At 44.8% G+C, this 115,343-nt stretch carries 88 protein-coding genes and 4 pseudogenes (1 of these 92 running past the window's edge); 45 read left to right on the plus strand and 47 right to left on the minus strand.

The genetic code is table 11. The features are described from left to right. Positions 1 to 75: 75 nt before the first annotated feature. Positions 76 to 879, minus strand: a pseudogene (locus QUA23_RS07045) (transposase domain-containing protein); the annotation flags it as partial. 1,449 nt (positions 880 to 2,328) lie between these two features. On the opposite strand from QUA23_RS07045, the gene QUA23_RS07050 reads away from it, so the two are divergent. The 3 genes from QUA23_RS07050 to QUA23_RS07060 all read left to right on the plus strand — a co-directional run bounded on the left by QUA23_RS07050 (position 2,329) and on the right by QUA23_RS07060 (position 4,762). Continuing rightward, the gene (locus QUA23_RS07050) at positions 2,329 to 3,492 is read left to right on the plus strand and encodes a baeRF3 domain-containing protein (protein ID WP_333073528.1); all 1,164 of its coding nucleotides are present in this window, start codon (positions 2,329 to 2,331) and stop codon (positions 3,490 to 3,492) included. A gap of 18 nt (positions 3,493 to 3,510) precedes the next feature. Then, positions 3,511 to 4,203 (plus strand): SRPBCC family protein, encoded by a 693-nt coding sequence (locus QUA23_RS07055; protein WP_333093799.1) that lies wholly within the window; start codon positions 3,511 to 3,513, stop codon positions 4,201 to 4,203. Positions 4,204 to 4,387: 184 nt separating this feature from the next. After that, positions 4,388 to 4,762 (plus strand): signal peptidase I, encoded by a 375-nt coding sequence (locus tag QUA23_RS07060; protein WP_333073531.1) that lies wholly within the window; start codon positions 4,388 to 4,390, stop codon positions 4,760 to 4,762. Here QUA23_RS07060 and galK read toward each other — a convergent pair. Next, complete coding sequence (gene galK, locus QUA23_RS07065; protein WP_333073533.1) at positions 4,752 to 5,831, minus strand: galactokinase; 1,080 nt, start codon at positions 5,829 to 5,831, stop codon at positions 4,752 to 4,754. The two genes, QUA23_RS07060 and galK, sit on opposite strands and share 11 nt — an antisense overlap. A 277-nt stretch (positions 5,832 to 6,108) precedes the next feature. Here galK and rsmA point away from each other — a divergent pair, with 277 nt between their 5' ends. Then, positions 6,109 to 6,930: a 16S rRNA (adenine(1518)-N(6)/adenine(1519)-N(6))-dimethyltransferase RsmA gene (gene rsmA, locus QUA23_RS07070; protein ID WP_333073536.1), complete on the plus strand. Its 822-nt coding sequence runs from the start codon at positions 6,109 to 6,111 to the stop codon at positions 6,928 to 6,930. 122 nt (positions 6,931 to 7,052) lie between these two features. Here rsmA and QUA23_RS07075 read toward each other — a convergent pair whose 3' ends face one another. After that, positions 7,053 to 8,579: an ATP-binding protein gene (locus QUA23_RS07075; RefSeq protein ID WP_333073539.1), complete on the minus strand. Its 1,527-nt coding sequence runs from the start codon at positions 8,577 to 8,579 to the stop codon at positions 7,053 to 7,055. 90 nt (positions 8,580 to 8,669) lie between these two features. On the opposite strand from QUA23_RS07075, the gene ispE reads away from it, so the two are divergent. The 8 genes and pseudogenes from ispE (at position 8,670) to QUA23_RS07120 (ending at position 16,543) form a co-directional block, all read left to right on the plus strand. Beyond that, positions 8,670 to 9,647 carry a 4-(cytidine 5'-diphospho)-2-C-methyl-D-erythritol kinase gene (gene ispE / locus QUA23_RS07080; RefSeq protein ID WP_333073541.1) on the plus strand — a complete coding sequence of 326 codons (978 nt, stop codon included), beginning with the start codon at positions 8,670 to 8,672 and terminating at the stop codon, positions 9,645 to 9,647. A gap of 183 nt (positions 9,648 to 9,830) precedes the next feature. Further along, entirely contained in the window at positions 9,831 to 10,184 is a 354-nt protein-coding gene (locus QUA23_RS07085) for a DUF3082 domain-containing protein (RefSeq protein WP_333073543.1), read from the plus strand. A gap of 75 nt (positions 10,185 to 10,259) precedes the next feature. Continuing rightward, positions 10,260 to 10,880, plus strand: coding sequence for a DUF488 domain-containing protein (locus tag QUA23_RS07090; protein ID WP_333073546.1), 621 nt, complete (start codon positions 10,260 to 10,262; stop codon positions 10,878 to 10,880). A 293-nt stretch (positions 10,881 to 11,173) separates the two neighbouring features. Next, positions 11,174 to 11,917, plus strand: a complete 744-nt coding sequence (locus tag QUA23_RS07095) for a hypothetical protein (protein ID WP_333073548.1) — start codon at positions 11,174 to 11,176, stop codon at positions 11,915 to 11,917. Between the two features lie 1,261 nt (positions 11,918 to 13,178). Further along, positions 13,179 to 13,911: pseudogene (locus tag QUA23_RS30995) on the plus strand (IS1 family transposase). Between the two features lie 83 nt (positions 13,912 to 13,994). Next, entirely contained in the window at positions 13,995 to 14,594 is a 600-nt protein-coding gene (locus QUA23_RS07110; protein ID WP_333073556.1) for a class I SAM-dependent methyltransferase, read from the plus strand. Between the two features lie 411 nt (positions 14,595 to 15,005). Next, on the plus strand, positions 15,006 to 15,647 hold the full coding sequence (gene ycaC, locus QUA23_RS07115; protein WP_333073558.1) for an isochorismate family cysteine hydrolase YcaC: 642 nt from the start codon (positions 15,006 to 15,008) through the stop codon (positions 15,645 to 15,647). 227 nt (positions 15,648 to 15,874) lie between these two features. Continuing rightward, positions 15,875 to 16,543: an antibiotic biosynthesis monooxygenase gene (locus tag QUA23_RS07120; protein ID WP_333073561.1), complete on the plus strand. Its 669-nt coding sequence runs from the start codon at positions 15,875 to 15,877 to the stop codon at positions 16,541 to 16,543. Between the two features lie 165 nt (positions 16,544 to 16,708). Here QUA23_RS07120 and QUA23_RS07125 read toward each other — a convergent pair whose 3' ends face one another. Together QUA23_RS07125 and QUA23_RS07130 are read right to left on the minus strand one after the other, a co-directional pair. Next, positions 16,709 to 17,686, minus strand: a complete 978-nt coding sequence (locus QUA23_RS07125; protein WP_333073733.1) for a heme o synthase — start codon at positions 17,684 to 17,686, stop codon at positions 16,709 to 16,711. Positions 17,687 to 17,806: 120 nt separating this feature from the next. Beyond that, positions 17,807 to 18,721 carry a heme A synthase gene (locus tag QUA23_RS07130; protein WP_333073563.1) on the minus strand — a complete coding sequence of 305 codons (915 nt, stop codon included), beginning with the start codon at positions 18,719 to 18,721 and terminating at the stop codon, positions 17,807 to 17,809. 529 nt (positions 18,722 to 19,250) lie between these two features. Here QUA23_RS07130 and QUA23_RS07135 point away from each other — a divergent pair. Beyond that, positions 19,251 to 19,475, plus strand: coding sequence for a hypothetical protein (locus tag QUA23_RS07135; RefSeq protein ID WP_333073566.1), 225 nt, complete (start codon positions 19,251 to 19,253; stop codon positions 19,473 to 19,475). Between the two features lie 235 nt (positions 19,476 to 19,710). Next, a complete protein-coding gene (locus tag QUA23_RS07140) occupies positions 19,711 to 21,144 on the plus strand; it encodes an ABC transporter substrate-binding protein (RefSeq protein ID WP_333073568.1) in 1,434 nt (477 codons plus the stop codon). A 214-nt stretch (positions 21,145 to 21,358) separates the two neighbouring features. Here QUA23_RS07140 and QUA23_RS07145 read toward each other — a convergent pair whose 3' ends face one another. From QUA23_RS07145 to QUA23_RS07170, 6 genes and pseudogenes are all read right to left on the minus strand, one after another. Continuing rightward, positions 21,359 to 26,704, minus strand: a complete 5,346-nt coding sequence (locus QUA23_RS07145) for an AAA family ATPase (RefSeq protein WP_333073571.1) — start codon at positions 26,702 to 26,704, stop codon at positions 21,359 to 21,361. Between the two features lie 112 nt (positions 26,705 to 26,816). Then, positions 26,817 to 27,095, minus strand: a complete 279-nt coding sequence (locus QUA23_RS07150) for a hypothetical protein (protein WP_333073573.1) — start codon at positions 27,093 to 27,095, stop codon at positions 26,817 to 26,819. 47 nt (positions 27,096 to 27,142) lie between these two features. Then, entirely contained in the window at positions 27,143 to 28,597 is a 1,455-nt protein-coding gene (locus QUA23_RS07155; protein WP_333093798.1) for a tetratricopeptide repeat protein, read from the minus strand. Positions 28,598 to 28,656: 59 nt separating this feature from the next. Then, the gene (locus QUA23_RS07160; protein WP_333073576.1) at positions 28,657 to 29,514 is read right to left on the minus strand and encodes a tetratricopeptide repeat protein; all 858 of its coding nucleotides are present in this window, start codon (positions 29,512 to 29,514) and stop codon (positions 28,657 to 28,659) included. A gap of 85 nt (positions 29,515 to 29,599) precedes the next feature. Beyond that, positions 29,600 to 30,388 (minus strand): SAM-dependent methyltransferase, encoded by a 789-nt coding sequence (locus QUA23_RS07165; protein WP_333073578.1) that lies wholly within the window; start codon positions 30,386 to 30,388, stop codon positions 29,600 to 29,602. A 236-nt stretch (positions 30,389 to 30,624) separates the two neighbouring features. Beyond that, positions 30,625 to 31,107, minus strand: a pseudogene (locus QUA23_RS07170) (AAA-like domain-containing protein); the annotation flags it as partial. A gap of 16 nt (positions 31,108 to 31,123) precedes the next feature. Between QUA23_RS07170 and QUA23_RS07175 the strand changes: the two are divergent. Continuing rightward, positions 31,124 to 31,264, plus strand: a complete 141-nt coding sequence (locus tag QUA23_RS07175) for a hypothetical protein (RefSeq protein WP_333073580.1) — start codon at positions 31,124 to 31,126, stop codon at positions 31,262 to 31,264. Between the two features lie 251 nt (positions 31,265 to 31,515). Here QUA23_RS07175 and QUA23_RS07180 read toward each other — a convergent pair whose 3' ends face one another. The 8 genes from QUA23_RS07180 to hflX form a co-directional block, all read right to left on the minus strand. Continuing rightward, on the minus strand, positions 31,516 to 34,017 hold the full coding sequence (locus tag QUA23_RS07180; protein ID WP_333073583.1) for a glycosyltransferase: 2,502 nt from the start codon (positions 34,015 to 34,017) through the stop codon (positions 31,516 to 31,518). A 725-nt stretch (positions 34,018 to 34,742) separates the two neighbouring features. Further along, positions 34,743 to 35,324 (minus strand): hypothetical protein, encoded by a 582-nt coding sequence (locus QUA23_RS07185; protein ID WP_333073585.1) that lies wholly within the window; start codon positions 35,322 to 35,324, stop codon positions 34,743 to 34,745. Between the two features lie 166 nt (positions 35,325 to 35,490). Continuing rightward, entirely contained in the window at positions 35,491 to 37,329 is a 1,839-nt protein-coding gene (locus QUA23_RS07190; protein ID WP_333073586.1) for a CHAT domain-containing protein, read from the minus strand. 108 nt (positions 37,330 to 37,437) lie between these two features. Beyond that, complete coding sequence (locus QUA23_RS07195) at positions 37,438 to 38,577, minus strand: Gfo/Idh/MocA family oxidoreductase (protein ID WP_333073587.1); 1,140 nt, start codon at positions 38,575 to 38,577, stop codon at positions 37,438 to 37,440. A gap of 176 nt (positions 38,578 to 38,753) precedes the next feature. Then, positions 38,754 to 39,740 carry a glutathione synthase gene (gshB, locus tag QUA23_RS07200; protein WP_333073588.1) on the minus strand — a complete coding sequence of 329 codons (987 nt, stop codon included), beginning with the start codon at positions 39,738 to 39,740 and terminating at the stop codon, positions 38,754 to 38,756. Positions 39,741 to 39,807: 67 nt separating this feature from the next. Beyond that, positions 39,808 to 40,071 carry a glutaredoxin 3 gene (gene grxC / locus QUA23_RS07205; RefSeq protein ID WP_333041860.1) on the minus strand — a complete coding sequence of 88 codons (264 nt, stop codon included), beginning with the start codon at positions 40,069 to 40,071 and terminating at the stop codon, positions 39,808 to 39,810. Between the two features lie 492 nt (positions 40,072 to 40,563). After that, complete coding sequence (locus QUA23_RS07210; protein WP_333073590.1) at positions 40,564 to 40,896, minus strand: PEP-CTERM sorting domain-containing protein; 333 nt, start codon at positions 40,894 to 40,896, stop codon at positions 40,564 to 40,566. A 532-nt stretch (positions 40,897 to 41,428) separates the two neighbouring features. Further along, entirely contained in the window at positions 41,429 to 43,024 is a 1,596-nt protein-coding gene (gene hflX, locus QUA23_RS07215; RefSeq protein WP_333073591.1) for a GTPase HflX, read from the minus strand. 49 nt (positions 43,025 to 43,073) lie between these two features. Here hflX and QUA23_RS07220 point away from each other — a divergent pair, with 49 nt between their 5' ends. The 3 genes from QUA23_RS07220 to QUA23_RS07230 all read left to right on the plus strand — a co-directional run bounded on the left by QUA23_RS07220 (position 43,074) and on the right by QUA23_RS07230 (position 44,391). Next, the gene (locus QUA23_RS07220) at positions 43,074 to 43,199 is read left to right on the plus strand and encodes a hypothetical protein (protein ID WP_263053573.1); all 126 of its coding nucleotides are present in this window, start codon (positions 43,074 to 43,076) and stop codon (positions 43,197 to 43,199) included. Between the two features lie 402 nt (positions 43,200 to 43,601). Then, complete coding sequence (locus tag QUA23_RS07225) at positions 43,602 to 43,814, plus strand: chlorophyll a/b-binding protein (protein ID WP_333041855.1); 213 nt, start codon at positions 43,602 to 43,604, stop codon at positions 43,812 to 43,814. Between the two features lie 298 nt (positions 43,815 to 44,112). Beyond that, positions 44,113 to 44,391, plus strand: a complete 279-nt coding sequence (locus QUA23_RS07230; protein WP_333063761.1) for a Photosystem I reaction center subunit PsaK — start codon at positions 44,113 to 44,115, stop codon at positions 44,389 to 44,391. Positions 44,392 to 44,553: 162 nt separating this feature from the next. Here the strand turns inward: QUA23_RS07230 and QUA23_RS07235 are convergent, their stop codons facing one another. Continuing rightward, complete coding sequence (locus tag QUA23_RS07235; RefSeq protein WP_333073592.1) at positions 44,554 to 45,102, minus strand: DUF1349 domain-containing protein; 549 nt, start codon at positions 45,100 to 45,102, stop codon at positions 44,554 to 44,556. Between the two features lie 6 nt (positions 45,103 to 45,108). Next, complete coding sequence (locus QUA23_RS07240; RefSeq protein WP_333073593.1) at positions 45,109 to 45,879, minus strand: CPBP family intramembrane glutamic endopeptidase; 771 nt, start codon at positions 45,877 to 45,879, stop codon at positions 45,109 to 45,111. A gap of 46 nt (positions 45,880 to 45,925) precedes the next feature. On the opposite strand from QUA23_RS07240, the gene QUA23_RS31000 reads away from it, so the two are divergent. Beyond that, positions 45,926 to 46,108, plus strand: coding sequence for a GNAT family N-acetyltransferase (locus QUA23_RS31000; protein ID WP_445243475.1), 183 nt, complete (start codon positions 45,926 to 45,928; stop codon positions 46,106 to 46,108). Between the two features lie 131 nt (positions 46,109 to 46,239). Here QUA23_RS31000 and QUA23_RS07245 read toward each other — a convergent pair whose 3' ends face one another. Then, the gene (locus QUA23_RS07245; protein WP_333073594.1) at positions 46,240 to 46,557 is read right to left on the minus strand and encodes a DUF433 domain-containing protein; all 318 of its coding nucleotides are present in this window, start codon (positions 46,555 to 46,557) and stop codon (positions 46,240 to 46,242) included. Between the two features lie 126 nt (positions 46,558 to 46,683). Between QUA23_RS07245 and QUA23_RS07250 the strand changes: the two genes are divergently transcribed. Next, positions 46,684 to 46,920: a DUF433 domain-containing protein gene (locus QUA23_RS07250; protein WP_333073596.1), complete on the plus strand. Its 237-nt coding sequence runs from the start codon at positions 46,684 to 46,686 to the stop codon at positions 46,918 to 46,920. A 125-nt stretch (positions 46,921 to 47,045) separates the two neighbouring features. Further along, positions 47,046 to 49,097, plus strand: coding sequence for an ATP-binding protein (locus tag QUA23_RS07255; protein WP_333073599.1), 2,052 nt, complete (start codon positions 47,046 to 47,048; stop codon positions 49,095 to 49,097). Here the strand turns inward: QUA23_RS07255 and QUA23_RS07260 are convergent. Beyond that, a complete protein-coding gene (locus QUA23_RS07260) occupies positions 49,086 to 49,346 on the minus strand; it encodes a hypothetical protein (protein WP_333073601.1) in 261 nt (86 codons plus the stop codon). The genes QUA23_RS07255 and QUA23_RS07260 overlap by 12 nt on opposite strands. Between QUA23_RS07260 and QUA23_RS07265 the strand changes: the two genes are divergently transcribed. The 5 genes from QUA23_RS07265 (at position 49,345) to QUA23_RS31005 (ending at position 51,316) form a co-directional block, all read left to right on the plus strand. After that, a complete protein-coding gene (locus QUA23_RS07265; protein WP_333073602.1) occupies positions 49,345 to 49,761 on the plus strand; it encodes a hypothetical protein in 417 nt (138 codons plus the stop codon). The two genes, QUA23_RS07260 and QUA23_RS07265, sit on opposite strands and share 2 nt — an antisense overlap. A gap of 15 nt (positions 49,762 to 49,776) precedes the next feature. After that, complete coding sequence (locus QUA23_RS07270; RefSeq protein WP_333073603.1) at positions 49,777 to 50,106, plus strand: DUF433 domain-containing protein; 330 nt, start codon at positions 49,777 to 49,779, stop codon at positions 50,104 to 50,106. Further along, complete coding sequence (locus tag QUA23_RS07275; protein WP_333073606.1) at positions 50,103 to 50,453, plus strand: DUF5615 family PIN-like protein; 351 nt, start codon at positions 50,103 to 50,105, stop codon at positions 50,451 to 50,453. Before QUA23_RS07270 ends, QUA23_RS07275 begins: the two co-directional genes overlap by 4 nt. Positions 50,454 to 50,532: 79 nt before the next feature. Then, on the plus strand, positions 50,533 to 51,156 hold the full coding sequence (locus QUA23_RS07280; protein ID WP_333073609.1) for a Uma2 family endonuclease: 624 nt from the start codon (positions 50,533 to 50,535) through the stop codon (positions 51,154 to 51,156). A gap of 52 nt (positions 51,157 to 51,208) precedes the next feature. Further along, positions 51,209 to 51,316, plus strand: a complete 108-nt coding sequence (locus QUA23_RS31005) for a hypothetical protein (protein ID WP_445243472.1) — start codon at positions 51,209 to 51,211, stop codon at positions 51,314 to 51,316. Positions 51,317 to 51,409: 93 nt separating this feature from the next. Here the strand turns inward: QUA23_RS31005 and QUA23_RS07285 are convergent, their stop codons facing one another. Next, positions 51,410 to 54,283, minus strand: a complete 2,874-nt coding sequence (locus QUA23_RS07285; protein WP_445243476.1) for a zinc-dependent metalloprotease — start codon at positions 54,281 to 54,283, stop codon at positions 51,410 to 51,412. A 106-nt stretch (positions 54,284 to 54,389) separates the two neighbouring features. Beyond that, positions 54,390 to 57,908: a hypothetical protein gene (locus tag QUA23_RS07290; protein ID WP_333073613.1), complete on the minus strand. Its 3,519-nt coding sequence runs from the start codon at positions 57,906 to 57,908 to the stop codon at positions 54,390 to 54,392. A 630-nt stretch (positions 57,909 to 58,538) separates the two neighbouring features. On the opposite strand from QUA23_RS07290, the gene QUA23_RS07295 reads away from it, so the two are divergent. The 3 genes from QUA23_RS07295 (at position 58,539) to QUA23_RS07305 (ending at position 63,575) form a co-directional block, all read left to right on the plus strand. Continuing rightward, positions 58,539 to 58,763 carry a hypothetical protein gene (locus QUA23_RS07295; RefSeq protein ID WP_333073614.1) on the plus strand — a complete coding sequence of 75 codons (225 nt, stop codon included), beginning with the start codon at positions 58,539 to 58,541 and terminating at the stop codon, positions 58,761 to 58,763. 409 nt (positions 58,764 to 59,172) lie between these two features. Next, complete coding sequence (gene ppc / locus QUA23_RS07300) at positions 59,173 to 62,301, plus strand: phosphoenolpyruvate carboxylase (protein ID WP_333073615.1); 3,129 nt, start codon at positions 59,173 to 59,175, stop codon at positions 62,299 to 62,301. A 137-nt stretch (positions 62,302 to 62,438) separates the two neighbouring features. After that, positions 62,439 to 63,575, plus strand: coding sequence for a phosphodiester glycosidase family protein (locus QUA23_RS07305; RefSeq protein ID WP_333073616.1), 1,137 nt, complete (start codon positions 62,439 to 62,441; stop codon positions 63,573 to 63,575). A 144-nt stretch (positions 63,576 to 63,719) separates the two neighbouring features. On the opposite strand, the gene QUA23_RS07310 is transcribed toward QUA23_RS07305, so the two are convergent. From QUA23_RS07310 to recN, 9 genes are all read right to left on the minus strand, one after another. Further along, positions 63,720 to 64,277 carry an HPP family protein gene (locus QUA23_RS07310; RefSeq protein WP_445243473.1) on the minus strand — a complete coding sequence of 186 codons (558 nt, stop codon included), beginning with the start codon at positions 64,275 to 64,277 and terminating at the stop codon, positions 63,720 to 63,722. 399 nt (positions 64,278 to 64,676) lie between these two features. Continuing rightward, on the minus strand, positions 64,677 to 65,243 hold the full coding sequence (locus QUA23_RS07315) for a diheme cytochrome C (RefSeq protein ID WP_333073619.1): 567 nt from the start codon (positions 65,241 to 65,243) through the stop codon (positions 64,677 to 64,679). Positions 65,244 to 65,263: 20 nt separating this feature from the next. Then, positions 65,264 to 66,172: an MBL fold metallo-hydrolase gene (locus QUA23_RS07320; protein ID WP_333073621.1), complete on the minus strand. Its 909-nt coding sequence runs from the start codon at positions 66,170 to 66,172 to the stop codon at positions 65,264 to 65,266. Positions 66,173 to 66,695: 523 nt separating this feature from the next. Beyond that, positions 66,696 to 67,208 (minus strand): inorganic diphosphatase, encoded by a 513-nt coding sequence (locus tag QUA23_RS07325; RefSeq protein WP_006634582.1) that lies wholly within the window; start codon positions 67,206 to 67,208, stop codon positions 66,696 to 66,698. A gap of 311 nt (positions 67,209 to 67,519) precedes the next feature. Further along, positions 67,520 to 68,878: a serine/threonine-protein kinase gene (locus QUA23_RS07330; RefSeq protein ID WP_333073623.1), complete on the minus strand. Its 1,359-nt coding sequence runs from the start codon at positions 68,876 to 68,878 to the stop codon at positions 67,520 to 67,522. 19 nt (positions 68,879 to 68,897) lie between these two features. Then, positions 68,898 to 70,241, minus strand: a complete 1,344-nt coding sequence (locus QUA23_RS07335) for a serine/threonine-protein kinase (protein WP_333073625.1) — start codon at positions 70,239 to 70,241, stop codon at positions 68,898 to 68,900. A gap of 158 nt (positions 70,242 to 70,399) precedes the next feature. Next, positions 70,400 to 70,948, minus strand: a complete 549-nt coding sequence (locus tag QUA23_RS07340; RefSeq protein ID WP_333040883.1) for an inorganic pyrophosphatase — start codon at positions 70,946 to 70,948, stop codon at positions 70,400 to 70,402. A gap of 453 nt (positions 70,949 to 71,401) precedes the next feature. After that, positions 71,402 to 74,581, minus strand: coding sequence for a GAF domain-containing protein (locus QUA23_RS07345; RefSeq protein WP_333073627.1), 3,180 nt, complete (start codon positions 74,579 to 74,581; stop codon positions 71,402 to 71,404). Positions 74,582 to 75,185: 604 nt separating this feature from the next. After that, entirely contained in the window at positions 75,186 to 76,940 is a 1,755-nt protein-coding gene (recN, locus tag QUA23_RS07350; protein WP_333073630.1) for a DNA repair protein RecN, read from the minus strand. 224 nt (positions 76,941 to 77,164) lie between these two features. Between recN and QUA23_RS07355 the strand changes: the two genes are divergently transcribed. Next, positions 77,165 to 78,496, plus strand: coding sequence for a TAXI family TRAP transporter solute-binding subunit (locus tag QUA23_RS07355; protein WP_333073632.1), 1,332 nt, complete (start codon positions 77,165 to 77,167; stop codon positions 78,494 to 78,496). Positions 78,497 to 78,631: 135 nt separating this feature from the next. Here QUA23_RS07355 and ruvB read toward each other — a convergent pair whose 3' ends face one another. After that, complete coding sequence (ruvB, locus tag QUA23_RS07360; protein WP_333073634.1) at positions 78,632 to 79,729, minus strand: Holliday junction branch migration DNA helicase RuvB; 1,098 nt, start codon at positions 79,727 to 79,729, stop codon at positions 78,632 to 78,634. 71 nt (positions 79,730 to 79,800) lie between these two features. On the opposite strand from ruvB, the gene QUA23_RS07365 reads away from it, so the two are divergent. The 7 genes from QUA23_RS07365 to QUA23_RS07395 all read left to right on the plus strand — a co-directional run bounded on the left by QUA23_RS07365 (position 79,801) and on the right by QUA23_RS07395 (position 92,091). Further along, positions 79,801 to 80,340 carry a hypothetical protein gene (locus QUA23_RS07365; RefSeq protein WP_333073636.1) on the plus strand — a complete coding sequence of 180 codons (540 nt, stop codon included), beginning with the start codon at positions 79,801 to 79,803 and terminating at the stop codon, positions 80,338 to 80,340. Positions 80,341 to 80,521: 181 nt separating this feature from the next. Continuing rightward, a complete protein-coding gene (locus tag QUA23_RS07370; protein WP_445243477.1) occupies positions 80,522 to 81,373 on the plus strand; it encodes an ABC transporter permease in 852 nt (283 codons plus the stop codon). A gap of 134 nt (positions 81,374 to 81,507) precedes the next feature. Next, a complete protein-coding gene (locus QUA23_RS07375; RefSeq protein WP_333073638.1) occupies positions 81,508 to 82,920 on the plus strand; it encodes an ABC transporter ATP-binding protein in 1,413 nt (470 codons plus the stop codon). 15 nt (positions 82,921 to 82,935) lie between these two features. Further along, complete coding sequence (locus QUA23_RS07380) at positions 82,936 to 84,456, plus strand: methyltransferase (RefSeq protein WP_333073640.1); 1,521 nt, start codon at positions 82,936 to 82,938, stop codon at positions 84,454 to 84,456. Between the two features lie 46 nt (positions 84,457 to 84,502). Further along, the gene (locus tag QUA23_RS07385) at positions 84,503 to 89,848 is read left to right on the plus strand and encodes a glycosyltransferase (RefSeq protein ID WP_333073642.1); all 5,346 of its coding nucleotides are present in this window, start codon (positions 84,503 to 84,505) and stop codon (positions 89,846 to 89,848) included. Between the two features lie 138 nt (positions 89,849 to 89,986). Then, on the plus strand, positions 89,987 to 90,715 hold the full coding sequence (locus tag QUA23_RS07390; protein ID WP_333073644.1) for a class I SAM-dependent methyltransferase: 729 nt from the start codon (positions 89,987 to 89,989) through the stop codon (positions 90,713 to 90,715). A gap of 95 nt (positions 90,716 to 90,810) precedes the next feature. Continuing rightward, complete coding sequence (locus QUA23_RS07395; RefSeq protein ID WP_333073645.1) at positions 90,811 to 92,091, plus strand: glycosyltransferase family 4 protein; 1,281 nt, start codon at positions 90,811 to 90,813, stop codon at positions 92,089 to 92,091. Positions 92,092 to 92,523: 432 nt separating this feature from the next. Here the strand turns inward: QUA23_RS07395 and QUA23_RS07400 are convergent, their stop codons facing one another. Beyond that, a complete protein-coding gene (locus QUA23_RS07400; RefSeq protein ID WP_333073647.1) occupies positions 92,524 to 94,068 on the minus strand; it encodes a response regulator in 1,545 nt (514 codons plus the stop codon). Then, positions 94,068 to 99,995 carry an AAA family ATPase gene (locus QUA23_RS07405; RefSeq protein ID WP_333073648.1) on the minus strand — a complete coding sequence of 1,976 codons (5,928 nt, stop codon included), beginning with the start codon at positions 99,993 to 99,995 and terminating at the stop codon, positions 94,068 to 94,070. Before QUA23_RS07405 ends, QUA23_RS07400 begins: the two co-directional genes overlap by 1 nt. A 489-nt stretch (positions 99,996 to 100,484) precedes the next feature. Between QUA23_RS07405 and QUA23_RS07410 the strand changes: the two genes are divergently transcribed. Further along, complete coding sequence (locus QUA23_RS07410) at positions 100,485 to 101,120, plus strand: DUF1802 family protein (protein WP_333073651.1); 636 nt, start codon at positions 100,485 to 100,487, stop codon at positions 101,118 to 101,120. Here QUA23_RS07410 and QUA23_RS07415 read toward each other — a convergent pair. The 4 genes from QUA23_RS07415 to QUA23_RS07430 all read right to left on the minus strand — a co-directional run bounded on the left by QUA23_RS07415 (position 101,107) and on the right by QUA23_RS07430 (position 103,699). Continuing rightward, positions 101,107 to 101,757, minus strand: a complete 651-nt coding sequence (locus tag QUA23_RS07415; protein WP_333073653.1) for an ABC transporter permease — start codon at positions 101,755 to 101,757, stop codon at positions 101,107 to 101,109. The genes QUA23_RS07410 and QUA23_RS07415 overlap by 14 nt on opposite strands. 33 nt (positions 101,758 to 101,790) lie before the next feature. Beyond that, positions 101,791 to 102,252, minus strand: a complete 462-nt coding sequence (locus QUA23_RS07420) for a DUF29 domain-containing protein (protein WP_333073654.1) — start codon at positions 102,250 to 102,252, stop codon at positions 101,791 to 101,793. A gap of 52 nt (positions 102,253 to 102,304) precedes the next feature. Further along, entirely contained in the window at positions 102,305 to 103,060 is a 756-nt protein-coding gene (locus tag QUA23_RS07425; protein WP_333073656.1) for an ATP-binding cassette domain-containing protein, read from the minus strand. Between the two features lie 81 nt (positions 103,061 to 103,141). Then, positions 103,142 to 103,699, minus strand: coding sequence for an NUDIX hydrolase (locus tag QUA23_RS07430; RefSeq protein WP_333073659.1), 558 nt, complete (start codon positions 103,697 to 103,699; stop codon positions 103,142 to 103,144). Positions 103,700 to 103,951: 252 nt separating this feature from the next. Here QUA23_RS07430 and QUA23_RS07435 point away from each other — a divergent pair, with 252 nt between their 5' ends. Then, positions 103,952 to 104,224, plus strand: coding sequence for a hypothetical protein (locus tag QUA23_RS07435; protein WP_333073661.1), 273 nt, complete (start codon positions 103,952 to 103,954; stop codon positions 104,222 to 104,224). A 441-nt stretch (positions 104,225 to 104,665) separates the two neighbouring features. On the opposite strand, the gene QUA23_RS07440 is transcribed toward QUA23_RS07435, so the two are convergent. Further along, entirely contained in the window at positions 104,666 to 105,097 is a 432-nt protein-coding gene (locus tag QUA23_RS07440) for a hypothetical protein (RefSeq protein ID WP_333073663.1), read from the minus strand. 509 nt (positions 105,098 to 105,606) lie between these two features. On the opposite strand from QUA23_RS07440, the gene era reads away from it, so the two are divergent. After that, complete coding sequence (gene era, locus QUA23_RS07445) at positions 105,607 to 106,518, plus strand: GTPase Era (protein WP_333040924.1); 912 nt, start codon at positions 105,607 to 105,609, stop codon at positions 106,516 to 106,518. Positions 106,519 to 106,660: 142 nt separating this feature from the next. Here the strand turns inward: era and QUA23_RS07450 are convergent, their stop codons facing one another. Next, positions 106,661 to 106,933 carry a hypothetical protein gene (locus tag QUA23_RS07450; protein ID WP_333073665.1) on the minus strand — a complete coding sequence of 91 codons (273 nt, stop codon included), beginning with the start codon at positions 106,931 to 106,933 and terminating at the stop codon, positions 106,661 to 106,663. A 130-nt stretch (positions 106,934 to 107,063) separates the two neighbouring features. After that, complete coding sequence (locus tag QUA23_RS07455) at positions 107,064 to 107,597, minus strand: peptidoglycan-binding protein (RefSeq protein ID WP_333073667.1); 534 nt, start codon at positions 107,595 to 107,597, stop codon at positions 107,064 to 107,066. A 148-nt stretch (positions 107,598 to 107,745) separates the two neighbouring features. Between QUA23_RS07455 and QUA23_RS07460 the strand changes: the two are divergent. The 4 genes and pseudogenes from QUA23_RS07460 to QUA23_RS07475 all read left to right on the plus strand — a co-directional run. Then, positions 107,746 to 107,892: pseudogene (locus QUA23_RS07460) on the plus strand (GTPase Era); the annotation flags it as partial. Positions 107,893 to 108,074: 182 nt separating this feature from the next. Beyond that, on the plus strand, positions 108,075 to 109,625 hold the full coding sequence (locus QUA23_RS07465) for an AAA family ATPase (RefSeq protein ID WP_333073670.1): 1,551 nt from the start codon (positions 108,075 to 108,077) through the stop codon (positions 109,623 to 109,625). A gap of 356 nt (positions 109,626 to 109,981) precedes the next feature. After that, positions 109,982 to 110,995 (plus strand): AbiTii domain-containing protein, encoded by a 1,014-nt coding sequence (locus QUA23_RS07470; protein WP_333110332.1) that lies wholly within the window; start codon positions 109,982 to 109,984, stop codon positions 110,993 to 110,995. A gap of 312 nt (positions 110,996 to 111,307) precedes the next feature. Further along, complete coding sequence (locus tag QUA23_RS07475) at positions 111,308 to 112,384, plus strand: ATP-binding protein (protein WP_333073674.1); 1,077 nt, start codon at positions 111,308 to 111,310, stop codon at positions 112,382 to 112,384. 377 nt (positions 112,385 to 112,761) lie between these two features. On the opposite strand, the gene QUA23_RS07480 is transcribed toward QUA23_RS07475, so the two are convergent. From QUA23_RS07480 to petM, 3 genes are all read right to left on the minus strand, one after another. Next, positions 112,762 to 113,679, minus strand: a complete 918-nt coding sequence (locus QUA23_RS07480) for an NAD(+) kinase (RefSeq protein ID WP_333073675.1) — start codon at positions 113,677 to 113,679, stop codon at positions 112,762 to 112,764. Position 113,680: 1 nt separating this feature from the next. Then, entirely contained in the window at positions 113,681 to 114,658 is a 978-nt protein-coding gene (locus QUA23_RS07485) for an NmrA family NAD(P)-binding protein (RefSeq protein WP_190657002.1), read from the minus strand. A gap of 197 nt (positions 114,659 to 114,855) precedes the next feature. Further along, positions 114,856 to 114,990 carry a cytochrome b6-f complex subunit PetM gene (gene petM / locus QUA23_RS07490; protein ID WP_445243474.1) on the minus strand — a complete coding sequence of 45 codons (135 nt, stop codon included), beginning with the start codon at positions 114,988 to 114,990 and terminating at the stop codon, positions 114,856 to 114,858. 40 nt (positions 114,991 to 115,030) lie between these two features. On the opposite strand from petM, the gene pdxA reads away from it, so the two are divergent. Then, positions 115,031 to 115,343, plus strand: the start of a protein-coding gene (gene pdxA, locus QUA23_RS07495) for a 4-hydroxythreonine-4-phosphate dehydrogenase PdxA (protein WP_333073678.1). It continues 785 nt past the right edge of the window; only the first 313 of its 1,098 coding nucleotides appear in the window; its start codon is at positions 115,031 to 115,033; the stop codon falls past the right edge of the window.

Here is a 115,343-nt window from a genome sequence, read left to right on the forward strand (position 1 = left end):
TATCAAAATCAAAGAAATCATTTTCGCTTGTCTGCGATCACACTATAAGTTTATCATACCTTGATTCAGCAACGCCGTATTTTCGACTTCCCACCCTTGATGATCTTCGGCATCTAGTAAGTTTACCCAAAATTTTTGACTATCCAATAAACTTGTAATCAAACGATATCTAATTTCTGCTGTTCGGTCGTTTAAGTTTTTAATTGTGTACTCGATTACTCGGATTGGTCTGGACTCAAATCCTTTTTTTTGAATTGGGGTGGAGGATTAACCAAACATAAGTAAGAACCATCTTCTAGTTTTGTTTCGTTGAGTAATTTAACATTCAACGGAATTCTTCTTCAATAGTCACAACCTCTACTGAGCGTGGCTAAAACCATCGCGTATGAATGCAAACCACGCGCTCCCATTAACAACATTTCTTTAGTAACTGAGCGCACTAATCTTAAAACTATTATTTTTTCTACCTCTTATATGGACCTATTAATGAATCAAATATTACATATGTTCCTATTTCTAATAAAATAATTAATCTAGCTTGAGGGAACGCAGTTAGTGTACCTGGGCGGCTACCTGGACAACCAAAAACTCTGGCGCTTTCATCACTACTTGGGATGTCGAAACAGGTTCCATCTATTGTTACAACTCTCAATCCATTGAGCAATGCTCCTACTGTTTCAGTCGTAGCATTGGTCGTACCAATGGATGAAACAACTATCTCATTACAAGAGGCCCTAATCTTTGTCGGGCTTTGGTAATAGCTGCTTTACAGGGAGTTTTCCAATATTTACGAGTTTTCAACCAGACTTAATTAAGGCCATCTATGAGATTTTTTAGTACATCGCGCATTGAGTTTTTTGACCACAGGCTCATTGCTATGAAATTTTTTGCGGAGCATTATCTTTTCTACTCCAACAATAATCTTCAGAAAAACCACATTTAATACCTAATGTAAATGATTTTCAATACCTCAATGGTTGCGACCTATTCACTAATAATTTGAGCGTTATTTGGTAAAATACTAATGTAATAACGAGTTTCAATATTTTTTTTATTCACTATTAGCACGGATTATATCATAGCTATAATAGGAAGTTTATCCTTTTATCAGCGAGATAAATCAGCTTTTGTATTTCACTGGATATTAAGGAATTTTTTATTTATGAGCGAGCGTGAGTGTTCTCTTTTTGGGTGGAATAAGCTGTATATGTAAAGTAAATCCGAAAATCCTTGTGTAATTGCTTTTTTAAAGAACTCTTGTACTCTGGTATACAGGGATGGCTGGTTCTTTTTTAAGGTGATTACATAATCTCTTTTTTTTTTGACAATTGACTTCACAATTGACCTATGGCAGCCGATACCATCAATCGGGACAATGCTTCCCTTTAATTAAAATACTTTGATTAAAACATAAATTGCTATGATTTAATTAGACTTTTTATAAAATTTAACTTAGCCTAAAACCAATCTTTGACTTGTCGCCCAAGCACCGATCAGATGAATTGCTTTTTTATCTCCTCCCCATAGTAAGAATGGCGAAGAGTTTGGCCATCAATGGCGATTACCTCTCCTGGATTGAAGTAAGTAATAGACTGAATCCAACTCAAAAAAAGATTTCTGAAATTACTCGGGTTTGAGACGAGAAAATACTCGCACACTTGTGTCATCATGATGTGGAGGTATGCCATTCGGTACTTCTAAAAATTTATTTAACCCTTCGTATTTATAGCGACCGTAACTTTCGATATTCACTCATGTATCAGCAGCGCAAATCACCGCACAAATTGAGATGGTGATAATATCAATTAATTGATGGCATCTCGTCCGTTCAAGTTTTGGATCTTCTCAGTAAAGAAAAATAGTCGGCAATGGTAATTTTAGGCCTGAGCTTGAGAAAAACGAACTCTAATTAAATGTTTTGTAGGTACTCAATAATTATTTGCTAATATACCGTATTCTGTTAACATAAAATTTAGAGGCGTTCGCCCGGAGCTGATCGAGAGGAGCTAGCAGTAAGGTATAGGCAATAAATGTTGCCCAGATCAACCTCAGAAACAGTTGTGTTTTCATTATTATATATAACGATTAGTTAAACCAGACTCAACTAAATTATGGTAAAGTAGCGGCCGAGTTAGCGCCGTCTATCTTAGGTGATAAGCAGTTCGATTGGAACAGCGGCTGCAAACCCCGTTTTAGTTCGGGGATGAAAGGCTCTACAGCAGGCGATCATTACTTTAGGCAGACGCAGGAGCCGCGCTAGGGGAGATACATTTTAAAAAAGCGGTTGTTTTCATTACACCACCCTTTATTAGAAAAGGAGTTTCAGCGGTGAACTTAATATCTGTAGAGGAACTCAAAGCGCTGGTACAACAATCTCTTGGATTGTGCGTCTCTATTTATATGCCAGTCGCTCAAGGAACAGAAATTCAACAAAACCCGATTCGGTTCAAAAATTTAATCAGAGAGGCGGAAGACAAAATAGTACAGTACGGATTTGACAAAAAAGAAGCTGGGGAATTGCTAGAGCCAGTCCGAGCAGAAATTGACCAGGAAAACTTTTGGGAAAATCAAAGCAACCTGCTGGCGATTTTTGTCGGTTCAGGATTTTTCCGCTACTATACCTGTCCGGTGGAGTTTGAGGAATTAGTGGTTGTGAGCGACAATTTTCACGTCAAACCGCTGATGCCTATGCTGACAGGAAATAATTTATTTTATGTTTTAGCTCTCAGTCAGAAGGAAGTGAGGCTGATTGAGTGTACGGCTTACAGTGCTCGGGAAGTTGAAGTTGAAAACTTGCCGAGAAGCCTTGATGACGCTCTGCAATATGACCCGACAGCTAAAGAGGGTCAGTTTCGGATTGCTACGGCAAAAGGAGGCACTAATAATTCTTTTCAGCAACCGGGAAGTTTTCACGGCCAAGGAAGTCCGGATCGAGATGAACCCCAGCAGGAAATATTGCAGTATTTCCACATAATCGATGCGGCGCTGCACGAATATTTGCGGAATAAAAAAGCTCCTTTAGTGTTAGCTGGAGTTGAGTATTTGCTCCCGCTTTACCGAGAAGCCAATACCTACCCGCATTTAGTTGAAGAAGGAATTACAGGCAATCAGAAACTTCTCAAGCCGGAAGAGTTGCGGGCCGAAGCTTTGCCGCTGGTGGAACCTTTGTTTTTGCAGGCTCAGTCAGAGGCGATCGCACAATACCACGATCTGACAGGAAGCGATAAAATTTCTGCTGATTTGAAAGAAGCTGTTTCGGCTGCTTATTTTGGGCGGGTCGATCGACTATTTGTTGCTCTTGGCGTTCAGCAGTGGGGTACTTTTAATCCCGAAACGAACGCGGTGCAAGTCCACCCCGAGGCAGAACTGGGCGACGAAGATTTGTTGAATTCCGCAGCAATTCAAACTATTCTCAACGGCGGAACTGTTTACGCGGTGCCGCCGGAAAAAGTTCCGGACGAGGCGCCTTTAGCTGCTATTTTCCGCTATTAATTTACGAGGTTTAAACCAATGGAATCTACTTCAATGACAAATTCCGACAAACAAAACCAAAGTAGCAGCGGCGATACCGAACGCTGGGCATCTTTAATTGGTGGCGGCGCGCTGGTGCTTTTTGGTTTGTCGCAGCGTTCTTTGAGAGGTGCTTTGCTGGCGGTTGCGGGCGGCGGCTTAGCTGCTCGCGGGCTGGGGGTTGTGGAGGGTTTGCAGTCTGCTGCAGATCCGAATCAAAGCATTAAAGTTGAAAAGACGGTGACGATCGACAAACCGGTTGATGAATTGTACCGTTTATGGCGCAATTTTGAAAATTTACCTCGGTTTATGAAGCATCTCAAACACGTTACGGTCATCGATGAAAAACGTTCTCACTGGATTGCCAGCGCGCCGATCGGCAATAGTGTGGAATGGGATGCAGAGATTGTCCGCGAAGAAGAAAATCGCTTAATTGCTTGGGCGTCTGTGGAAGGCTCTGATATTGACAATTCGGGTTTTGTGCGCTTTCAACCGGCACCTGCGGGACGCGGTACTGAGGTAAAAGTTGTCATCGAATACAACCCTCCGGGCGGTGCAATTGGTGCTGGTGCTGCTAAACTATTTGGCGAAGCTCCCGAACAGCAAATTGCAAATGATTTACGTCGCTTTAAGCAGTTGATGGAAGCTGGGGAAATAGCGACTACGGAAGGTCAACCTTCGGGCCGCAAGTAATAAGTTAGATTACTCCCCGCGATTTAACTCACCGAAGAGCACTATTCTCAAGAACAGGCAAGATGCCTATTCCACAAAGAGTGAATTTCTTGTGGACTGGGCATTCTGCCAGCCCATAAAAAGCTTATTGAAAATGGTGCAAGATGTCAGATCTAACCATCTTTGTTGTTTACCTGATTAGCTGATGTCATCTCAAGTGATTTTCGGAAATGCGGGCGCTGAAGGTGCAAGTCGGGGCGGCTGGTTTGCGGGTCACTTTATGACGCCTGAAGATGATCCGCGATCGACTTCTGTTTTAGAGGTAAAATGGGGCGCTCACCCCGCCGGAGATTGTAGGACTCAGTGGGCGGTAAATGCGGAAGCCACGACGCTTTCTATCCTGGTAAAAGGGCGGTTTCGCCTGCAATTTCCACAGCAAGAAATCTTGCTGTCTCGCGAAGGAGATTATGCTCTCTGGCTACCGGGAGTGCCTCATTATTGGTCGGCCGAGGAAGATTCGGTGATCGTGACTGTGCGCTGGCCTTCCCTGTCGGGAGATAGTTGTGGAGTTAAGAAGTAACTTTAACTTCGGGAACCAAAACGCGGCCGCTATAACCCCCGCGCTGGTAGCGATCGATCGCCTCTGATGCGATCGCACCCGCTTTCCCACTTTCCACCAGCGCTACGCAAGCACCTCCAAAACCTCCGCCCGTCAGCCTTGCGCCGTAGACTCCGGGAATTGACTGCAAGATGGCCGCTAGCGTGTCTACTGCCGGCACCGAAACTTCGTAGTCGTCGCGCTGACTGGCATGGGAAGCATTCATTAACTCGCCAAAACGTTTTGCTGGCAAAGATTTTACCGCTTCTAGTACGCGGTTGTTTTCAGTAACCACGTGCCGCGCTCGTCTTCTGAGGGGTTCCGGCAATACTTCGACAGCTTGGGGATCGGTGATATCCCTAAGAGCTTTAACTCCCAATATCCGCGCGGATTCCTCACACTCGGCGCGCCGCTGGTTGTAGCCGCTTCCTGCTGCGAGTTGGTGGCTTTCGCCACTGTCAATTATTAAAATTTCTGTGTTTGTGGGAAAAGGTATCGGGCGGCATTCGAGGCTGCGGGTGTCGATCAATAGCATGGTGTTGGTGTCTGCTAAACTCGACGCCATTTGATCCATGATGCCACAGTTCAAGCCGGCATACCGGATTTCGACTTGCTGTCCGATTTGAGCTAGCCGCACGTCGTCTATGGGGAGGTTCAGCAGCGCGCGCAGTCCTCTGAGGGTTGCTATTTCTAAAGCGGCGCTGCTGGACAAACCGGCTCCGATCGGCACAGTCGAGGTAATGTAGAGATTTATTGGCGGTATTTTGTATCCTTCTTTTTCTAAAAGTCTCAGGCAGCCACAGATATAACTGACGAATTTTTGCGGTATGGTATCGTCGTCTGAATAATTTATGAGTTCATCATATTCTGCTGAATAAAAATGGTGTCGCTCGTCACTGCTGAAGCCGATTTGTACTGTGGTGCGCTGGGGAATCGCAGTTGGAAGTACAAATCCATCGTTGTAGTCTGTGTGTTCGCCCAGCAGGTTTACTCTGCCGGGGGCGCTGGCTGTGGTTTTGGGTAATGTACCAAATACTCGTTGGAATTTCATTTTTTGGGAAGTGGTAATTGGTTGTTGGTTATTTGTTATTGGTTATTTGTTATTGGTTATTTGGAAAAACAGCTATCCCTGTCTCCGTGACTTACGTGTTGTGCTGTTGGTAATTGGGAAGAAATAAATTTATTTTTTATCGTTTGTCCTTATTATAGTGCCCAAGTTTTTTGGTTAATTCAACCCCTGTTAACAAAAATAAACATCACCGTAGGTTGGGAAAAGTTAGTGAGCTGTGATAGAATGACAGGCTAAGATTTCTCCAAAAATTTACAAAATGCGATCGACCCGACCCCGAAAACAGTTTGCTCAACATTGGCTCAAAAGCGAGAAAGCCTTAGATAAGATTGTAAAAGCGGCTTCTTTGGATCGCGATCGCGTCCTGGAAATTGGGCCGGGTACGGGGATTTTGACTCGGCGTTTGCTGCCTGCGGCTGAGTCTGTTGTTGCTGTGGAGATCGATCGAGATTTGTGTCTCAAACTAGCCAAACAACTCGGCAAAACCAACAATTTTTTACTGCTGCAAGGCGACTTTTTGGAAATGGACTTAGAAGCTGAACTAACGGCATTTCCAAAATTCCAAAATCCGAATAAAGTTGTTGCCAATATTCCTTATAATATCACCGGCCCGATTCTGCAAAAACTGCTGGGAACGATATCTGTTCCTGCTGCTAAACCCTTCGATGCGATCGTGCTCTTAGTGCAGAAAGAAGTGGCCCAAAGGCTTTACGCTAAACCGGGTTCGACAGCTTTTGGTGCTTTGTCTGTGCGGGTGCAGTATTTAGCAGAATGCGAGTTAATTTGCGATGTGCCGTCTAAAGACTTTTTTCCGCCGCCCAAAGTCGATTCTGCCGTGGTGCGGCTGCTTCCCAGACAGATAGAAACTGGGGCGGTTAATCCGCGCTATTTGGAGAATTTAGTTAAGTTGGGTTTTGGTAGCAAGCGCAAAATGCTGCGAAATAATTTAAAAGGGATTGTGGACTTAGATAAACTTGTTCAAGTGCTAGAAGAGTTACAGATAAATCCTCAATCTCGCGCTGAAGATTTAAGCGTGGAGCAATGGGTAAAGTTGAGCAATAATATTATGTTCGATGTTTGAAGTTCAGGATTGTGTTAGATACCAGAATTTTTCAACAATTCGGATATCTGTTTTGAAAAAAAACGATTTTTAGGTGTAAATACTAACAGTTGAAGTTAGATTTTATGGGGATTATCGAAGGTTTATTGCAGGCAAATCGGAATTTTTATAATAAATTCTGCACCTTTCCCCGGTGCAGAAATACAGTGCAATTCGCCTTTATGTCTTACTGTGATAATTTGATAGCTAATCGATAAACCTAATCCCGTGCCTTTACCTACTGGTTTAGTGGTAAAAAATGGATTAAATAACTGGTTTCTCACGGATTCTGTTATTTCGGGCCCGTTGTTGCTAATTCTGATTTCTACCACTTCACTGTCTAAAAGTTTGGTAGAGATTTGGATGAGGTAGGGATTAGCTTCATTGGCTGCAATCGAGTCACTGTGGATGTCATCTTCTAAAGCATCAATAGCATTAGCCAGGATATTCATAAACACTTGATTTAGCTGTCCCGGATAGCACTCTATTCGGGGTAAATTGCCATATTCTTTGATAACTTGAATATTCGCCCAACCTGGCTTAGCATTCAATCTGCTTTGCAAAATCATCAGTGTGCTGTCAATTCCTTCATGAATGTCGGCTAATTTCATTTCTGCTTCGTCATGGCGAGAAAAAATTCGCAGCGACTTGACAATACCAAAAATTCGCTCGGCGCCGTTTTTCATCGAAGTTAATATTTTTGGCAGGTCAGAGATGATAAAGTCTAAATCTATAGACTCAATTTTTTCTTGAACTATGGGTATGGAATTCGGATACTGCTCTTGATAGAGATTCACCAGTTCTAGCAAACTATTGGCATACTGGCGGGTGTGAGTAATATTGCCGTAAATAAAGTTAATCGGATTGTTGATTTCATGAGCAACCCCAGCGACTAATTGTCCTAAAGATGACATTTTTTCGCTGTGAATTAGGGTGGATTGAGCCTGCTTCAATTCAGACAATGCTTGTTCGAGCTGTTGAGTTTGAGACTTTAACTCTGCGGTGCGTTCTTCAACACGGATTTCTAATTCTTCTTTAGCTTTTTTTAGTGCAGCTTCGGCTAATTGGCGCTCGACAATTTCCGATGCTAGGAGTCGGTTTGCCAATTCTAAATGTTGAGTTTGAGACTTTAATGCTGCGGTGCGTTCCTCAACTCGAATTTCTAATTCTTCTTTGGCTTCTTTTAGTGCAGCTTCGGCTAATTGGCGCTCGACAATTTCAGCTTCTAGGAGTCGGTTGGCGGATTCTAACTGTGCGGGGCTGGGAAGTGCTAGGGCTTGAGGCATTAAGTCTACCAAAAGTATGGCTGTAGCAAATGAAATAACGGCAGTAATTGCTTTCATTGTTCCTGAAAGCCAATAGGTAGGATGCCAAAGTGTCCAGAGTTCAAATATGTGAGTCATTCCACAGGCGACGATAAAGGCTCCAAACAGGGCAAAGATCCAATCAAAGGGCAAATCTTCCCGTTTGGAAATAAAATAAACCAATGTAATCGGGATGGAAAAATACGCGAGTGCAATGATAGAATCTGAGGCAAGGTGAAGCCAGACTAACGGGGTATGCCAGAGATAGCAGTGGCCGTGAGGAATAAATGGCCCGGAAGTAAAAAAAGTTTTCCACATTTCCTGCATAATATTTCCTTTGAGTTGTGAGAAAATGGACTCGGACTGGTGTCAATTAATTTCAACCAGGGGTTTCTTTCACCTGCGGCTTAATCACCTATGCGTTCATATTCTCTGTTAGCTTCAGCAAAAATCAATCTGTATTTGGAAATCATAGGCGATCGCCCCGACGGATATCACGAACTGGCGATGGTACTTCAAAGCATAGATTTAGCCGATCGAATTGACTTGCGTGCGATTGGTACGGATACGATTCGCGTGCGCTGCGATCACCCGCAAGTCCCTCCTGATAAGAATAACCTGGCCTACCGGGCGGCGGATTTGTTGGCGAAGCAATTTCCCGATGCTTTGGCGAAATACGGCGGTGTCGAGATTGCTATTCACAAGCAGATTCCAGTGGCGGCGGGGCTTGCCGGCGGTTCGGCAAATGCGGCTGCGGTTTTAGTCGGGATGGATTTGCTGTGGCAATTGGGACTTACTCAGTCGGAGTTGCAAGAGTTGGGGGGAACTTTGGGTTCGGATGTGCCTTTTTGTATTACTGGAGGTACGGCTTTGGCAACTGGTCGTGGGGATAAACTGTCGCCATTGCCTGATTTGGCTGGCTTTTCTGTGGTGTTGGCGAAGTACCGCAATCTCAGTATTTCTACGGCATGGGCGTATCAAACTTATCGCCAGCAGTTCAGTAGTTCCTATTGTGCAGCGGAAGATTTGGAGTGCCGCCGGGAACGGCTACATTCGGGGCCGATGGTGGGGGCGATCGCCCAAAAAGATCGATCGAAAATTGGTCAATTGCTGCACAACGATTTAGAAAAAGTTGCTTTACCTGTGTACCCGCAGGTGTTGCAGTTGCGGCAGGCTTTTGAGTCGGCGGGGGCTTTGGGAACGATGATGTCGGGTTCCGGGCCGAGCGTGTTTGCGCTGGCGGAGTCTTCAGAGCAGGCTCAGCAGGTTTTGGAACGGGTTAAAAGTGCGATCGCTTCTCCAGATTTGGATTTTTGGGTAGCACAGTTTAGCAATACTGGGATTCGGATTTTTTCGGAGGGAAACGAGACGAAACAGCCGATTTCGAGGGTGTAACTCGAAGAGGGTGCGATCGCCATTGCCCGTTAAACCTGTCTAACAGCCGAGGGTCAAGATGAATCTAACTTTTCGCAGAGTCTATTGAGATCGAAGAACTGATAATATGTCATGCAACACCGATTTTAGTTTTGGTAAATTAACCAGAAATCTAAAATCTAAAATCTAAAATCTAAAATCGCCATGACTGATTTAACTAATCCAAATTCTACTTCTAAACCTCTGAGTTCGGCTGGAGATGCAACCTCTGCATCTTCCACGCCGCCGACGATTTTGCGGTGCGTGATTGGTTCGCTTATCGCGGGCGGGTTTGCGGCGGCTTTGTACGCGCTAACTTTGTCGATCGTCCAAACTTTTGCAAATGCGCCCATTCATTCTGACAATGTGACTGCGATTAATATTGGCGCGGCTGTGCGAACTTTAGTAATGGGAATTGTGGCTTTGGGTGCGGGTGTTTTTGCTTTTGCATCTTTGGGTTTGATGCTGCTGGCTGTGCAACTTGTAATTCAAAAGTTGCTAAAGAAACCTACAGCTTGAAGTCTACCAATTACAAGAATTGGGCTGCACAAACTTTCATCTGCAAAGCAAAGACTGCATACTAAGATCGAAGCAATGGAATTATTTACGATCGGGCACTCCAATCTGAGTATTGAAGCGTTTGTTTTGCTGCTGCAACAACACGGAATTACGGCGGTTGCGGACGTGCGATCGCATCCGTTTAGCCGCTATTTACCTCATTTTAATAAATCAGAAATTAATGCTTCACTGTCAACAAGTGTCGGCATTCAATATGTTTTTTTAGGCAAAGAGTTGGGCGCGAGACCGGAGGATTTAAGCTGTTACGATACTAGCGGTAAAGCTTTATACGATCGCATAGCAGCAACTCCTCTATTTTCCGCAGGAATTCAGCGCTTGCTCAAAGGCGCAGCCAATTATAAAATCTGTTTAATGTGTGCGGAAAAAGACCCGATTACTTGTCACCGCACTATTTTAGTTTGCCACAAGTTGAAAGATTTTAACTTGCAGATTAATCATATTCTGTCAGATGGCAATTTAGAATCGCACCAGCATTTAGAAGAAAGACTTTTGAGCAAGTTTAACAAAGGCAAAAAAAATAATGAGCCTATTCAGCTAAGCTTGTTTGAATTAGAGCCTGATGTTAAAACTGAAAGGGTTGATTTAGAAACAGCTTATTATCTTCACGGATGGGAAATCGCTTATGTCAGCAAATAAAGCAATTAATTAATTTATAAAATATGTCACAATTGGCGAATTTTGCTAACCCAAAATATTGAAATAGCTGCCCGCAAAACCTAATCTTGTATGGGCGAAATACGCCAATTACTGCTAGAAGTAGCGCGTCAAACGATTTTTTGCATAAGTCCTGAACAACTCTTGACATAGCATACATTTATAAACTAGGGTACAGCCCTCCGCGCCCACCCTATTTTTATAAATTTTCTTCGATTTTTAACGTTGTTCATGCTATAATTCTGCGGGACTATAGCAGAACGGGGTGCTTTTTGATGAAAGCAGAATTTTATTTTGACTGTCACAAATATATTTGCAGTTTAGTTCAAGTAGATTTTGTCAAAGAATTAAAAATAAAAAATCATCAAGGTTTTGTTTTGGCTGTTAAGCAAGGAGAAAAGATTGGACTTTTGGGAAAAAGCCGCCATAATGCTAAACAAGTTGATGTATCTAAGCCGCATTTTTATAATGTAATTAAAGCGGCTATGAGCGCTTTGGAATTAGAAACTAAAAATGAGGTGATATTAGAGAGAAATCGAACTATTGCTGATGCCGAAGAAATGATTCAGCAGCAAAACCGAGAAATTCGCGTTCTCAACGAACAGATTAGGATGCTTGGAACTAAGGTTGAGGAATTGTCAAGGGAAAAGCAGCAGTTATCCATGCAGTTAATAGAAAAGGAAATCAGAGAAACTGAAATTAGTCAAGAAATGGATAACTTTCCTGCTATCGAGGAAGATTTACCGGCGGCGCAAATTGAGCAGGGGATGGGAGAAGCTGAAATTAGTCAAGAAATTGCACAATTCCCGATTCAAACTTCCGGTTTGGACGTGCAGTTAATAAAAAATCTACAGGATTCTGAAGGAATTGATGAAAAGGAAAAAATGACCGAAAGCGATGTTAAAAGTGTCACTTTAGAATCTTTAGAATTTAGAGAAGAAGTAGAATTTCCGGGAGGCGAAACAGAAATTAAGCGACTGTCTAAAAAAGGTTCTCAGAGAAGGATGAGAAAGAAATAATGATGATGTATGTTTTCTAGAGTGTGACGCGCTACTTATAGCAAAAGTGTGCGCCATATAAACGCTAAATATAGAGTTTATGCGTATCTTTTGTGCATCTTCTATTCCTCGCTATTTGACAAAGTTTCTCTAATTATTGTCCGAAATCAACTGACGGTTGCTCTTTGTCCGATCGCCCTGCTTTTTTCAATAAATCCAGGTACTTCTGCGATCGGCAAAAATAGAAAAGCTAAACTTTGAGCAGCACGATCGTATTTTATCTCTACAAGCTGATATAGTTATAAGGTTTGCCCGCGCTATCTTCAAAGTTAGGCAACGCTACGGGAAGAATAGATTGTGAACCTATTTATAGAATAATTTGTGTAGTCAGACTCTACACTCAAATCCGGCTGCTGGTCTGTTTCTAACTCAATATTTTTGCTTCTGACTAAAGCTTAAGTCGGTATGTAGAAACAGGTATCTAGTTCGATTTCTAGAAGCTGATTTTTACTGGATGAAATTAGGGTATAGAGGCGGAAGATAGGCAATAATGTAAAGTTTGGTGAGAAGATTCAAAACTTGTGCTATTTCCCACATTTTTCCAGGGATATGCCTTGGAGTCCAAAAATATGATATAACCCACATTCCGCAGATATGACTCCAGATTACTAATATTTTTTGAAAAAACTCATATAGAAAATTTTGGCGTTGCTGGATTTTGGGGATTAAATGTGGTTTTTGTGAAGGTTATTGTTGGAGAATAAAAAAAATAACCCTCCGCAAACTTTGCTATGATTAGACACATCTCGTTCAATCTTTTGAATCAATAAAAACCTCAAAAAAAAAGCAAAAAATAAGGGACTTAGAGCGGGATGGGATGATGAGTGTTTGACTAATATTCTCGCTGCTTCAGCCAATTAAATTCTCACAATTCACTCATGGCTGACTACTATACAACTTGTAAACCGTGGTTGTCAGCTTTTTATTATCTAAAACTAGGCAGCTAGTAACAACCACCATTAATAAGTTACCCTTTTCTCTAAAACATCCTTACCAAGAGTGTCTGTAGTTTCTAACAATGGTAAATTTATCTCAAAAAATACTCACCGATGGTGCACAGTCTTCAATAAGATGCGTTCCCCCTGTGCACCATCCTCTGCCAAAATAGACAAGCAAAATCGCCAATTTCCCACTGACAGCCAGAAATTGAAACATTGAAAAATTTGGTAGTGTTCAAGATGTAATGATATAGGAGTAAAGTTTATTTCCTTGTCGTCTCCTCATCCCTGCCTTTCCAACCTGTGCCTTTTCCCGAAGTGTCAAAAATGGTCGCATCCACAACGGTAAACAGCGATTTAAGTGTCATGATTTTGGGCGGCAATTTGCTCTTGCATCCTCAGAAAAAGGTGATCCATCGAGCAATCCGGCAATTGATTGACCACTTGTTGGGGGAACGCATTTCCCGGGCGGGCATTGCCCGTGCGGTGCAGGTGTTTGAGCAATGGCTACTTTCCCGAAGTCAATGAGAAATATGCTCTTAGTGTCACACCAAGTCCCAGCGACAGCCAAAAAAAAGGGAGGTTAAGGATCAGCGTGTGATAAGTTGTGGTATAAGTGTGAACAATAAAGGAAACAATTAGTGGGTCTGGTTAGTTCGTGATGCAGATACCCGTGAAATTGTCGGTGTTTGTATTGACGCACGGCATGAAGCGGCAGCAAGGGCAATTGTGGCATTCATTGCCTCCGGTTTACCGCCAGTGTGCGGTTGCTAGACTGATTTCTAGGCAGCATATGGGCAGTGGTACGCCCGCAATTCACATCAGGCGGTGGGGAAAGAGAGTGGTAAGAAAAGTTACATTGAGCGGTTTAACAACACGTTACTGCAGCGTGTTTCTCGCTTGGTGAGAAACACCTTGTCATTTTCAAACTTGTTAGACCATCCTATCGGTGCTATTTGGTATTTCATCCATCATGACAGTGCATCATTACTTGTTTACCACTACCGAAAGCGTTAGGGGCCTTGGTGTAGTCTGTGCGTAGCGTGGAGAAAGATTTTAATTCTCCTGAAAATCTCGATCGACACTTATGAGGTCACTCTATGGAGCCAAATGATACATCGGCACGCTACGACCGAATTGCCCAATGGTGGCAAACTGAGCATCAAGATTCAACCTACGGGATTGCCCAATTAGAAAGGGCGATCAAATTTACTTCTAAGCAGCACGCAGCACTTGATGTCGGGTGTGGAAGCAGCGGACGTTTTATCAACAGCTTATCCAAGCATGGATTTCAGCCTGAAGGACTTGATATTTCTAGGGAAATGATCGATTTAGCCCAGCGGCTACATCCAGAAATCACGTTTTACCGGGAAGACATTTCTGATTGGCTGCCGCCGAAACTTTACAGCCTGATTGCAGCGTGGGATAGCACGTTTCATCTGCCAATCAACAAGCAAGCGCCTGTGATACAAAAGCTATGCGATGCGCTTGAACCCAATGGAGTGATCCTGTTCACTTGTGGCGGCGGACATACAAGCAGCGAGATTTCGGGAGCATTTCAAGGTCAAGATTTTGATTACAGCACTTTGGGTGTAGATACTTTTCTGCAAATTCTGGTTGAGCATCATTGCACCTGCCGCCATCTCGAATATGACCAGTATCCTGAAAATCATGTTTATATCATTGCCCAAAAGACCTAATTTATCATTCGCACGATTAAGCTGTGGGATGTCGCAACTGGGCGCTGTGTGAGGACGTTGATGGGCGATCGGCGGTATGAAGGCATGAATATTCAAGGGGCAACTGGATTAACGATCGCTCAAAAATAGACGACATTGAAAGCGTTAGGGGCGTTGGTGTAACGTGTGTCGAGATTAGGGCGATCGCGTTAACTCAGCGCTTAACTTGCGGATCTTGAGTGGTGAAATTTGGTAAGATTTTGCAAACTGAGTTCATGCTGCAACAGGTTACGCCATAAGCCATTTAGAAAAAATAGACGTTTCGCTTTTAGTAAGGAAGCACATTTAATTGGTACAACTCAAGGCTTTCTGATTCTTGACTCCATTCGGCAATTCCTCATTCACCCATAACCCAAATAGGAGAAATACCTGATGTCTACATTCAAATACAACCGTTTAGACAAGAATAATGCTGCGGTTCTGCTGGTCGATCATCAAACTGGACTGTTCTCACTTGTGCGTGATATTGGTGCCGCCGACTTCAAAAATAATGTGCTGGCGCTGGCAAGTGCAGCCAAATTTTTCAACCTGCCTACAATTTTGACAACTAGCTTTGAGCAAGGCCCCAATGGAGTCCTCATCCCTGAACTGAAGGAGAAGTTTCCAGATGCTCCCTTTATTCCGCGTCCCGGACAAATCAACGCTTGGGACAACGAGGACTTTGTTAAAGCAGTAGAAGCAACAGGTAAAAAGCAATTGATTATTGCCGGAATTGTTACTGATGTATGTGTTACTTTTTGTGCGCTTTCGGCATTGGAGGCAGGTTATGAGGTTTTTGTTGTCACCGATGCCTCTGGAACCTTCGATGAAGCCTGTCGCTATGCAGCTTGGGATCGAATGTCTCGTGCTGGAGTTCAGTTGGTCAATTGGTTTAGCGTTGTGTGTGAATTGCACCGTGACTGGCGCAACGATATTGAAGGATTGGGTAGTCTCTTAGCAGGGTTTATTCCTGACTACAAAAACCTGATGACCAGCTATGCAGCAACGGCAAATGCTGGAGTTCCCAATAAGTAGTGAGAAAGCGCCTACTTTATTTAGCTCGTGTTTAACTGAGTTCATATTGTCATCGTTAGGTTATGAATTTTACGTGGAACGTAGCGGTGACAAATACTTGGTTGTAAGTCACGTATATGGTATTTTTAATAGCTCTTACGTCAAAGATTGTAACTATTTTTCTAGTCATTTCATCTCATGCCTAACCTGCGCGAGCGCATTCGTTAATCTCCCTTCTGTTTCACGAATTGCTGGCCAAAATTGCCGAGCAATTTGGTGTCTCTAAGGTGGTTGTTCAGAATAAAAATTTTCTCTTAGTTAATTCTCTAAATTCTATGTTGGAAGAACCGTTGGCGAGCAATACAAGTGAAGACAACTATCTAGTCACCGCTGTGATCTCTCATGTAGTGAAACCGGGGCGCGATGAAGGTTACGAAGCATGGTTTCATGGCATCGCCGCAGATGCACGAAAATTCAAGGGACATCTGGGTGTCAGCACTATTCGACCCCAGCATCACGCCCACCCTGAGTACGTGGTCATTCTCAAGTTCGATTGCTACGACAATCTTAAGACCTGGCTAGAATCTGATGTTCGGCGAGAGTGGATTGAGCGATTGCAGCCCTTGATTGAAAGGCCAGAAGATATTCAAACCCTGACCGGATTGGAAACCTGGTTTACGCTGCCCAATAAATCGATGAAGGCTCCACCCCCTCGCTACAAAATGGCGTTAGTTACATGGTTGGGAGTGTTTTGTACCATTTCTATTCTCAATCGTTTGCTTGTACCGCTACTATCTGGGCTTCCTGCCTTGCTCACATCTCTGATGATCACAGGTCTGACTGTTATATTGCTCACCTATTTGGTCATGCCACGCTTAACACAATTATTTCGCAAATGGTTGTATCCCATTCCCTAAAGTAAACAAACAAAACCCGCTAGATGCGGGCTTCATTTTAAGAATTGCAATTTAACTCACTACTAGGAGTTAGGCCTAAACCGGGTTTTTTATCACAATAGTGCATTTGAGACTTTAATACTGGTGAAAAACCCGGTTTCTTTGGTATTTCTGAGTAACTCCTAACTACATCACAACTGCACTAATCAAAGTTTGCACATTTTCTACAAGAGCAGTAGTGAAATTATGAGTCACAGGCAAACTGTCAACCACTATTCCGGCGCACAAGAGCATCAGGTACAGAATAGAGTATTTGAAGAGCGATCGCGCAACAATCTTATCTTCTGGAGTCTGCAACAGCAACCAAGCTTTTTGGGCAAAAATAGCACCGAGGAAAATAGCTGTTCCCGCATACACCGCGCCCGCTAAATGCAGGGGATAAACTAGCAGCAGAGTTGCAGGAATCATCAATAGCGTGTAAATCCAAATTTGGCGGGCTGTCTCTTCGTCGCCCTCAATTACAGGTAACATCGGGACGCCTACTTCCTTGTATTCATCGCGAATCATCATTGCTAATGCCCAAAAATGCGGCGGTGTCCAGAGGAAGATAATCCCAAACAGCAGCCACGCACCCCAACTCAAATCTCCTGTAACGGCAGCCCACCCAACTAGCGGAGGAATTGCACCTGCTGCACCGCCGATGACGATGTTTTGCACGCTGTGACGCTTCAGCCAGTGGGTGTAAATTAGGACGTAGAAAACGATGCCTGACATTGCTAGCAATGCGGCTAATAAGTTGGCAACAACTGTCAGCAATGTAAAAGATATTGTAGCTAGGGCGATCGCAAATATCAAAGCATCCCGCTTCTTGACACGCCCGGAAGGAATCGGCCGCCAGCGGGTGCGCTCCATAATATAATCGATGTCACTGTCGTAGACACAATTAATCGTATTCGCCGACGCAGAAGCTAAAGCACCTCCAGTAATAGTTGATACCAGTAATAGCGGATCTACTTCTCCTTTGGCGGCCATCCACATTCCTGCTGAGGTAGTGATTAGTAGCAGTAAAATAATTCTGGGTTTTGTTAGTTGATAGTAGCTTTTCACAACTTGCGAAAAGTTTTCGTGGAGGCGGGGCCTGTCGTTGGTAAGGATTTCTTGCATCGGTTGTAAGCTGTTAGTAATTATTTGTGAATTCGTCATTAGTCATTAGGTTGTAGGGCGGGTTTTACGAGAAATATTTGGTGTAGCTACAAGGATTAATAAACCCGCCGCTTCTTACTCTCAAGCTGATAAAACTCGATCGCGCCAAGCTAAAACACTAAAAGCTATGAGGGTTCCCAGCAAAGCAGCACCGACTGCTTGGTGGGCGACTGTCAGCGGTTCTACCTGAAGGTGCAGCCGGAAAGTTGCTAATCCTAAAACTAATTGAGCAATTAGGCAAACACTCGCCCAATGAGCCAGTTTTCGCAAGTTTGGACTCAGTGCAGGCTGCCGCCAAGCCATGACTGCTACGGCTAAAGTCGCTGCGGTAGCGGGTACGATACCGGCGATGTGGCTGTTCATTACCGAGCACAATTCTGAGGAATCCAAACATTGGTGCAGTGCCCATCTAGAGCCTACTAATGCTCCTAGCAAACTTTGCAGGTAAACTAACAATGCTGCGATCGAACTTACCCAAGCTAATTTGCCGACATTTCCTGTAGCTTCGTAGGGAGTCAGCAGGAAACCGATGACTAGCAGGGCGCCAAAAAATAGTAAAGCTGTTCCCAAGTGAGCAGTAACGATGTCAAATCTCAGCAGTTGTGTTACTGTCAAGCCGCCCAATACGCCCTGAAAAACGATTAAAAATAGTGCTCCGGCGCTCGCCCAAGGCAGCCATTTTGGCAGGCGGCTGCGGTAAAACAAAGATAGTCCTAAAAGTGCGATCGCGCTTAAGCCAATTGCCGCAGCGTCCAATCGGTGAAACCATTCCAGAAATACTTGCAAATTCATTTGCGCTGCGGGTATTAATTGACCGTAGCACAGTGGCCAGTCGGGGCAAGCGAGCCCCGCATTCATGACTCGCGTGGCGCTGCCTACAGCCATTAACAGCCAGGTTGCGATCGCAATTTTCCACACTAGGCCGCGGATAATATCTTTTGGCTGCCACTGCACTCCTGCTGCTGCGTTTGGCTGATTTAAAACTGAGTTTGCCATGGAATTTACCTTAGCCTTTGTTATCGATCGAACTTAATTAAATATCGAGGTTTTGCTTTGACTGAGCTTAGCCTAGCTTAACACTCTTTTTCTCTGACCAACCGTCATTTTTACTACCTTAGCGACACTTTTATCCAATTAGTTTGTCTTTATAATTTTTTCAACTTTCTTCTTTATATTACAAAAGATGTCCTTTATTTTGTCAAACTTAAAAAAACTTTAATCTTTCCCCGCCCCTGGATAATTAAAAACTCCCCCGCTGTCGAGACTCTCCGGGAAAATAAAGATATAATTAAGAAAAAGAATTTAGGTGATGATTGTGATAAGAGGGACTCAAAAATGTTTACAAAAAGCTAAACAACATAAAAAAACCTATAAAGTAGGATTCGCAGCAAACTATATTGAGCTGATTGTTCTACCCTAGTAGTGAAGTATGACGGCAGATAAAACGGCAGTCAACAAGTTAAGCAAGTTATAACCCAGCGACTCTTTACTCCAGGCTTCGTAGCCGCGAGCAAACTGTTCAAGGATGGAAAAAAACAAGAGAAATGCCAGCTTCCCTGTTGGCCCTAGTGGGGTGCATAGCGATCGCATTCCACCGATCGCAGACTTAGGAGACGCGGTGCCTGAAACAGCACCAGAAATCACACTAGAAATGGCTCCCACCCCCAGCAGCGCCAAATACGGTAAAGGAGCCAAACCCTCAGAGACGGGACAATCTGCAGGTATCACAGTCAACCTCAGTGGGATCTAAGCTGCTACACAGCTAGATTGTATAATATCCAGATCAAATAAATTAACAACTGCTAAAATATAGGTAGATGTCAGCCCACAATCATCTATCTCAAGTATGAGAATTAGCATAATTGCTACATAAATTATTAAATGAAAGAGAACTTGTTATTAAATGCTTTATATCCCATACATTGCTCGTTGCCGAACTTCCTAAGTAGTTGAATCTAAAACCCAAAATCTAAAATTCTGCAGCCATGTCCCAAAAAAATGAAACCGCTGTTCTGGTATTATCGCTCCTAATTACGATCGGGCTAGCCGGTGCAGGTATTTGGTGGCTGACAAGCCGAGGCAGCATCAATGTCGGGGGTTTATCACCCCAAAATCCGACTTTTCCCAACTCTGCGACGGGGAATTCGCCGCAATCAGAGCAGGCAATTGGGCAGCGTCTGAGTGGTGGCGAAAAACTGTTACTTCCAGAGCAAGCCACAACAACCAAACAAGCAGCAGTACAGGCGATCGCATCTGGCAACTATAACGCAGCTATTTCCGACTTACAAGCTTCGCTGAAAACCAATCGCAACGATCCCGAAGCACTAATTTACCTCAACAACGCCCGCATCGGATCTCAAAAATCCTACACAATTGCAGCAGCAGTTCCCATTGGCGGCGATATCAATGCTGCTCTAGAAATTCTGCGGGGGGTAGCTCAAGCTCAAAATGAAATCAACCAAAGCGGCGGCATTAGCGGTACTCCATTAAAAGTGGTAATTGCTAACGATGACAACAAGCCAGAAATGGTGGCACAAATTGCCAGTGCTTTGGCAAATAACTCGGAAATTTTAGGAGTCATCGGGCATTTTGGTTCAGATACAACGCTAGCAGCCAGCAAGATTTACCAGCAAAAACAATTAGTAGCAATTTCTCCGACAAGTACGTCTGTGCAGCTCTCAGGAATTGCCAACAATATATTTCGGACAGTGCCGAGCGATCGGTTTGCTGCGAATGCTCTTTCCCGCTATATGGTGGGAAAATTGCAAAAGCAAAAAGCTGCTATATTTTTCAATTCGACCAGCAGTTACAGCAAATCTTTAAAAGATGAATTCACTACGGCTATTTACGGAGATGGAGGACAAATAGTATCAGAATTTGACTTTGCTAAGGGCAATTTTAATGCGGCCGAGAGCGTTAAAAGTGCGATCGCCCAAGGAGCAGAAGTGATTATGTTAGCATCCAATTCAGCCACGATCGACCAAGCTTTGCAAGTAGTGCAAGTAAACGCCAAACGGCTGCCGTTACTAGCAGGAGACGGTGCTTATACTGCTAAAACACTGCAAATCGGTGGCGCAGGAGCAACAGATATGGTGCTAGCTGTTCCTTGGCACATTCTGGCAGATCCGCAGTCAAACTTTCCCCAAACATCCAAACAACTTTGGAATGCTGAAGTAAGTTGGCGCACAGCTTTAGCCTACGACGCGGCGATCGCCTTAATTGCCGGTTTAGGGCGCAATCCGACTCGTACAGGCATTCAACAAGCTTTATCGGCGTCAGATTTTTCGGCAAATGGAGCATCGGGGTCAATTCGGTTTTTACCTTCGGGCGATCGTAATCGAGCAGTTCAATTAGTAACTGTTAAACCCGGAAGTCGCACCAGTTACGGTTACGAGTTTGTGCCGATATCCGGTTTGTAAACTATTGGCATCGCCAAAGGTAGGTATAAGTAGTCAAGCAAAATTAATTATACAGCGTATTCCAGGTTTGTGAAGTGTAGGGACACGGCAGTGCAGTGTCCCTACGGCGAGCTAACTATAGGCGGGTGTACTTCATAAATGTGGAATCTGCTGTATATTTTTCGCCAAAGCCTGGAAAGATATTTGACACGGCCGCAACTCCATTTTCCCATATTTACTTCTGTTTGATTACTACCAAAGTAATGTCATCAAATACTTTTTGCTCCCCAATGTATCGCCGCACGTCGTCAATAACAGCTTGCTTGATTTCTGCTGCTGACTGTCCCCTGTTAAGGGCAACAACTTCAATCAATGGCTCAATACCGTATTGAGCTTGATTCATATCAAAAGCTTCGGTAATTCCATCTGTGTAGAGTACGACAACATCCCCGGAATTTAACTGTATTTCAGTAGTAGCAATGAAATCGGCAATATCTGGTTCCAAGGCGATGGGAAAGCCTAACTCCATCGTATCAATCCGCTCTACTTCGCCGCTAGAACGCACGAGAATTACCTCTTCGTGCTGTCCGCTCAAACGCAGGATGTTGTCCCCCCGATATTCCAGCAAAGAAAGGCTCATACTTTTACCGCAATTGATGCGCTCTACGTTGTCAAAAAGCGTTTGGTTGACTGTCTGCAATAATTTAACGGGGTCGGTTTCCTTGTGAACCAACAAAGTGCGGATTGCTGTTTGCGCCATAATCATTAACACGCCGCTTTCTAAACCGTGTCCAGTCACATCGCCGATGCCAATTGTGGCTTTACCGCCGTAATTTAGTACGTCGTAGTAGTCGCCGCCAACTTCATCAGCGGGTTCCATAAATGCAGCAATTTCTAGCCCTTCAATAGACTCTAGTTCCTGCTGTTGAGGCAAAATCATTTGTTGCAGGCGGCGGGTTACGTCTAGTTCGGCACTCATGCGAAGGTTTTCTACTTTTAGCCGATCGTTCAAAACCAATATTTCTGCATTAGCTTGGGCTAACTGTGCGGTGCGATCTTCTACTTTTTGCTCTAAAGTTCGGTTGTAATCTTCTAATTTTTCGTAGAGACTTGCATTTTCAATAGAGATCGCAGCTTGAGCGGCAATGATTTTTAAAGTTTCGACTCTTTCCGAGGTAAATGCGCCGATCGCCAAATTATTTTCTAAATAGAGAATTCCACCTAGTTTGCCTTGATTGAGTAGGGGGGTGCAGAGGATCGATTTGGGCTCAGTAGCGGTAATGTAAGAATCCCCAGTAAATAGTCCTTCATCGGTGGCGTTATTTAATACTACATTTTCGTGGCTGCGAGCGACGTAGTTAACTATGGCGGTTGACAGCAGGGGAATTCCAGTTGCAGGATCTACAGAATCTACGGGAATGGATTGCATAATGGTAATGAGCTCGCATTCTACGGCTGCTTCGGCTTCAATTGCCCAATTCCCGCCTTTATCCAGAATCAGAAAACCTTTTTGAGCGCCTGCGTTTTCAATTACAGTTTTCATCACCTGGTTTAACAATTGTTCTAGAACGATTTCACCGGAAATAGCTTGGGATGCTTTCATTACTGCGGCAAAATCTAGCGCTTCGCCGGAATTGCTACCAGTTGTGGTGATTGGATTGATGATATTATTTTCAGTATCTGTTCGGGTTGAACTAAGCGACTGAATGGCTAAAAATTGCGGGTATCGCGCTTCCAAATCTTTGACTTTAGCTACAGCCCCCCAGCGCTGATAGGCATAGTGGGCATCTTGCAGGTAGTGACGGGCAACATGATTTTGATTTCTGGCTAAATAAAACCTGCCTGCTAGTTCGTAGGCGAGGGCTTCTTCGTTGAGATATTCGTTTTCGCGGGCTAAGATGATGGCTTTGTCGTAATATTCTCTGGCATCTTTATCGTTGCCTAATACGCGATCGCGTTCCGCTTCCACTAGATAGAATTTGTGCAGGTAATTCATGGGAGCCTGCTTTGCCCATGTTTCCATTTTTTCTTGTTTAGCAGCTACCTTTGTCAGGATTTCTTCTCTTTCCGTCTCTGAGGAATTAGGATATAGCGCTAGTCGGGCTAACATATCATACAAATAGACCACAGGGAGAATAAACAAGGAAGCTGCATTAGCTGAGTATTCTTCAAAGCGGTCTGCATTCTCCACAGCTTGCTGAAATTCCTCGAAAAGATAACAGAGGATAAGTTTATGTGAATAAACGTGCATGAGCGCAGTGCGATCGCCACCTGCTTGATGAACTGGCATCATCTTTTGTTCGTCGTATACTTCGCCAATTAAACAGCAGGGATTTTCTACTTGTTCCACCAAGTTCAGGATCGCCTGCATCAAGATTTGATTCCAATTAATGTATGCTTCCTGTTTAGTTTGATAAGTAACTTCAAGGGATTTCGCCATCTCTTTCTTGGCATCGCTCAGCTCCCCACCGCTGAGATATAAAGCGTAAGCATAGCCCTGCCTAATACTAGCAGCACATTCAATATCTCCCGTTTCTATCCCACTTTGATAAGCTTCCATGCAAAAAGAAGATGTGTCTCTGAGAGGTTCATTCCAATGCTTAATAAATCCCATATATATTACATAAACTTTTGCTTTGAATGTTCTATCTTTGAATAGTTCTAGTACCTTCAAAGCAAGTTGACCAAACTGATAGCCAGTGTCAAGCTCTCCTGATAAGCAGAGAATTAGTCCGTAACCTACATACGGAAAAGCCGAGTTAGCAGAATTACCATACTGAATCGATAAATTTATCTGTCGGCACCACATTAACAAGCTCAGTTGATTAAGTGCTATGAACGCAGGGCTCGACAAGTAGTTCATCACCCGCATAGCTGCTAGTTTATACGGGTCGGTCATTTGCGGTAAGTCGATTAGCTCCTGGGCTTGTCTGCCCGCTAAAGCAGATTTTATCTGCTCCATCTCTCGTGTCAGATCGGATTGGTTCGGTCGTTCTGGTAATTCTACCCCAAGTAATTTCAGAACTTCTAGCCCAATGTCGATCGCCTCTAGGAATTTCATTTGGGCGCAATAAGCTTGCATTTTAATTTCATAGACTTTTACTTTCTCTAACAGCGTTTTTGCTTTTTGCAAAACTACCCCAGATAAGCGCTCCATTTCATCGTAGTTAGCAATTGTATAAGCTGTTTCTGCTGCTTCTAAATACAAATCTAAGGTAAGGTTGTACTGCTGCGACCAACTCTTGTTATTTAACAAATTTAAGCCAATCTGAAGGTAATTAAAAGCTGGTTGACTAGCTGCTGAAGATTTGGCTTTTTTACCTGCCTGTAAGTTTAATCGAGCTAATTCGTATCGCTCTATTTGTCGATCCATTAGCGGGCGGCCTTTGTTTAACTGATTGACAATATCAAATAGGTTCTGTGCCAATTCTTCAGATGGTGTATTTTCCAATAACAACCTCCCCACGCGCAGATGTACTGACTGTCTATCTGTTTCGGAGATGAGAGAGTAAACTGCTTGTTGAATGCGATCGTGAGCAAATTTGTATTCTGCAACTAACTGATCTGACAAACCTGCTACATCAAGTTCCGCCAACTGATAGGCATGGCTGAGGGGTATAATTAGACCAGATTGAAGTGCTGACCGTAAATCTGTTGCTGTTTCTTGAAGAGATTTTTCGTAGATAATCGCTAGTGTTTTCAAGTCAAACTGATTCCCTACGCAAGCTGCTAATTTTAAGACTGCCTGAGTTGCTGTCGGGAGTTTTTTTAAATTTTTGCTCGTTAGTTCTAAAACGTTATCTGTAAGCGGTTGCGCTTTGATTTGTTCTAAGTCCCACTGCCACTTCTGAGATTCGTAGTTAAAATATAACCATGCTTCAGAATGCAGGGATTTTAAGAATTCATTGATAAAAAACGGATTACCACCAGTTTTTTGTTGGAGCAATTCGGCAAGTGGCTTAGCATTTTTTGATTCCGCAAAAAGTGTATCAACTAAAAGTTGCGTAATATCGGTTAACGCTAAAGGTGTCAAGAATATTTTATTAATTGTTGTTGCTTTGGCTTTCTCAATATTTTCCCATGTATGAATTAGCGGATGTGCCGAGCTTACTTCATTATCGCGATATGCGCCAATAAAAAATAGATATTTACAATCTGCTACTGTCATCAGCAGTTGAATTAATTCCAGCGATGCTCCATCTGCCCACTGCAAATCGTCTAAGAAAATTACTAACGGATGTTCGGGCTGAGTGAATATATTAATAAATTTTTGAAAAACCAGATTAAAGCGATTCCTCTGTTCTGCTGGTGGCAGATCTGGTAGGGGTGGTTGGGAACCAATAATTAGTTCTAATTCAGGAATAAATTCAACGATTACCCCTCCAGCTTCCCCTAATTCTGCTTGGAGCTTCTCTTGCCACTTGCTAATTTGGGCATCGCTTTCTGTTAGTAACTGCCGTATTAATGAACGAAATGCCTGAATTAAGGATGCGTAGGGAGTATCTCGTTGAAACTGGTCAAATTTACCAGAAATAAAATAACCGCGTTGTTGAGTCAGCGGCTTATATATCTCCTGGATTAATACTGTTTTTCCAATCCCAGAATATCCAGAAACCAGCATCATTTCACTGGCTCCTTGGCTAACTCGCTCAAAAGCAGCTAATAAGGCAGAAATTTCCCGCTCTCGCCCGTACAGTTTTTGGGGAATTTGAAATCGATCGGAAATATTGTGCCGAGCGATTGGGAAAGGGTCAATTTGCTCTTTGCTCTGCCACTGTCTGAGACATTCTTGTAAATCTGCCTTTATTTGATATGCTGACAAGTAGCGTTCCTCAGCATTTTTTGCCATTAATTTCAACATAATGATCGAAATAATAGGTGGAACTTCTGGTTTGACTTCGTGCGGTGGGATAGGTTGTTTAGCAATATGACTATGCACTAATTCCAAAACATCATTCGTGGGGAAAGGTAACTGTCCGGTTAGTAATTCATAAAAAGTTATCCCCAGCGAGTAAAAATCAGTGCGGCAATCGATTGTTCGATTCATGCGACCTGTTTGTTCTGGCGAGATATAAGCTAGCGTTCCTTCTAATACGTTCGGGTTAAGAAAGGTTGGGCTTTCTCGCGACAGTGTTGTAGAAATTCCAAAATCAATTAGCTTCAGCTTACCTGTCTGCTGATTTAAAACAATATTTGATGGGTTAATATCTTTATGAATGATGTGCTGCTGGTGAATCTGACCGAGAATGTCAACAATTTCAATTGCCAGATAGAGAAATTCAGCAATTGTAAATTGTTTTTTAGCGATTATATAATTGAGGGATTCGCCACCAAAATCTTCTAACGCAATTACCCACTGATTTTCTATGTTTTGGAAGCTGTAAACATCTATTACGCCTGATAAATTAATGTTTTGGGTTATTTCATACTCTCGCTTAAACCAGGCAATTTTTTCAGGTGAAGGATAGGATTCTTTGAGCATTTTGAGGATAACAGGCAGATTGTCTGTTTGCCGATATCCGCGATAGACTAAGGAGTTACTGCTCTCATGCAGTTTTTCAGTAATTTGGTAATTTTGCATACTTATGTTGTGAGGATAAAAAACCGCAACAAGTGCGGTTTGAGATGAAAAAATATCAATCTACTTTCCCAAGTGTAGAAAATTATTAGTGGTTTGACTTCAAATCCACATTCTAGTCAGAGTCAGGTTCGGGGTCGGGCGGTGGAGAAGGAGGAAAAGGGTCTGGATCTGGCAAGGGGTCGGGGCCGGGATCGATAAAAGTAATAGCAAACGGAACTCGTGCCTCTGCAAAGAGTGCGGCAATTTTAGCGTTTTCACCACTCATCATTGCAGTCTGTTCTGCTTCCGTTAAACCCACTTCGTCCATTAACGAACTGGGGTTGTTGAGGAAAGCACTTTGTTTCTTCGTGTCAAGTGCTAAATCTGTTAATAAATCCAATAGGTTACTCATGGGATATTCTCCTAAATCTCTAAGGTAGCGAACAGTGAAAAACTCAACTAATCGTCATTAATTTTTTCAGTTGATTTTCTAGCAATTAAGGGTTTCATTGAATTGGGTTCAGAAAATTTTAACACTATTCCATCATCGTGCAACTTTTTAAATATCTTTGCTCTGTCTTCATGTGAAAACACTGGAGTTTGATAAAGCCTTTCTGTAACGTAGTAAGGATTGATGAGGAATGCAAGCTCTAGATAAGCCGTTTCTGTACCAATATTACTTTTGTTTCCCAGGAGATGGCTTACTTCACAAAGAAAGAAAAGAATATAACTCCACATCTCGGTCACTTCAAAGTTTTTCCATAGCCATAATTGAGGCTCTTTTTCAACACCTGATGTAGGGTTCTTTATCACCTCTTCCAAAATAAGCTTCTTTAATTTATGTCCCTCCTCAGCATGACTATTTATCCATTTCAACTGCTCGATACTAACTGACGGTTTTGGAACATTTATTTGATGTCGCAATAGCTTTTTACATTTTTGGCAAAACTCCACTTCTGTATCTGCAAAAAACTGCTCTAATTTTCTTTGAATAATTTTAATGTCATTGGGTTTTAATGACCCCCTTTCTTCCTTCTTTTGGTTAGCTTCAATTATGGTGAGAATTAGCTTAGCCATCAAGTCACCTGGACTAAGTATCAAAGCTTGTTGGAGAAAAGCGATCGCCCTAACGTAGTGTCTTTTTTTATCCTCTGGGGTTGATTGTTTCTTGGTCAAATAAAAAGACAGGAAAGCGTGTTCGTAAAGATTTACTCTGCCACTTTTTAAGAAGGGAACGGGAGAAGAAGACTGTTGCATAATCTCCATATTCGGAGCTATTACAGCTTCAACTTCTACATCCCAAAATGAATTTTCGTAGTCTTGAGTCAATCTGTAAACTGTCGATCGCATACCCCATGCCCAAGCGTATGTAGGCATGAGTTCAATCGCTCTGTTAAGGCATTCCAAAGCGTCTTCTGCGTGTTGTTCGATCTTTTCTTTTCCGCAAGAATTCTCTGGATTAGGTTGCTGAGATATCGGCTCCTTCAGGAATTGGCTGATACCCTTAGTTATATACAGGCGATGGGTTGCTCCCAAGTGAGCTAAGGCCCACGCATAGTTGCTATTTTCTGGTTGTTTATTATCAAGCGCTTTTTGGAAATGCTCTATAGCTGATTTAATATATTCTGGCCTTTTGTTATTTTCCGTAATTGCTCGAAGACGATAGGTTTCGCCTAGCTGTGCATGAGCCCAGAAATACCTATCGTTTTTGTCAATCGCTTTCTTTAAATAATGTTCTGCTTTCCCATAATCCATCAAATGGTAATAGGTTGCTCCTAAGTGAGCATTAACCCAAGCATTGTCAGGATACATTTGGAGTTGTTCAAAGATCTCGATCGCCTGTTCGTAAGCCCCTGACAAGCGAAGAGTTTCTGCTTGTTGAGCCATCATCATATCGCTGATATCCATCTGCATAAAATTATCCTGAAAAGACACTTGATGTTTAATTACTTGAAATTTGTTTTCTCAAACACTTAACTAGCGAGTAATGCCTGAGTTCTCGGGTCGTCCCGCCAATCCAACCAAGCGGGATCGTGACCGACTAACTCAATGGCTTCATCATTGATCGGAATAGCTTCTCGCAGATATTGCCATGCTTGTTCGCAGTTACCTGTCAAAATTGCTAAACCGCTGAGTCGGTAGAGAATATCTCCCCGATCCCCTGTTTCCCATTGAGCAAGTAATGCTGTCCGCGATCGCTCGATTTCGCTTGCTGCTTTGTCCACTCCCTGCCAACGCGCTTTAGATACTGCGATACAGTACAAAGCTGTCGTGTCATCAGCAATTTGTTGCAACCTCTGTTCGCAACAGGCGATCGCCTCAGAATATTGGCCATCATAGCAAAGGATCAACCCTTTCTCAATTTGCCAATTTTTTCCCGCAAATATGGTTTCGTCAAGGGCGATCGCTCGATCGAAGTCAATCAAGGCTTTCTTGTAGCACTTCATCAACTCATAGAGGCGACTGCGATAAGCGATCGCCCAAACGTAATCCGGCTGACGCTCAATTGCTCGATCCAAGTCAGCCAGAGCCTTTGGGTAATATGCTTCTCCCAGAAAGCGGTAACTTACGCCTCGGTGCGCGATCGCCCAAGTATAATCAGGCTGCAACTCGATTGCTCGGTGAAAATCTGCAAAAGCCTCCTGATAGCGTTTCATCAGATAATAAGTTTCGCCCCGGTGTGCGATCGCCCAAGCATTGTTAGGCTCCAAGTCGAGCGATCGGTTGAAATCATCTAACGCAGCTTCAAAATTTCCCGTCAGCCGATGGTTTTCACCATGATGAGCCAGAGCCTTAGCATCGTCAGGGTTTTGTTCTATATAAAGCGACATTACCACATTTTTTCTCCTCTAACACATACATTTTTTATCTACTGAAAAAAATGTAGTTTTTACTACATTCTCTTGGTAAAGTACCTTAAGTTTCTTTAACAAAAGACATACCCAACCGTGCCATCATTTCACTGTCTACAGGTGCAGACGCTTGAGGCAGAACATAAAGTGTCGAAACTAGAGTAACACGAGTTTCAGCCAGTTTGGACAGAGGAATATGCTGGATAACTGGCTCGCAAACCGGGTAATAAACCGCTGCTTCGTAAACAATTACTTCGTGGTCAGAACCATAGTATGTTTCTAACACTTCAGCTAACACCGTTAGACCGCGCAATTGAATCCCTTCTTGATAAAAACCCAGATTGCCGATCGTCGCAATCTGCCACAAAATTAAAGCACTGGTCGGGTCAAATTTCCGTCGCCGAATCAGAAAATCTGTCGCTTCAAAACTTTGACATCCATTGCGTCCTGGGTCAAGACCCAAGTCAGCAAATAAGCAATCTTCCGCTGAAATTCCTGGTAACATTTGCGCCCTAAAACCTTGACGACGCGCCTGTTTAATCGCTTCATGGGTAGGGTAAGCAAAGACACCGGGATGACCGTAAAAAACAGCACAAACATTCAACCCCTGACGAACTTCAGCCAAAATGCGATCGACCATTTCTCGATAAGTTTCTCTACGCCGCTGATTGTTAGTATTGTAAGGTAAGGCTTCTGCGGTGGGATTGAGTGTCTGTAGCCATTTAGCAGTAACTGGGTCAGCTACGGCGAACAGAACTTTGTCAGCTTGCTCGATCGACGCCTTCGCTGCTAAGGTCAGATGACCAACTAATTGAATTCCCGTCCCGACAACAGTTAAAGATCCCGTTTTCAAATGTAACTTCCTCCAAGCGATCGCAAAATGTGTTTCAGTTATGGTAGTAACGCAAATTGCTAGTTATATAATTAAAGCTGCTAAGAGGTAAGTTGTTATGCTCTTTTAGCTGTTATTGCAGCTCGGATAAAAGCAAAGCAAGCAAAACAACGTAGCATGATACAAATGACAACTTAGTGTTGTTCGGTCTTCCTGAAAAATCTGATCGACTGCTACTTCAAACGATCGCCAAAATCCTACCTAAATAACTCGCAACTTACCGTCGCCAGATTGGCTTGTAAATTTACCAACCCCATACTTTCCAACTTAAATGCCTCCACTACATCCAATTCTACAGGTGTGCAGCTTTTTACCACTCGCAGGAATGATGCCAGGAACTCTGGCTGCTGTTCTAGCTTCCACAGTTGTCGTTGTAGGCGATCGTCATAAATTCCGGCAGAGATGGGAGAGTTTTGCAATACTTGCTCTGGAGTGACATCCCCACGCCCGATACGATCAAGACCTACCCGTACTAAATAGGTATTCCTGTTTACAAAACCCGTCAGTTGCTGGGAATCTTCCGCTGACCAATCCAGTCCTTACCGTTTCGCCCAATCCTACACTTGCTCGCTATTAAAGGGCGGTAATTCCAGATTAAACGGCGATTTATTTGTCCTCAGCGAGATATACAGCTTAGTGGAGTGTACCACGACTAACCGGAGTTTTCGCCCAATTCCCCGATTTTTGGCTTCAGGAGTGCCAAGTTCGCAAAAGTCCGCAAAAGTCGATCGTCAAATTGGGATAGGCAAAACCAGCGATCGCGATCGCCTCAAGCTAACACTAAAAGTTTGGTTGTTGAGAGTAGCAAATACTGGTGGAATTACATCTTGCAGCTAACCGGGCTGCCAAATAGGTACTCCCCATATTCTGCTATTTGATTGCCCAGTTGCCAACCCAAACCGACATTAGCGCAGAACTACCGCAAGAATCTATCCAAATCTTGAAAATTTTCTCTATTTTCTAACTAAAAATGTATAAAAATTTTTGCATCATTACTTAAAAAAGATGAGGTAAGGTGAGCTAAAAATCGATCAGTCTTCATCTGCTGATATCAGCGGTGAAAAATTCCCAACTCGGAGAAGTTCACTCTAAAGTTGCGAAACTGCGATCGGTCTAACTGACCTATTCCTCTCAAAAACAGCCCTCGGTTTCAAAGCAATTCTCAGCAACAGCCACAGCGATCGCCATTCTCCGGGAGTTTCCTGCCGCTGCCACTGGCCGGGGCGACAGTACAGCATTTCGATCAAACAGCGGTGCTGGCTAATATTCAGGCGATCGAACGCAATTCGCACAGTGGGGAATTCCACAAAACTGCACTCTTTTCCATCCCGAAAACTCGACTCCAACTGAGATTTCTCGCCCACCAACTCAATCTTAGCCACAGGAATAAAACAGTTGTCTTCCATAATTTTCAGAGTCGCCGAATCGCAATCAATCAAACCTTTGACCAAACGACGCTCAGTGCTCAACTCAACAACAGATGGTGCTAGCGATCTCCTTGCCTTGACTGTCGCACTGCGAGGGAGCGCTTTTATTTTACCCTGCGATAAGCTTGTCTCAAAGGCATATTTTGGCAAAATCTCTGCTGCTGTCAAACTTTCTTTACTGCCTTTATTTTTCACCGCAAAACTTGGCCACTGCGTCATAGCAACTTCAGCGCCACTTTCCGAAATTACCGTTGTTATACCCCAAAAACTTTGACCGCCAATATTCAATTGTACAACCCTGCGTAAATTGAACCATTCGTAAATGTCCGGCTTAGGAATATCCACCAAAATCAGCAATGCAATCCCCATCATCAGCAGGTTGTACGCGCTCCAAATCCATCCCAAACTCATTTCTTTTGACAAATGTGCACTTTCTGATATTGACTGTACAGTGTCCCAATTTTTAACTAAATTAATATTTAAATTGTGCCACAAACTGAATGCTGTAGCTGCGAACAAGACAATCAAAGGCCATCCCAAATTCCAGTTAAAATGAAAGCGATCGCTCGCCATTCCTTTTGGAGTCACCTGAAACCCTTTCCCAAAGGGATTCAGCATGGAACTCACCACGGTCACTGCTAAAGGAATACACTGAACGAACGAATAAATATCCGAAAGCAAAGCCGATCCCGATCTGCGGTTCAGCCAAGAAAACACAGTAAGTTGCACCAAATAGTAAGGCAGGAAAAAGTACAGCAATTCCCGCGCACTTGCCCGCAAAGGAATTATGTCGAAAAACGAATAACCTAAAGGTATCAACAGATATAAAACCTTGGTTAAACTGGTAAACCAGTGCAGCAATCCTTCCAAATGAGACAGTCTTTGTACGAATGTGAGACCGCGAATTGTTAAAGGATTGGAATCAATAAAAAATGCCTGAAGCGTGCCTCGCGCCCAGCGTAGCCTTTGATTTAGATGAGCCTCTATATTTTCAGCCGCCAAACCAGCACTCAATTTTTCATCTAAATAAACTAAGCGATATCCGGTTGCTGATAGCCGAATTCCGGTAAAATAATCTTCGCAGATTGAATCTGTGACCAAGCCTCCCGCTGCTTCTAAAGCACTCCGCCTCATTACAAAAGATGTACCGCAACAAACTACGCTGTCGGCGCTGTCTTTGATGATTTCAATTTGCCTGTAAAATATTTCTTCTTCCGGCGCGAGTACATTTTCTAAACCTAAATTACGGGAGATGGGGTCGTGGTTGTAAAAGCTTTGCGGTGTTTGAACGAGGGCGATTTCGGGATTTTGAAAAAATCCAACTGTGCGAGTTAAAAAGTTTTTAGTGGGAATAAAATCTGCATCGAAAACTACAATTAGTTCTCCATTAGTTAGGGCTGTGGCATGGTTAATGTTTCCAGCTTTGGCGTGAATATTATCGGGTCTGGTTATATACTCGCATCCCAGTTCTTTTGCCAGCAACTTGATTTCATCCCGCTTGGTATCGTCAAGCAAATATACTTTTTTGTGGGCATAATCTAAAGCTTGGCAGCCGATTACAGTGCGCCGTAAAATAAAAGCCGGTTCGTTGTAAGTTGGGATAAAAATATCTACGGTCGGGGTGAAGTTTCCAGCTTCAACTGCAACTGCCATGCGATCGGCTTCTCGACGCCGGTCTTTCATTCTCAGCATTAAATACAGTTGAATACTGGTGTTGAAAACGAGTAGCATTTCTAGGAAAAACAGCCCCAAACTAAAGATACCGTTGAGGGGATCGGTTAAATTTAGAGTAGCGAGCGATCGCCATAAAACGTAGCGAATGGTTAAAGCCAGAACTATTGCAACTACTACAGCGCGCGACCATTTCTGCGGTTGAGGCGAAATTTTAATTGCAGCTAAAGCAACGGAGACAAGCGCGATAGTCGGCACTAACAAATACATCTTGCTCGTAGCAGGCACTTGCAGCCACACAGGCGGGTTTTGCTGCCAAGTGTTGATTGTGGCAAAAATACCGCTGACTGTACCTTCACGGGCAAACCAGGCTCCGGCGATCGCACCTGCGAAAGCAACCGCCCCCAACACGACTAGCGTTGCCGCCGGCATCCGCGAAATCCGCCAAAAGCGGCGTTTCAAGTCTTGAAGATCAAATCTTGAAGTTGTCATAAAATAATTTTAAAGTCCCGATCGTGCCTGCAACAGTCAGATTTTCCTGCTGTCCACTTTTTAATTCAGTTGAAAATTCCCACACACCCCAATTATTATATTTACATTTTTTAACATTCTGACCATTGTATGATAATTCATCTTGCTTGCTGTTGCCAAACTGCTTAGCGAGTCCAAACTTGGCAAAATATAGCACAAGGAAGAAAGAAAAAGACTTTAGTTACCTAGGAGAGAAGTCAATCGATTTTAGATTGTAGATTTTAGACTTCGGCGTGAGCGCTCAGTCGAACGATGTTAGATTGAAGCATTGACCCCACGGATAAATTCGGGGGCTTGTATCCTGGATGCTTTCGGTCAGAAGCAATCTTCGGCAAGGATTTCAGCAATTAATAACCTCCTAACTTACATCTTGTAGCAATGTCAGCAACAGGTTTTCGGGCCTGTTCCACAATAAAAAATATTTCTTGTGGGCCGTTTCTGCGACGGCGCCCATAAAAAGCTTATTGAAAATCCTGCCACATCTGGGTCCTAACTGTCGGGCGCGCTTGCTAGAGTTCAAAAAAAATTATCTTGTCTACAAATCAAATAAGATTGCTATATCAAACTATAGCAATCCATAGGATTTAACAATTAGACGAATTCGACATCTAACTAAAGGTAGATTAATTTTATATTAATTTAAAAAATTACCGCTATCGCAGCACAAAAACCCAGCCACCACAGAACTAATCAGCAATTTCTAATTGCGAGATTGCATAGCGGGCGACAGCCAAACTAACTCTGGCTTGTTCTATTTCCGACAATTGGGCCCAAGGTCTTTTAGTTGCCATGACCAATTCCCCCCCTTCCGAATCAACATCTCGCATGGCATAAGCCAAAGGACGTGCCAACACCTGCAAATCTTCCTCAGCCCACTGAGGCAAAATATCTAAGACGCACTCTACCATTTGGTCAGCTAAAGATTGATACTTAACAGTTGCGTTTTGCACGCTTTGAGCGATGCTGGCCAGAAAATCTTGAGGAACGCGAGCAAATTTTTCGTGCAAAGACTTTTGCAGAGCAGTCGTCAGCCAAACTTGTTCTAATTGCGAGAATAAAGCTTGCGACTTCAGGGCAATATCGCTGTCGCTGAAGGAATCAAATAGCGCAAATTCCTGCTCTAGGGCAGCCAAATAAGATTCTGATTCAAGCTGTGCAGGATTCCAGGGATAAGCAACATCAGTCTGAACTATTGTGGCGAGAAGTTCCATCTGGGCCTGAGTTTGTGAGTCGCGAAAATATTCAGAATCAGGAGATTGGGTAGCCATGATGTAATACCTCAGGGGGAAAAGGAAAATATAGAAGGGGGACTGTGCCAAGAGCTAGTTGGGAGCTATCAGTGGTAAGTAACTCTTTTAAATTCAGATTGGAGACTCAACGCCCAGAACTTTGCTGTGCCACTCGCCGCTTGCCTTCATTAGCTACACGCGCACCTTAATTCGTTCCGCAATCAGTCTCACTGTACCCCGAAGTTTTAGGAACCTCAATAGTGAACTCAAAAATCTGACCTTGAGAACTGCCAAATTTTAGCTGAGTCCCGCTGCGTAGCAGCAATTCTTGGTGGTGAACTCTCTGCCATCCCTCAGATCCCAAAACTAGAGTCCCGTAACGAGAAAAATCGCGCAGGAAGTAGCTAGGTTCTTCCCGGCTATCTCCGATCGTGTTTCGGCAGAAAATCTCGGCGTGTTTTTGAGAAACCCACTGTTCTCGAATCACTACGTCGTTTTCTTCCCAGCGTCCCACTCGAACCATACCTGCGCGAATCGGCCAAACCTGATTGGTCGATTCGGTGGATTTGGCATTTGGTCGATCGCGCCCCCGCAAATAAGCACAAGACGGCAACCGTCCCAGCCAAGTAGAAGAATTTAAAGGCAACTCAGTTTTGAGGTCATCTACCGGCTCAGTTAGCTGACCGTCAAACTCAGGGTGCATATACAGCACAGGCAGCGTCCAAGCCGGTTGATTGAACTTGTAAAGCGTCAGTAACTGCTGTCTGGCGACGGCGACAGCCCGATCGATCGACATCCGTCCGGCCAAAGCTTGGGCAAAAGTTTGGATAAAACTCAGGGCCTCGCGATCGGCGATCGAGTCCCGCATCCCCAACACCGCCGGCACCCCGTGATGGATCAGTACCTCAGCCAAACTGCTGCGGGCGATCGCCTGTTGCTGACCGTTAGTTGAGTGCACCATCTCCACGGCCGGCTGAGCTCCCCAGCAGGCATTAAACACCGCCAGAGTCACGCGGCACCGAACTAATACCTGAGCCAGTTCAGTACCGTTAATCGCCGTTTCCGGCCCCAAAAACAGCAAACCGCCGTCGGGGCCCGGTATCCCGTGACCTGCGTAAAACAGAATGTTGTAAGCTTGCGTTTCCAGCCGAGAAATGAGTTCCGCCGGAGTAGGTTCGATCAGAGTATCGACGCGAGTCGGAACGCTGATGTCAAAATATTTGCCACTGTGGTCGGTTTGAAAAGCACTTTCCAGAACGCCAGCTAGGGCGAGTGCTTCTTCTCCCAACTGCAAATGACCGTTATTGCTGTTGGAAAATTGAGAATTAGCACCGCCGCCTGGTTCTGCTTGTCCCAAAACTAGCAAAATATTGAGCGACTCCGCAGGCTGCAGGGGTGGCAAAGGTTCAACATTGCTGGTAGTGCGGCTAAAAAGCAGTTGCTGCGACAGAGAAATTGCCGGTTGACCGGCTTGAGGCTGCATAATTTCCCAAGGTAAAGCAATTAAATACGGTTCGCGCAAATCTATGCGTACTCGCAGGGGTAGATTTTGCCCGATCGCGATACCTTTACTTTCCTGGAGACTACCCTGAATCGGGCCTTCAAACAGCCACTGCCAAAGATTAATCCCCAAATGCTGCATCAGGCGGCTGCTGTAGCTTGCCGGTGGCCGAGGCGGATGCTGATCCCCCTTGTCGCCCCACCCCCGTTGACCGAGGTGGAGCGGCACAGAGGGCGTCGCTGCAGCGAGGTCTAGCGACTGAGGACTTCGTTGTTCAGTTTCTGCCAGTATATTCTGGTTGTTTTCCGGCGAGACGAAACTGCCATCAGGATTTAGGGGCAATTCGTGAATTGTCCCGGAGGGCGAAAACATTTCCTGCCAAGCTTTCCAAGATTGGGAGAGGGTATCGGGCCACATACAGTCGTGGTGAACGTACCCGCTGGGATAGGGAGCTTGTAGAACCCAAGTGGCAAAATGGTTTGCCCCAGCGGTTCTCAGGCGAGCGATCGCTATACTGAGGCAAGGACTTTCAGGGCGCGCCATTCACAACTATCGACTCTGGATATAGGGTTGGATTGAGTTTATCTATTCGTAGTTTATCGGGTTTGGGGTGCGATCGACTGCGTGAGATTGCTTTGGCAGTTTTTACTTTTACTTAGTGTCCAAAAATTTATCTATGCTCGGTAAATCTACCCAAGTTCCCGTAGCATTCGACTCCTGGGTCAAATCCATCAACAACTGCGAGTAAACCCCTTCTCTGAGGGACGGTATCAAAGATTTACCCGCATCTATTGCTTCTACCCACCTATCTATTACTCGAATAAACGGTGCAATTCTCCCGTCTGGATATACTTGAGGAAACTCCAATCTTTGAGGAATTTTGATTTCAGCTAAAGGTTCTCCACCTTGGGAACCCCACAAGCGAAATCCGTGGACGTAATCTTGCTGGTTGTCGCTTCCTAACACCAACGTACCCTTACTCCCGTATATTTCCACCCAGTGTCCCCGCCCTTGATAAGTAACAGAACTCAAACAAACTTGACAAGGAGTTCCCCCGGCTAATTCCAACATCAACGTGCACGAATCATCGGCATCAACTAATTTTAAACTTCCCCAATCATTCGGATCTGGCCGCCGCGAAATTCCTGTAATCAAATGCCCAGAAAGCCTCTGCGGCGGGCCGAACAGCCAGCTAATATAATCAAAAACGTGAGAACCTGTCGCGCCCAAAACTCCGCCGCCTCGCTCTTTTTGCGCGTACCAATTCCAGGGGCGACTCGCATCAGCGCGGCTCGACACCAGCCAATCTATCTTAATTAAACGCTTTTCTCCCACATATTCTGCTGCCAATAATTCTGCTAGCATTTGCCATGCGGGGATGAACCGAAACTCAAAGTCCATTGTGGCAATTGCTCTCGAACCACCCTTGTTAAAATCGGTTTGAGATTCGTTGTTTGCCAATCGGTAAAGTTCCCTGGCTTCATTTGCTGTAAGGGCTGTGGGTTTTTCTAATAATAAATGCTTGCCTGCTTCCAATACGGTTTTTGCCATTTCATAATGCAAAAATGGCGGTGTGGAAATGCTGACGCCTGCTACTTCTGGGATGGCTACTATATCAGCGATCGAGTCGCAAACGTAGGGGATATTGTGGGTAGAGGCGATCGCCTTTGCTTTGTCTAAATTCCGGTGATAAACAGCCACAACCTCTGTCCGGTGATGGGCCTGGAATCCGGGAAGGTGTACTTTTTGACCGAAACCTGTACCGACTACTGCAACGCCAATTTTTGACATAATTTAATAATTGGGAATTGGGGATTTGGAACTGGGAATTGGGAATTGGGAATTGGGAATTGGGGATTGGGATTTGGGAACAACTAACAAATAACTAACGACTGTAAATCTGCCTGACGGTCGATAATTAATCCGTGTATCCGTGTCCTAATCTGTGTCGTGCTTGGCTTCTTCCCTCATCCTTCTTCCTTCTTCCTTCTTCCTTCTTCCTTCTCCACCCATTCAATTACTTGTTTGCCCAAACTAACGCCGTCAAACAAGTCAATTTCTCTGATCCCTGTAGGGCTGGTGACATTAACTTCTGTGAGATAGCCGCCAATAATATCAATGCCGACAAAGTACAGTCCGTCCCGTTGCAGCACTGGTTCTAACTGAGTACAAATTTGCAGTTCGCGATCGGTAATTTCTGTTTTTGCGACTCGACCGCCGACGGCCATGTTGCCGCGAAATTCATTGCCGGTGGGAATGCGGTTGATAGCACCGATGGGCTTGCCGTTCAACAATATAATCCGTTTATCTCCCTCTTTTGCTTCCGGCAGATAGGTCTGAACCATCACTGGAATTTGCCCTTGTTGAGTGCTAATTTCCACCAGGGAGTTAAGATTGCGGTCGCCCGCCTCCAAGAACAAAATCCCCTCGCCAGCTTTGCCACCCAAGGGTTTAAGAACTGCTGCTCCTTTTTTCTCAACAAATTGCCGAATTACCTGCTTGTTTTGAGAAACAATTGTCTCTGGGATCGCTCCCTCAAATTGCAAAGCATACATCTTTTCATTCGCCGCCCGCAATCCTTTGGGACTGTTAACTACCAAAGTTTTAGCCGGATCGATGCCATCTAAAAGGTAAGTAGCGTAGAGGTAAGGAATGTTGACTGGGGGGTCTGTCCGCATAAATACTGCGTCCATTGCTTCTAGAGGCTGCAAAGTAGGCTGTTCTACCTGGTACCAAGCCTCAGCAGCCTCCCAGCGTCCATCTACCACTTTTACTGGGGTGAGGGCTACCCGACTCAGCATTGCCCAGGTTTTGCCGCCGATGACGCTTAGTTCGTTGGCTTGAGTCGCCCAGACTTCGTGACCCAACTCTTGAGCGGCTTCCATCAGCGCTACGCTGGTATCGTGTCCTGGAATTAGTCGCGCGAGGGGATCGATGATGAATGCAAATTTCATTGTCAATTAAAATTAAGAATTGGTCGCAGGAAAATTAGGGCTAACTGAAAATTCGACAGGGAATGCCTCATTTTGCTGCTAGCAGCGGGTCTAGCTGGCCTAGAGCATCGAGTTTGTGAATTTCGTCGCAGCCACCTATGTGTTGGTCGTTAATGAATATTTGTGGCAGGGTGCGGCCTCCGTTGGCTCGATCGCTCATTTGAGCCCGTGCTGCTTCATCTCCGTCGATCGCGTACTCTGTAAAATCAATCCCTTTTCGCTTTAGCAGTGCTTTGGCACGAACGCAAAACGGGCAGGTTCTCCAAGTGTAAATTTCTACTTTAGGGGTCATGGACGCTCAAGCAATAACAATATTTTTTAATTGTAATCTTAACCCTAGTGCGGACTGTTTTTAGTTCCTAGGCTGAAACCGTCGATTTTTCGTTGGTAGCAAACTTGCCTTGGAGCCTTGAAAGCCTTATTATACGGTTGACTCTCAAAAACTATCGGAATGATTGATCTTAACCAATCTTAATTTTTATTTTTATTTTTATTTTTTAATTTTTATTATATACAGCAACCTTATCTTTGTTGGCACCGGAAGTTATTCATTGCTGAAACCCTTGCCGGGAAGTGAAATTGCCTTTTTGCTTCTTCTTTTTACCCTGACTGAAGTCGCTATAGTTATTCTTCCTTCAACATCCGGCTCTATTTGCAGCGCACAAGCTAGGTGTGAAGTTATTTTTTATACAATTTTTTATTGTTTTATATATTAAGTAAACAAATACCCATGCTTAAATAAACGGAGACATTGGGAAGGCAAACAGGTTGGTCCTCAGCCTGCCTAGCGCTGCGGACCAACCTGCTTGTTTCGCTTTCTGCACGAACAGATCATTCCTGCACCTGTCAGTAGGACTGCGATCGCAGTACCCGGTTCAGGAATAGAAGTTGAGTTTCTCGAAGGTGTGGTGTATATTTGGGACAAACTCGGCTGAGTCGCCATTTGTGGCTCGGATGCCGTTGGTGTCGATGCCGGCGTGGGGGCACAGGCACTAGAATAATTTCCCGGACCGCAGACATCTACTGCTGCTGCCGGAGGGGCGGCAGCTAGATAGTAAAACGCTGTTGCCATTGTGGCAGAGAGTCCAATTGCTAGTTTTGCCAGTGGCGTACACATAACTATTTAGTTAAACAGTGGTAAAATCGAAAAATAGAAATAGTCCTAGAGATTAGCGCTGTACGACGGGCAAGGATGTTAGATTTCTTACAATCAATGGATGTATTCTCTGGCGAACGTCTGTAAAAGAACATCTGTAAAAGATAGTATAGCGCTTGAGGTGAGTACCCAAACACTTGAATAATAATATTATTCTCTTTCACCTTCTCTTTCACCTTGACGTTGCGTCTTGACATCGCGTACCGTGGTTTGGCCAGGTGGTGGGGCGAGAGTGAAGCAACATCTTTTTGCAACCTCTTTTTGTAGCCTCTGAACCCATAGCCTTTACAGCCATTAACAAAGAGTCTTTTTACCTTGACCGCGACCTCCGGAAATTAATAATTTAACCGATCGCAAAATAGAGATGCTGTATTGTACTTTGCAAAGCACAATCTGACTACTCTTTTATGATCTCATAGTTCGACTAGATCTGTCCTCAGTATATGTACGTATATTCCCCCATGTCAACTATTCAAAAGGAATATTTAAGTATTTACCGAGGGTAGAGGGCGTATTGAATGAGCTGAGCTAGTCTGTCGCGGAGAGTTTCCATCCCCAGACCTTTGGCAGCAGAAATAAATACTGCTTGAGGAAATTCTTCTCGGGCGAGGGCGAGAGTATCTCCATCTACGGCATCGATTTTGTTGAAAACTACAAGGGCTGGGCCGGGAGTTACGGGCATATCTGTCAAAATATTCATGACCGATCGAATTTGGCTCTGCCACGCGGGATGGGAGAGATCGACGAGATGCAGCAAAGCATCGGCGTCAGTGACTTCTTCAAGGGTAGCCCGGAAAGCGTCGATCAAAGCAGGGGGAAGTTCGCGAATAAAGCCCACTGTATCTGTGAGGACGATCGACAGGGGTTCCCTGGTGACAGTGCCGGGAATGGTCAACCGTCGAGTTGTGGGGTCGAGGGTGGCAAATAACTGGTCGGCGGCGTAGACTTCGGAATTTGTGAGCAAATTAAGCAGAGTCGATTTACCTGCGTTGGTGTAGCCGACGATCGCCACTGAGGGTACATCGTGATGATGGCGGTTCTGTCGCAGGCGGAAGCGGTGCGCCAGCAGTTGATTTACTTCTTGCTGCAATCGAGAAATGCGTTTGGCGATCGTCCGCCGTTCGGTTTCTAGCTTGGTTTCCCCTGGGCCTCTGGTACCGATGCCGCCACCCTGTCTCGACATTGCCTGACCGCGACCTCTGAGCCGGGGCAGGGCGTACTCTAGCTGAGCGAGTTCCACTTGCAATTTACCCTCGCTCGATCGAGCTCTTTGGGCAAAGATGTCGAGAATTACTTCTGTTCGATCGACGACCCGGATACCTATCTGAGTTTCCAAGTTCCGTATTTGTGCGGGGGCTAGGTCGCGATCGAATACCACGAGGTTAGCGCTAATCGTCTGAGCGGTGAGGGAAATTTCCTGAACTTTGCCTTCGCCGACGACTGTTTGCGGATGGGGGCGCGATCGTTTTTGGCGCACTGTTTGCAGCACCTGACCCCCAGCGCTTTCAACCAGCCGCGTGATTTCTGCGAGTCCGTCCTCAAACTCCAACTGAGTCATGTGCTGAGTCATTACACCTACCAACAGCACTTTGTCTTGGTCTGCATCGACCTGCTTAGCGACAAACTCTGCTTGAAACTCTGCTTCGAGTCCTTCCACCAAATCCAGAAAGTCTTGGTCGGCGAGTTCGTCCAAATTCAGGGGTTCTGATATTTTCCAGGGAAAGTGTGGAGTTTGAATTAGTGACTTTGGAATAGAAGGCTCTTCTATTTCATCAGTTGCATCTGGTTCTAACTGAGCGCTCAAAACAGAGAACTCAAAATTTGGCTGATCTCCCTGGGGTATCAGGTGAGCGAGATAAGTTTCTTGGATGTAACCAGTCGCACCGCCGCCGCGACGCTGAAATCCTCCGCCGCTCAGTGTCAGCCAAACCAGGGCATCCAGGCGCTGAATTGCCATTGCTGTGAGGGCTGCTTCGCTTGGGGTTTCTGGCTTCAGGTGGGTGGCGATGCAGCGAATGCCGCTGAGGCGACCTCCCCCGTAGCGGGGCAATTCTAGGGGCGCAATCTGCGTTTGCCGGGGTGAACCCACGCCGACGCGAATGACTTGTCCGCGGCGGTTGATGTAGGTGCAGATTGGTTTGTCTATTTCCGTGCTGATGGCGGCGACGCGCTGGGCGAATTCTGCAGTGGTGATGCGATCGCCCGGTAGTCGCTGGTGGTACAGCTTTTCGAGTTGCTTGAGCTGGCTGGACTTTAAACCTTGAAGATTGCCGTAGATGGTTTCGATAACTGTTTCTCCCGATCGCTCTGTTTATCTCCTATTTTAATTAACTCGCGCGCGATGTGTTCGGCTTTTGAGTTGAAATTTACTAAATTTTCTTGCGTCTAGGATCTCGCTGATTCAGTATTGTCGAGTCACCAGCGCCGTTGTTTGTCGCTACGGGGCGATGGAGCCTTTCACAGCGGCCATATCAACTTGCAGTTGTATTTAGTATCTACAGATACAGGCGATCGCTGAAAAATCTCGCGCAACAAAACTTAACACTTTATTTTTTGTTTCAAAATCCTCCTTTAGGCTTGTGTGTATCTTGAGCCTAGAGACAGATAGCAAAGCAGAAATTAGGCCGCTACCATGAGAAGCGAACATTGTTAAGGAATGTAAAAACATGGAAACTCGTCCTACTAACCTGCCTCCTACGGCTAATGCTTACAACGGAAAAGATCGGAATGCCTTTCTGTTTGGCTTCAACCCACAAGCAGAACTTTGGAACGGTCGCTTAGCGATGATCGGTTTCTTAGCTTATTTGCTTTGGGATGCCGCTGGATATAGCGTTCTCCGTGACATACTTCACTTTCTGCCTACCTACATTGCTCAGTAATGAGTAGCGGTATTTCCTGTCTGGCAGCGTGAGTAAATGCCACCACTGCCAGACAGGCTAAAAGTTACAAATGGCAGCGAGTATGGTTTTGTCCCTTTGTATCTTTCGTTACTTTTGAATGGCATTAAGAGACTTCTTGCTGTAATTCGATGATTAGGGGTGGGGGCGGTGTCCCTGGCGCGGTGAAGATTGACAGCAACAGATATTTATTGCGTAAAGGCGATCGCCCCTGCTGTATTTTTGGCAAGAAATCTCATCGAGCATTTCTGATAATTTATGAAAAATAGGAGCATCAACGATGATTAACTCAAATTTACTTGCAGTAGTAGAATCGACTCTGGCTGACACAGCATCAGGCAATTGGCAAAAACCAATAGTGATGTTTGTTTGCAATATCTTAGCACTGCTAGTTCTCAGCCGCCGAATTTGGTATCCCCACGTCGGGCCGAAAATGCCTTTACCCTTCCCCTCTTTGTTCAACAATGTAAGCGTACCAGCATTTCTGGCTTGCATGAGCGCAGGTCATTTGCTGGGAGTATTCACGATTTTGACCCTCCACATCGACAAGTATTTTTAGGATAAATAGCATCGTTTTTGTGGCAATTTAGTGCTACAAATTGTATTAAGTAGGTTCAAAAGCGCCCAAAAAATGAATGGCAGGGGTAAGTGAAAAGCACTCACCCCTAATTTTATTTTTATGTATGGAGTCGCGCAGAAGTCGGTTTTTTTACCATCCACATTAGATCGGCTTACTATGCTTAAACCCTTCAAATTCGACTGCAAAGCCTTCACCTTGAGGAGCCGCACACATTAACCCAACTTGAACGATTGGTGACTCAGTTAGATATGCCAATCGCATCATTGAATAGTCTGACCCATTCAACGAGTATTGCACTTCCACCGTTTCAGATCGGCGCTTTACCCGCAGCCACAGGGAAACAGGTGGCACTTCAAGTGGAATAACAGACCAATCGGAATAGTGTCGTGTCACAACCGCACTCACGTTTTGCACTCCCTCAACAAACTCAATGCCGCACTTGAGCCAGATATTTTCGCTTTCTCGAATCATCAATCCTGCTTGATCGTAGAGCGATTGATAGCAACCAGTAATTTTGACTTCGGCTGTAAAGTCGCCTGAAACTTGACGGTAGTAAAAGTTGCCGTTATCGCGAATGAATCCGTAATGAGTTTGCCGCCAAAAGTCAGTCTTTGCCCCGGCGGTAATATGGATAACATCGTTATCCTCATGCCATTGTAAAGGTTCGTTGTACCATTGCATTGTTTGCATATCCTGCTAACTTCCTCCAATTCCATGCAGTACCAAATCTGCAAAAAAATGAGATAACATAGCGTATTCTAAGCCCCAACGCCAGTAAAGAAAACCAAAGGGAATCGCTAAGAGGGCATTGAGTGTAATTGTGCGAAGAATGACGATCGGGGTTAATGCCCAGACATTTGCCGCCGCAGGCAAATGACCCACACCAAACAGAATCGCCGCCGCCACGATCGCCAGCCAAAAAATAAATGTAGAGGGTTGCGGTTTGTCTCGCTCAAAAATTTTCCAAAGTAGCCACGCAATCAATGTCATACCGAACAGTCGCAGCAAGAGTTCTTCGGTGATGCCTCCGTAGAAGGAAGCTAATATGCGTTTCCAGAGGTCAATTTCGAGCGTTGTTGGAGTTACCGTGGGCGCCATCCAAGGTTGGAAAGCTAAACTCAATCCTATCAGGACGATTCCACCGATGCAGCCTACAATTAGCGCCGTGTTAAGAGCAGATTGAGATATTGGCCCGAAAGGCTGTCGATATACCAGCGCACGAATGAGGGGGGTATCGAGTCCGATCGACTTACCGAGGCGGAGTCCAATCCAACAAAAGAGAATTAGAAAAATTCCGGTTTGCAGGGCGGAGGCGATCGCCAAAACAGGTAGTGGTGCAGGCAATTGACTTAGTGCGGGATTCAGAGACAGCGCATAAGGGAACACCGCCAAGCTTCCCAAACTACCCAGAAACGCCCAGAACAATGCCAATCGGAAGTAATGATTTTTTGCAGTGTTAGCAGACATAATTTTTGAGAAAAAAAACGAATCAATTACACTAAATCAGTGTTGAATATTTGAAACATTAAAGCTCGATCGCATTTATGCAACTTGTCTCAGGCGGAATATAGCCTCGGCTAAGGTGCTACAAAAGCTGGGAATGACGCAGGAAGGTAGCCAAAAACAGCGTATTTTTCACCGAGGGCAGTTTGAAGAGAGCGAACTTTACGGTTTACTCAAGAAGCACAGATGTTGAGTTTTGTTATAAAACTTTACTTCATTGCCGATATTGCTCCTACACCCGCTAAATTTAGCCGGTAAAAATCAGTTTCTCTTTCCCAGTTTGAAGATAGTGCTTATCTAGAAAATTTTTCTGTGGGCGATGTATTATTTATTTCTTAGCATTTCATATTTACCAAAGTTGCTGTGCCAAGCTTCAAGACGCTTAACTTCTGCTGCTTGATGGAGCAAATAAGTTTCAAGTTCTTGGGTGTTGGCATGATAGTAGGTGAGTGCGGCGTAAACTGCGGCGAGGGTGAGATGTCGGATGCGATCGCAAATCTCTTCAGCAGTCAATCCTCGCTTGTACCAGGTTACGATCTGGCGAACGGTAACGCCTTTACCGACGATGTGAGGACATCCACCATGCTGTCCGGGAGTGCGTGTAATGAGCGTACCAATGTCAATAGATACTGCTGCAGTCATAAACTATCGAAGTTTGAATGGACTGATCTCTATTACAGCATAGCGATCGCAGAATTATATCGCGGTGTGAGCGTGGGGCGATAAATGAGGTAAGCTAGAGACAAAGGTTTCAAACAATTGTAACCAATGCCAGCATCCGTTGCCGATCTGTTTGACAGAATTACTGTGAACCCAAGACAATGTGGCGGTCGTCCCTGCATCCGGGGAATGCGGATTCGAGTCATCGATATCCTAGAGTTGTTAGCTGCGGGTTTGAGTTTTGAACAAATTCTCGAAGAATTGCCAGACTTGGAACTTGACGATCTCAAAGCTGCGCTTCTGTATGCAGTTCGCAAACTCGATCGTCCCGTTTTAGCCGCATGACAATTCTAACGATCGTCTCAAGGAAATTCTGACAGCAAAATTACCCAATGCGATCGAGCTTTTACGTTCTGGGGAAAGTGTTGTTGAGATTACAGGTTAAGTTATAAAAGTGAGGATTTAATGCCATGAGCGAACAAGAACCTGGAATGCACGTAAGTGTATACAAGAAAAAAGCAAACTTCCAAAATGAAGAATGGAAGCTACTGGAAAAACTAGCTAAGGAATGGTATGTCACTAATGCAGGTGAAGTGAATATAGCACAAAGTCACTATAAATATGCTCTAATCAAGGCGACTGTACTTTACAGAGAACTGTTTGGCTTTGAAAGAGAACTGATAGTTGTTTTTAGTGACTATAAAAATTTTCAAGCTAGATCGATTGATGCTATCGATACAATATATGACTTGGTTCTCGCCAAGTATCAATCTTTGAGAATAGAGAGGATATGCAGTGTTTTAATAAGTAAAGATATAGAAATTGAGAAAAAAATAAGAAAAATCATTAAAGAATCCACAGAGTCTCAAGTTATCGTACCAATCTTTTATGATGAATTCTTGACAAATCAAGATTCCCACTTTTTAAGAAATAAGTTCAAATCTAGTTTCTACGATCGAGATCTTTTTGATATTAGTTCACCTCTGAGAAAGGATTTATATTTCTTCGGTAGAACTGACTTAATTAACAAGTTGGGAAATAGACATTTTTCTAATGAAAACTCAGGTGTGTTTGGACTAAGACGGTCAGGCAAAACATCACTCATATATGCTGTTGAACGACAGATGCAACGTGTTGCTTCTCCATCTATTTACATTCCTTGTGATGATACCAGTTTTCAACAGCGCAGATGGAATGAATGCCTCTACTATGTTCTGGAACAGCTTGTTGACAAGTATCAAACTAAAAAAAATAAGCTAAAAGGGATTCTAAGTCCCATAGAATCCTATTCTGAAAAAGATGCACAGGCAACTTTTAAGAAAAACTTGCTAGATATATATAAAAAGCTGGGTGAAAAGCCTATACTCTTGATTTTTGATGAAATCGAAAGGATTACATTCAATACAGCCGTTTTAGAACATTGGAAAAAAGGTCTTGATTTCATATTGTTCTGGCAAAGTCTTAAATCTACGTTTAATGCTTTAAATCTAGTTTTTTCATACATGATAGTTGGCACTAATCCAACTTGTATCGAAGCACCAAAAATACAAGAATACGATAATCCTATTTTTCAATCAGTTTCAGTTGATTATCTAGAACGATTTGATGTTGGCCAAACACGCGACATGGTTGAACAGTTGGGAAATTTTCTAGGTGTGACTTTTGACGACGTTATCTATGGCAAGCTTGTTGAAGATTTTGGTGGGCATCCTTTTCTTATACGCCAAGTTTGTAGCTTAATGTATCAAGCAAACAAAACAGAAATTCCTATCAGAGTTGAGAGACCAATGTACCAAAGGGCTAAAGATGATTTTGCTCAGGATAAAGGTATACAATATATGAGTATGATCCTAGCAGTTCTTACGGAATTCTATAAAGATGAGTACACTATGCTCACATATTTGGCGTTAGGTGATGTTGATTTCTTCAACACTTTGGCAAAAGATTCTCCAGAATATGTAGCTCACTTAGTAGGGTATGGTATTATTTCACGTAATCAGGATGGAACTGGATATGATTTCAGAATGGATGCTATTCAACAACACTTAGAAAGCCGAAATCGCTATAAAAAACTAAGTCTTACGCTGGATGAGAAGCGTCAAGAAATATCCCAAAGAAGAAATGACTTAGAACTTAAGTTGAGAGATATTATTCGTCAAAAAATATTAGGACACTACAACAAGGTAAAAGATGCAAAAACTACAGTTTGGAAATACCTGAAGCAGGACTCAAAAAACAAAAAGATAGATATGGAAAAATTAAAGTATAGCGAATTATTTAATCCTTCAAAAGTTAATATTTTTTTCATATTTTTAAAAGACATTGTGGAACATGAGTGGGATATTTTTGAAGAGATATTTAAGGAAAAGGATGCATTTAAAGATCATATGCAAGCAGTCAATAAATATCGAAAGGTTGATGCTCATGCTGGAAGTGTTACTGAAGGCGAGTTCACGGATTTTAGAACAAACATAGAATGGCTTGAAACCTGTCTTATTGAATGGGAAAAGTTAGCAGGTTAAACTTAACTCATCCGCCTTTCTAATAATCTGAACAATCGCCCTCTTTCCGTATCCTAACAAAATTGAATATCCGATCGCAGCGGTGATCGCCATTTCGATCGCCAATTTTCTCGACACAGAAGCATTAGGTTTCGTAGATTGCAAACCAGGACGCGGGCAGTAAAATCGAGAAGTCCCAGGCGATGAAGTTCGAGATAAGGTGAAAGCCCGATCGCTAAAATAAATAGATGTTGCTGCCAAGATAACCATGACCACCATCACCCTCAACCTCTCTCCCGAACTCGAACACCAGATCCGCACTGAAGCATCTCGACAGGGCGTTGAACCCGATCGCTACATCCTCAACACCCTGCAAGAACGCCTCCAGCCTAGACTTCCAACCACCCAACCTACTGAAGCCGACTTGCTGCAACAAATTAACATCGGCTTGAGTGCACAAGCCTGGGAAGAATACCATGCCCTCATCGCCAAGCGTCATGCCGAAACCCTGACTCCCGAAGAACACAAGCAACTGATCCAAATGAGCGATCGCCTTGAACAACTCAACGTTATCCGCATTCAAGCCTTAATTCAACTCGCAACCTTTCGCAACCAACCTCTGACAGACCTCATGCAGACCCTTGGCTGCCTGCGGGTTCTTCCGTCTACGATCAGAAGTAGTTAGAGTCTAAAAAAATTTATGCCAGTTGTAGCAGTTAAAACTTACATAGAATATCGGAATGATGCCTATTGGGTTGAAGGAACTCGGATTTCTCTTGACTCGATCGCCTATGCTTTCCAACAAGGATTATCGCCCGAAACTATTGTTCAGTCTTTCCCACTACTGACACTGGAACAGGTTTATGGCGCGATCGCCTTTTATCTAGGGAACCGCGCTGAAATCGACGCTTACCTAGCCGCCGAAGAAGCTGCATTTGATGCCATGCCTCAACCTCTACAAACCAGCGATCCAGCTTTGTACAACAAACTGATGGCAGCTAAGGCAGCAAGACAGCAGGTGCGATCGTGAATGTGCGCTATCAAGCTGATGCTGACTTAAATCAGGCGATCGTCACAGGATTACTGCGACGAGAATCTACAATCGACTTTCAAACTGCTTTTGCTGCTGGGTTAGAAGGCGTTAAAGATTCCGACGTGCTGGCAATTGCAGCACAGCAAAGACGTGTTCTCGTCAGCCACGATCGCAAAACAATGCCATCGGAATTTGCTGAGTTCATTACTACTAATCAGAGTGCCGGAGTCATTATTGTTTCGCGAAAAATACCGATGGAAGTTGTCATCGAAGAACTACTCTTGATTTGGGCAGCATCTAGTGCAGAGGAATGGGTCGATCGTATTGCTAAGCTACCCCTTTGATGCACACTAAAATGGATATCGAAAGCGTTAAGCTAGAAATAGACAACAGAGAGCCAACCTACGCAAAAGGTTAATATCAATGGTTGCGATCGCCCAAAAAACCCTTTCCTTCGAGGAATTTATCAACTGGGATGACGACTCCGGTAGATCATTCGAGCTAGTCAATGGAGTTGCCATGCCCTTGAGTGAACCCACAGCCAAACATGAGGATGTCGTCGATGGATTATGTCGTCTCTTGGTAGATCATTGCCAATCCTTGAACCTTCCCTACGTTCCTCGACAAAGTAAACAAGTCAGATTGAAGGCTGGCCCGGGCGAAAGTGAATCGAGTCGTAAAGCGGACATTGTGGTATTTGCCAAGGAAGAATGGGTCAGAATGCGTCAAAGTTCTGCCTCTGCTGCTGCCTATATTCCACCTCCGTTGGCGATCGAAGTTGTCAGTACGAATTGGCGCGATGATTACCGCATCAAATTGAATGAGTATGAAACTTTAGGAATCCTGGAGTATTGGATTGTTGATTATGCAGGGTTGGGAGGCGTTCAGTATATTGGTTCTCCAAAACAGCCTACGGTGACTATCAACCGCTTAATCGATGGTGAATATCAGGCACAGCGATATCAAGGAGAAGCCATTATTGTTTCTCCAACGTTTCCTCAGTTGGTATTAACCACCGCTCAAATCGTTGCGATGACACAAGTTTAGTGTTTGCAAATTATTAGACTTACAATCGTTAGTTGACGAACTGTACGAGCAATTGGCATACAATTATTTCATCGATTACGATAGCAATCCACCATCCCCTTGGTTAAAGTCAGAGATAACGGAGGTTTTGTCAATTGATGGGCGATCGCTATTATTTTAACTTGACTGAGATTCTCAGAAACCGGGTTTTTGACCAAATCTGCGGGCGGCAACGAAATATCTTCCTCAAAAACCCGGTTTCTGAACCCCCAAATTAATTCGACTGAATCTGCGAATTCAAAACCTTAGAAATACGATCGCGCGTTTCCTCCAAATGAGCCCGCGTATAAGCATCCGCATTCCGATCCAAATTCCGAATACTCTTGCTCAAACCCTCCCGTAACTGCCGCAACTCGTACCAAGCCAAACTCCGCGCATCCTCTGGAACACTGGTTTTTCGCAACACCATTCCGATCAAAATCGCCAAATGTTCCCGCTGCAAAGAACGCCGAAAAGTGGAAATTTGCATCTTCTTTTCCGGCTGCAAAACTTCTTGCCAGATATCCTTTTGCACAGTATCCAACACTTCCGGCAACCTCAAAGCAGTTTCCGGTGCTGATTTCAACTCGGCATCCCGCAGCCTCGCCAAGCGCATCGGAGATAGCAAAACTCGCAACACAAACCTCTGCAAAAAAGTAATTCGATCGCCGATCGGGTAATCTAGAGGAAACACCAAAGCCGGACTCCCCCAGTGTTCCCAGCGCGAAGGCGCCAATTTGTTGAGCAATTCCGGCGCAAAACTAAACGCATCCGGCGCAAAAACGTACTTCTCTAATGTTGCTAAAGCTTCACGCTGCTGAGAAAGTTCGATCGGCACAAACGGCAACTTCGCATTAGTATCTCCAGGGCGAATCCGATTAAACGACTGCCCGCCGACGTACAAAGTAGCATTCATCACCTGGTTGAGATAATACCCGAACACCGAATCAAACATCACCCGCAGTTCGTTATAACCGTCTTCCCCAACCGGAATTCGCTTTTCTAAACGCTTCCACATCGCCCTAGCATTATCCAATTGCCATTGCGAATACCTCAGCATATTAGCGCTGAGATCGAAAGTATTCGCAGCGGGATCGAGAATATCAACCGAATCCTCATCCGGCGCGTAAGCTAATTGCTGTTGGGCAGCGCGGCTGGCAATTTGTTGCAGCGCTGGTAAGTCGCTGTTGGGGTTTACGCCGCCAATCACTTTGTAACCGTACTCGATCGCCCAATCGTCATAAGGCCCTACAATCGTTGGAAAATAGTCGCCCTGCACAGTTCCCTGCGGTGCCAAATTAATCGGCACATAATCCATCACCGACGCCACCATACCTTGCGTGCGAGTTACCTGAGTATTGTTCAAATCCTCCGGTTGCAGCATCGTACTCCCGTGAAAATTGTGCCTCAAACCGAGAGTATGACCGACTTCGTGGGCCGTCAAAAATCGGATATATTCATTCACATAATTGTCAATAGTCCCACTGCTAGGCGCTGCATTTTCCAACAGATCCATCGACATTGCCCCCATCGCAAACTGGCGGCTCGATTCCAACCCAAAACACATATCCGAACTCGACATCAACCGCGATAACGGCGAGCGTTTTTGCTCTTGGTATTTTTCTACCAAAGTCGGCAAATCATCAGCAATTCCACCTTGAGCATTTTCCCCGCTGCTTTTTCCTAAATCCCCATTTTCTAGCACCTTCAAATAGCGAGAATACATCCCGAACTGACAGGGATTAGTATTAGAACCGTTTCGCCCTTGAAAACTCTTAGATAGCGATCTATTTTGTTCCACCAAAGACCGATAACCCTGTTTTATTTCCCGGACAACATTAGCATCCAACAGAATGTCAGCATCCAAAATTTCCCCCGTCAGCGGGTTAGTGCGAGACGGTCCGATGCCAGCAAACTGAGCCTCCAAAGAACTCGACCAGCGAATAGTATTGTAGCGAACATCAGCCGGGTCCCATTTAGCATTGTCCGGCATTTGTTTGACCTGAATTGCCTCAGTAAAACCTGCCTTTTCAAAAGCTTTGTTCCACTCCAAAACTCCCTCGCGAATTGCATTTCGGTATTCCACAGGCACATTATTTTCAATCCAAAAGACGATCGGCTGTACCGGAGGCGACATCGGCGCCGTCGGGATTTGCTTTTGCAAATGCCAGCGATTGATATAGCGCACAAAAGGCTCCCGGCTGCTCTTGTCAGAAAAGTCCTTATATGCTGTAAGAAAATAGCCCACTCGCTCGTCCGCCAGTCTGGGGCGGTAGCCGTTATTTAGCGGCACTTCCGAGAAACTGTAGTGAATGCGGAGGTTAAAAGCCCGACTGTCAGGAACCGAAGGTAAATAGTTAACGGCACTGTCGTTATCGCTAGAAAAACCATAGACAGAAGCAATTTCCACATTCAGCGGAAACGCTTTAACATCTTTAAAAGAAGACTTGTCTGCATCGATCGAGTAAGAAGAACCCAAAAGCATCGGCAAAATTGCTTTTACCCCTGGTAAATCGCGTTTTTCGCTCATCAGCAACTCTCCTAAATCTATTAGCAGAGTTTGTCTTTGCGGATGAATGCTTTTGAGAGGCAAAGAATAGAGAATCGAGTCGCTAAATCCCCGTTCTACCGAACCTGCTTGCGGGTCGCCCGGACTTGTGCGAAAATTTATATTTGGGATCACAAACTGCACGTTATTTTGAACGCGCCGCAGTTGAAACAAGAAATCGCCGATCGGCATTCCGCTCAAAATGCCCGATTCCCCCAAACCCGATGCCAATGTCACAAAGCACAGGAACTTTTTGTTTAGTTGTTCCGGTTTAATTTCCAGATATACTTTATCAGTTGCTTGATTGCGGTAAAGGGTAAATAATCCCTCTAACTTTTGTGCGTCTTTTACCACCTGTTCAAAGGGGGCCAGAGTTGGCTGTTCGCTACTTTGTTCGTTGCTGGGCGGCCCTGATGATAAAGCTAATGGTAAAAAGAAACCTTTATACAAACTGAAGCAGAAAAATGCTAAAGATAATATAAAAAATATCAAAGGCAGATTTTTTCTGGTACTTTTTATCTGTAGATTTTTGGTGTTTTCAGGAAATATCAATCTTTTCATTTTCAGTATCCAGTGGCCGGAAAGAATAGTTTTGAGAGAGTCGCGCAGCACTCGCCACGCTGGGTTCATTTAACTTCTAAAATAACTCACAACTCAAAAGTCAAAACTATTGTTTCGCCGGCCAGGGAATCATGGGATCTTGAGCCAACCGCTTAGAAACTGCAACAGCACCGTAACGGTTGAGGTGGCTGGGGTCGGAAAAAGATTCCCGCGCTTGCGGCCACAATAAACTCTTATCTAGGAAAATTAGTCCGCTTTGGGCTGCTAATTCTTGCATATATTGCCGGAATTCTTGTTCGTAACCTGTCCGCACCGGATCTAAATAATCTTCAGTCAGAGGCATATTCACAAACACGAGATTGATGTTGCGAACCTTGGTAAATTCGATCAGATTTTTCAGTGCTAGAGCTTGTTCGCCTATCAATTTAAAATTTTGATAGTCGGAGTCGTAATAACCAGATACTTTCGGGTGCTTCTGAAAGTAAGTTTCGGGATTGAAGCGTATATCGATCGGCAAAAAGCCATTTGGTTGAAACTCGCTGACGGGTTTACTCGCACCGGTTGGCTGGGCATTTTCCGTTGTTTGTTCGCCCAGGGCTGCGGTTTGGGGGCTGTCGGTTGCAACAGGGGCTGATGGATTAACGATCGATCGCAAAAACCCTTTAAGTCGATCGCGCTTTTTGTAAGTTGCAGAACCCTCCACCAACTTTTGACTCACCAATTGCTGAACATTAGCTTGAGCTTGTCCCAAATTGTTTACCAATTCAGTCGCAGTCGCCACCGGATTGTTGGCGCTTTCGTTCGATGTTTCGGATTCTAATTGATTGGTTCGGATCAGAAAACTACCCCGGCTCAATTGCCTGTAACCTTCCGAAGAAGCGATCGCACTAAAAGTCAAATCCGGCCGCCCGCTGTTGAGAGCCCTCGCTCCGTCCGCCAACACCAGCAATTTCGGCAGTTGTTGTGGTGGCAAAATCCGACGGATGATCGAATCTACAACCTGGAGAGTAGCTCCATTTACCCCAAAATTGTAAGCCCTCAGCCCCGGGTAGCCCGAAGCTGCCAAAGCGGTTTCCAAAACCGCCGGGTCGATGCCCCGCAGCGCCCTCGAACTACCGACAATTAAAATATCCGGCGGTTTTTTGTGCAGGTGGATGTACTCTTGATAGCGCGCTATCTGATCGTCAAGCTGCTCGCTCCTCAAAGTTGGGAACACCGGAGGAGCAGAAACATCAGCTACAGGAACGCTAGTATTTCCCGGTTTCGTAAACCCAGAGCCATTAAAAACGTCTTGCTGGTTCGCTTCCGGCGACGGCTGCAAGGGAATTTGAGGCAAGTTCACCTCCCCAGAAGGGGGAACGGGGTTCGCGGTTTCGTTCGGAAGTCGGGCTGTAACGTCGTCCACAGGCTTGGGAGAGGGATTTTGACAATTTGGGCCCTTACAAACTTCTGAGGCGCTAGGAGCTTGACTGACCGTCGCAGATTGCAGAAATAGACCGAGCAGCCAATCGGTATTGAAAGCCAGAAGACAGCCGGCGATCGCCCAAATCAAAGCCATTCCCGCCGCGCGATCGGCTCTCACGCCCCCCGGCGCAGCAGCATTCGTTGATAAACCATCGTTGGGAACAAACAAACCCGAAGCGACAAGCGGTTGCACCGCAGCTTGAACTAACTGCTCGCCCAGATTGTATCCGGGGAGTCTGATTTTGAAACGCGGCCGCCAGGAGTTGGGCGTGGGAGCATCGAACACCAAATTGTCGCCCAAACCCGAAAAACTCCCATCCTCCGCCGCCGCAAAGTCGGGTACCGGTTCCTTTTCCAAGACAGCCACTTGCGAGGGAATCGGTGCCGGTGCCGTCCTTGATTCCTCGTCAACGGCCGTTCTGAGGTCTATTGCGTAGCGCCACAGGGGCAGTTTCTGGCCGGCGCGGCGTCCGTAGACTCGCACCCCTGCCACTCCCGGAATTTGTAAGTGCCGCAAAAATTTCGCCACCGGCGGGCCTACCTTCGACTGAGAAGGGCAAGTCAGAGCTTCTGTCATAACGTGCAGCACGTTGGCTTTTTGCAGCACGACAGCCCGAATCCCTCCTGTTTCCAGCTTGCGTCTGAGATTGGGGTTAAGCAACCTGTTCAATAAAAAAGTCAGAGCCAATTGGTCGCCCTCGATCGCCAGCGTCCTAGCGTTCGCAGCCAAGTCGGGGTGGTGGGCAGCAGGCAAGTCCACCCAGTCTATCCACACGGGGGACTCCGGCGCTGCCTGAGAGTCCTTGGCTGGTTCTACGCCGTAGATAGTAGCTGCGCGGATGCCTTGGGGTGCGAAGGATGCTAACAAAGGGGCGATCGCGTCGGTGGTTTGCTGCTTGTCCGGGTATTCTTGCCGTTTAGGCTTTTGTCCTTTTTTGGCAGTTTTGCTGCAAAACAGGTGGAGGGTTGCTTCTTTGAGGGTGGCCCGCACTTCAACTCTCGATGCTGCCAAGTGTTGATTGAGCAGTTTGGCGATCGACTGTACGTCTCCCCACCTGGCCCATTCCTTGAGAATTTTGTCCGGCGAAGTCAAATCCACCCGCAGCAGCCAATCCGGCTTTGCTTCGCCGCTGACTTGGCTGGCGATCGCGGCTTCGCGGAAATCCTCTAGTTGCAGTTTCCGTAGCCTGCCGGCGATGGGTTCGGCCAGCAATGAGGGGTCGGGGCTGTAAGCTGACTCGCACAGCACCAGCAACCGCCGTTCTTTGGGCTTGATATTTTCCTGCCCGTTCAGCGGCAGAGTTTCCCGGCTACTTTTGAGTTCTTTTTCGCGAATGCTGACTTTCACCGAAACTCCCATCGGCCCGAGGATTTCGCTGAGATAGCTGGCGATCGCATCTGGATAGCCCCGGCGCGCCAACGTTTCCGGCGAAACCGTCAATGTTCCATCGCGATCGCCCTCGCCTGAGTCAGCTTGGGGGGATTGAATCAAAGCCACCGCGCCACGGTTCGCTTTCGGCTGCGGGGGAACGGCGGAACCGACAACTTCCCGCGTCGCAGCAGCCGAAGTGTCGATCGTCACGGGGGAAGTTTCAAAAACTTCTGGGTATTGAATGCGGGAGGCGATGGGCAGACTTTCGGCGTCAAAATCCAGTTCTTCCCGTACTTGTGGCGGGGGGGGCGCTGTTTCTACCGGTTTTGGTGTCTGTTTGAGTTTCTGGTTGTCATTCTTAAATTTGCCGAAAAATCCGCCTTTTTTACGGCTTTCTGGCGTTTCGTCGGGGGAACTCGCTGGCGGCGGCACTTCGGCAACTTTTGGTTCTGGTTGCTGTGGCTGTGGCTGTCGCTTGGGACTGCTACAATCGAGCCGGACTGTCCAGTCATTTTGTCGGGAACCGATTTTGCGGCCGCACAGAAACAACTGGTAAATTTTAGGTCGATCGGGTAGCAGTCGTGTTAAATCAGTGTGTTCGAGGGCGTTGGTAAATCTCGCCGTCACCAATTCTTGAGACGGACACTGCGCTGCTTCGCACAAAATGTGCAGGTGATTTCCCCGCAAACGCGCTTGTACTTGAACTTCGGGAAGCCCTAAAGCTTCTTGCGCCCACTGCGAGGCGCTCGATCGATTGTCTGCCAATATGCTCCCGTTCGCATTCAACATGAAACTCTAAATTTTGCCAAAGCTGGTTTTGTTTTCTAGAAATAGCACAGTTACAGATTTTACAGACAATTATTTGATTTGCCGAGCCTAACCGTTTTGTCTGGTTTAAGCCATGCTGGACTTAGTGTCTTGCCTTGTATTCCCTCGGCTTCGCTCCGTTGGGGAATATTTTTTTGATAATACCTCGACATTTTGGCACAGATAGGTCCAAATTAAGCCAAGCAACAAGTTATTCGTCATTAGTCATATCGTTTCCGTTTGCATCCGAATAATAATTAGATCTCTCTCATAATTTTTGGGGAACAGGCAGGATGCCTGTTCAAGACTGGCTTTTCTGCAAATGTCTATGATTTTCCGACTGTAGTGCTGTGGTTTCGTTGGGCTACGCGGAGAGAGTCGCACGATGATCGATCGCATTCGGGGAGTATCCCGATTTTATACAAAACGTTTTTTCCGAGTGCGATCTTAAGATGTCGCGAGAAAATATTTATAGACTTGGCTGCGCGGAGACGATCGCTTGCAGGATATCGGATGTCACATGATTTGATCTCAGAAGTCGTCAGAAAGCAGCGGTCAAGATGATTATTTGCCTTGTAAACTGAGGATTACGGATTGACACAGGAGAAATTTATGTCGTCGGAAAACCAAGACTTGCTCAACAATAAAACACCTAACAGCCCAAAGTTGCCAGTGCCCTCAGATATTTTGTTGAGCTTGGTCGCTTTACCTATGCTGGGCGGATTAGTGGCGGCTAAAGCTGCTGCTGAGTTTGTTGCGTCGATCGGCGTTGAAAGCGAAGAAGTCTTTCGGGGTTCGCGCCTTCCCGTACTCAACTTTCCTCAATCACAGGATTAGAAAGCCCAAGGAATGATGCTGCAGCAGCTAGAAGTTAAATTTTTTGACTCCGCCCAAAAACGGATACTAGCCCCCGACTCCGGTCGGGGAGAGATAAAAATTTTCGACCCTAGTTCAACTTCCCAGAGTCATCTTGGGAGTAAATCTCAAAGTGTTCGACGCGATCGCTCGCCGAACGTCTGACGCCGATCGTCTAAAATCTAAAATCGCCACTCAACTGATATGAAAGCTTGACAATAGGTACAATCTGTGGTCTAAAAATTTATTTTTCCTTATACTTTGTACATAAGTGCCTTCTACTTTCTACGTTGCAATAAGTTGTCTCAAATTTGACTGCAAACAAAAGTGTTTTAGGCGAAACTAAACCATACAATTTTCTTGACACCCGCAGCTATTGAGGAACAGCCCGATGAGTTCAGTCCTCCAGTCTTCAGAACAGGCTATTATTGATGCAACATCTATTTCCCATTCTCCCGCTTACTCAAAATCAGACCTGTTTCTGCGAAATCGCCTCAAAGTTGTAGAGGACTTGTGGGAATCGGTGCTGCGACAGGAGTGCGGGCAGGAATTGGTGGATTTGCTCCAACAAATGCGATCGGTCAATTCCGCCGAGGGACAAGCCACTCACTTTCGCGAGTCGAATGTCGTACAGCTAATCGAAAAGCTCGACCTCAACGCCGCCATCCGTGCCGCTAGGGCTTTTGCACTGTATTTTCAGTTGATCAACATTGTCGAACAGCACTACGAACAGCGAGACCAACAGCTAGCTTACGCTAGCAGCAACGACGCTGGTGGGCGGATGTTTTCTAAGCTGCCAGGACAAGCAACGGATGCCCCCGATCGCCCGCGCCACAGGGAAGGCCCCGGCCCCGCCCAAATGGCTTTGAGCAAGGCAGACAGCAACGAGACGATCACTCGTGATGCCGGCACTTTTCACCAACTGTTCCCGATGTTGCTGCGCTTGAACGTACCCAGCCAGCAAATTCAGCGCTTGATCGATCAGTTGGACATCCGCTTAGTATTCACCGCTCACCCGACAGAAATTGTCCGCCACACAATCCGCACCAAACAGCGACGAATGGCGAAGATTCTCCAACAGCTAGACCAAGTTGACGAGAAATTTCAGGTAATCGGGACCGACCCTCAAAGCCCCTACCCGGTGTCTTGCTGGGAAGCGGCGGCTCTCCAAGAGCAACTGATGGAAGAAATTCGCCTCTGGTGGCGCACTGACGAACTGCACCAGTTCAAGCCGACTGTGCTTGACGAGGTGGAGTACACTCTGCACTACTTTGATGAAGTGTTGTTTGATGCAATTCCAGAACTCTACCACCGACTCAAGCAAGCGCTGCACGCTTCTTATCCTTACCTGAAACCGCCGAGTTACAATTTTTGCAAATTCGGTTCTTGGGTAGGTTCCGACAGAGACGGCAATCCTTCTGTGACTCCGAAAGTTACTTGGCAAACCGCTTGCTATCAGCGCCATTTGGTGCTGTGTAAGTACATCAACGCCGTGAAGCGGCTGAACGAACTTTTGAGTTTGTCGCTGCACTGGAGCGACGTGCTGCCGGAATTGCTCGAATCTCTCGATCGCGACAAATCGGAATTCCCGGAGGTTTACGAGCAATGGGCAATCCGCTATCGGCAAGAACCTTATCGGTTGAAGCTGGCCTACGTGCAGCAGCGACTGGAAAATACGCGCGATCGTAATTGGCGGCTCTACAAAGGAGACGAGTTGCAGCGGGAACGCGAAGCTTTGTCGGAAAATCCCGGAATGACTGGCCTTTATCGATCGGGTACTGAGTTTTTGACTGAGTTGCAGCTCATCGAGCGGAATTTAGTCGAAACAGGTTTGAGCTGTCGGGACTTGGAAAATCTGCTCTGCCAAGTAGAAATTTACGGATTTAATTTGGCTTACTTAGATATCCGCCAAGAGTCCACAGTACACTCCGACGCTTTGAGCGAAATTGCTGAATACTTGCAAATTTTGCCCAAGCCTTACAATCAAATGTCGGAATGCGATCGAATTATTTGGCTCGCAACTGAACTGCAAACTCGCCGCCCTTTAATTCCAGCAGAATTGCCGTTTTCTCCCAAAACTTGCGAGACGATTAATACCTTCCGAATATTGCGGCAAATGCAGCAGGAGTTTGGCCCGGAAATTTGCCAAACTTACGTCATTAGCATGAGCCACGATGTCAGCGATTTACTGGCAGTTTTGCTGTTAGCAAAAGAAGCCGGACTTTACGATCCGGCGACAGGAATTAGCAGCATTCAAGTAGTTCCCCTGTTTGAAACGGTGGAAGATTTGAAAAAAGCGCCGGAAGTAATGCAAAAAATATTTGATCTGCCGCTTTATCGAGCTTTGCTAATAGGAGGATACGCGCAGGAACGAGCGGAAAAAAGCGAAGAAAATATCCAATGTCCAATCGACACTCTCAAATTGCAAGAGGTGATGCTGGGCTATTCCGACAGCAATAAAGATTCTGGTTTCCTCAGCAGCAATTGGGAAATCCACAAAGCTCAAAAGGCTTTGCAAATGGTTGCGGAAAAATACAATGTAGAGTTGCGGATTTTTCACGGCAGAGGCGGTTCGGTAGGGCGCGGCGGCGGGCCTGCTTACAAGGCAATTTTGGCTCAGCCTGGAAAGAGTATTAGCGGGCGAATTAAGATTACCGAACAAGGCGAGGTTTTGGCTTCTAAATATTCTTTGCCGGAGTTGGCCCTTTACAATTTGGAAACTGTGGCGGCGGCGGTAATTCAAGCTAGTTTGCTGCACACTGGCTTTGATGGCATCGACCCTTGGAATGAGATTATGGAGGAGTTGTCGGTTAGATCGCGATCGCACTACCGCCATTTAATCTACGAACAGCCGGATTTAGTCGATTTCTTCCACCAAGTTACCCCGATTCAAGAAATCAGCCAGTTGCAAATTAGTTCTCGCCCGGCCCGTCGCGGTGGCAAAAAAGACATCAGCGGTTTGCGAGCAATTCCGTGGGTGTTTAGCTGGACTCAAAGCCGCTTTTTACTTCCTTCTTGGTACGGTGTAGGCACAGCTTTGCAAGAGTTTTTGCTAGAGGAACCGGAAGAACACATGAAACTTTTGCAGTATTTCTACTTGAAATGGCCATTTTTTAGAATGGTAATTTCTAAGGTGGAAATGACTTTATCTAAGGTGGATTTGCAGATTGCAGAACACTACGTGCAGGAGTTAGCTTTGCCGGCTGACAAGGAGCGTTTTAAGGCTTTATTCGATCAAATTGCGACCGAATTTCACTTGATTCGCGATTTGGTTTTAACGATTACCGGACACCAACGTTTGTTGGATGGAGATCCGTCGCTGCAGCGTTCGGTGCAGTTGCGAAATGCGACGATTGTGCCTTTGGGTTTGTTGCAAGTTTCGCTGCTGAAACGCTTGCGGCAGCACGGTAGTGGCGGGGTTCCGGGGGTGATTCACTCGCGTTACAGCAAGGGTGAATTGTTGCGGGGAGCTCTGCTGACGATTAATGGTATTGCTGCAGGGATGCGGAATACCGGCTAGGGAAATAGTTTTGAGTTTTGAATGAGTGGTAAGGTGCGCCGCAGCGCACCTTGCTACTGGTAGTTTCAGAATTCGCGCGATCGCCCATTGTAGTCACAGCCAGAGGAAAGTGTTCGCTATCCTAGCTGAGATTTTTTATGTCTAAACGCAAACAGTCTGAACGTTGTCGCCCGATACTGCGGCGCACTTTTTTATTTTTAACGGGCATAGCTTTGGCGCGGGTTGCGGCTGACTATTTTGCGATCGCCCAAAACCGAGAGAGTTTCTTGACTCTCGCGGGTCAACTGTGGCAAAAGTCACTCGCTTTTTTATCAAGTATACAATCAAATCAAACTCCTCCACATCTCCCTAACAATCCCATTGTAAAATCTGCCAAAACCAATCAACCTCTGCGGAGTAATCCAATTGTAAAATCGCCAGAAAGTTCTCCTGCTGCGTCGCAGTCTCAACCTCAAATTCTCAAACGTTCCGCTAAGCAAGCAAAACCCGTACAACTCAGCCGCCAAAATGTAGCTGGCGCAAGTTTTTATCTAACAACTATTGACCTCGCCGACCCAGAAATTTACATCACAATTGGGTTAGCTAATAATGCAGATTTTGCAAATACTTCTAAAGTAACGCGGGGTGACGAACCTTTTGAAAATATGGTGTCGCGTTACCGGGCTGCTGTTGTTGCTAACGGGACTTTTTTTGGTAAAGATGAGCAGAAATCTGTGCTGGGAAATATGGTGGCAGCGGGTAAGTTTCTGAAGTACAGCCGATGGGAAAATTACGGCACGACTTTGGGAATTAAAGCGGGAAATCAATTGGAAATGGTGACGGCGAGAATCGAAGGTAAGCCGGATTGGAGTCAACATTGGTTTTCTCTGACTTGTGGGCCGAGATTGGTAAAAGGGGGGAAAGTTTGGCTGTCTCCTTTATCGGAAGGTTTTAAAGATTCTCATGTTTTGGGCGTGGGGTCGAGAACGGCGATCGGCTTTCCGGCTTCCAGAGATAAGTTATTTTTGGTGACTTTTCTTGATAGTTTGTCTTTGGAAGCAGAAGCTAAAGTTATGCAGGCGATCGGCTGTTTTGAAGCGATGAATTTGGACGGGGGCGCTTCGGTGGGTTTGGCTCATCAAGGGGAGATTTTATTGCCGCCGGGGCGGAATTTGACGAATGTGCTGGTGGTTTACGATCGCGAATATCGAGCGCCGGCTCAGCTAAAGGAGTCCTGGGAACGCTTTCAAAAGGGATCTCGACCTTCCCCCGATCCGTCCGTTTTTTTTGATTGATCTAGCAGAAGAAAGTTCGGCAACCAAGCACGCGATCGGGATGTAATTGATGGAAGAAAGAAGTCCGATGGAAGTCAGAATCGAGGGAGCATCCCGATTTTGGGTAGTGCTCCCGAGGGAAGGATGAGAGAATTAGAGATAATGCTATAACCAGTGCTGGGGATACGTCCTTTCTGCCGCTAAATTATTAAAGATGACGGCGCACAAGACCAAAATTATTGATCCCTCAAAAGCAGGTGTTAGCAAAAATTTCCAGTCTGGTTTGGTCATCATGACGACTAAGGCAACTGCTCCCGAAGGCGGATGTAGAGTTCGCGTAATCTGCATAATTCCGATCGCAGTAGAAACAGCCATTCCCATCGCCCAGGGAGAAGAACCGAGAAAATGCAGAATCATTAAACTGGTGAGAGCAGCTAAGAAATTGCCCCCAATGACATTCCGGGGTTGAGCCAAAGGGCTGTCAGGGACACCAAAGATCAGAACGCTTGTAGCACCAAACGGAGCCATTAGTAAAGGAGAATTAGTTTTTACAGCAAGATAGGACGTTGCAGTAATTGCCAAAAAACTGCCAATCCAACTCCAAAAAATATGCCGAGGATGAGGTCTGTCTATTGGGCAGGTCAATGAACACGAGCGCCATCTCCCAAAGGTTTTAAACCAATAACTTTCCCATTTCAGTCGAATTTTTTTACTGTCAATCATAAATTAGGTTACTTGATAACCAGGCTTCTTAAATTGTCGGAACTAGCCTCCGGTAAAGTTAAGATATCATAACAATTGCTCAAAAAGTAGCTAAAGGCACAGATTTTTTACTTGTATGCCACTCAAGCAGCAGCTAACCACTCGCTGGGAACCCACTAGCAAGTTTGGTCGGTTTGGCAACAGACGTTATCGGCAGTCGCACAACTTCACCGTTAGCCGTCAGAGTTATTGATGAGGGTAAAGCCAGAGGTTATTTGTAAGGTGCGATGCCCAGTAAGCACAAATTGAAAGATCGCACCCACACTTTGGATAAGTCTCTAGGTCAGAATGCGATCGCCGTTTTCTGGTTAGTGCGATCGTCTCCCTCGCACTCCGATATAATTACGAATTTAATCTTCGTTACGGAGAGTTTTGCCACTCGGCGGTAAGCTTGCGGAAATTGTATTGAGACGCGCCGGGGTGACAAGTAACGCAACTGCTGATATTTGCGGGTTGTGGCAGTTTGACTTTGGGGTGCAGTGCTTTGAAATAGCGAGAACTGGCGACTCGGTAGGCGAGTTCTTCGTCTTTTGCTTGGGGACGGGAAAAAGTTTGCAGGTAGTTCCAGACTAGCAGGCGGGGCGGGTCTACTAGCAGTTTGAGGGTTTGTCCGTAGTGTTGGGGATCTTGCAGCAATCGGCGCCAAGTTTCTGTAGGTAAGACTTGCGGCGGTAAAGCGATGTGACAGGTGGCGCAGTTTTCTAGGTACAGTTGCTGTCCGAGTTGGTAGCGTTCGGGTATGCGATCGACTGTACCAGTATCCTCGATCGAAGAAACCTGAGCAAGTCGCGCGGGAGTGCCAGAATAGGCAGTCTGAGCTGCAACCCATCCGCCGCAGGTACAACAGATAATTATCAATACTAGCAACGTTGAGTAAAGCCCCCGCAAGCCTACTCTGCGACGTTTGCGGGGTTTTTCCTGTTTCATAATTCTGAATTTATTTTTGGTTAAATCACTGGTATGCTCATGCCTTCGCGGGCTAAGCAACTATTGGCGAAAACTGCCTGCACCTCTGCTTCTGTACGATCGAGAAAATTGTCGTCGTGACCCGGATCGTGGTGAAACATCACGATTTTTTTGACTCCAGCAGCTTTCGCTACTTCTACTCCTGCTTGCCAAGTCGAGTGTCCCCAGCCGACTTTCGGGGTTTTGAAGTCGTAATACTCTTCGTTGGTGTAGTTGGCGTCATAAATCAGCACGTCGGCGTTGCGAGCTAGGTGTACCACATTGTCGTCTAGGCGATCGGGAAAATGTTCTGTATCGGTGCAGTAGACGGCCGTGTGTCCCTCCCAGGTGACTCGATATCCGATCGCAGTGTTGGGATGGTTGAGCAATGCCGTTTCTATTTTCACATCGTCGAGTTCGAGAATATCCCCAGGGGTCAAATCGTTGAATTTGAGGTCTGACTGCATTACCTGGATGGGGACGGGAAAATTTGGGTGCAGCATTTGGTCGGCAAGACGGTGTTTGATGGTAGTGCCGTTGGGGGCGATCGCACCGTAAATGTGAAAGCAGTTCCCTGGGATAAAGGCGGGAGTAAAGAACGGAAACCCTTGAATATGATCCCAGTGAGTATGACTAAAAAACATATGGGCTTCCACTGGCATTTGCCGCAGCAGGTTGAGGCCGAGAACTCGCAGGCCAGTACCGCCGTCAAAGATCAGGCGTTTTTTACCCAAGCGCATTTCTACACAGGAGGTGTTACCTCCGTAGCGAAGTGTTTTGGTGCCGGGGGTGGCTATGCTGCCCCGCACGCCCCAAAACTGAACGACAAACTCGGTCAAAGGACTATTTTCCATTGTGGCTTTGCGATCGGAAGGCTGTGAATTGGGTAGAGAGGGTGCGGAATCTGGCATTTTTTTTAGTTTTGGCGGCAGGAACTTGGAGTTGAAATCTTAGTTTTTAGTTTTTAGTTTTTAGTTTTTAGCAATCTGTACTATAATCAAGCGCTTTATCGGCAAACCATCCGAGTGCCGAACACTTTGGCTGTTAGAATTCTCAACCTTACCGATTCGTGTAAGAGATGTCACGCTTGAGAGATTATTTTTTTCATCCTGCGGGCTGCCCGGCGTGTTCTGTGTTCTGAGATTAAGATAGCGCCGATCTATCTAAGTGTTAGGGTAAAATTTCCTCAAACGTAGAACGCATTCCCCTGGCGTATAATTTGCGCTTAATCTTACTCTAGGAGTAGTATTTTTTTCAAGATTGCGGCCGGGGTGGGGTTTTGAGGAATGCCGTTCCGGTGACTCGGCATTCACGATTGATTAGACCTTCTAGCTACCCGTTCCTCGACTGCATCCCTAGACGTGCAGCGGTCGCCTTAAGTTCGGCCTCCTGAGTTTTTAGTCGGGTTGTAGTCGAGGAGTGCGGGTTAGGGGCTTATTTGCGATCGGCTGCGATGCACTTTTCCACTAAGGGCATGACTTGATCGACATCTTGCCAACCCAGAATTTCCGTGACTTTTTTTTCCAAATTTTTGTAGGTTCTAAAAAATTCGGCTATTTCGTCCAACCGGTGGGGGGCTACGTCTTTGAGGGACTTATAGTGAGCGTAGCGGGGGTCTTTGTCGGGAACGCACAGCAGTTTTTCGTCCCTGTCACCTCCATCGATCATTTCCAGCATTCCGATCGGACGGGCTGCGATTATGCACCCTGGAAATGTGGGCTCATCCATCATTACCATGCCGTCGAGGGGGTCGCCATCATCGGCTAAGGTATTGGGTATGAAGCCGTAGTCGCACGGATATTGGACTGAGGAAGAAAGCACCCGATCGAGAGCAAAGGCTTGCAAGTCTTTATCAAATTCGTACTTGTTTTTGCTACCGGCGGTAATTTCGATGAGGACGTTGAGCAGTCCTGGTTTCGGCTGTGCCGGAATTAGCGATAAGTCCACAACAATATCTCCAAGTTAACAGATGATTGGGATGAGTGCTACTTGCCAAATCCCTTTGATAGCATTTTACGGGTGATCGGGGCCGACGGTTGCATGAGATTGACCGAAAGCGGACGAGTGCGATCGGGGTTACACAATTTGAGGATGAGGCTTGTGGGGTGTCCCGCCTGTTGGGAAAATACACGGGAGGGGCGGGACGCCCATCCCACAGTTTGAGGGGGCTATGGTTTGAGAGGGCGATCGGGATATACAGCATTTTTCAAGTTTCAAGAGTGTACCTCACATATCTGAAAAATGCTGTATTTTCAGAATCATTTATTCTTTTTACTTTCTGTTTGGGTTATTTTAATTTTTAATCCCAACCACTGGCTCAGTTCACTTGCTAACCACTTTATTTCTGATTCACTTAGTCCCTGTTTCACTCCCAGTCGATATTTTTTGTCTGTTTGAATAATCACCTCAGAAAGATTGTCTCCAATTTTTTCAATTTCCAACTGCCCAATGTGCTGCCTGGGAGCTGGCTGGAAATGATTCCATCTCAGCCCCAGCAGATGGCTGCTATAGGATATTTGTTTGCGATTGATTACCAGATGCAATTCCCGAAATAGTGCAAAGATCGACATTACTCCAGCCGCTCCTAAAAAACTGCCTGAAATCATCCTCAAAACCCATAGATTTATCGGGATTTTGTAATAATTAGTCCACAATGCGATACTCGCAGCAACCGCACCCGAAAGTATGGAAACCCAATCAAAAGCGAATCCATGTGGCGGCATTACAATCTCTATAAACTCGGAATTTTTCGTTAATTTAATATCGGTGCCTGGCGGCTGCACGGGCATAATACTTTTGGAGATCTCGCGGGGATTTGCCAGCGAGTTCCATGCTTCCCCAGCCGAAGATAACCGTTTTTCCAAACTCGGTTCTGTCATCCACTCCAACCAATCAATTAAATTAGGATTGAGGTACGCGGCTCGATCGGCAAATAGAATTTTTAAATCCTGCTGCGACAGTTCGGTGGGATGCAAACCCGTTACCAAATAAATTAAAGTCGCACCCAAACCGTACAAATCCGAAGCCGGAACGGATCGCCCGCCAAATTGTTCCGGCGCCATATATCCGTAGGTTCCCACTACTGTAATCGTACCGCCAAATTTTGCAGCTTGGTTCTGCACCGAACCGAAATCAACTAAATAAACTTGTCCGACAGTGTGACCGGATCTGTTGTGCAGTAAAATATTGCTGGGTTTAATATCGCGGTGGATGACAGGGGGATTGCGATCGTGCAAATAAATCAAAATTTCTAACAGCGATTTAGCTAATTCTTTTACCTCGCTTTCGCTAAAATTACGGCCCGCTCGCAAATGCTCTTCTAAAGTTTTTCCCCCTACATAAGTCTGTACCAAGGCAAATCCTTTACTGTCTGGTTCGTCAATTTCCAGGTAATCGAGGTAGCGGGGAATTGCTGGGTGAGAAAGCGTTTTTAAAGTTTCCGCTTCCCGTTCAAATAGTTTGATGTCTTGCCATTCAAAATCGCTGCCGAGGAAGAGCTGTTTGATGACAACTAATTCTTGAGTTTCCAAATCGCGAGCTAGCAGTGTTTGGCGACCAGTTTTTTTTCCCAGTTGCCGCTGCATTTCGTAGCGTTCTGCTAATATTTTGCCAGTCATTTTTTTCTATTAATTTAAATTAAAGTCCACTTTCTTTTTGATACCACCGGGCAAAAGACTTGCTACCTATCCCCATTGACAGCCCTGCAATGAGCGATGGTGCCACAACTACAAAAATATAATCAGTCAATGAGGGTACATAACTAAACGTATCGTCCCAAGGGTCAAAAAAAATAGACTCCAAACCTAGCGTTTTCATAAAGAGGATGCTTGTAAAAGTACAGATTGCCATACCTATCGCAGTTAAAACCTGTCGGTGAAGCTGGGGATTAGTTAGGGGAAAAAACCACACGATCGTCACAAGTGAGATGATAATTCCGTTCTCCAAACCCAGCATTGCGCCGAGAAAAAAGCCGAGGATTCCTCCTGCAACTGTCCCCAGAATCGGTAACAGAAAGGTAGCGTAAAATGCTGCACAAATTCCTACAGCTATAGCTCCTGTCCCAGTGCTGCGCCAAATCGCAGTTGCGAACAACCTGCCGCTACTCACAATTTTCCCCATTCTCAATGTTTGGGAATATTTATTTATTTGCTGCGGTTTTTCTAGAACTTCTTTTGCGATCTGGGCTGAGGTGGGACGGCGTTCTAAACTGGGATGTGTCATCCACTTCAGCCAATTGGTAAAACCTGGACTCAGTTGGCTGAATTGCTCGAATTCGATCTGCAAATCTTGTTGCGGTAAATCGGCAGGATGCTGCTTGGTAATTAAGGCGATTAATGTTGCTCCCAAGCCGTACAAGTCGGAAGCGGGAACCGCCCTCCCGCCAAATTGTTCGGGCGGCATATAGCCATAAGTTCCGACAACGGTGACTGTTTTTCCTTGTTGGGTTGCTAGGGTTTGAACTGCACCGAAATCGACTAGGTAGACTTCCCCGACGCTGTTGCCCGATCGATTCTTGAGTAAAATATTGCTGGGCTTAATGTCGCGGTGAATCACCGGGGGCTGTCGCTGGTGCAGGTATGCGAGGATGTCTAATAATGCTGTGGCTAATTGTTTGACTTCGCTTTCGCTGAAGCTGCGGCCGTCTGAAAGATATTCTTGTAGGGATTTGGCTTCGATGTAAGTCTGAACTAGGGCGAATCCTTTGCGGTTGGGGGTGTCGATTTCAAAGGAGTCTAGATATCGAGGAATTGCAGGATGGGATAGGGATTTTAAGGTTTCGACTTCTCGCTCGAACAGTTTTAAGTCTTCCCAGTTAAAGTCGCTGCTGAATGAGAGGAGTTTGACTACTACTTGCTGTTGCGTTTTTAAGTCGCGGGCGAGTAAAGTTTGCCGTCCTGCTTGCTTGCCGAGCCGCCGATCGCACTGATAGCGATCGGCTAATATTTCTTTTGACAAATCGCCGATGTTTTGTCCGCTCATGTTCTCTTGCCCTAGAACCGATTAAACCTAGTGTAGTTGACAAAAGTGCAATAATCGGAAATCTTCGGGCTACGGCAAAAAAAATTTTCTGTCAAAGAGCAACCGCCTTTAAGAGCCAGCGATCGCACCATCAAGACCCGCCTGAGTTAAGCTTAAATTTAATTTTGGATTTGCTTGTAAAGTGACTGCACTACGTCGAGCAGACTCAAGACTTGTTGCCATTCGGGGGCATCGGGGTTGTAGCTTTTGGCGCGCTGAGTTTTCAAACTGTGGTGCAAGAGGGAAAGCAGCTCGTCTGGAGACTGTAAGGAATTTTCATCTTCATCTGCTGGGGTTTGGGCTGCATTTTCTTCGATATCTTCTTTAATTTTTTGTGCTCTATCGGCGAGGGCTAAAGATCTGCCTGCCAGGTTTTCCGGCATTTTGGGCTGTTCGGACAAAGACGCGCTGGTTAGTTCTACCAATAGTTGACAGACTCGATCAACCCATTCGTGATCGTTTACTGAAAAGGAACCAGATTTGAACACTTGCCCGTCAGGTCTTTGCTGAATGCTTTGTACCTTCTGGATCAGAGGGATAGCCTTAACAGTGATGTTTTCCGGGATTCTGGGGATATCTGACAAGGAGCTCCGAGCAATCTCCAGCAATAGTTGGTAAACCTGATCTACCCACTCAACATCTCCCGATTGCGAATTCCAATTATTCATAACTGACGCTAGTGGTTTTCTATATCTAAGACTAGAACATTGATTATCTGCGAAGTCAGCTCTTTTTAGGAGCCGCTAACGCTATTAAGACTTACGCGGGCGGGGTGAGAAACCCGGTTTTTGAGCGGATGTTTCGTCGCCTTTCTCCAAGATTTTTCTCAGAAACCGGGTAACGCTGCTGCCAGCCCTAACTATTTTTAAGCGCTTCAAATAATAGAAGTGCTAAGTTTGTTGCGGTAGGTAGTGCGAACGAAACACGTAGGGCGAAACCCCGGCATCTCGCTTGCGAATTAAAATCCGGTTATATAACCATAATACCTGTTGGAGCTTATTTACAATTATCTCAATGGGATATTAAGGTTAATTGGTGGTGGGATGGGAGGCGCACCCCCGATCGCGATCGCCCCCGCCCCGAACCCTGACGCCACGGCCAGCATTTGCTGTGGGCTACTGCTATTTTTCTGTGAGATTCCACACACCATCCCAGTTGAGTACGTCTGAAAACCCATGTTGAAATAACATACAGCGATCGATGTGCAATTTAGCTGCCTTGTTTTTCGGGTCAACTTTCAGAACGGCGTCAAATTCGCGTTCAGCGTCTTTAAAGGCTTGCTTGGCTTTTGGTTCTAAGGCTTTCTTAAACTCGCTCAGCAGTTTTTTCACCCGATCGAGTCCCAGGTTTTCAAATTCCTCCTCTAACATTTCTGCAACTGTCTCGCAGGCCCGACTTTTAATTTTCGCCTGCAATAGCTGCCTGATATCTGCAGGTTTCAGCCTCTTAATTTGGGGATTTGATGGTTCTAAGATGTCTGCTTCCAAGAGTTTTTTGACTTCGCCTTCTTGCAAGTATTTAATATCGTCTGCTGATAGCGGCTTGATTTTTGCTTGCAGCAGCATTTTGGCTTCGTCTTCCGAGAGGTTTTTGATTCCTTCCAATTTCAGCAGTTGGATTTCTGGCTGCAACAGTACGATGAGTTTGTCTGATTCCGACAGGTTTTTCGGGTCGTACTCTGACAACTTTTTCAGTTGATATAACAGGTTCTTGAGTTCGTGTTCCAACTGTTGCTCTAGAGTGTAGGACAGTTTCTTAATCTCTGCCTCTGGCATTTCGGCGACATCCTTTAAGATGTTTTTCACCTCACTTCCTGAGAGTCTTTGGCTAACTGGAGTTTTGTAATATTCGCGCCCCCTGGTGTAATGTTCTATAACTTGTTGCTGTGTTTCGGTTAGTGACTTGCCCACTGGCGAGTATCCCTCGCGGATGCCGACGAGTTCGTAAACGATTACGGGTTCGCTTTTGCCTTTGACAGTAATAAAGTCGAGTTCTCGCACGTAGAGCCGATCGGCATAATCTCTGTAAGTATTGTCGCTGATGATCAAGTCGGTGCCGTACTGCTTGCTAGCGCCTTCTAAGCGAGAGGCGAGGTTAACGCCGTCTCCTATAGAAGTCAATTCCATGCGTTTGCTACTACCGATGTTGCCGCTGACAACTTCATCGGAATGCACGCCCATACCGATGCCGATCGGCAATTCCCCATGTGCCATACGCTCTCGATTAAACTCAGCCAGTTTTTCCCGCATTTTCACTGCCGTTTGCATGGCGCACCAAGCATGATCCTCTAGGGGCGCTGGAGAGCCAAAAACTGCCATCAGAGCGTCACCGATGTATTTGTCGAGAGTCCCTCCGTACTCGAATACGACATCTACCATCACTTCAAAATATTTGTTGAGCATCACTACCACTTCTTCGGCCTGCAATTTTTCCGTAAGTGTGGTATAGCTGCGAATGTCTGAGAACAGCACCGAAACGTTTTTGCGTTTACCGCCCAATCCAGTATCGCCTGAAGCTAGCAAAGCTTCAGCTACTTCTGGAGTCATGTAACGGTACATCAAGTTTTTGATTTGCTTGGCGCTGCTAATATCTTCCATGACGACTAACGCGCCGTTGACCTTGTTGGGGTCGGTAGCGTCAGTCATTGAATTAATCGAGAGATTGATACTCTGCCCTTCTCCTTCCAAGGATAGTAAAACTTGATCGGGGTAATACTGCTGGCGGTCCTTATCGTCTTCGGGAGACAAAGACGCATCAAACCATTTGGCAAAATCGCCTTTTTCTAACTTAATTAACTCGCGCAAAGATTGACCTTCGGCTAATTCAGCCTCGCTGACACCCAGTAATTTTTTGGCACTAGGATTTGTCGCTACTATATTGCCTTTTTTATCTGTAGAAATCACCCCGTTAGTCAGGGCGTGCAGCATATCTTTTTGTCTTTGTTCTTGCTGTTTGACTTCAGCAAACAGTTTGGCGTTTTGTAGGGCGACTCCTGCTTGGATGTTAAACACCTTCATAAATTCCATGTCGTTGCGATTGAAACTCGCTTTCCACTGATCGGGGGCGTGCGGCCAATCTTCCCGGTTGTAGGGGGGGTATTCTCCTTGTTGTCGTTTTTTATTAACTAATTGGGTGACGCCAATCAATTTTTGGTCTGAGTTAAACACTGGCATACAAAGCATACTGCAAGTGCGGTAGCCAGTTTGTTTGTCTATTTTTTTTGCATTTTCGGCGCGGGGGTCGTCGTATACATCAAAGGGAATCAACAGCGGTTCGCCGGATTGGGCGACGATGCCTGCAAAACCTGCTGTTCTGGGCATGCGAATTTCTTGAAGTTGACCTGTTGTAATCAGGATTTTCGTCCAGAGTTCGTCTTTATCTTCATCGATCAGCCACAGGGTGCTGCGATCGGCGTTCATCAGTTCTTGGGCCTGATCCATCACGCTTTTTAGGGTATCTTCTAAGTCTAGACTGCTCTTAGAAAGGGCGGTGACGGCATTGATCAGCGCCGTGGCGGCCCGTTGTTTTTGACTTGCTGCGTAGAATGATTTAGAAGACTCTAGAATTAGGCGAATCGACGGGGCAAATTCTCGAAAAACTTGTTCGTCTTCTTGAGTAAATCCTGCCTTGTCAATCTGTTCCTCTAAAATACCGTAATGTTCGTGGTTGGGCTTGAGTTTATTAATCAGTTGAACGACTGCTACTAACTCTCCTGTTTCTTCGTTGATCAGGGGCATCGCCAGCATTGTATAAGTGCGATACCCTGTTTCTTTGTCAGTTTTTTTTGCGTTAGTCGAGCGGGGGTCGTTATAAAAATCATAAGGAATGTTCACCACTTTTTTTTCCGTGGCTACTTCTCCCGCAATGCCCGCATGGGCGGGAAATCGGAGCTCTAGACTTTTGCCATTTTCGTCTTTAGCGACGATCGCCCAGAGTTCATTCTTTTCTTCGTCTAATAAAAATATCGTGCTGCGAGCGGCATTCAGCAATTCCCCTGTTTTGAGGGTAATCGACTGCAACATTTCATTAAGGATGGCATCGAATCCCTGGCGGTCAAGGATATTGTCGAGCATGCCCAGGGTTTGATTGACAACCTTAAGTTTCTCTTCTACTTCCTTAACTACTACTGTGAAACTTTGCTTATTTAGGGGTGCCAGAACACTGGCGAAGCTTGGTTGGCTTTTGGCAAGTTGACTACTGTTAGAGGAATAGTGAGAAGGCTGTTCGTGATAAATTTTACCTACAACAGCGCCCTCTCTCTCGTTTTCCACTTCTGACACATTGGGAGATGCAGATTTCATAGACCTTTACAGAATCTTAAGCGTAAGGGTTTGTCTCTAAGCTAGGATAGCGGGCAAGTTCATTAGTTAGTCACTTGTCGCACAAAACTCAAGTATGTGTGAAAGTATTTCCCAGTTTACAGAACTCCGGCGACAGGGGAAGGTAAATTCAGTTTGCATGGCTTGCTGGTGAACTGTGGGTGCGACGATAACGCTGCTGTGGTGTTGGTGCACTCTTTTTAGAGAATGCGAATCTTGTTTAAATGGTTTATTAACTGATTTTGACATTGTGCGTGCCTGGTTTAAGTAGGTTCTACCGATCTAAGATCCGATCGCCCGCAGGAACAGGAAAGCGTACTGGCGGGAGGACTGCTGAAAGAGGGGTGGCCTTGTGGGACTAGCTGCAATTGTGACACTACCAGTTGCTAGTGATGTGTGCCCTTCTCTACACAATTGTGGTTTTTAACTCGAATTTCTCTCTATTTTGCTGCTCTTAGCTTTCATCCCCCTAAATTAACGGGGTTTTCAGCTTTTTTTTGTAAAATTTGCGGTTGATATTTTTAGTGTAACCTCCGACTCTGAAAAAACTCCGCCTTTTAACCCCCCGATCGGCTTGAGGGTGCGATCAGGGTTGGGCTGACTGAGTTTGGCGCAATCCGGCGGCTTCGACAAGGAGGGATTCGGCGAAGGCGATTGCTTCTGTTGCTGAGCGGCCACTGGCGAGTTGCGCCAGTTCTTCCCGCCGCTGCTCACTGTTGAGGGAGGACACTCTGACTACTGTGCGTTCGACTGGTTCTGAGTCGGCTGCGGGTTCGCCGACACTTGGTTCTGCTTCAATCGTCTGTTTGTTGACGCGAAAATGAAAATCAGCCATCGCGGCGATCAGCGGCTGGTGGGTGACGCATAGAACTTGGTGTTTGTCCGAGAGTTGGTAGAGTTTTTTGGCGATCGCCCCGGCTACTCTCCCGGAGACTCCGGCGTCGATTTCGTCAAAAATCAGCGTACCGGCACTTTCTATTTGGGAAAAACAGGCTTTGATGGCAAGTAGAAAGCGGCTCATTTCTCCCCCGGAGGCGATCGCGCCTAGGGGTTGCAGAGGTTCGCCCGGATTGGGGCTGAAACAAAAGGCGATTTGGTCGGCACCGGTAGCGGTTGGGGTAGAAGGTGAGATCTCGACTTGAAATTGCACTTTTTCCATTGCTAAGGGCTTAAGTTCTCCTACCAGGTGCGTTTCTAGTTTCAGGGCTGCTTCGCGCCGCAGGGTGGTCAGGTGGCTGCAAGCGTCTTTTAATTGCTCTAAAGCGGTCTGATATGCCAGTTCTAAGGCTTCCATTGACTCGCCTCCTTCTAAAAGTTCATTTAGTTCGTTTTGAATGCTTTGGTAGTAGGCGATCGCTTCTTTGAGCGGCCCGTATTTGCGACAAATTTGTTTGAGTTCCCGAATCCGATCTTCTACTTCTTCGAGTCTTTCGGGATCTGCTTCTAATTGTTCGCCGTAGCTGCTAATTTGCCGGCTGGCTTCTGTGGCTTGAGCTAAAGCATCGCTGACCATTTCTAGGATTGGTTGCAACTGCACATCGTAAACCGCCATGTCGCTTAAAATTACTTCGGCTTTGCTCAACAAGTCGGCGGCTGAGGCGCTGTCGCCGTCGTTTTGGTACAGGGCTTGGTGGACTTGGTAACTCTGCTGCTGCAATTCGACGACGTGGCCCAGCCGGATTGATTCGTGTTCTAGCTGTTCGAGTTCGCCGGCGTCTTCGATATGGGCTTCGCCGAGTTCTCGGACTTGGTATTCTAACAAATCAAGTCTTTGCAGTCGCTGCTGTTCCGACTGACGCCTGCGTTTGAGGGCTGTTTTGGCGTTGTTGGCTCCCAGCCACGCGGAGGCGATGATCGATCGCGCTTCAGTGAGCTTTTTGCCGCCGTATAAATCGAGCCACTCTCGCTGGAGGGTTTCTTGTCCGAGGTGGACGGTTTGGCCTTGGGCGGTAATTTCGACAAGCCGATCGCGCAGTTGATCCATTAACTGGCGGTTGACGAGAATTCCGTTCAAGCGGGATCTGGTGCGTAGAGCACCGCTTGATGCGTTAATTTCCCGGCTGCAAACGGCTAAATTTCCGTCTATGGGTTCGATTTCTTGCTCGCCCAGCCACAAAGCTGCGGCTTTGTCCAATTCAAAGGTAGCTTCCAATATTGCCCGCGCTGCTCCGGTGCGAATCGATCGGCGATCGACTTTCCCGCCCAAAACTGCATCGATCGCATCTAGGATAATCGATTTACCAGCGCCGGTTTCCCCTGTAAATACGTTCAAACTCGGGCCAAATTCTATATCCAGGCAGTCAATTAAGGCAAAGTTTTCTATTCTGAGAGATATTAACATTGGCGATTGAGAATTGCAACAATTTTAGATTTTAGATTTTAGATTGATTAGTAATTTTAATCTAAAATATCGGGCTCGGCTTTTCAATAATTGGATGGGTAATGGGTAATTCGGAGTTGGCTCCGCCAATCCCATTCTCCCCCGTGTCCCATTTGCCGCGTTTCATGCTGATTTTCATCTAGAATACTTTTGATTTTGCCACGTTCTATGGAGTCTCAACCTTAATGCAAAATAAATTTCTGTTTCCCATTGCTCTATTAAGTGTTGTCTTGATTGGAGCTTTTGGGTGGAATCTGCACCAAGACAAGCAGCGAGTCCATGAATTAACCCTGGCGACTGGAACGAAAAGCGGGAATTATTATCCTTTCGGGCAGGCAATTGCTGAGGTAGTTACGCAACAAAATCCGCGTCTGCGAATTCGAGTTATTGAGAGTCAAGGTGCTGAGGAAAATATGCGCCTGCTTCAGGCAAATGAGGTGCAGTTAGCCATCGTGCAGAACAATACAGAGGGGGGGCCTGCGGCGAGGGTAGTGGCTGCTTTGTTTAAGGAGGTTTTTCACTTAATTGTTTCGGAAAAGTCTGGCATTCAAAATGTTGCTGATTTGCAGGGAAAAAATATTGCGCTGATGGCTGAAGGCAGCGGTTCTTACACTTCTTTTTGGTTGGTCAGCAAACATTACGGTTTGAAAGAAAGCGATTTTAAATTTACTGCTGGCTCTTGGGATGATGCTACTAAGTTGTTTGCTAGCGGCGAGGTTGATGCTATTTTTAGGGTGCTACCTCCGGGGAGCAATGTTGTTAGCGATTTGTTGCAAAATACCCAGGGCAAATTGGTGCCGATTGACCAAGGAGCTGCGATGAAAATTAAAGTGCCTTATCTGGAAGCTGATATGATTCCTAAAGGTACTTACAAGGCAGATCCTCCGGTTCCTGATGCGGATTTACCCAGTGTTGGAGTGCAGGCTAATCTGCTGGCTGGGGAGGATCTAGATCCGATAATCGTCAAGGAAATTACGCGAATTTTGTTCGAGTACCGCCGCAACTTGGTAGCTGCTAATTCCCTGGGAGCTATGATTAGTCAGCCGGGAGGCACCGGGAGTTTGTCTTTGCCCGTTCATGAGGGGGCTCAGGCTTATTACGATCGCGAAAAGCCGGATTTTGTTGCTGCTAATTCTGATGCTATCGGTTTGTTTGTCTCCATCGGCACTCTTTTGGCTTCTTGGCTTTGGCAGTTGCGATCGCGCTTTTTGCAGAAACAAAAAAATCGAGCTGATAAATTTAATTTGGATATTTTAAGTTTGATCCAACAAATTCGCCAAGCGAAAGCTTTGGAAGAAATTGATCGGTTGCAGGCAGAGTTATTTAATATTTTTAATCAAGTGATTGTGGATTTGGATGAAGATCGGATTGATTCAGAATCGTTTCAATCTTTTACTTTTACTTGGGAAACTGCGATTAAGATTGCAGGGGAGCGAGAAAAAATGCTGCGGAATGTGCAGTTTGTTTCCTATTCTTTAGAATCTGATGCGACTCTTATCAAAGAGCGGGAGATTTAATTTATATTCCTCGTTGGCACTTGGGCTTGAGCGCCTGGAGGTTCGTAGTTGCGCTCTTTGCGCCCCAAAGTTTGTAGTTGAACTCAAGTCCTAAAGCGCAACTACAAACGCAATGGCTGCGTAATTCAGCAATTTCTACTCCTTTGAGCCGATGAAGCCTAAGTGTTTCCAAGCAGCGGCTGTGGCAATTCTGCCCCGACTTGTCCGCTGCAAAAATCCGATTTGCATTAAATACGGTTCGTATACATCCTCAATTGTTTGAGTGTCTTCTCCTGTGGAAGCTGCGAGAGTTTCTAAACCCACCGGGCCGCCGTTAAAGTTTTCGATCATTGCTGTCAAAAGGCATCGATCAGTCCAATCCAAACCTAGCGGATCGACGTTGAACAGTTCGAGGGCGACTGAGGCAACTTCGCCATTAATTGGCTTTAATTTTTTGACTTCGCTGTAGTCTCTAACTCGTCGCAGCAAGCGGTTAGCGATCCGGGGCGTTCCGCGAGCTCGGCGGGCAATTTCTGTGGCTCCTTCTGGGGTGATTTGAGTGTCGAGAACTTGGGCACTTCTTTGGACAATTAGACTGAGTTCGTCTATTTCGTAGTAGCGCAATCTTTGGATCAAGCCGAAGCGATCGCGCAATGGAGATGTCAGGGACCCGACTTTTGTGGTTGCTCCTACTAAGGTAAAGGGTTTCAGGGGAATGCTGCGAATTTTGGCGCTTTTGCCTTGACCGATCGTAATATCTAACCGACAGTCTTCCATTGCCGGATAGAGGATTTCTTCTGTAACTTTAGATAAACGGTGAATTTCGTCTATAAACAGCACGTCGCCTGCTTTGAGGTTGATCAGCAATCCGACAATATCTCGCGGTTTTTCTAAAGCTGGGGCGGTGGTGATTTTGCATTCAACTTCCATTTCTGCTGCTAGAATTAGCGACATTGTGGTTTTTCCTAACCCTGGAGGCCCGTAGAGTAACAGGTGATCCATAGGTTCGCCGCGAGATTTAGCTGCTGCAATTGCGATCGCCAAAACTTCTCTCAAGTCTTTTTGCCCGATGTATTCAGCTAAGCGCTGGGGTCGGATTTTGTCGTCTTGTTTGCTATTGATTTCGTCGGGTAGTTCTTGCGCTTCTACCAGAGATTCCGCCTGGGGTTTGGCGGCTTTTTTGCGACGGGCCGGGGCTATGTCTTCGGGTAGATTTTGGTCGGAGGGCTGTTGTTTGGAGGAGATAATAGCCATATTTATCTGCGATCGGGCAGCGGGAATTGTTTACAATTATTGGCAGAATCTTGACAATTATTGAGTTCGTTATGAGTATTCCATCTTCTTTGTTAGCATCGGAAAGCATAACTTTTGAGGGGGCGATCGAGCTGACTCAATCTTTACTGTCGTTCATTGAGGCCGATCGACTTTTACAAGCCGACATCCAGCAAGCTGTTACATCTCTGGTGAAAACACAGAACGGTGCTAGGGGGTTTTTTGTCACCTATCTAACGGACGATCGACAGGAGGCAGATCACCCGTCACCCGGAGTAGTCGAGGCGCTGCGATCGGCTCCTGAGATCGTAGCAGAACTGCTGGTGAAAAATTTGGCGATGTCGGCGGCAATGGTTGTACATCATTCGCGCCAGCAAAAGGAGGAAATGGCGGCCGATTCTGCTAGAGTGCAGGAGCGATCGCGCAATTTAATTCAAATGCTGCAAATCCAAGCCTGTCAAACTATAGCGTCGCAAATGCTAGAAAGTTTGCAGAATGCCAACGGCGAGTATGAAAAATTTTTCCAGCGGTGGGGCTACGACGACGAGCAAAAACTAGCGATCGGTTCGGCAGTTCGATCGGCGATCGGCTAAAATAACCTCCGAAGGAAGGGGAAAGAAGAAAGAAAAAAGAAGCCCAAGCCAGGGTGGCAGATGCTTGATCAAAACGACGGGGCTGTGGAATAATTGCGGTTTAGCAAAAGCTGCACAATTGTAGCTTGAGTTGATTTAGGTGTGAAGCTAGTGAACGAGGGCGAAAAAATTGCAGAGAACTGTGAAAGGAGTTGCCCAAAAGGCCCGAAAGCTGGGCGGCAGGCTGCCCAGAAGTACGCCCCGGCGCTGGGCGAAGCTGAATCTGCTGGCAACCTTGGTGCGCCGGGACTTGGAAGCTCAATACAAAGGCTCGATTCTGGGCAATTTGTGGCCGCTGCTGAATCAGCTATCGCAATTGGTGATTTACACATACGTATTTTCGATCGTCCTCAAGGTAAAGCTCAGCCTTGCAGGCTTCCCAGAAAACAGCGACATTACATTTGGAGTCTGGCTGTTTGCAGGTTTGCTGCCTTGGAGTGCCTTCACCAGCGGTTTGATCAAGTCGGGAGTATCGGTGGTCGGGCAGCCGAATTTAGTGAAAAAAGTGGTATTTCCTCTCGGTTTGCTGCCGCTAGTGCCGATTTTTACAGCTTTTATTGAAAGTTCTCTGGGTTTAGCAGCTTTGATTGTGATAGTAGCAGTGTCGTCGCAAAAGCTCAACGCTACTTTATGCTTGCTGCCGCTGGTGTGGATACCTCAGTTGCTGATAACTGCTGGTTTGGGATATTTGACAGCGGGCTTGACTGTATTTTTGCGAGACATTCCTCAGACATTAGGTGTTATTCTAAATTTTTGGTTTTATTTGACGCCGATCGTCTACCCAGCATCAATCATCCCCCAAGAGTGGCGAGCGTGGATATTTTGGCTAAATCCAATGGCCGCCATCTCGGAGGTTTATCGAGACCTCATACTGCTTGGAGAAGTTAAGCATTGGGGCGAATGGGGTGTCGCCACGCTAATTTCTGCTGCTATATTTTGTGGAGGTTTGGCGGTTTACCGGCGTTTGCGTCCCGCTTTTGCTGACGTACTGTAAATTTGTTTGAGATCTACAGTCAATCTAAAATCTAAAATCTAAAATCTAAAATCGATTGTGCTGTAAATATGTTTGAGATTTCAAGTCAATCTAAAATCTAAAATCTAAAATCTAAAATCGATTGACTGCCGCCAATGACAGAAAATGTAATTTCACTAAAAAATGTTTCCAAATGCTTTAAGCGGTACGATCGTCCTGGAGACCGCTTAAAGGAAATTATTTACCCCAGCAAAAAACTGGCTGACGAATTTTGGGCCCTACACGACATCAATCTGGAAATTCCTCAAGGACAAACTCTGGGAATAGTCGGTCGCAACGGTTCGGGAAAAAGCACTCTCCTGCAAATAATTGTAGGGACGCTGACTCCTACCGCAGGAAGCGTGGATGTTAAAGGGCGAGTCTCCGCTTTGTTGGAACTCGGAAGCGGGTTTAACCCGGAATTTACCGGGCGACAAAATGTGTTTTTTAACGCTCAGTTACTGGGATTCAATCAAAAAGAAACTGAAGAAAAATTTGACGATATAGCTGCTTTTGCTGATATTGGCGATTTCATCGAACAGCCAGTCAAGACTTATTCTAGCGGTATGTTTGTCAGGCTAGCTTTTGCCGTTGCGACTAGCGTCGAGCCAGATATTTTGGTGGTTGACGAGGCGCTTTCGGTGGGAGACGAAGCTTTTCAACGCAAGTGTTTTGCCCGCTTGCAAAGCATTCAGGAAGGTGGCGGAACAATTTTATTTGTTTCTCACGCTGCTACTTCTGTGGTGCAACTTTGTACCTCGGCAATTTTAATGGATAGCGGTGAATTGCTGCTCGCTCACACGCCGAAGGTGGTAATTTCTAAGTATCAAAAACTGATTTATGCCGATCCGGATCAGGTTTTGGGGTTGAAGTCAGATATTCGAGCTCTGAACCAACTGACAAAACAGGAAAGTCAAGATCAGCTTCAGGATGCTAATTTAGAAAGCACAAAGAGGGAAGTTAAACCAGAGCAACATCTCTCTAAACCCAAGGAATATTATGATGAATTTTACGATCCGGGGATGATACCGTCGAATACGGTAAGGTATCCGTCTCGCGGAGCGGAAATTATCAACCCCCACATCGAGACGCTGAAGGGAAATGTGGTAAATCACTTGATCGGTCGTCAAGATTATATTTATACTTACTCTGTCACTTTCTCCCGGTCAACTTCCAAAGTTAGGTTTGGAATGTTGATTAAAACAATTAGCGGTTTTGAGTTGGCGGGTGCTTCTTTGAAGGCTTCTACTCAGTCAGTTAGGTATGTGGAAGCAGGAACGACAATTGTAGTGAAGTTTCAGTTTAAATGTTTGCTGAATCCCGGTGTTTATTTTCTGAATGCTGGCGTTGTGGGAACGGTTGATGGAGATTTAACTTATCTGGATCGCTGTGTTGATGTGGCGATGTTTAGAGTTCAGTCTTGTACTGAGTCTTGCGGTAACGGCATCGTTGACTTGCTGATCGAACCGTGTTTAACTGTTGTTAATGCTGATTCTCTAGTAAAAGAGCAGTCAACAGAGGTGATCTAAAATTCTGTAAAAACAATGAGCAATATCAATTTAGATTTAGTCGAAAATCCCGTAATCAAAGCATTTATTCAAGATCAAGCTAAGTTGCCGGAAAATTTTAAACTGAATATCTGCGAAGACGATGAAATGTATTTGTTCAGCTTGAACAACGTCAAAGACGATCGCGATCGGGCTTTGGTGCGCTATTATTCGATCGGGCGTCGCATCTTGGATACAGTTAAACAAGTTGTGGAATGGCATTTTGGCAGTTTTGAAAATGTACCTTCTTTTCTAGATTTTGCCTGCGGTTACGGTCGATTTACCAGATTTTTGATTCAGGAAATACCGCCGGAACGAATTTGGGTTTCTGATATTTATGCTAACGCGGTTAAGTTTCAAACTGAATACTTGGGGGTCAACGGTATTGTCTCAACTGGAAAGCCAGAAAATTATTTAATTGGCCGCAAGTTTGACTGCATTCTGGCTAATTCTTTTTTCAGCCATATGCCGGAAAGAACTTTTACAAGTTGGTTACAAAATTTGTACGATTTGTTGACTCCTAACGGCATTTTGATGTTCAGCGTTCACGATGAGTGTTTGCGCCTAGCCAGTATAGAAATGCCTGCCAATGGTATTTTGTTTAGTCCTCAAAGCGAAAGCCAGTCTTTAGATAAGGAGGAATACGGCACAACTTATGTAACTGAAAAGTTTGTGAGAGAATGTGTCGCGCGAGTTAGCGGAGGCAAAGCTTTTGTTCACCGCATCAAAAAAGGCATCTGCAGATTTCAGGATTTGTATGTTGTCACAAATGAGCTAGTTAGAGATTTTTCGGAGTTGAAATTTAATCATCACCCGGAAGGATATATTGATGTTGCTGCTTTTACAAATAAGGAGAATTTGTATCTAGAAGGATGGGTAGCTGATGTGAATCTCAACGGTCGAATTGAGGAGCTGCAAGTGCTGGTAAACGGCGAGGTTGTACAGAGGTGCGAGCCTTTTTACGATCGCCCTGATGTAGCTGGATATTTTGAAACTGATGGGGCTTTGCAGTCGGGTTGGAGCTGTTATTTACCCAAAAACACTGTCGGGCTGCAGGATGTGTTAATAGTCAAAGCAATCAATAACTATGGTTGGGAATGGATTCTGGAAACTTGCACGGTTAAATCGCTGGTTAACCAAAGACAATCGCAGTCTTTATTGGGTTCTACTCAGACAAAACTCAAATTACTTGAGACTCAGTTAGAGTCGGCTAGGATAGAATGGGAGCAAAATCAAAGTAAGTTAATGATTACTGAAACAAAGTTGGAAGAATCTCAAACAAGTTTGCAAGAAGCTCAAACTCAATTAGTTTCAGCTCAAACACAATTGGAGCAAACTCAAAATCAGTTAGTAGCTGTGCAAATGCAGTTGGAAAAAACTGAAAATCAACTAATTAATCTCAAGCAAGAACTAGAGCAAGCGAAGTGTCGGGTTTTAGCAATGGAAAGCAGCAAGTTCTGGAAGATGAGAAGCGCGTGGTTTCAAGTCAGGCGCTCCCTGGGCTTAGCAGGAGAGTAGCGAGTAAATTTGGTTGGTGTGGGTATTAGGGCGAGGGAGATAAATTGTGAGTACAAATGACAGCAAACCGTCGGTTTTTATTGTTACCGGAATGCACCGTTCCGGTACGTCTTTAACAGCTTCTTTGTTTCAGAAAGTGGGGGTTGATATTGGTAAAAAGTTAGTGGGCCCGGCCGACGGAAATGTGAAAGGTCATTTCGAGAATGTTGATTTTGTGGAGTTTCACAAAAGTGTTTTGCGATCGCACGGTATTGATGAACTCGGATGTACGTTTGAAAAAACGATTCCGGTAGCAGCGGAATACGTGGAAATCGCCAAAAGGGCGATCGACCAAAATCAACAAACTCACAAACATTGGGGTTGGAAAGACCCGCGAACAGCCCTTTTTTGGGATTTTTGGCTGACTTTGCTCCCCGAAGCTAATTTTATCTGTGTTTATCGATCGCCCTGGGAAGTAGTAGATTCTCTTTACCGCCGGGGAACCGATCTCAGCTTGCTGCAAAATCCCGAAAAGGCAGTAAAAATGTGGATTCACTACAATCAACAAGTTTTAGAACTTTACGAACGTTTCCCCCATCGCTGTCTCCTAGCCAACGTTTATCCCATCGGCAACACTCCTGAACTTTTCCTCGATCGAGTCAACGAAAAATTTAATGTTAACTTAGGTGCGATACCGGGCGACAATTTTGAAGAATCTTTATTAGTCAACGATATTGTCAAAAGTCACAGACCGAGTTTAATAGAAAAATATTTTCCCGAAGCATTAGAACTATATGAACTTTTGGAAACCCAAGCTGGCAATCTCAGCAGCGACTCGAAAGGTGCGATCGATCAAGTTATTCATTTCCCAGCATCTCCAATCTGGCCATTTGAAGATTGGCTAAAAATCCGCTTGCTGGAAAAACAACAAAAAACTAGCTCTTCCGAACTCAAACAGTGGCAAGAACAATTTCACCAGGCCCAGGCGAAAGTGTTGGGATTAGAGACAGAATTAGGAGCAACTCAAGTACAGCTTGCAGGCAAAGAATCAAATTTTCAAGAAGCTTTAGCAAAACTCCTCGGATTAGAAACCGAATTAGGACAAACTCAGGTACAGCTTGCAGGCAAAGAATCACAATTTCAAGAAGCTTTAACAAAAGTCTTAAAATTAGAAGCAGAATTAGGGCAAACTCAGGTACAGCTTGCAGGCAAAGAATCGCAATTTCAAGAAGCATTAGCGAAACTCCTCGGATTAGAAACAGAATTAGGACAAACTCAGGTACAGCTTGCAGGCAAAGAATCGCAATTTCAAAAATCTTTAGCGAAAGTATTAGAATTAGAAGCCGAATTAGGGCAAACTCAGGTACAATTTGAAGAGACTGAATTTATATTGCAGCAAAAGTTAGCTGAGTTAATTCAGCTAGAAACAGCACAAAGTCAAAATCAGGAAAGATTAAAGGATACTCTGGAAAAATTAGAACACTCCCGCCAGGAAAATGAAAATTTTCGGGCAGAACTTGCTACAATCAAGTCTTCAATAGGGTGGCAACTGAGAGAAAAGTTGTGGGAAGTTCAGCGCAAAATCCGCGACTTGTTCCCTAAATTTATTTTTTCGTTAGATCAACCCACTACTTGGCAAGTTTGTGATTCCAACCTGCTAATTGTCGGCTGGGTTTTTAACCAAAAAAGAGAGACTAAAGCAGTCCGGGCCAGAATTAAAGACCAGAGTTTTGCAGGCGTTTACGGCATAGATAGAAGTGATATAGCGCTAGCACACTATAATATTGCTGCTGCGAAGAAATCAGGTTTTACAATTCAATTGGAAGCGCCTGCCGGACGACACGAAGTGCTACTGGAAGCGCAAGACGATCGAGGTAAATGGCATCTTTTGGCAGCTTATCCGTTGTTAGTTTCAACGATTCAAGCATCGTTAGATGTACCGGTGGTGTGGGAACAGCGTCAGGGTCAAATTTTGTTTGCAGGTTGGTGCTGCCACCACGATCACAAAATTGCTAAATTAAGCTTGTTGTGCGGCGATACTTCTGTAGAATGCGCCTACGGTTTGCGCCGAAAAGATGTCGGCGAAGTGTTCCCCGACTGGGTTAACAGTTCGGAAAGCGGTTTTGAGACCCTTGTGGATTTGCCGCCAGGGGAATGGCACGTTTCTCTGCAAGCGGAGTTAGAAACCGGGGAAATTTTGTATTTTCAAGCGCCGAAAAAATTGACTGTGCGGCGCTACAATATCTGGCAGCGAAGTACAGATAAATTTGAGGAGTTATCAAGGTTTACAGCCGCAATTCAGCAGCGGGCGAAGGAAAGAAAACAGCGTCTCGGCAGAATTGTGCCGATGCCTTGGGAAATTGTGAAGGTGATTCGCCAGTTGGGGAAGATTTATCGCCAGCAAAAACAGTTTACTGCGCCGGGAGATTTGCTGCCGCCTGCGGGTTTTGTGGTGCCTCAACCCATTGATAGGTATGACGCTTGGCTTCAGGTGAATCAGTGGAACGATCGCGCGCGCGATTACTTGATTTCTCGGTTAAAATCCTGCCGGGAACCCCTGCCAAAAATTTCGGTAGTAATGCCAGTTTACAACCCGCAGATAGATTTTCTCGAAAGTGCGCTCGACAGCGTAATCAATCAAGTTTATCCAAACTGGGAACTCTGCATTGCCGATGATTGCAGCACCGATTTCACTGTTGCTGAAAATTTGAAAGGCTGGGTTCAAAAGGACGATCGTATCCGCATCACATTTCGTACAGAAAACGGCAACATCAGCGCAGCCACCAACAGCGCCGCCGCCCTCGCAACAGGCGACATCATCCTGTTTTTAGACAACGACGACGAACTCACTCCCGACGCGTTAGGCGAAGTCGCCCTATATTTTGCCGCGCATCCAGCTACCGACTTTCTCTATTCCGACGACGACAAAATCGACACTAAAGGTCGCCGATTCGCCCCGCAATTCAAACCGGAATGGTCGCCAGAACTGCTGCTTTCCTATATGTATCTCGGTCATTTGTGCGCCGTGAGAAGACACATTTTTGAACAAATAGGAGGTTTGCGGATAGGTCTTGAAGGCTCGCAAGATTACGATTTTGCCTTGAGAGCCACCGAAATTTCTCGCCACGTCGCGCACCTGCCGTTAGTGCTGTATCACTGGCGAACCGCACCCGGTTCTACAGCCATATCTGGGGCCGCGAAACCCGCCAGTTTTGCCGCAGGTCAACAAGCCATTCAAGACGCACTAAACCGCCGCAAAATTAACGGCAATGTCGCTCAGCACGCATGGGCGATCAAAGAAAATTTGGGCATATTTGCCCAGGATTTCCCGGATAATGGCCCATCAGTAACGGTAATTATTCCTACTAAAAATCAGCTTAAATTGCTGAAAGCCTGCCTGGATTCTCTAGAAACTACAACCTACAAAAATTATCAAGTTGCCGTTATCGACAACGAAAGCGACGACCCTAAAACTCTGGAATATTTAAGCCAATTAACTTGCCAAGTTTTGAGAATAAAAAATCCTGGGGGCAAGTTTAGTTTTGCAGCAATTAACAACCGCGCTGCCGAACAAGTTGACAGCGAATATGTGTTGTTTTTGAACAACGATACTGAAGTAATTAACCCGCGCTGGCTGAGTCAAATGGTGGGATATGCTCAAATTCCCGCAGTGGGTGCAGTCGGCGCGAGGCTGTTATATCCAGACGGCAGAATTCAGCACGCGGGCGTAATTCACGGGCTGCATCACGGTTTGGCGGGTCACGCTTTTAAGCTGATGGACAAGAATAATCGAGGCTATCTTTCTCAAGCGATGGTAACGCGAAATTACTCTGCGGTAACAGCCGCTTGCACGATTACTCCGCGTCAATTGTTCTTAGAATTGGGCGGTTTTGATGAGGAGAATTTTGCTGTTGCTTACAATGATGCAGATTACGGATACCGATTGTTAGAACGCGGTTATCGGTGCGTATATTGTCCCGATGCCGAGTTGTTGCACAAAGAGGGAACTTCTAGGGGTTTTACCGACAATCCTCAAGAAGTGGCGGCTTTTAGGCGTAAGTATGCGGGCAAAAATGACAGTTTTTACAGTCCTCATTTGTCTTTAGAAGATGAGTATTTTCATATTCAACCTCGACGGGTTTTTATGAAGGAAGAAGAGAGAAGGAAGAAGGAAGAAGGAAGAGGGAAGAAGGAAGAAGGTTATACATTGGAAGTTTCCGATTCTGGTTTGTTGGTAGCAGAAGCAGAGAATTTGATTCATCCTGTTAGAGTTTTGATGTGCAGCAATTCGCTGGATTTTACTGGTGCGCCGCTGCATCAGTACGAAATTGCGGTGAAATTGGCGGCAGAGGGTGTGGTTAAGCCGATCGTACTTTGCACAACAGACGGACCCCTGCGTCAAGCTTACGAACAGCAGGGAATTGAAGTAATTGTGCGCGACAATCCTCTCGAACACATCTACCAGCGCGATGCTTACGATGAAGCCATCCGCAGTTTTAGCACAGAAATTGCAAGTTTAAAAGTAGATACAATTTATGCCAATACTTTAGAAAACTTTTTTGTAGTTGATGCGGCGTACCAAATCGGAATTCCTGTGGTGTGGAACGTGCACGAAAGCGAACCTTGGCAAACTTATTTTAACAGGTTTGGTTCGGAGATTGCGGCGAGAGCTTTAGAGTGTTTTCGCTTTCCTTACAAGGTGATTTTTGTGGCGGATGCAACGCGGGACAGGTATTTGCCTCTCAACAGCCACCACAATTTTACCGTGATTCACAACGGCTTAGATTTGAGCAAACTGGAAAATTCGGACAATTCTGAATTGCCTAGAAAAAGTTTAGGTGTTGCAGCGGAAGATGTGGTAATTTTGCTGCTGGGAACGGTATGCGAACGCAAAGGTCAGCAGGATTTAGTTAAAGCACTTTCACTTTTGCCTGACAAATGGCACAATAAAATTAGGTGTTTTATTGTGGGCGATCGCCCGAGTATTTACAGCAATAAATTAGCCGATTTGGTGGGGGAGTTGCCAGAAGAGTTGCGGGAAAGGGTGACAGTAGTCCCGGAAACTGGGGAGACTGGAAAATATTACAAATCCGCTGATATTTTTGTTTGCACTTCTCGCGTCGAAAGTTTTCCAAGAGTGATTTTGGAGGCAATGTCTTGCGATTTGCCAATTATTACAACCCCTGTTTTTGGAATTAGAGAACAAGTGAGGCCTGGAATTAATGGTTTGTTTTATACGCCAGATCGCCCGGACGAATTAGGTGCAGCTTTGATTAGTTTACTGGAGGATAAATCTTTACGGCAGCAGTTAGCTGAAAACGCTAAATATGTCTTGGATTCACTTAATACTTTTGAGGAAATGACTCAAGCTTATGCAGAGATTTTCTGCGAAGCATATTTCAGCCGTCATTAGTCATCTTACAGTGCCAGCCTCCGCCCCAGTGAAGGGCAGTAACTCACCTCGTAGACTTTTGGCAGGATTTAATATAATTTGCCAAGAATTGCGGAACATATTGAAAATTGAGCCATCAATACTATAAAATAATCAAAAATGAACGATGATAAAATGACCGATCGCCCAAGAGTAGATTATGAAAGGGCATGGGACAGTTACGCCCAACAGTGGCAAAAAACTAATGCCGAACTTGCCCATATTGGCGACGAATGGATAGGTAAAGCTGCCGGTGCCGCCAACTCCTTAGCCGAATACGAAGCGCTGATAGAACAGCAATTTATTGCGCCGTACATCAAAAAAGAACATACGGTTTTAGAAATTGGTATCGGCGGGGGAAAAACCGGTTCGCTGCTGCTGAAATATTGCGATCGACTAATTTGTGCCGACATTTCCAGTCAAATGCTGCAAGCCGCGCGATCGCGCTTAGGAGACGATCGCGTTTCTTACGTCAAACTCGACGGTTTAACATTAGACGGCATCGCCCCAGGTTCAGCCGATGTCTGCTTTTGTTACGATACAATGGTACACGTAGAGCCGGTAGATATATTCAACTATCTGACTCGAATTCCCAAACTGCTGCGAGGCGATCGAATTTGTGTGTTTCACCACACAAATATTTTTAGCGAATTAGGGTGGCAAAAATTCGCCACCGAGTGGGACAAAAACTTGCTAGGGCACAGAGACGGCACAGCCTTTTCAATTATGACTGATACAATTATGGAAAAATTTCTCCATCATTTAAACTATGAAATCATCCTGAAAAATACATCTTCAGTACCGCGAGATTGCGTCTGGATCTGCAAAGCACCAACCCCCAGTGAATAAAACCAAAGCTTTTTAGGTGAATCAAAATATTTTATTCCAACTAACGACAGAAAACAGTCACCAGTTAACAGAAAACAGTCAACAGACAACAGTCAATGAAAGCATTATTTCTCCATCCCAACTTTCCCGCCCAATACCGCCACATTATCACGGCTTTAGGCGCCGATCCCAAAAATCAAATTGTTTTCGGCACTAAAAATGAGCGACCAGAGTGGAACATTCCCGGCGTTCGCAAAGCAGCATTTACCCCCAGCCGGGAACCCCACGCCCAGACTCACCAATACGTCCGCCCTTTAGAAAGTGCCGTCATCTACGGACAAGCCGTATTTAGAATGGCAGAACAACTCAAAGCAGATGGTTTTGTCCCCGATATTATCTGCGGACATTCCGGTTGGGGGCCGACATTGTTTGTCAAAGAAGCCTTTCCAAATACGCCGCTTTTGTGCTATTTCGAGTGGTTTTATCATGCTATTGGTTCAGACGCAGATTTCGACCCAGCGGAACCTTTAACAGTTGACGATATGGCCAGAATTAGAATCAAAAATGCGCCGATTCTGATCGATTTATATTCTTGTGATTGGGGTTTGTCTCCCACTTATTGGCAGCGATCGCAATTCCCGCCCGAACTACAACAAAAATTATCCACACTCCACGACGGCGTAGATACCGATTACTTCAAACCAGACCCCGGTGCTAAACTGGTTTTACCTAACTTAGACTTGTCTGGCGTGGATGAAATTGTCACCTACGTATCGCGGGGAATGGAACCTTACCGGGGTTTTCCCGAATTCATTGAGTCGATCGCCTATGTGCAAGAACGCCGCCCCAACTGTCACGTCGTAATCGTTGGTTCCGAAAGAGTTTGTTATGGGCGTTCTTTACCCAACGGCGAGTCTTACAAGGACTATATGCTCAAAAAAGTCCCCCTAGACTTGTCGCGAGTTCACTTTGTCGGGCCCCTACCTTACGGACTTTATCTAAAAGTAATTCAAGCATCCGACGTACACGTTTATTTGACCAGACCTTTTGTGCTATCTTGGTCCATGATTGAATCTCTATCAACCGGATGTTTAGTAATCGGTTCCGACACAGGACCAGTCAGAGAAGTTATCCGCGATGGAGAAAACGGTTTGCTAGTCGATTACTTCTCACCGAAACAAGTAGCCGATCGGATTGATGAAGTTTTAGACCATCCTACCCGCATGGCAGAAATTCGCATCAAAGCCCGTCAAACCGCCTTAGAACGCTACAGTTTAGCTAAAATGCTGCCGCAACATTTACAACTAATTGAGCAAGTAGCAAATCGTTCCATGCCACCTACAGTTGGTATGGAACCAGAACGGGAATTAGCAGCATCTTTTGCAGTGAGAATTTAGCAATAAAGTTAGTCAAGACGACGCGCTGCATAATAGCGGGATGATTTTGATTTTTTTGTGGGATGGACGTCCCGCCGGTCCGGCTTATTTTTGATTTTTTTGTGGGATGGGCGTCGCGCCCGTCCCGTGTATTTTCGGGCGTTGCATAATGGAAGTATAAACTGTCCTAAATTTTTCCTAAATGTGAATCCGCCCCAATCAGCAATAGCAAAGGAGCATCTCATATTGGTAAAAATACTTCTTCTCCTTCCTTCTGACTCCTGCCTCAAAACTCCAATTTCTAGCTTGGCTGCAAAAGTGAGATGCTCCCGAAAGCTTCTATCGGTTTCTTACTTCATTACCTAAAGTATGGGAATATCCCCCTGCCCGATCGATTTTGATATAGTTGTGCAACCCTTAAAAGTTATTAAACTCCCGTTTTGTTAAAATCAACTAAGAAATCCCTAAAGCTGTTTCAGACACCGTAATTAAATTATTAGCAAAAATTTTCTGGTTAATTGGAATATCAATAATAAAGATTGCCCCCTGATTAGGAGCTGAAATACAATTGAGCTGCCCCCCGTGTTTATCCACTACAATCTGATGGGAAATTGACAGCCCAATACCAGTACCCTTCCCGATAGGCTTAGTAGTAAAAAATGGCTCAAATAGGTGTTGGCTAATTTCTTCTGTCATCCCAGGCCCGTTATCCTTAATATGAATTAACACCCGATTAGAGTCTGTGACCTCCGTGCGAATGAAAATCTTAGAAGGATTAGCTTTCATTTCACTTAACGATCTCGTCGTATTATAATCATCTATGGCATCAATGGCATTAGCAACAAGATTCATAAACACCTGGTTAAGCTGACCCGCATAACACTCTACCAGAGGCAGATTGCCGAATTCTTTAACCACCTCAATTGCAGGTCGATCGCCCCTTCCTTTAACACGGTTATGCAAAATTAACAGAGTGCTATCAATACCCTGGTGAATATCCACTGGTTTCATCTCAGATTCATCCAATCGCGAGAAGATTCGCAGCGACTGAACAATTTCGCGAATTCGGTCTACACCTACCTTCATTGAACTCAGCAATTTAGGTAAGTCTTCCACCAAAAAATCTAGTTCTATTTCGTCTATTTTTTGTTCAATTTTTGGACCTGCCTCCGGAAATTCTTGGTGATAAAGATTGACTAGATCAATCAAATTTTGGGTATAATCATGAGCGTAAGAAACATTCCCAAAAATAAAATTAACGGGATTATTGATTTCATGGGCTACACCTGCAACAAGCTGACCTAGAGAAGACATTTTTTCGCTCTGCACAAGTTTAGTCTGCGTGATTTGTAATTCTAGAAAAGCCTTTTCTAAACATTTAGTTTGGCTTCGCAATTGAGCTTCCGATTGTTGCAATCCCGCCTCTGCTTGCAGACGCTCTTGAATCTCCTGTTTGAGCAATTGATTGGATTGCAAAAGTTCAGCCGTCCTTTCCTCCACTCGCCTTTCCAACTCCGATGCCAGCTTCAACAGCGAGGATTCCGCTTCGACACGCTGTTCGATTTCTGCTTGCAAGCACACATTTTTATCTAAGAGTTTTTTCGACAGGTTGCGGAGCTTCATGTGGACATTAACACGAGCTAAAACTTCTTCATGCTGAAGAGGCTTAGTAATATAATCCACCGCACCCAGACTCAAACCTTTAACCTTATCCACCGTATCAGCAAGAGCAGTCATAAAAATCACGGGAATGTCTCTCGTTAAATCATTCGCTTTCAAACGGCGACAAGTTTCAAACCCATCTATTCCGGGCATGAGCACATCCAACAGGATCAGATCCGGTGGGGCATATTCTACCTTCTGGAGAGCACTTTGCCCATCTCTAGCTACCAATACCTTGAAGCCAAAATCTGCCAAAAAATCGAACAGGACACCTAAATTAGTCGGAGTGTCATCTACGATTAAAATTGTGCTTTGTTCGGGAAGTTCGTTATTCATTATTTGGCAATCCTATATTTCTTAATAAACTCCAAGATTTGTTGTTCTTCAAATCCTTTCACTAACTGGCGTAGATGCGTAGCAAAGGGCCCCCATTGCTCATTGAGTTCTTCTAACTTTTTAGCTTCCTCCCCAATGGCTCGAAGATCGCCCATCATCGCTAAATTGAATAAAACGGCGATTACCTCATCGGGGGGAGCTATGATTTCAGAACTTAGAGATTTTTTTTCTCCTTCTGCTTTCCTAATCTCTTCCAGATTTTCTTCATAAATCCATTCTAACCCTAAATGAGTACGTAATTTTTCTAAAAGCTCCTCGATTCGTATGGGTTTGGGAATAAAATCATTGCAACCTACCTCAACACTTTGTTGTCGATCAAAATCAAAAACGCTGGCAGAAGTAGCAATCACCACTAACTTAGCCTGATCTAGTGATTTGCGAATCCGGCGCGTTGCTTCTAAGCCACTCATTACGGGCATCATCAAGTCCATTAAAATACAGTCGGGTTTAAACTCGACCACCTTGTTTAAACAGTCCTGACCCTCCGTTGCTTCCAGAATTTCAAATCCTAACGGCTGAAGCATTCCCGCTATGATCGAGCGATTCTGCCACTTGTCATCAGCTATGAGAATCTTTCGCTTTCGGCCTTTGAAACCAACGATTGTGTGGGCATTGGCTTTGGCTGCATTAGTCGCCCATTCCGATACCTCTGGCAAATCTAAATCGAACCAGAAAACGCTCCCTTGTCCTAATGTACTATTCACCTTTATTTCACCGCCCATCATCTGGACTAATTGGCGGCTAATTGCCAGTCCCAACCCGGTTCCTTCAACCTTGTGGTTAGTATCTCCTACTTGATGAAAAGGCAAAAATATGTCTTGCAATTGCTCTGGTGCCATACCCACTCCGGTATCTTCCACTTGAAACCGGATTTTGCCCTCCTGATATCCTACTTTGAATACCACCCCACCTTTTTCGGTAAACTTAATCGCATTGCCGAGTAAGTTGATTAAAACTTGCCGCAATCGTTTTTCATCACCCTGAACGGCAATAGGTAGTTGGGTAATGGGCTCGTAAATCAGGGAAATTCCTTTTTGTTCGGCCCGAATATTACAAATTTCAGCGATGCCTTCCAAAAATTGTGAGAAATGGAAATTACTCAAGTGAATTTCCATTTTTCGGGCTTCGATTTTGGACAGGTCTAAAATATCGTTAATCAGGGTTAAGAGGTGATCGCCACACTGACTAATGACGTTCAGACCATCTTTTTGCTGGTCAGCCAAGTTTTTTTGTCGTTTGAGGATTTGCGTGTAACCTAAAATGCCATTGAGTGGCGTTCGGAGTTCGTGGCTCATATTAGCAAGAAACTCACTCTTGGCAGAGTTGGCGGCTTTCGCTAATTCTTCTGCTTTTTGTAAATGGATATTTTTTTCTTGTAACTGTTGCGTTCTTTCTACCACCTTCGCTTCTAAAGTAGCGTTGGCTGCTGCCAAATCGTTATAAAGACGGGCATTTTCAATCGAAATAGCTGCTTGAGAAGATAAAACTTGTAAAACTTCTAAACGATCGGGAGTAAAAGCACCAGTTGTGAGATTATTTTCTAAGTAAAGAATGCCAGTCAGTTTTCCTTGATGGACGATGGGAGTACATAATACTGACTTGGGTTTTTGGTTGACGATATAATTATCCGCCGTGAAGTTTCCCTCACAACTCGCATCGTTTAATACAACATTTTCCTGAGTTCGGGCAACATAGTTAATCAAAGATATGGGTAGTTGCTGACTTTTTTCTACGGGGATTGTTTGCAGCACTTCTACATCGCTATCTATGCTTCCGTAAGCTTCTATTAGTAGATTTTCAGCTTTTTCTAAAATGAAAATGCCACTTTGAGCACCCGCATTCTCGATCGCAATTTTCATCAATTTCGCCAACAGCTTACTCAGTACAATTTCACCAGAAAGAGCTTGAGATGCTTTGATCACAGTAGCTAAATCTAGAGCTCCTGCACTTCCTCCACTCGTCGAGGTAGTGGTCATCGTGACCTGGCTACGTTGAGTTTCTGGCTTGGCTATCCGGGAAAATATTTGAGGATATCTGGCTTCTAAATCTTTGACTATAGCTTTCGCTCCCCAGCGACTATATCCGTAGTAAGCATCTGTTAAATAAATCCGAGCAATTTTATCTTTAGCGCGGGACAAATAAAACTCTCCTGCTAGTTCGTTGGCTAATGCTTCTTCTTGGATATATCCCTGTTCTTTGGATCCGGCTATGGCGCGATCGTAATAATCAGCGGCTTCTAAAGGTTGTCCCAAAATCCGCGCTTTTTCTGCTTCTACTAAGTCATACTTGTGCTGAAAATTGCACGGCGCATGGAACGCCCAAGTCTTCATTCTTTCTTGGTTAGCTGCTACTACACTTAGATATTTTTCTTTCTCTTTTGGCGAGGCTTTTGAATACAGTGCTAGGAGGGAAAGAGAATGGTAAAAGTTGTCGATACTCATGTGGATTAATCCTGCACCCATGCTGGCGTAGTTTAATGCTAAATGAGCAATTATTACTGTTTGATTAAACTCTTTGAATAAATAAGATAGCATCATTTTGCCGGCATAATAGGCATAGAGCAAAGTCCCATTATTAGAAGCTATAATTCCTGGCAGTAGTTCTTTTTCATTAAAGCTTGCACCTAGTAAATGGTATTTGCCTGAGTTTTTGTCCAGTAAATTGTCAACTATTTGTTGGTGAACTTTCACAAATAAAGTATCATATTCTTGTTTGAGCTGAATGGTCATACAAACATATTTTGCCTGTTCTTGCTCAAGTTTTTGTAGCTCTCCCCCGCTAAAAAGTAAGTGATTGCAATAATTTGCTATACTGTGACAAGCATATTCTATATCTCCAGTTTCTATACCACTTTGAATTGCCTCAACCAAAGATTCTAGGGTTGCCTTAAGCGGATCTTTCCAAAACCTTGCCAGACAATTAAATATACAAATTATTTTGGATTTAAGGGTAAGTGCGTTAAATTGTTCTAGTAAAAAAATAGCTAATTTGCCAAATCGATATCCAGAATCTATGTCTCCTAATCCTCCACAGAGTAACACTCCATACCAAAGATAAGCAAAAGCAGACTCAGGCGAATTTCCATACTTAATAGACAAGGCTATTTTTGTATAAAGAATTTGCGGAAACATCGCAGGATTTACAATAAAAGCTGGTGTTATAATAAGATTTAATATTCGCATAGCTGCGAGTTTATCGGGAACTGTCATTGTCGGCAAGTTAGCTAAATCATCAACTATCAGTTCTTGAGGTGGTTCTGGCTCTAAGCTAATTCCGAACATTTCCAGAACGGCGATTCCATTATCTATAGCTGATATTCTCCGATTTTGAGACATCTCTAATTGAATTATAAGTTCGTAGACCTTGCCTTTTTCCAGAAGGGTTTTCGATTGTTTCAGGGTCGTCTCAGATAAATGTTGCGCTCGCTCATAATTAGTGTTTATATATTCAGTTTCTGCTGCTTCCAGATGGAGGTTAAACGTCAGCTCATATTGACTCTCCCAGCTATTATCGGGGAGTAGTTCTAAACCCACATTCAAATATTTGACAGCCGACTCATAAGCTGTGGCAGCTTTAGCTTTCTGTCCGGCGACCAGATTCAGTTCTGCCAACTCATATCTTTCCACCTCTAAAGTGATTAAATCCGTTCCATAATTTAGTTGGTTAACCAGTGCAAAGATATTTTCTTTTCGTTCTTCAGGGGTTGTGGAATTCAGCAGTAGCTGACCAATTTTTCGGTGAGTTTCTTTTTTCTGCTCGTCGGGTATCAGAGAATAAGACGCCTGTTGCACTCGGTCATGCAAAAACTTGTAGGTGACATTAAACTGCTCGGTTGAGTTTTCTGTAAATATTTCCGATTCAAATAGCAGGGGGATTTTGTAGGAATTATTTAGTGGCAGAACGAAACCAGCTTGTAGCGCTTCCCATAAATCCCTGGCCGTCTCTGACTGAGATTTTTTATTAGCAATTGCCAAAACTTCTAAACTAAATTTATCTCCTATACAGGCCGCTAATTTTAAGACATTCTGGGTCTGAGACGACAGCTTTTGAATTTGGCTAACCATCAATTCGACTACATTATCGCTGATATCAATGCCTTGAAGCAGTTGAATATCCCACTGCCAGCAAACTTGATTGAAATCAAAGGATAGGAGTTGGTCTTGATAAAGGGATTTGAGCAGTTGAGTTAAGAAAAAGGGATTCCCCTGGGTTTTCTGAAAAACTAACTCAGCCAGGGTCAAAACTTGGGAAATTTGACTGCGAAGGGTTTCGCTCACTAATTGGTTGACATGAGATATATCCAAAGGTTGGAGGATAATATTATTTACTATCGCCCTGGTATTTTGAATTTGCTCTAAAGTATAAATTAAGGGATGAGTGGCACTGACTTCATTATCCCGATAAGCCCCCATTAATAGCAAATATTTACTATCTGGATCGGTCATTATTAGCTGGATAAGCTTAAGCGAAGCTGAATCGGTCCACTGCAAGTCATCCAAAAATATCACTAAGGGGTGTTCGGCTTTACTAAACACCTGTATAAATTTTTGAAACACTCGATTAAATCGGTTTTGAGATTCAGTGGGTCCCAAAGTTGGAACCGCAAGCTGTGGATCAATAATCTTTTCTACTTCGGGAATCACCTCAATAATAATTGACCCATTGCCACCAAGTGCTTCGAGAATTTTAGCTTTCCAACTTGCTATTTGATCCGAATTTTCCGTGAGGAGTTGCCGCATCAATCCTTGAAATGCTTGAATTAGAGCAGCATAAGGAATATTGCGTTTAAATTGGTCAAATTTACCGCCAATAAAATACCCTCTCGCTGCCACTATTGGTTTATCAACTTCGTTAACTAAGGAAGATTTGCCGATACCTGAATAACCGGAAACTAGCATCATTTCCGTTGTCCCACCACTGACGCGAGCGAAGGCTTCTAGCAAACTAGCAACTTCTATTTCCCGTCCATAGAGTTTTTGCGGAATCAGAAATTGGCTGTAGGAATCTAGTTGACCGATAATAAAGTTGGAAATCTCTCCTGAAGAAAGCATCTCCTGGCAGGTTTCTAGGTCAGCTTTTAGTCCGAAAGCACTTTGATATCTATCTTCAGCGGTTTTAGATAATAATTTCATTACAATTTCAGAAACTGCATCCGGGATTTCGTGATTCAGCTTTTGAGGTGGTATAGGTGCTTTAGCTATATGGCAATGAACGAATTCCAGGGGGTCTTTTGCGGAAAAAGGTAGCTTACCCGTCAGCATTTCATAAAATGTAATACCGAGGGAGTAAAAGTCGGTGCGGTAGTCAACTGAGCGGTTCATTCTGCCAGTTTGTTCCGGCGACATATAAGCAAGAGTTCCTTCTAATAAGTTGGGATTTGTGATAGTTTGATTTTCTCGTTCTAAAAGAGAAGCAATGCTAAAGTCAATAATTTTTACTTCTTTTGTCTCTGGATCGATTAATATATTTTGGGGTTTAATGTCTTTATGGATAACATTACTCTGATGGATATCTCCAAGAGTTGTTGCTAACTGAATTCCGATTTTTATAAATGCGTTTATAGCCAAGGGTTGATTGTTAAGAAAATCTTTCAAAGATTGACCGCTAAAATTTTCTACTATCAGCGCTAAACCGTTATGATAGTTTTCTAACGCTATGGGCTTAACTATTCCTTCACTGTCTAAATGTCTGAGGATTTTATGTTCGTGTCTTAAGCGGGAAATTTCTTCGATTGTCGGATGCTCAGCTTTGAAGGTTTTGATAATTGCTGAGGTTCGATCAATATATTTGGTGCCGCGATAAATAATAGTATTGACACTTTCGTAAATGGCTTCACTGAGGTTGTAACCGAAAATAGTAATACTCATGTGCGTAATTTCACTAATAAAAAATTGAACAGCAGGCGGTATTTTAGTAAAGATACTGATATTTATGACAGAACGGAATTTAAAAACTATTTTATCTGCACTTTAAAAAAGTATAATCTAAGCTTTTTGAATAACATTTAAATTTTAACAAATCTCAATATGCTTGTTTGGTACTTAATATGCGAGAATCTTTAAACTTTATTAAGTAGTCAAGTAAACTCCTGAAAAAATTAACGACAAAACTGCTGAATCTACCGGGTGTGATAGTATAGTATAGCTTGGACACAGAAGAGACGATTATTTTATCGGTTAGAGTAATAAAGAGAAAAGTAGGTAGCTCACTATATAGTCCAACCAATTATTGTCTTTATCAAAATAACAACGTAGTCTTGCATAGTCAGGACTACCTTATTTTAACAGGAAGAAATGGCTGTACTTGCTTGAAAGTACCGATTTTTGTTATTTTGGTTAAAACTCAACTAAATTTTTATGAAATCAACTACTAGGGCGCTGAAAGAATGGAATGTAGCAGTTAATGCTTTGGAACAAGGTCAAACGATTGTGCTGTTGCGGAAGGGGGGAATTCGCGAGCAAGCAGGACAGTTCAATGTCACTGACAAACAGGTTTTGCTGTATCCAACTTTTGAACACCAACAGCCGGGTTTATTAAAGCCGGAGTTTGCAAATCAAGTCAAGACTGTCGAATCTGGTTGGCATCCTGAAGTTATTAGAATTGGCAGTTGGGCGGAGATTACTGATGTTTTTTTGGTAGCTTGGGAACCGGCAATTACTGCGCTATTTCCGTACCATATTTGGAATGAAAATTTTGTCATCGATCGCCTGAAATGGAAACAAACTCAGCCAATTTATATTTTATTGCTGCGGGCTTATCGCCTTGCAGAAAGCCGCGAAATTCCCTACATTCCTGAATACGGCGGTTGCCGTTCTTGGCTCGATTTGGCAGAGGCTATTTCGCTGGAGGGAAGCCAAGCTGTTTTGAGCGATCGCGAGTACATTCAACGCTCAAATGAAATCCGCAATCTGATAGCAAGTCCTGTTAATGCTTCTGGTTCGCAGAGAGTGACAACGCTGACGGAAGGTAGCCAGGATTTTAGTCCTCATTAATAGTTTTTAAGGTACTTTTCGAGAGGCGCGCTTCTACCAAACCCAGCCCAAAATCCGCAGCTAAGGCCATTAAAGCCGCCGGAATTGCCCCAGCCAAAAGTAACTGATTGTTGACGGTAGCAACGCCGCGAAAAATAAACACCCCCAAGCCACCCGCGCCAATTGCAGCGGCGATTGTAGCAAGTCCGATCGCAATTACTGCGGCAACTCGCACGCCCGCCAGAATCACGCCCAGTGCCAGGGGAATTTCCACTTGCCACAACAGTTGCATATCAGTCATCCCCATGCCTCTTCCTGCTTCCGTAATCGCTGGATCGACGCCGACAATACCAGTATAAGTATTGCGGATAATGGGCAGTAAAGAATACAGAGTCAGGGCGATAATTGCCGTGCGATCGCCTATTCCACCCAATACCGGCACCGGGATTAGCAAGCCAAACAAAGCTAAACTGGGAATTGTTTGCATAATATTAGCAAAACCCAAAATTGGCTTTTTCAATTTGGGTTTTCTGGTGACTAAAATTCCTAGGGGCATCCCCACAATAATAGCGATAAAAATTGCAACAGTTACTAAATATAAGTGTTCAGTGGCGCGCTGAATTATCTCAGCGCCATAGCGGTTGATAAAAATTATCATTAGGTAATTGGTTGTTACTGATTGCTGTCAATCTTATAAATCATTTTCCATTTCAGGACTTGGTTCACCAGGATAGAAGCGAGAATCCAGAATTTCCTCTAAGCTGTAAAGGCAGTTTTGAGGAAATGTTTTGAGAGGTAAATCGGTTTCTCCTACTGCCAAATCTCTACCGTTTTGATAAGCTTCTTGGAAAGCTTCTTGCAAGTAAGGTTTCAGACTTGGGTTCTCCTGTATCAGTCTCTGAGTGTCCCGCCGCTGCACTCGAATTGTAGACAGCCAGCTACGACTCCGCTGCTGGGGCTGATATTGCCACTTCAGCAAATGTCCCAGCAAAATGCTCAAACGATTTCTAAGTTCTTGACGTTCCTGTTTTCCCAAAGATTCAATCTCCTCAATTAAATTTGGCAAGTCAAGTTGACTCCACTGACACTTGCGAAGTAACTTGGCTTGTTCTTGCGTCCAAGCATAGAAGTCTGTCTCGTAAAGACTGTGCATCGTTTGATTATCAGCTTAGTTACTAAAACTATATTATCAAATTTTTGCTAAATCATTCCAATTTAGCTACTTGCAAACATTCAAGAAATGCGCGAGCTTCTGGATGGTGAGATTTGAGAAAATCATCAGGTGTTGCCAATTCAATCAACCGTCCATCTTGCATCAAACCAATTTTAGAAGCTAACAAAAAAGCTTCTTGAATGCCGTGAGTCACAAAAATCACAGTTTTGCCCAGTTGCTGCTGCAATTGACCGAATTCTCGCTGTAATTCCAGACGAGTAATGGGGTCTAAAGCACCAAACGGTTCGTCCATTAACAATATCGGAGGGTCAGCAGCCAGTGCTCTAGCGACGCCTACCCGCTGCCGCTGTCCGCCGGATAACTGATGGGGATAGCGTTTGGCAAAGTGCTGGGGGTCGAGGTTGACTAATTCTAACAGTTGCCGGACGCGAGATTGAATGCGATCGCCCTCCCAACCTTCTAATTTTGGCACTAAACCGACGTTTTGCTCGACAGTAAAATGGGGAAACAAACCGATTTCTTGAATCACATAGCCAATTTTTCGGCGTAGTTGAATTGAGTTCCACTGAGTTGTCGGTTTTCCCATGACAAGAACTTCGCCGCTGCTTGGCGTTAGTAAATTGTTAATCAATTTCATGGTAGTAGTTTTGCCACTACCGCTGCGTCCCAGCAATACTAAAACTTCTCCTTGCAGCACTTTGAAATTGAGTTTGTCTACTAAATGCCTGCGGTTTAAACGATATGTAACGTCGAGGCATTCGACAGCAACTTCATTATTGAGAGGCATGATTAGTTTTGGTGATTTGGGTTTTCAGCAACTTAAAATGGGCGACCCTCGGAAAACAATTCCTAATCTAAAATCTAAAATCTAAAATCTAAAATCGACTTGATTTTGCCATTCTAGCAGTAAGGATCGACATTGGAGGCAAGTTAATTTTTTGAGCAAGTCGCGAATTCCGTCTGGGGTGACAGGATATTCAGCACCGATCCGTTCCGGGTTTACTGTTGCTGTAGGGTGCAATTCTGCAACAAAACCGTAGAGTTTTTGATTGGAGAAGGAACTGTTTATTGCCCAGCCGACGGTGTTAATCGGTTCGAGGCGGGCGATCGCACTTTCTGTCACGCCTAGTTCTTTCTTGAGTATAGCTGGAACTTCCGCTGCTGGTGTGGCTTCCGCTTCTACGCGACCGCCGGGAAAATCCAGGGTTGCTTCTGCCACGCCGGGGCGATACATCGGTGGGGGAAACAGCAATTTGTCAGCTTGAATGGTCAAGATTACCACTGAATCTGCTCTTTCTACTCGCCAATATTCTACTGTTTGCCCTTCGGTTGTTTCGAGATGTTCGGCGATTAGTTTTACCCAATGAGAGTTGATTTCTACAAAGCGATCTAGAGTTTTCCACTGGGATTTGGCAGTTTGGTTCATGTCAGAATTTTTGAAATAAATCAGATGTTTTTTGCTATGGTAGGCGATTTTTGCCGAGCTGAACAATAGCCGATCGACCTTTTCAGCTTTGAGCCAGTTTTTTCCTCTCGATTGTAAATTTTTGCTACAACCTTACACATTCCCCTAGATAATTCCGTAACATAGACTACATAATCAAAGTTTATCTGCGCCTTCGCTCTGCGTTGTTTCAACCGGACCCTGGTGCAGACTCTTAGCTAGACAGGAGTAGTTATGCAACTGCAAACAGATATTCGTACTTGGCAATCCCAACCAACGCCCGGAAGCTTCGCCAGTGTCCGCGACTGGGAAAAATTTGGCTGCGCCGTACCTGCACCAAAATTGGCTCCTTCTATGTGGGTTAAATTGTTCAATCCGCCAACCGCATTCAGCTTTGACGAAGCGTGGCTGTTGTGTGAATGTTCGGAAGAACAGTGGCTAGCTTGGATTCCAGATTATGGCGAAATTTTACTGAGTACACATGAATTTTGCGCTACTAAATCCTGAATTACGCAGACAAACTTTGATAAACCAGGTGTTAAAATCCATATCCCTCGGGTTCCACGGGATTTTTTGGAAAAAATCTGGTTTCTGCGTAATTATGTCGTTTGCAGTGAGGAATGCAAGTCCTTAAACTTTGATAAGGACTTGCATTCCTCACTACAAACCTCTTATATGATGTCGTTTCAGCGGATATCATATAAGTCCTAATAGATATTAATTGAAATTTCGCCAACAAAAAGAGCAATAGGTTTTCTATTGCTCTTTTTGTTCAAAAACACTCTCTAGTTTTTATCTTTAAGATAGCGGAAGTTATATCAACTGGCCTCGATTGACCCCAATATCGCTGCGGTGACGGGTTTACTGTATCGATGCTTGCATGGGAGATATTGGTGAACCCGCCCTTACAGCAATTACGGTCAATTTAGCCCCTGTGATATTGCTGGCTTATTTGCAAACTGCACGGTTATTTGCGTTTCTGACAATCGTGCCTACTCTACCATTAATCTGAATCGGGTTCTTAGTGCTGGCTCGAATCAAGAGCGGTTGTTTGGCGAGACATTCTCTGATTGATGCTGCCCAGGCGGTGAGAGCTCCGGTGTATTCTGTACGACCCGCTGGGGCGCGAAACTGATCGGTAATTAGGAAATCCGAGGTGATGCTAGTGTCAGTACCAACATTGGTAATAATTGGAAAGTCAAAGGCTCTGGGCAAGGTTCTGTCCTGGATTCTGCCCGGTAGCAACTGGTATTTCTTCGAGCCACCCTTGTAGTCAATACCTGCTTGAGGGCTTGTGGGAGGGCTTGTTTGAGCCAAGGCGGAAACAGGCAAGCTTGCTACCAAAACGGTGCAGCAACTCCAAAATAATTTCGATTTCATCTGATTCATCTCCTCAACTTTATGACGATTAGCACTAATTTAGGTATGCTCAAAAGACACTAGCTTTTATTGAGAAAGCGCCTGATGATATTGAGCTTTTGAGTTTGAGTTCAACTTACCTAATTTATTACCAAACATCTTCAAAAATGTTAAAACTGGTTTGCCTGACAAACTGTAGAAAAGTTTCAGTTGAGTTAGATATTTACCCATCTGAAGTTGTTACAGCATTGGGGAGTCGGTTTTACCAGAATGATTCATTTTTGAGCGATGTCATTGGAACTTTATCAAATTTTGTCTCAGATATCAAGTTTTGCCGATCGCGTATCACGTTTTAATACTGGTTTGCGGCTCGATCGAGGTTTGAGTGTTGCGGGCTATAGCAGGACGAGAAAGATGCTAGAGTGCATCGATGGGCGTTTGAGTATTTTCAGGCGACAATAGACAGAGAAGGGGCTTGAAAATAGGTGATTTTAGTGGAAGATAGTAAATTTATCGACGTATCGGACATTATGGGTGTTCCCGTGGCTCCGGCGGGTTACAAATCCGGCTTTGTGGGTATTGTCGGACGCCCGAATGTCGGCAAATCAACGCTGATGAATCAGTTGGTGGGGCAGAAAATTGCGATTACTTCGCCGGTGTCTCAGACGACACGTAACAGGCTGCGGGGCATCCTAACGACACCGGAAGCACAAATTATTTTTGTAGATACTCCCGGAATTCACAAGCCGCATCACCAATTGGGCAAGGTTTTGGTGCAGAATGCCCGCACAGCGATTCAGTCGGTGGATGTGGTGCTGTTTGTGGTGGATGGTTCGGTGGAATCGGGAGGGGGCGATCGATATATTGTCGAAATTCTCAGCAATTGCAAAGTTCCGGTGATTTTGGGGATGAATAAGTTGGACGAACAACCGGAGGATTCCGTGTTGATCGATCGCACTTACGAGCAAATTGTCAATCCTGAGTGGCCGGTGGTGAAATTTTCGGCTCTCACGGGCGAGGGTGTCGAGCCGCTGCAACAATTGTTAATCGAACATTTGGAGGTTGGACCTTATTATTATCCGCCAGATTTGGTGACTGACCAGCCGGAACGCTTTATTATGGGCGAATTGATTCGGGAACAGATTTTGCTGCTGACGCGGGAAGAAGTGCCGCATTCCGTAGCAATCGCGATCGACATAGTTCAAGAAGAAGCGAAAATTACTAGGATTCTAGCGACAATTCACGTCGAACGAGATTCCCAAAAAGGCATTTTAATCGGTAAAAGCGGCAGTATGCTCAAGTCGATCGGCAGTGCGGCGCGAGAACAGATTCAAAAGTTAATTGAGGGCAAAGTGTATTTGGAGTTATTTGTCAAGGTGCAGCCGAAGTGGCGGCAGTCTCGTACTCGTTTAGCTGAATTGGGCTATCGGGTGGAAGAATAAAGCGAACTGATGGAGCAAATAAGGGCGATCGTTGAGAGATTTTACAACTGAACTTCCCCTCGTAGGCAGAAGTTCAGTTTAAATAATTGTCCTAAAAACTCCGCCCGCAACTGTCAACTGTCAATTGTCAACTGTCAACTCTTTAAGGACGTTCGGCAAATTTTTGAACAGCTTTTGGTGCAAAAGCAGCAACTAAAAAAGAAGTTGTAATGTATTTGCCATCAGCATTCTTGCTAGTTATTGTGATGACGCCAAACACAATTGCTGCAATCAGTGCAATAAAACTCATCGCTCGCATTGCCGAGTAGTGTCCATTATCTTCCTGCAAAAATTCAGCCAGCTCTTGTCCGGGTTCAGAAGAATTTGCTGGAGCTTCAAGGATAGCAGAATGTGTCATTTGATTAACCTCATACATGATTAAAGCTTAACTAGCAGGACTTACGCAACAACGGAGAAATTAAACTTCCGTAGTTGTAAGGTGCGCGTTTCGCACCCTACAATTAGAGTCGGCACGTAAGTCCTATACCAGTGAGATATACCGTTGTTTAGTGCGGTAACTTGCTCAAAGCGTGCCAAGTTCTCGGCCCGACAATTCCATCGGCTGGTAAACCCTTAATCGTTTGGAACTGGATCGTCGCTACTTTGGTCATAACCCCGAAGTATCCGTCAACAAAACCGAAATAGTATCCATTCAATTTCAAGACATTCTGAACAATTTTGACAGCATTACCTGAACTACCAATCATGAGAGTCGGCATATTCACAGGTGCACCGGAGTATAGTGCTTGCCAGGTTAGAGGACTGACAATCCCATCTTCAGGTAAAAAGACGCGGTGTTGATAGTCTTTTACGGCGTCTTCAACATAGGTGTCGAAAATACCATCGATCGAAAAACCGTAATAATAGCCCCAATGATATAAAAGCTGTTGCAGTTCTTTGACGGCTTGACCAGTAGAACCCCGTTTTAAAGTAGGTTTCATGAGTTTAGACGCTTCAGCAACTGCAAGAGTTGATTGAGAAGTAGAATCGGCGACGACAGCGATAGCTTGATTATTGAGAGTTTTTTCTTCTGTAAACATGATGGGAATCCTCTGTGCATTCGAGTGTTTTCATTTGATATTTCAGGTATAACTGCTGTCTTCGATGGCTTCACAGTCGCTTTTTATAGTGAAACTTGTGTGAGTTCACACATTGGAGTGTCGCTCATTTGAGTTATATCGTTTCCGCTTACAGTCGATCGGCAGTGCGGCGCGAGAACAGATTCAAAAGTTAATTGAGGGGAAAGTATATTTGGAGTTATTTGTCAAAGTGCAGCCGAAATGGTGGCAGTCTCGCACTCGTTTAGCGGAATTGGGCGATCGCGTGGAAGAGTGAAACTTTGGCAGTTGGCAGTTGGGGTTCTTCCGTTCTATGAATCAAGAATCGAGCACGACTTTCGCTCTGAGAGAGTTTCATCGGGGCCGGAGAGCCGATACAAACCCCCGCTTAACAACTAAAACGCCTTTCCAACAACAGTACACTAAACTGAGAGCAGCCCCATTCGCCCCAGTTGACCTATGCCGCGTTGGTTCAATACTGCTGGCCCCTGCCAAGAAGACATTCATTACGCACTGTCGCCCACGGTACGCTTACCAAGCTTAGAACGGTTAATCGCTCAACGCAACTATTTCGTCATCCATGCACCCCGGCAAGTGGGGAAAACCACCGCTATGCTGGCGTTAGCCAAACAACTCACCGAAAGCGGACAATATACAGCCGTGATGCTGTCAGTTGAAGTGGGCGCACCCTTCAGTCAAGACATTGCTGGTGCAGAAGAGGCTATTTTGGGGGCTTGGCGAGATAACAGTTCCGTCCGTCTCCCACTCGAACTGCAACCGCCTGACTGGACAGCGATGCAATCGGGACAGAAAATTCGGGCTGCTTTACAAGCTTGGGCAAAAGTTTCATCTCGTCCTTTGGTGGTTTTCATCGATGAAATTGACGCACTACAAGACCAAGCTTTGATTTCTATTCTGCGCCAGTTACGCGATGGTTATCCCAATCGCCCGAAAGCGTTTCCGCAATCGGTGGGTTTAATTGGTTTGCGGGATGTTCGCGATTACAAAGTGGCGGCGGGGGGAAGCGATCGACTCAATACATCCAGTCCGTTTAATATTAAAGTGCGATCGATTACTCTGAGAGATTTTAATGCCTCAGAAGTCGCCGAACTCTACGCGCAACATACCGAAGATACCGGACAAGTTTTTACACCTGAAGCCGTAGCCTTAGCTTTTGAACTGACTCAGGGACAACCTTGGTTAGTGAATGCTTTAGCTAAGGAAATTGTAGAAGAATTAGTTACCGATGAATCTATAGAAATTACACCCGACCATATTTTAGAAGCCAAAGAAATTCTCATAAAACGACAAGATACGCATTTAGATAGTTTGGCAGAACGACTGCGAGAAAACCGAGTCAAAGCCATTATCGAGCCGATGCTAGCCGGACGAGAATTGCCAGAATCTTCTAATGACGATCGCCAATACCTCGTAGATTTGGGCTTGCTCAAACGAGATCCAGCCGGGGGTTTAGTCATCGCCAATCCGATTTATCGAGAAGTGTTGCCGCGAGTTTTGGCGCAAGGGCCGCAAGATAGTTTACCGATTATCCGTCCGAGTTGGTTGAACGATCGCGGCGAACTACTACCAGATGCACTCCTGCAAGCGTTTCTCGCGTTTTGGCTACAGCATGGCGAACCGTTACTCAAAAGTGCATCTTACCCCGAAATTGCCCCTCATTTAGTGTTGATGGCGTTTCTGCATCGGGTGATTAATGGTGGGGGAACGTTGGAGCGGGAATATGCGATCGGACGCGACAGAATGGATTTATGCCTGCGTTATGGTGAGGTAACATTGGGAATTGAACTGAAGGTTTGGCGAACTCGGAAAGTCGATCCGTTGAGTAAAGGGTTGGAACAGTTAGATGGATATTTGGCTCGATTGGGACAAGATGAAGGGTGGTTGGTGATATTCGATCGGCGCGAGAATGCGCTCGAATTAGAAGAACGACTGAATACTGAAATTCATCTGACACCAATGGGGCGAACCGTTACAGTTATTCGTGCGTGAAGAAGTTGTGATGAATGTCTCGATTTTTCCGATCGCCCCAGTGTGAGAGCGACTCTAAATGCTCTCTAATTTAAAATTTAATAAAGATAGCTTTTTTCAGTGCGAGGGCTTAAGTGATTGAGTCAAATCGTGCGGCGAACTCGATCGAGGAAAGGAGATTCCGATGGGGAGTAAGAAGCGGTTGACATACGTCATCGATATGCGGTATCTTTAGAATATATGCAGTATTGTACCGCAACTGCAACATAATTATAAGTTATGATGCTGGGCTATCGGTTAGGGCAGCACTTTAAAATTATCGGCAGGGCAATTCAAAAGAGTAATTTAAATGACACGTTAGAATAAAAATGCAGTTTTTGAAGCAAGGTCAACGAAGCTTTATGGGTTCATTAGTTTTGGAACTACAAAGAGATGCGCTTAATCCAGAAATCTCCGTGTTACTTCTGCTAAGAAAAGCTTTGGTTGTTGCAAGGAAACTCAATATTCAGAAGTTTCAGCAATGGGTAGAAAAAGAACTTAATGGCTATCCTGAGATATCATATCTCCCTCAATATCGCTTCATGTTTGGAGAGTTAAAGGCCCGTGATCCTTATCTCGGATGGATACCAGTCATAGTTCATCCTGAGATTCACGAGTTGATATCTAAACGACCTGTTCTTCAACCAATCAGTGAAATAGAAACACTTGTTGAAAATTTGAAGGATAAAAACGACCCTTTAATTACCATGCCACCAGCATTGGGAAAATTTTTAAGAGAGTACCATGGCATTCGATTTGAAATGCAAATACATATGGATATATCACAAGCAACAGGTGTGCTAGAGGCTGTACGGGATGTCGTTCTTAACTGGTCATTGAAATTAGAGGAAGATGGGATTTTAGGCGAAGAAATGACTTTTTCCCAAGAAGAAAAACAGATCGCTGCCAAGAAGGATTATAGTAGTTTTATCCAAATCGATATAAGACAGTCACAAATGCAAAATTCTTCATCAGAAAGTCAATCAAGCTCAGAATCATTCAGCAATGACCTTCGCGAAGCAAACGTTGCTAATTTCGCAAACAAAGTTTCTGGCAATGCGCGGCAGCAGGCAAATCAGCATATCCATTTATCTGAGTCGCGGAGGACTCTTGCTGAAGCAGCCGAGGAAATTCAGCAACTCTTGAATCAGTTGGAGCAGACGAACCCAACTGCAACTGAGTCAGAAAAAGTTGCTTATGTTAATGATGAAACTACTCCAAGTTTTAAGCGTCGTGTCGCAGGTGCGCTCCAGGCAAGCGGTGAAACAGCAATCGACGAGTTCATTTTAGAAAACAAATATCTCAAAGTTGTCAAGTCGGCTATCAAAGGTTGGCTACAACCAGGTGGTTAGCGTTCTAGCAGCATAACAACGCCCATGCACGCCGACCGCCAAAAGTTGATCGGTTATGATGCAAAGGTTATCTGCGGCGGGTGATGGGTACCGTTATCTCGTAAACACTGCCTGACTTTGGAAATGGTTCGGAAGCTTGATCGAGAGCTTTACCGAAAGAAAATTGGTAGAATAAATAGATACGCTTCATCGCGCACCATACAACAAGCTCGTAAATCCAATCTTTTCACCAAACCTCAAACTAGGAGATTCTCAAAAATTCCAACTATGAACTACCGAAACTACAGATGCCATGTGAGGGAAACTATATAAATGCCCAATAAATTAAGAAATACCCGATCTGGTACTGCTGGCGAATTTAATGTCATAGCAGTTTTGTCGCGATGCGGATTCAATATTGATAAACCTTTACAAATTGATGACGAGATTGATGTAAACTTCAGAGTAAAAATTGGAAAACTTGATATTACAATTCCTATACAAGTTAAATCGGTTCAATTCCCAGAAAAAATAAATATAAAACATAATTTTATTCAGGGATTAAAGAAAAAATATTTAGAACGTCAACCATACTTATGTCTTGCCATTTACCGTCCTGAAACAAATGAAATATGGTTTATAAACGGCAGCAAAAAAATACAAGAAGTCTATCATTCACAAGAATCTTGGAACGCAAAGCATCGTCCATATAATAACTTGTCTTTGGATGCTGACATACGCATTGCTCTACCTTGCAAAGATATATTATTTAATCAAAAATGGAAAATTCCTGCTGATCCTTGCAATTATCTAGAGAGTCGTTTTCAAGAATTAATATCTGAGATTGAAAAAAATATTGTTCCCTCAGACGAAATCATTTCATCTATCACTACCATTGAAAGTAAATGTGCAGTAGTAGTAGAAGTATTGGACATTAGCGGTCAAGTCGTTAGGAAGAAATATCGACTTGAAGATACAATAGAGGAATTAATATCCTCAGCACTTTCTATATTAGAAGAGTTTATTATTCCTAATTTCTCACCTCTGATTCACCAAGAGCGCATCTCTATCATGCTGCTTCGCGAATTATTAGTAAATGCGATAGTACATCGCGCATACGATCGAGCTAATGATGTAGTTATTAAGGTTATGCCAACTTCGATTCAGGTAAAAAATCCTGGAAGGTTATTGCCTCCTCTAAGTCTTAGTAACAATCAAATTTCTGGAGGATACGTTGTAATAAGGAATGAAAAATTAGCATTGCAGCTTCGACAAAAAGGGCTTGTTGAGTTAGTTGGTAGTGGGTTGTTATGGGTAAAAAAAATGCTAAAGCATCAAAATCTTTCTCCAGCAATTTTTACGCAAGATGCAACATCATTCTCAGTGACAATAAGCTATGAGAATGTCTAGGTGACCTTGATGCCTAACAACGCCCATGGACACCGACTGTCGAAAGGTAATTTGTTATGATAGAAAGGTTGTTGGCGGCGGGTGATGGGCAACGTTATCTCGCAAACGCTGCCTGACTTTGGAGAGGATTCGGAAGCTCGAACGAAAATTAAGGATTCCGGTGGATAAATGTCGCCCTACATTACCAACACTAATTGCTGCTTTATTCTACGATTTATTAACAGATAAAAAAATCAAAATCCCTTCAATCGGTGAAAAACGGGAACGGGAATTGCGGTCTCCTACAGCTAGGACTTGATATGATATCTACGAGCAAGCCAACTGGTTGAGCCAACAATCCCCGTACCTTGATAGTCGGGGAGTGTCAACAACAACTATCAAGGCAACTCAACGGAACTCGGTTTAGCAATGTGAGGCAATCCCCAGCCTAATTTTTCCCGCAAAATGTGGAAAAACTCAAAAGATTGCACCCGAATAAACCGGGCTGGGTACGGAGCTCGCTCAACTTGCACCCAATCTTCGGGCAGAACATAACATCCGCCGTTACCGTCTACCACCATTACCAGGCGGTTTGGACTCGCTGGCAAAATCTTGACCGGCTCGGTGTTGGAAAACACCAAAGCCCGCGAAGCCATTGAATGCGGGCAAATAGGCAGCAATTGCAGCACCGGCACTCCGGGAATGATCACAGGGCCACCCGCTGAAAGGGCGTAAGCTGTCGATCCTGTGGGAGTTGCGATGATGACTCCATCTGCGGCAATATCAATAGAGGCGTGCTGACCGATCGCCACTTCAAAATGACACATACAAGTCAGCGGTTCCCGGTGCAGCACCATTTCATTGAGACAAAGAGCTTCCCAGAGGCAGTCGTTTTCTCGAAACAGCCGCACCGCCAGCATTGATCTTTCTTCTATTTCGTATTCTCCGGCGATTACCTTTTCCAAAGCTTGCGGCAGCAAGTTCAGGTAAGTTTCTGTTAAAAAGCCCATGTGACCGGTATTGACAGTCAGCAGCGGCACTCCAATCGGAGCAACTTGGCGAAATGCCGACAGCACCGTACCGTCGCCGCCCAAAACCACTGCAAACTCCATGTCGCTGTCAAAACCGGGGGGGACGAGTTGTTCGATCGGATTGTGGCACATCGGGCGATCGGGGCTAGAATAGCCCAGAATTCCTCCGGAACCAGAAACCGAGCAAACCTCCCAGCCGCGGGCAGTCAGCTTGTCTTCCAACTCTGCGGCGATGCGACAAGCCACAGGTTTAACGTCGTTGTATATAATCCCAGCTTTCGGCACTTTAAAATGTAAAGGGCATTTTTTGTTTACTCCGTTTTTTAGTTTTAAGCTGCTCGTACTCTATTTCCTTGAGCTTCTTCATAATCAGATTAAAGTATTCTTCGAGATAAGACTCCAAAGTAGTAGTTTCTTTGGGGTCTATTCCGAAGACACTGTAAACATCATCCATCGGAGCTTTCAAGGGTTTTCCGGCTGCCAAAACTTCTGAAAAAGCCAATCTGTCAGCTACGTTCCAACTCCACTGAAAGAACTTAGCAAATTGACGAGTAGCCTTCAACAAGGCGTCTGGGGTGCGCGTAATTTTAGCTTGCTTCCCTGACAGCCGTTCGCACAACCGCACGATTTCGTCAGCATCCCAAGCGCGATTTCCCACCACCGGAAAGCTTTTTTTCTCGGTTTCAGGAACGGAAAGGGCCCGGACGGCAAATTTAGCAACGTCCTGAGTGTTCATGTAGGCAAGGGCGGATGGCTTGTTGGGCAGCCAGACTGCCTGATTGTCCAAAATCGGCATTGCATACAGGCTCAGCAGTCCTTGCAAAAAGCCGCAAGGTCTCAAGATTGTGTAGTCTAGACCGGATTCTGCTAAAAACAATTCGGTACAGCGCTTGATTTCCAACAAGGGGACTTGGGGATATTTCTCGGCGTCGAGAAAGGAAAAGAATATGTAACGCTTGATGCCTGCTGCTGCTGCTGCTTGGATCAGCGATACTTTTCCGTCCCAGTCTACTCTTTTGATGCTGACAGAATCGGCTGCACTCGCTGTTGCTGCATCGATAATAGCACTGACGCCTTCTAGGGCCGGAGGCAGACTGTCTGGCTGGCAAAGGTTCCCCGGTACGAGTTCAGCGCCCCATTCTTTCAAAAATGCAGCTTTTCTGTAACTTCTGACTAAACAGCGCACCTGGTAGCCCTCGTCTAGGGCGCGGCGGGCTATTTGGCGGCCGAGAGTGCCGGTGGCACCTAAAATCAATAAAGTCATCTAGGGATTAATTATGAATCTTAAACTTTCAATAAGATGGTATCAGGTTTTTGTTAAGTTTGTTATAAAAACTTAACAAAAACCTGAAATTTTCTCATTTTAGGCTTGAGATATTCGGCACAACGCTGACTTTCGGCAGCAAGTAGACTCTAGAAGACAGAAGGTAGAAGGCTTCTGAAGGATTGGTTGAAAAAAACTTATTCTTCGCGGCCTTGCAATTTGAGCAGGAGGAAGCCTCCACCTATACCTACGAAAATTAGGGAAAAGGACAAAAAGGCTGCAGTGAAAATTTCAGGATTCATGATTTTATATGTCCAATTGGGCGATCGCATTAAATAAAGATAATATAATTTGGGGCAACCAGGTACATGAATGCTAAAATTTCAGTGCCGAAATTGCTGTATTTTGTTGGAGAAAACTGCCTTGAGTCTCGATCGGGAATCACAACTAGCTGTAACTCTGGGAGATCCGGCGGGAATTGGGCCGGAAGTGATTCTCAAGGCATTGGCCGATCCCGCTGCTGGTTTGAGGGCAACGGTTATAGGCTCTAGGAGAGTTTTGCAGGAAACTTACGATAAGTTGCGATCGAGCAATCCACCAGCAGAAGCGGCAAATCCCGAAACATTAAATATTATTGATATTGAACCAGACAACAAGTGGGGCGAAATAGTCCCCGGTGTGGGTA

This window comes from Microcoleus sp. Pol1C5 (genome assembly GCF_036701115.1).
Taxonomy (GTDB): Bacteria; Cyanobacteriota; Cyanobacteriia; order Cyanobacteriales; family Microcoleaceae; genus Microcoleus.

Bases quoted from the DNA above. Each gene is read 5' to 3' on its own strand.
- QUA23_RS07055 (WP_333093799.1), top strand. From the start codon at position 3,511: ATGGAATCTACTTCAATGACAAATTCCGACAAACAAAACCAAAGTAGC.
- QUA23_RS07060 (WP_333073531.1), top strand. From the start codon at position 4,388: ATGTCATCTCAAGTGATTTTCGGAAATGCGGGCGCTGAAGGTGCAAGT.
- galK (WP_333073533.1), bottom strand. From the start codon at position 5,831: ATGAAATTCCAACGAGTATTTGGTACATTACCCAAAACCACAGCCAGC.
- rsmA (WP_333073536.1), top strand. From the start codon at position 6,109: ATGCGATCGACCCGACCCCGAAAACAGTTTGCTCAACATTGGCTCAAA.
- QUA23_RS07075 (WP_333073539.1), bottom strand. From the start codon at position 8,579: ATGCAGGAAATGTGGAAAACTTTTTTTACTTCCGGGCCATTTATTCCT.
- ispE (WP_333073541.1), top strand. From the start codon at position 8,670: ATGCGTTCATATTCTCTGTTAGCTTCAGCAAAAATCAATCTGTATTTG.
- QUA23_RS07085 (WP_333073543.1), top strand. From the start codon at position 9,831: ATGACTGATTTAACTAATCCAAATTCTACTTCTAAACCTCTGAGTTCG.
- QUA23_RS07090 (WP_333073546.1), top strand. From the start codon at position 10,260: ATGGAATTATTTACGATCGGGCACTCCAATCTGAGTATTGAAGCGTTT.
- QUA23_RS07095 (WP_333073548.1), top strand. From the start codon at position 11,174: ATGAAAGCAGAATTTTATTTTGACTGTCACAAATATATTTGCAGTTTA.
- QUA23_RS07110 (WP_333073556.1), top strand. From the start codon at position 13,995: ATGGAGCCAAATGATACATCGGCACGCTACGACCGAATTGCCCAATGG.
- ycaC (WP_333073558.1), top strand. From the start codon at position 15,006: ATGTCTACATTCAAATACAACCGTTTAGACAAGAATAATGCTGCGGTT.
- QUA23_RS07125 (WP_333073733.1), bottom strand. From the start codon at position 17,686: ATGCAAGAAATCCTTACCAACGACAGGCCCCGCCTCCACGAAAACTTT.
- QUA23_RS07130 (WP_333073563.1), bottom strand. From the start codon at position 18,721: ATGGCAAACTCAGTTTTAAATCAGCCAAACGCAGCAGCAGGAGTGCAG.
- QUA23_RS07135 (WP_333073566.1), top strand. From the start codon at position 19,251: ATGGAAAAAAACAAGAGAAATGCCAGCTTCCCTGTTGGCCCTAGTGGG.
- QUA23_RS07140 (WP_333073568.1), top strand. From the start codon at position 19,711: ATGTCCCAAAAAAATGAAACCGCTGTTCTGGTATTATCGCTCCTAATT.
- QUA23_RS07145 (WP_333073571.1), bottom strand. From the start codon at position 26,704: ATGCAAAATTACCAAATTACTGAAAAACTGCATGAGAGCAGTAACTCC.
- QUA23_RS07150 (WP_333073573.1), bottom strand. From the start codon at position 27,095: ATGAGTAACCTATTGGATTTATTAACAGATTTAGCACTTGACACGAAG.
- QUA23_RS07155 (WP_333093798.1), bottom strand. From the start codon at position 28,597: ATGCAGATGGATATCAGCGATATGATGATGGCTCAACAAGCAGAAACT.
- QUA23_RS07160 (WP_333073576.1), bottom strand. From the start codon at position 29,514: ATGTCGCTTTATATAGAACAAAACCCTGACGATGCTAAGGCTCTGGCT.
- QUA23_RS07180 (WP_333073583.1), bottom strand. From the start codon at position 34,017: ATGACAACTTCAAGATTTGATCTTCAAGACTTGAAACGCCGCTTTTGG.
- QUA23_RS07185 (WP_333073585.1), bottom strand. From the start codon at position 35,324: ATGGCTACCCAATCTCCTGATTCTGAATATTTTCGCGACTCACAAACT.
- QUA23_RS07190 (WP_333073586.1), bottom strand. From the start codon at position 37,329: ATGGCGCGCCCTGAAAGTCCTTGCCTCAGTATAGCGATCGCTCGCCTG.
- QUA23_RS07195 (WP_333073587.1), bottom strand. From the start codon at position 38,577: ATGTCAAAAATTGGCGTTGCAGTAGTCGGTACAGGTTTCGGTCAAAAA.
- gshB (WP_333073588.1), bottom strand. From the start codon at position 39,740: ATGAAATTTGCATTCATCATCGATCCCCTCGCGCGACTAATTCCAGGA.
- grxC (WP_333041860.1), bottom strand. From the start codon at position 40,071: ATGACCCCTAAAGTAGAAATTTACACTTGGAGAACCTGCCCGTTTTGC.
- QUA23_RS07210 (WP_333073590.1), bottom strand. From the start codon at position 40,896: ATGTGTACGCCACTGGCAAAACTAGCAATTGGACTCTCTGCCACAATG.
- QUA23_RS07225 (WP_333041855.1), top strand. From the start codon at position 43,602: ATGGAAACTCGTCCTACTAACCTGCCTCCTACGGCTAATGCTTACAAC.
- QUA23_RS07230 (WP_333063761.1), top strand. From the start codon at position 44,113: ATGATTAACTCAAATTTACTTGCAGTAGTAGAATCGACTCTGGCTGAC.
- QUA23_RS07235 (WP_333073592.1), bottom strand. From the start codon at position 45,102: ATGCAAACAATGCAATGGTACAACGAACCTTTACAATGGCATGAGGAT.
- QUA23_RS07240 (WP_333073593.1), bottom strand. From the start codon at position 45,879: ATGTCTGCTAACACTGCAAAAAATCATTACTTCCGATTGGCATTGTTC.
- QUA23_RS07245 (WP_333073594.1), bottom strand. From the start codon at position 46,557: ATGACTGCAGCAGTATCTATTGACATTGGTACGCTCATTACACGCACT.
- QUA23_RS07250 (WP_333073596.1), top strand. From the start codon at position 46,684: ATGCCAGCATCCGTTGCCGATCTGTTTGACAGAATTACTGTGAACCCA.
- QUA23_RS07255 (WP_333073599.1), top strand. From the start codon at position 47,046: ATGAGCGAACAAGAACCTGGAATGCACGTAAGTGTATACAAGAAAAAA.
- QUA23_RS07265 (WP_333073602.1), top strand. From the start codon at position 49,345: ATGACCACCATCACCCTCAACCTCTCTCCCGAACTCGAACACCAGATC.
- QUA23_RS07260 (WP_333073601.1), bottom strand. From the start codon at position 49,346: ATGGTTATCTTGGCAGCAACATCTATTTATTTTAGCGATCGGGCTTTC.
- QUA23_RS07270 (WP_333073603.1), top strand. From the start codon at position 49,777: ATGCCAGTTGTAGCAGTTAAAACTTACATAGAATATCGGAATGATGCC.
- QUA23_RS07280 (WP_333073609.1), top strand. From the start codon at position 50,533: ATGGTTGCGATCGCCCAAAAAACCCTTTCCTTCGAGGAATTTATCAAC.
- QUA23_RS07285 (WP_445243476.1), bottom strand. From the start codon at position 54,283: ATGAAAAGATTGATATTTCCTGAAAACACCAAAAATCTACAGATAAAA.
- QUA23_RS07290 (WP_333073613.1), bottom strand. From the start codon at position 57,908: ATGTTGAATGCGAACGGGAGCATATTGGCAGACAATCGATCGAGCGCC.
- QUA23_RS07295 (WP_333073614.1), top strand. From the start codon at position 58,539: ATGTCGTCGGAAAACCAAGACTTGCTCAACAATAAAACACCTAACAGC.
- ppc (WP_333073615.1), top strand. From the start codon at position 59,173: ATGAGTTCAGTCCTCCAGTCTTCAGAACAGGCTATTATTGATGCAACA.
- QUA23_RS07305 (WP_333073616.1), top strand. From the start codon at position 62,439: ATGTCTAAACGCAAACAGTCTGAACGTTGTCGCCCGATACTGCGGCGC.
- QUA23_RS07310 (WP_445243473.1), bottom strand. From the start codon at position 64,277: ATGATTGACAGTAAAAAAATTCGACTGAAATGGGAAAGTTATTGGTTT.
- QUA23_RS07315 (WP_333073619.1), bottom strand. From the start codon at position 65,243: ATGAAACAGGAAAAACCCCGCAAACGTCGCAGAGTAGGCTTGCGGGGG.
- QUA23_RS07320 (WP_333073621.1), bottom strand. From the start codon at position 66,172: ATGCCAGATTCCGCACCCTCTCTACCCAATTCACAGCCTTCCGATCGC.
- QUA23_RS07330 (WP_333073623.1), bottom strand. From the start codon at position 68,878: ATGACTGGCAAAATATTAGCAGAACGCTACGAAATGCAGCGGCAACTG.
- QUA23_RS07335 (WP_333073625.1), bottom strand. From the start codon at position 70,241: ATGAGCGGACAAAACATCGGCGATTTGTCAAAAGAAATATTAGCCGAT.
- QUA23_RS07340 (WP_333040883.1), bottom strand. From the start codon at position 70,948: ATGAATAATTGGAATTCGCAATCGGGAGATGTTGAGTGGGTAGATCAG.
- QUA23_RS07345 (WP_333073627.1), bottom strand. From the start codon at position 74,581: ATGAAATCTGCATCTCCCAATGTGTCAGAAGTGGAAAACGAGAGAGAG.
- recN (WP_333073630.1), bottom strand. From the start codon at position 76,940: ATGTTAATATCTCTCAGAATAGAAAACTTTGCCTTAATTGACTGCCTG.
- QUA23_RS07355 (WP_333073632.1), top strand. From the start codon at position 77,165: ATGCAAAATAAATTTCTGTTTCCCATTGCTCTATTAAGTGTTGTCTTG.
- ruvB (WP_333073634.1), bottom strand. From the start codon at position 79,729: ATGGCTATTATCTCCTCCAAACAACAGCCCTCCGACCAAAATCTACCC.
- QUA23_RS07365 (WP_333073636.1), top strand. From the start codon at position 79,801: ATGAGTATTCCATCTTCTTTGTTAGCATCGGAAAGCATAACTTTTGAG.
- QUA23_RS07375 (WP_333073638.1), top strand. From the start codon at position 81,508: ATGACAGAAAATGTAATTTCACTAAAAAATGTTTCCAAATGCTTTAAG.
- QUA23_RS07380 (WP_333073640.1), top strand. From the start codon at position 82,936: ATGAGCAATATCAATTTAGATTTAGTCGAAAATCCCGTAATCAAAGCA.
- QUA23_RS07390 (WP_333073644.1), top strand. From the start codon at position 89,987: ATGAACGATGATAAAATGACCGATCGCCCAAGAGTAGATTATGAAAGG.
- QUA23_RS07395 (WP_333073645.1), top strand. From the start codon at position 90,811: ATGAAAGCATTATTTCTCCATCCCAACTTTCCCGCCCAATACCGCCAC.
- QUA23_RS07400 (WP_333073647.1), bottom strand. From the start codon at position 94,068: ATGAATAACGAACTTCCCGAACAAAGCACAATTTTAATCGTAGATGAC.
- QUA23_RS07405 (WP_333073648.1), bottom strand. From the start codon at position 99,995: ATGAGTATTACTATTTTCGGTTACAACCTCAGTGAAGCCATTTACGAA.
- QUA23_RS07410 (WP_333073651.1), top strand. From the start codon at position 100,485: ATGAAATCAACTACTAGGGCGCTGAAAGAATGGAATGTAGCAGTTAAT.
- QUA23_RS07415 (WP_333073653.1), bottom strand. From the start codon at position 101,757: ATGATAATTTTTATCAACCGCTATGGCGCTGAGATAATTCAGCGCGCC.
- QUA23_RS07420 (WP_333073654.1), bottom strand. From the start codon at position 102,252: ATGCACAGTCTTTACGAGACAGACTTCTATGCTTGGACGCAAGAACAA.
- QUA23_RS07425 (WP_333073656.1), bottom strand. From the start codon at position 103,060: ATGCCTCTCAATAATGAAGTTGCTGTCGAATGCCTCGACGTTACATAT.
- QUA23_RS07430 (WP_333073659.1), bottom strand. From the start codon at position 103,699: ATGAACCAAACTGCCAAATCCCAGTGGAAAACTCTAGATCGCTTTGTA.
- QUA23_RS07435 (WP_333073661.1), top strand. From the start codon at position 103,952: ATGCAACTGCAAACAGATATTCGTACTTGGCAATCCCAACCAACGCCC.
- QUA23_RS07440 (WP_333073663.1), bottom strand. From the start codon at position 105,097: ATGAAATCGAAATTATTTTGGAGTTGCTGCACCGTTTTGGTAGCAAGC.
- era (WP_333040924.1), top strand. From the start codon at position 105,607: ATGGGTGTTCCCGTGGCTCCGGCGGGTTACAAATCCGGCTTTGTGGGT.
- QUA23_RS07450 (WP_333073665.1), bottom strand. From the start codon at position 106,933: ATGTATGAGGTTAATCAAATGACACATTCTGCTATCCTTGAAGCTCCA.
- QUA23_RS07455 (WP_333073667.1), bottom strand. From the start codon at position 107,597: ATGTTTACAGAAGAAAAAACTCTCAATAATCAAGCTATCGCTGTCGTC.
- QUA23_RS07465 (WP_333073670.1), top strand. From the start codon at position 108,075: ATGCCGCGTTGGTTCAATACTGCTGGCCCCTGCCAAGAAGACATTCAT.
- QUA23_RS07475 (WP_333073674.1), top strand. From the start codon at position 111,308: ATGCCCAATAAATTAAGAAATACCCGATCTGGTACTGCTGGCGAATTT.
- QUA23_RS07485 (WP_190657002.1), bottom strand. From the start codon at position 114,658: ATGACTTTATTGATTTTAGGTGCCACCGGCACTCTCGGCCGCCAAATA.
- petM (WP_445243474.1), bottom strand. From the start codon at position 114,990: ATGCGATCGCCCAATTGGACATATAAAATCATGAATCCTGAAATTTTC.